Consider the following 115,343-nt stretch of genomic DNA (forward strand, 5'->3'; position numbering starts at 1 on the left):
TGCGCTGGGACGCCTCGCGTCCCGAGCTGGTCGCCGCGCTGGCACACACCCTGGCCAGCACCTCGGTGCCGACCCCGCGCGTCCCCACCGACCCGGGGGTCCAGCTCACCGAGCGTGAGCTCCAGGTGCTGCGCGGGATGAGCCAGGGCAAGAGCAACGGCCAGATCGGCCGCGAGCTCTACCTCTCCGAGGACACCGTGAAGACCCACGCCCGCCGGCTGTTCCGCAAGCTCGGCGTCCGTGACCGCGCACAGGCCGTGGCCCACGGCTTCCGGCGCGGCCTGGTGTCCTGACCGGGCCCCCACCCGGAACGGCACGAGAACGCACCACCGAGCGACCGACCCCGAACCGGCCGCTCCACCCACTCGCCCGCGGGTGGGCATCGTGAGCCGGACCGACCCCCGCGGTCCGGCTCCACGCCCGGACATCCCCGTGTCCGGCCCACGCACCCGGGCCGCTGCAGACCCCCGCGGCCCGCACCCGGGGCACCACGCCCGGGACCCCCGCCCCGACCGGCTCCGGCCGGCCCGGCGCCCGGTGACGGGACGCCGGTCGTGCTCCCCGCGACCGGACCCCGCCGGAGCGCGGCCGCCTCGGCGGGACCGATGACGGATCCGCCGGACGCCGTAACCGTCCGCGTCCGATCGGCCCTCGTCCGACGAGCGGTCGGGGGGACGCCGGGAATCGACCTCCGTCGTCCCTCTCGTCCCTGGTGTCACATGCGCCGCCGCAGCCCCGCGACCCCACGGCGACCCGTCCGGACTCCGCGCCGAACCGGGCGCGACCCGCGCCGGGCGGTCCACGGCCGGTGATCGGGCGCGGACGATCTTCACTGTGTCCGGTGACCGCAAATCTGCGGTGGGTGACGAACCGCTCGCCGACCGTGGTCGCCCCGTGGCCGTGTTCCGGCGTGGCCCCGCGCAACCCGGAATAGTGCACGATCGTCTGATCTGACATGGAGCGACTCCCGTCGGCGAGCCCCGCTCGGATACGGTGGATCCGAGCCGATCCCACCTGCGTGAACGCGGGTTGCCTCCACGATCGGATGACACTGCTGGAAGCTCGTAACGCCTGGGCGGTTCCCCACGATGAGTGAATCAAGAGACGTTCCCGACGAGTGGATCGAAGCGGCCATGGCCGGCGATCGGTCCGCGGTCGAGCGCGTTCTCGCCATGATTCGGCCCCTCGTCGTGCGCTACTGCCGCGCCCGTCTGGGGACCGACCGAGGGTCCGTCTCGGCGGACGATGTCGCCCAGGAGGTCTGCGTGGCCGTGCTCACGGCGTTGCCGGGGTATCGGGTGCAGGGTCGCCCGTTCCTCGCCTTCGTCTACGGCATCGCGTCCCACAAGGTCATCGACGCGCACCGGGCTGCGTCCCGGAACCGCTCGGAACCGATGGCCGACGTGCCGGACCGCATGGAGTCGTCCGACGGTCCGGAGTCCCGGGCCCTGCAGGTGGAACTGTCGAAGGAGATGTCCAAGCTCCTGGAGATCCTTCCGGACAAGCATCGGGAGATCATCGTGTTGCGCGTGGTCGTGGGTCTGTCCGCGGAGGAGACCGCGGCAGCCGTCGGCTCCACCCCGGGCGCCGTCCGCGTCGCCCAGCACCGGGCGCTGGCCCGGCTGAGGAAGATGATGAGTGAGGAGGTGGTCCGGGATGCGTGACCAGGGTCCGCACGGTCCGGGCTTCCCCCCGCCGCCCGGTGAGGGCTGGGAGCGCCCGCCCGCACCGGTGACGCGTGGCCGCTTCGGCGAGCCCCGCCCTCCCCGTACCAACGGCCACACCAACGGCCACTCGCATCCGCTCGGGCACCGGGGTCACCCGGTGCCTTTCGACGGGCGCACCGTCCCGCAGCCGGCCGTGCAGCGGCACGCCGCCCGCGCCGACGAGTGGGACGACCTCGACGGCGTCGAGGACGACGGCCCGATCGACCTCGTCGAGCTCCAGGCCGACGACGAGCTGATCAACGCCCTGTCCTCCGGGCTCGGCGTGTCCGGCCCCGGCCGGCGCGGCTACGACGTCGACGACCACCTGACCGCGATGCTCTCGTCCTGGAAGGACGAGGTCGAGCGCGACCCGATCCCGCAGCTCCTCGACACCGACGAGGCCGTGCAGATCCTGCAGCCGGCGAAGCCGTCGCGGAAGGTCTCCTTCCTGCGTCCGCTCGTCGCCGCCGCGGCGGTCGCGGCATGTGCGCTGGCCGTCGTCTCGATCAGTGCGCACGAGGCCCAGCCGGGCGACGCCCTGTGGGGTGTCTCCCGGGTGCTCTACAGCGAGCGCGCCGAACAGGTGCAGGCCGCGACCACGCTGCGCGAGGGCATCGAGCGGGTCAACGCCAAACTCGCCGCCGGGGACACCGTCGGTGCGCAGCAGGAACTCGCCGCGCTCGGCCCGCTGGTGGACCGCACCGCGCCCGACCTGCGCAACGACTTCGAGCAGCAGAACCGCTTCCTGAGCCAGAAGGTCGCCGAGACCCCGCCGGGCACGCCGACCGACCCACGGTCGCCGCTGCGCGACGGGACCCCGGCCCCGCCGCCCCCGGTCTCCGAGGGCGACGAGGACACCCCGGCGCCGGACCCGCGTCCGACGCAGGGAGCGACCACCCCGGGCGGCCCGACCTCCCCGGAGGGCACCACCGACCCGTCCGTGCTGAACGGGCCGGGTGAGACGTCGCCCACGACGTCGCCGTCGCCGTCGGAGACCTCGCCGACGACGGAGGGCCAGGCGGACCCGACGACGCCGACGACGGCGCCCACGACCCGGCCCACCGCGGCCGGGGAGGGACAGGCCGACCCCTCGGACGACACCACGCCCCCGCCGTCGTCGACGACGACCGGTGCGGTGAGCAGCACACCGAACTGACGCGGTCCGGCACGCAGCACGGCGACGGGCCCCGGAGGATCTCCTCCGGGGCCCGTCGTATGTCTCCGGGGTGCCGCGCTCAGTCGGCGAGGGTCGCGTCGGCGTACCCGCGGCAGTACTCCCACGTGACGTAGTACGCCGGGTCCGGGTCGTAGGCCGGCTCGTGCGGCCGCATCCGGCCCTCGTCGAGCAACTGCTGCAGGCTCGCGCGCAGCAGGTTCCACTCGTGGAAGTGCTGTTCGCCGCAGTCCGCGCAGTCGACGACGATCCCGCGGACGCCACGGCCCGCCAGCAGCGCCTGGTACACGGCGAGGTCCGCCAGGTCGGCCAGGATCTCGCCGCGGTCGGTCTCGTTCAACGGGGGGACATCGGAGTCACCGGAACCCGGCCACGGGCCGTCACCACGGTCGTCGTAGGCCTGCATCGAGAGCGCAGGGTCATCCGGGTCTCCGGCGAACGGGTCCGGTGGCAGCGCCTCTGGTGACACGGCGTACACGGTACCGGTGCAGGGGGGTCGGGCCCCGGCCCACCCCGGGGTGGTGGACGTACGATGGCGGCCTGCGGCGGGAGCCCGCCGTCAGCGTCGACCGCACCGCCTCGACAACACTGCTTCGACCGCAAGAGGAGCCCCGGAGAGATGACGAGCGAGATGGGCGGCCTGCCGGACAAGTTCGCGATGCTCGGACTGACCTTCGACGACGTGCTGCTGCTGCCCGCCGAGTCGGACGTGATCCCCAGCTCGGCCGACACGTCGAGCCAGGTGACCCGCCGGGTGCGGGTCCAGGTGCCGCTGGTCTCGTCCCCGATGGACACCGTCACCGAGTCCCGGATGGCCATCGCGATGGCCCGCGCCGGCGGTCTCGGCGTGCTGCACCGCAACCTTTCCCCGGACGCTCAGGCGGCCCAGGCCGAGGTCGTGAAGCGGTCCGAGGCCGGCATGGTGACCGACCCGGTGACCTGCAGCCCCGACGCGACGCTGGCCGACGTCGACGCCCTGTGCGCCAAGTTCCGGATCTCCGGTGTGCCGGTGACCGACGAGACCGGCCGGCTGGTGGGGATCATCACCAACCGCGACATGCGCTACGAGGTCGACACCGACCGGCCCGTGTCGGAGGTCATGACCCGCGCGCCCCTGGTGACGGCCAAGGTCGGCGTCACCGCGGAGGCCGCGCTGGGCCTGCTGCGCCGGCACAAGCTGGAGAAGCTGCCCATCGTCGACGGCGACGACATGCTGCGCGGCCTCATCACGATCAAGGACTTCAACAAGACCGAGCAGTACCCGCTGGCGACCAAGGACCCGGACGGGCGGCTCGTCGTCGCCGCCGCGGTCGGGGTCGGCGACGACGCCTACGCCCGCTCGATGCAGCTCGTCGAGGCCGGTGTGGACGTCCTGATGGTCGACACCGCGCACGGCCACTCCCGCCGGGTGCTGGAGACCGTCGCGAAGCTGCGCGCCGAGGTCGGCGACCACGTCGACGTCGTCGGCGGCAACGTCGCCACCTACGAGGGCGCCAGGGCGCTCGTCGAAGCGGGCGCGGACGCGGTGAAGGTCGGCGTCGGGCCGGGCTCGATCTGCACCACCCGCGTCGTCGCCGGGGTCGGCGCCCCGCAGATCACCGCGATCTACGAGGCCACCCGGGCGTGCGCCCCGGCCGGCGTCCCGGTCATCGGCGACGGCGGCATCCAGTACTCCGGCGACGTCGCCAAGGCCATCGCGGCCGGCGCGTCGACGGTCATGCTGGGCTCGCTGCTGGCCGGCACCGCGGAGTCGCCCGGCGAGGTCGTGCTCGTCGGCGGCAAGCAGTTCAAGACCTACCGCGGGATGGGCTCGCTCGGCGCCATGCAGGGCCGTGCCGGTGCCGCGGGCCGGTCCTACTCCAAGGACCGCTACGCCCAGGACGACGTGCTCAGCGAGGACAAGCTCGTCCCCGAGGGCATCGAGGGCCGGATCCCGTTCCGCGGGCCGCTGTCCTCGGTCGTGCACCAGCTCGGCGGCGGGCTGCGCTCGGGCATGGGCTACGTCGGCGCGCAGACCATCCCGGACCTGCAGCAGGCGCGCCTGGTGCGGATCACCGCGGCCGGTCTCAAGGAGAGCCACCCGCACGACATCACGATGACCGTCGAGGCCCCGAACTACGCCGCCCGGTAGTGACGGGGGCCCCAGCACCATCCTGAGCAGCGCCGCTTAGGGTGGTGCCCGTGCGTGACCTCGTGGAGATCGGGATGGGCCGGGAGGCCCGTCGTGCCTACGACCTCGACCAGATCGAGATCGTCCCGTCGCGGCGGACCCGCAGCTCGAAGGCCGTCTCGACGGCCTGGCAGCTCGACGCCTACCGCTTCGACATCCCGCTGCTGACCCACCCCACCGACGCGGTGGTGTCGCCGGACTCGGCGGTGCGGATCAGCGAGCTCGGCGGGCTGGGGGTGCTGAACGCGGAGGGCCTGTGGGCCCGGCACACCGACCCGAAGGGCGCGCTGGAGCGTGTCGTCGCGGCGGCGACCGGCGACGAGCCGGACTCCGCGGTGGCGCTGCTGCAGGAGCTGCACCAGGCCCCCATCCAGCAGGACCTGATCACCGAGGCGCTGCGCCCGCTGCGCGACGGCTCGCACACGGTGGCGGCGCGGGTCAGCCCGCAGCGCGCGCGTGAGCTCACCCCGGCGCTGCTCGCCGCGGGCGTCGAGATCCTCATCGTGCAGGGCACGATCATCTCCGCCGAGCACGTCTCGGACGGCGAGCCGCTCAACCTCAAGGACTTCATCGCCGAGCTGGACGTCCCGGTCGTCGCCGGCGGGGTGGGGGACTACCGCACCGCGCTGCACCTGATGCGCACCGGCGCCGCCGGCGTCATCGTCGGGTACGGGCAGTCCACCTCCACCACCACCGACGAGGTGCTGGGGGTCGGGGTCCCGATGGCGACCGCGATCGTCGACGCCGCGGCGGCCCGCCGCGACTACCTCGACGAGACCGGCGGCCGGTACGTGCACGTGATCGCCGACGGCGGCATCGGCACCTCCGGTGACATCGCCCGTGCCGTGGCCTGCGGCGCCGACGCGGTCATGCTCGGGGAGCAGCTGGCCGAGGCCGCGGAGGCCCCCGCGGGCGGGCTGTACTGGACCTCCTCGGCGGCGCACCCGTCGCTGCCGCGCTCGGAGGTCACCGGCCTCGCGCGGTCCGGGCGGACCCTGGAGCAGGTGCTGTTCGGGCCGACCGACAGCCCCTACGGCACGACGAACCTGTTCGGTGCGCTGCGGCGGGCGATGGCGAAGACCGGCTACTCCGACCTCAAGGAGTTCCAGCGGGTCGGGCTGAACCTGCGTACCTGAGTCACCCCTCGGCGGTCACGGCCGCCACGAACTCCGCGGCCCGCTCCCGCAGCCCGGCCCGTCGCTCGTCGACGGTCGTGCCGGGGGCCGGCTTGAGCGCGGCCGTCGCCGTCTCGACGCGGACGTGCTCGGCGCAGGCCAGGTCGGCGCAGATGTAGGTGCCGACGGTGTCGCCCTGGCGCCCCTTCGCGCCGCGGCGCGGGGCGGCGAACAGCGCGACCCCGCCGACGGTGTGGGTGGTCCGGCACAGCGCGCACATCGCCGCCGCGCGGGTGGCGCCGGTGGCGGCGCGCAGCACGACACCGGCCGGGCCGTCGTCGGTGGGGACCAGCAGCACCCCGCGGTCGGGGGCCTTCGGGTCACGCCAGCCGCGGACGTCGTCGAGCCGGTCGGGGTCCAGGTCGCGGACCCACGCGGGCAGGACCATCCGCGTCGCCTCCCCCTTGGAGCAGTTGGTGAGGGCGCGGCGGATCCGGGTCTCGGTCGGGCTGGTCACGGCGGGCCACGCTAGGCGCCTGTCGCCGCGCGGGTCGAGCGGGTTTCGCGCGGTAGGTTCGACGGCGACGCCGTCGTCAGCCAGGAGGAGCCCGCCGATGAGCCGCCCCACCGCCGGAGCCGCCATGGGCGGTGGACGAGCCTTCGTCGACGCGACCGGGACCCCGGTGCCGCTGCGCGGACCGGTCGTGCGGGTGGTGGCGACCGACCCCCGGGTGGGGGAGCTGCTGCTGGAGCTGGGCGCCCAGCTGGTCGGCTGCGCGGGGGCGCTCGACGGTGTCGACGCGGTCGGCGACGACCGCAGCCCGGACCCGCAGGCGGTGCGGGCGCTGCGCCCGGACGCGATCGTCACCGGGACCGCAGACGGCCGGTACGACCTGGCCGACCCGGCCCTGCTCGGACGGCTGCGCGACATCGCACCGACGGTCGCCGTCGACCTGGGGCGCCGCGCCGCGAGCGCCGCGGACCTGCGGGCGCTGCTCGGGTCGGTGCAGCCGCCGCCGCTGCGCTCGCGCGGGCGGCACGAGGACTGAGGCTCAGCCCGCCAGGACGGCGCGGACGCGGTCGGTGACGGCCGTCAGGTCGTCGCGCACCAGGTTCGCCTGCGCGGTGAAGACCGACAGCTGCGAGGGGTCCAGCGCGAGCGCCCCGGAGGTCCCCGCGGTGGCGGCGGCGGTGCCGTGGTCGAGCAGCGCGGTCCAGGACGTCTGCGCGACGGCGTCGGGCAAGGCGTCGTGGGCCCGTGCGGCGTCGATGGCGGCCTGCAGCCGCCCGCAGGCGACGGCGAGCGCCACCGCGTCCTGACGGCCCGCGGCGTCGGCGACGCGGGTGAAGCCGTCGCCGATCGCGGTGAGGTGGGTGAGCCCGCCGTTGTCGCGCCAGGCGGTCATCGCGACGACCGGGTCCCCGGCCCGCAGCCCGGTCCCGGCGGCGGACCCGACCAGCGACGCCGCGACGGCCTGCGGCAGCGGCGGGCCCTGCGGCACCGTCGCGCCGGAGGCGGTCACGGTCCGCGGGGTGGGCAGCGGCGAGGTCGCCGACGGGGTCATGATCAGGCCCGCGGCGGCGATCGCCGCGGTACCGGTGGCGGCGGCGCACAGGAACACCGGCAGGATCCGGGTCCGGAACGCGCGGGCCCGGGGGACGACCGCGGCCCCGGGAACCGGCTCCGCGGACTCCCGGACCGGCTCCGCGACCGCGGGCTCGTCGACGGGGGGCGCTGCGGGTGCCTGCGCCGGGGCGACCGGGGCCGGGCTCCCGCCGAGCAGCCCGGTGGTGCCGAGCGCCCCGAGGCCCAGCGCGTCCACCCCGAGCGCGCCGGTGCCGAGCGTGCCGGCGGCCGGGCGGGTCTCCTGCTCCGGCGCGGAGCGCTGGGCGGGGACGAGCGGCGCGGCGGTCGTGGTGGTGGCGCCGTCGACGGCCGGGTCGGCGGGGGTGTCGCCGGTGCCGGTGGTGTGGCCGGTCGGGGTGGTGGCCATCGGGGTGCCTCCAGGTCGTACGGTGCCGTCCTCCCCCCATCGGAGCAACCGGGCCTCGCCGTTACGCCGTACCGCCCGCGGCCGGCGGGGATCATCAGGATCGACGAGACGGTACGGACGACGGGTGACCTGGATCGCCCGTTTACCCTGGTCGTGTGCAGACCCCGACCGTCCTCGTCGTGGACTACGGCGCCCAGTACGCGCAGCTCATCGCCCGTCGCGTGCGCGAGGCGGACGTCTACTCCGAGATCGTGCCCGCGTCCCTGCCCGTCGCCGAGATCGTGGCCCGCGAGCCCGCCGCGGTGATCCTCTCCGGCGGCCCCGCGAGCGTGTACGCCGACGGCGCCCCCGCGGTCGACCCGGCGCTGTTCGAGGCCGGCATCCCGGTGTTCGGCATGTGTTACGGCTTCCAGGCGATGGCCCGGGCGCTGGGCGGCGAGGTCGCCCACGACGGCACCCGCGAGTACGGCCGCACCGAGGTCGCGCTGACCGGTACCCCCGGCACGCTGCACGAGGGCCTGCCCCGCACGCACCCGGTGTGGATGAGCCACGGCGACTCGGTGACCGCCGCCCCCGCGGGATTCACCGTCACCGCGTCGACCGACCGGGTCGCGGTCGCCGCGTTCGAGGACACCGACCGGCGTCTGGCCGGCGTGCAGTACCACCCCGAGGTCGGGCACTCGCCGCACGGCCAGGAGGTGCTGCGCCGGTTCCTGCACGACATCGCGGGCATCCGCCCGTCCTGGACGACGGCGTCGATCATCGACGAGACCGTCGAGGCGATCCGTGCCCAGGTCGGCGACGGCCGCGCGATCTGCGGGCTGTCCGGCGGGGTCGACTCCGCCGTCGCCGCCGCGCTCGTCCAGCGCGCCATCGGTGACCGGCTGACCTGCGTGTTCGTCGACCACGGGCTGATGCGGTCCGGGGAGCGCGAGCAGGTCGAGAAGGACTTCGTCGCCGCCACCGGCGCGACCCTGCACGTCGCCGAGGCCGCCGACCGGTTCCTCGAGGCGCTCGCCGGGGTCACCGAGCCCGAGCAGAAGCGCAAGATCATCGGCCGGGAGTTCATCCGGGTCTTCGAGACGGCCACGGCGGAGGTGGTCGCCGACCACCACGTCGGGTTCCTGGTCCAGGGGACGCTCTACCCCGACGTCGTCGAGTCCGGTGGCGGCGACGGCACCGCGGTGATCAAGAGCCACCACAACGTCGGCGGTCTGCCCGACGACATCGAGTTCGACCTGGTCGAGCCGCTGCGCGCGCTGTTCAAGGACGAGGTCCGGATGGTCGGTGCCGAGCTGGGGCTGCCCGAGGTCATCGTCGCCCGCCAGCCGTTCCCCGGCCCCGGCCTGGGCATCCGCATCATCGGCGAGGTCACCCGCGACCGGCTGGAGACGCTGCGGGCCGCGGACGCGATCGCCCGCGAGGAGCTGACCGCCGCCGGGCTGGACCGCGAGATCTGGCAGTGCCCGGTGGTGCTGCTGGCCGACGTCCGCAGCGTCGGTGTGCAGGGTGACGGCCGCACCTACGGCCACCCGATCGTCCTGCGCCCGGTGTCCAGCGAGGACGCGATGACCGCGGACTGGACCCGGCTGCCCTACGACGTCGTCGAGCGGATCTCCACCCGGATCACCAATGAGGTGTCCGAGGTCAACCGGGTCGTCATCGACGTCACGAGCAAGCCCCCGGGCACCATCGAATGGGAGTGACGGGGGCCTGACGTAACAGGGGCGGGGCCGATGTCTCGGCCCCGCCCCGGCCAGCCCGGGCCTCGCGGTGTCCGACCCCCGTCGGACACCGCTGCCACGCGGGCGGCGGCGGGTCCGGCGGTGCTCCCCAGCCCGCCGGCTCCCGTGATGACCCTTCAGTCGTCCGATGCGGCCCGGGAGTTACGCACACTCGCCATCAGGAATGCGATCCCTGCCACAACGGCGGTCCCGGCGAGCACCCAGCGCAGGTCGACGACCTCCCACGGGGCGATCCCGAGGACCCCGCACACCGCGACCAGCAGCGACAGGACCCCGGCGACGAGGGCGAACGGGTCGGCGCGACGGGCGAGCGAGCTATCCACGGGTGACCTCCACGGTTCCCAGCTCGGCCCGCAGGTCGAGCTCCAGCACCCGGCCACCGGGTCCGTCCGGGCCGGGGTCGTTCACGGTCAGGTCCACGTCCTGCCCGGTGCGGGTCTGCCCGTCGACGGTCAGGTCGCCGGTGCCCACCGAGCTGCGGACGAGCAGGTCGGCGTCGCGCGGGACGCGGATCTCCACCGCGCCCGCGCCGACCTCGGCCCGGGTGCGGACCGGTCCGGTCGCGCCGGGCGTCGCGGTGAGGTCGAGGCGGGTCAGGTCGAGCTGGACCGCACCGGTGCCGCGCCGGTACTCCGGGGCGAGCTGCGCGACGGTCGCGGGGGCCTCGACGGTCTCCCCGATGCCGCCGCGCACGGCCCAGCCGTCGGGTCCGACGGCGTCGTTGAGCGGGATGGTGGCCGCCGTGACGAGCGCGAGCAGCACCGCGAACGGCACCAGCCAGCGTCCGGCGCGCCGCAGCGCGCCGACGACCAGCCCGGCCCCGACGACGGCGAGCGCGGCCCCGGGGACGGCCGAGGCCGGCACCGCACCCGGTGCGGCCAGGGCGAGCACCCCCACCATCCCGGCGACGACGAGCGACACGGCCAGCGTGATCGGTGTGAGCGTCGAGCGGGGCGCCGGGGGCGGACCCGGCTCCGGTCCCGGTTCGGGCAGGTCCCAGGCGAACGGTGCGGCGCCGAGCGGGTCCCAGGCCGGTGGCGTCACCTGCGCCACGGTGGGGGCGTGCGGGTCCGCGACCCACGGCACCACGGGTGTCGGCGACGCGGCGGCCTCCCGGGCCCCGGGCCGGTTCCCCCGGGTCACGTGCAGCGCGACGAGCAGCGCGACGGTGACGACGGCGGGGATGACGCGGTCGGCGGACAGCACCAGCGGGACGGCCAGCAGCGCGGCCAGGACCAGCAGCGTCACCGACAGCGCCGACGACGGTCCGCTGCGCGGCGGGACCGGGCTGCCGGGCGGGCCGGCGTCCGGCAGGACCGCGCAGCCCGCCAGGTAGAGCGGGATGCCGGGGCCCACGATCGCGGCGACGACGAACCCGACCCGGACCAACGTCGGGTCGATCTCGTAGCGGCGCGCGATCGCGGCGGACACCCCGGCGAGCTTGCGGTCGTCGCGCGGACGCAGGGGCCGGGAGTCCCACATGTCGCGCATGGTGTTCCGGGCCGTCGACGACGCCGACGGTGGTCGGCCGCTCCCGGGCAGCTGCGTCTGGTTCATGGCGTCGAGCCTGCCGTCCGGGCGGGCCCCGGCGTCTCGGGGAGAACCCCGAGAGGACCCCGGTCCCGATCCCGAGGGGATCCGGCGCGGGTCGTGTGACGATGGGGTCGTGAACAGCTCGGACCCCTCGACCGGTACCGCACCGGGGGCGGCGGACGCGCCGACGCGGCCCACCGACGCTCCGTGGGCGGCCCCGTCGCCCGGTGCCGCGCTGCCCGGCGCCGCCGCACCCGGGGCGACCGTGTCCGGAGCTGCCGGGCCCGGGGCCGACGGGGGACCGGGGCCGACGGTGCCCGTGCCCGCCGGCCCGGTGCCCCCGCCGCCCGGGGAGACCGTCTCCCCGCGGCCGGGCGGCCCGGTACCGCCGCGCCCCGGTGCACGCGTCCCGCTGGCCCGGCGCCGCTCCGGCCGGATGGTCGGCGGCGTCGCGGGCGGGGTGGCCGACCACCTCGGCGTCGACGTCCGCTGGATCCGGGCGGCCTTCGTCGCGCTGACCCTGCTCGGCTGGGCGGGGGTCCTGGCCTACGGCCTGCTGTGGGTGTTCCTGCGGCAGGAGGCCGCCGTCGTCGAGCGGACCGTCACCCGGTCCGAACGCCTCCAGGCCGCCGGGCTGCTGACGCTGGGGCTGGGGTTGTCGCTGGTCGCGGCGACCTCGGGTTCGGCCGTGCTCGGCTGGATCGCCGGCCCGCTGGGGCTGGCGACGGTCGGTGCGGCCGTCGTGTGGCGGGAGGCCGACGAGGCGCAGCGACGGCGGTGGGCGCGCGACGCCCGCAGCCGCGTCACGGGCGGTCGTGCGGCGCTGGCCCGCACCGTGCTCGGCGCCGCGCTCGTCCTGACCGGGCTGGCGGTGTTCCTGCTCGGCAACCTGGACCTGAGCCAGGTGCGGTTCGGGATCCTCGCGGCGCTGGCGACGCTGCTGGGCGTCGCGGTCCTCACCGTCCCCTGGTGGGTACGGCTGGTGCGCGACCTCGGCGAGGAGCGCCGGGCCCGCGCGGTCGCCGCCGAGCGCGCCGAGATCGCCGCGCACCTGCACGACTCGGTGCTGCAGACCCTCGCGCTGATCCAGCGCCAGTCCGGCGACCCGCGCGAGGTGCAGCGGCTGGCCCGCGGCCAGGAGCGGGAGCTGCGTGCCTGGCTCTACGGGCCGGGCGGACGCGCCCGGGGCGGCGGCGGCAGCCCGGACGCCGTGGAGACGCTGCTGTCGGCGGCGATCACGCGCGTCGCGGGCGAGGTGGAGGACACCTACGCGGTGGCCGTCGGCCCGGTGCTGGTCGGTGACGCCGAGCTCGACGACGACCTGCGCGCCCTGGTGCTGGCGGCACGCGAGGCGATGGTGAACGCGGCGAAGCACTCGGGGACGTCCGAGGTCGACGTCTACGTCGAGGTCGAGCCCTCCTCGGACGAGGGGCCGGGCGCGGCCGAGGTGTTCGTGCGGGACCGCGGCACCGGTTTCGACCCGGATGCGGTGTCCGACGACCGGCACGGCCTCGCGGACTCGGTGCACGCCCGGATGCGCCGCCACGGCGGCACGGTCCGGATCCGCACCGGGGCCGGGGAGGGTACGGAGGTGCGGCTGTCGATGCCGCTGACGGAGAAGGAGACGGCATGACCACCGCCGACGTGCCGGGGACACCGGCCGGTCCGGGCGACACCGGTATCCGGGTCTACCTGGTCGACGACCACGCGTTGTTCCGGTCCGGCGTGCGCGCCGAGCTGGACCGTGGCGACGGGCGCAGCCCCGTGCTGGAGGTCGTCGGTGAGGCGGGCTCCGTCGACGAGGCGGTGGCCGGCGTCGGGCACCTCGCGCCGGACGTGGTGCTGCTCGACGTGCACATGCCCGGCGGCGGGGGCGCGGAGATCCTGCGCCGGGCGCGCGCAGCGGGCACGGAGTCGGTGTTCCTGGCACTGTCGGTGTCCGACGCCGCGGAGGACGTCATCTCGGTGATCCGGTCCGGCGCGCGCGGCTACGTCACGAAGACGATCTCGGGCCGGGACCTCGCCGACGCCGTGCGACGCGTACGGGCCGGTGACGCGGTCTTCTCACCACGCCTGGCCGGGTTCGTGCTGGACGCGTTCTCCGACCGGCCCGGTGCGGCACCGCCGGTGGACCCGGAGATCGACCAGCTGACCAAGCGGGAGCGGGACGTGCTGCGGCTGCTGGCCCGCGGCTACGCCTACAAGGAGATCGCGAAGGAGCTGTTCATCTCGGTGAAGACGGTGGAGACCCACGTGTCGAGCGTGCTGCGCAAGACGCAGACGTCGAACCGGCACGAGCTGTCCCGCTGGGCTTCCGACAGGAGGCTCGTGTAGGTCGCGCAGCGACCGGAGCGTGCCGGAAGGAGCATCGGCACGGACAGGAGGCTCGTGTAGGTCGCGCAGCGACCGGAGCGTGCCGGAAGGAGCGTCGGTACGGACCGTCGGCCGGTCCGACACGGCACGTGCGCCGGCACCGACACGGCCCCGGTCCCCGCTGTGCGGGGGCCGGGGCCGTCGTCGTGGGTGCGGCGTCAGCCGCCCAGCAGCCCGCCCGCGCCCTTCGTGACGCCGCCGAGCACCCCGCCGACCGGTTCGGTCACGCCGGACAGGGTGCCCCCGACCGGCTCGGTCACCGTGCCGGCCACCTGCCCCACGGGCTTCGTGACGGCCTGCAGCGGCTGGGTGGCGTCCGAGGACGAGGAGCCGGTGTCCGCGGTGGCCTTCTTCGCGGAGGTGTCGAGGAGCCCGGTGACCGGCTCGGCCGCCTTCAGGACCGGGCCGGTGAGCGGCTCGGTGCTCCTGAGGACGGGCTCGGTGACCGGCGACAGCGCGCCGAGCACCGGCGTCGTCACCGGCTCGAGGGTGTCGGTGAGGGGCCGGGTGACGGGCTTGACCGCGTTCGTCACCGGGCGGACGGCCTCGGTCACGGGGGACACGGCACCGCCGAGGGTCTTCCCGACCGGCGCCGCGGCCTGCGCGACCGGGGCGACGACGCCACCGACGGCGTCCCCGACCGGGCGGACGTTCTCGGTGACGTCCTGGATCGGGCCGGTGCTGGTCCCGCCGCGCGACGGCGACGTGCCGGTCACGGGCTCGAGGATGTTGCCCGCGGACGGCCGGTCCGGGTTGTTGATCGGGGCGACGATCGGGGCGAGCGGCGAGCCCGTCCCACCGGAGCCGCGCGGAGCCGGGACCGTCGGCGACGACGGGGACCCGGTGCCCGGGTTCCCGGTCGAGGGCGAGGTGGGCGTGCGGGGCGCGGGGACCGCGACGGCGGGCCCGGCGGCGGTGCCCGGGGCGCGGCCCGCCGCGACGGCCTGCGCCGGCTGCTGCGGACCGAAGGCGACGGCCATCCAGTCGGTGGCGCCGGGGGCGGTGGCGGGCGCGTCCGGCAGCGGCGAGCTCAGTGCCACGTTCGCCGGGAGGTACTGGGCGGGCAGCGTGTCCGGGGTGTCGCCCGCGGTGGGCAGGCCGAAGCCGGGGAACAGGCCGTCGGCGGCGGCGCGCGCGTCGGAGTTCTCGGTGCCGACGCCGTTGTAGAGCGCCGCGCCGAGCACGGAGCCCGCGGCGAGCAGCGCGCCGGCGACCACACCGGCGCGACGGCGCCCCGACACCTGACGGCCGGTCCAGCCGTCGGCGCCGGCCGCGGCGCGGGGCTGCGGGAGGTCGATGTCCGGCCAGCCGCCCGGGGCACCCGCGGCGGCGATGTCACCGGCCGACGCGGCGTCGGCGGCCGCACCGTCGGCCACCGGGGGACGCCCCTCACGGCGCAGCAGGTCTCCGACGGACAGGACGGGCCCGGTGAGCGGCCCCGCACCGTCGGAGGACGCGTGGGATGCACGCGAGTGACGCGCCAGCAGTTCGGCGACGCTCACCACGTCGCGGGGCCCGGTGGCGCCGGGGGCGCCGGGGAGCGGGGCTCCGGCAGGTGTGTCGGTCACGGCCGCACGTCCTCCTTCGGGTCATTTCGACCCGGGAAGATGTACCGGAAAGAGCCCTCTATCCCCAAGTGATCACACTCCGCTCGTCGCAGGTCACCCGATCGGGTGGTTCCCGTTCATCGGCCGTATCCGACCGCTCGGCCTGCTCGTTGCCTCGCAAGGCAACCACTGCGCAAGCCTGCCCCGACCTGAACCCCAGGTGGGGCCCGTGTGGGCGTGTCGCCCTGTGTACTGCGCGTGAATCGCCGAGCGGTCGCCGCTCCGGCCCCCGTCGCCGGGCGCGACCGGGTGTCACACGGTCGTCAACGGCCGCCGAGACGTCCGCGGCCCAGCCGCAGCAGCATCATCGCCAGCTCGCGGCCCTCGGGGCCGAGGTCGGCGAACCGGTCCAGCACCGCCATCTCGCGGCTGTAGACGATGCGCGGTCCGCCCGCGGCCATGCGGGCGGCGCCGATGCGCTTCGAGACCTCGGTGCGGCGGAGGATCGCGTCGAGGATCTCGGCGTCGAGCCGGTCGATCTCCCGGCGCAGCTGTTCGATCTCGGGGTCTGCTCCGGTGCGCACCTCGGTGCTCGTGCCGGAGCTCGGCTGCGGGGCTGCGGGGTCGGTCACGGTCATGGTCTCCTCGTCTCGGTCACGGGCCGTCGGGACCGAGGACATACGAACGCCCCGGGTCCGTCGGACTCCGGGGCGTGCGGGTGGCGTCTGGGCTCAGACGAGCGGCGCAGCGGGAACCGGGGTCCGGTACCCGTAGCGAAATCGCCCGTCGTGAGCCACGCGGCGAGTGTAGACCACCCGGCGCACCGGGCCGCCGTGGTTTCCGGGACCGGCGACGCCGGAGCGGGGTCGTCGGACCCCCGGCGTACCGTGTTCGACACGATGAGTGCGCTGTTCGAACTCCCCGGGACGGGCCCCGCCGCTGCCGCCGAGCCGACGACGGCCCAGGGCCGCCGCCTGCTGGACGGCCTGAACGACCGCCAGCGGGAGGCCGTGACGCATGCGGGTTCACCGCTGCTGATCGTCGCCGGAGCGGGGTCGGGGAAGACCCGCGTGCTCACCCACCGGATCGGCTGGCTGCTCGCCGAGCGCGGGGTGCACCCCGGCGAGGTCATGGCGATCACCTTCACCAACAAGGCCGCGGCCGAGATGAAGGAGCGCGTCGACGCCCTCGTCGGACGCCGCTCCGGGCCGATGTGGGTGTCCACCTTCCACTCCATGTGCGTGCGGATCCTCCGGCGCGAGGCCAAGCACCTCGGCGTGCGCAGCGCCTTCTCCGTCTACGACGCCGACGACACCCGCCGCCTCGTCGGCATCGTCGGGCGTGACCTGGAGCTCGACCCGAAGAAGTTCGCCCCGCGCGCACTGGCCGCCCAGATCTCCAACCTGAAGAACGAGCTCGTCTCGCCGGACGAGGCCGCCGAGCGCGCCGCCACCGACCACGAGCGGCGCATCGCCGAGGTCTACGGCGTCTACCAGTCGCGGCTGCGCCAGGCGAACGCCTTCGACTTCGACGACCTGATCATGGAGACGGTCTCGCTGCTGGACCGGCTGCCGGCCGTCGCCGAGTACTACCGGCGCCGCTTCCGGCACGTCATGGTCGACGAGTACCAGGACACCAACCACGCCCAGTACGAGCTGGTCCGCCAGCTCGTCGCGCCGGCCACGGCGAACGGGCGTCCCGGCGAGCTGTGCGTCGTCGGTGACTCGGACCAGTCGATCTACGCCTTCCGCGGCGCGAACATCCGCAACATCATCGAGTTCGAGCAGGACTTCCCGGACGCGCGGACCATCCTGCTGGAGCAGAACTACCGCTCGACCCAGACGATCCTGTCCGCGGCGAACGCGGTGATCGCCCGCAACCCGGAGCGGCGGGACAAGCGGCTGTGGTCCGACTCGGGCGACGGCGAGCGCGTCGTCGGCTACGTCGCGGACAACGAGCACGACGAGGCGTCGTTCGTCGCCCGCGAGATCGATCGGCTCGTCGACACCGGCGAGTACCGCAACTCCGACATCGCGGTGTTCTACCGGACCAACAACCAGTCCCGCGTCTTCGAGGACGTGTTCCTGCGGGTCGGGCTGCCCTACAAGGTCGTCGGCGGGGTGCGGTTCTACGAGCGCCGCGAGATCCGCGACGCGCTGGCCTACCTGCGGGTGCTGTCCAACCCGGAGGACACGGTCAGCCTGCGCCGGATCCTCAACGTGCCCAAGCGCGGCATCGGGGACCGGGCCGAGGCCGTCGTCGCCGAGTACGCCGAGCGCGAGCGCACCTCGTTCGCCCGCGCGCTGCGCGCCGCCGCCGAGGAGCCGCAGCGGCTTCCCGCCCTGGCGACGCGCTCGCAGAAGAACATCGCCGGGTTCGTGCGGATGCTCGACGAGCTGCGCGAGCTCGTCGAGCGCGGCGACGACACCGCCGAGGTCCTCGAGGCCGTCTACGCGCGCACCGGCTATCTGGAGGAGTTGCAGGCGTCGGAGGACCCGCAGGACGGCACCCGGATGGACAACCTCGCCGAGCTCGTCACGGTGGCGCGGGAGTTCGCGGGGGACGCCGCCGTCGCGGACCTGGCGCCGGACGGCGGGGCCGCGATCGGTTCCGGTGCCGCCCCCGCCGACGGGGCATCCGACGGCGCGGCCCCCGAGGGTGAGGCCGACACCTACGACGACACCCCCGACGGTGTCCCGGAGCCCGGCTCGCTGGCCGCGTTCCTGGAGCGCGTCGCGCTCGTCGCGGACGCGGACTCCATCCCCGACGACGACTCCGGCGTGGTCACGATGATGACCCTGCACACGGCGAAGGGCCTCGAGTTCCCGGTGGTCTTCCTGACGGGCTGGGAGGACGGGATCTTCCCCCACCTGCGCACCCTCGGGGACCCCAAGGAGCTCGCCGAGGAGCGCCGGCTGGCCTACGTCGGGATCACCCGCGCGGAGAAGCGGCTCTACCTGTCCCGGGCGATCGTCCGGTCCGCGTTCGGGCAGCCCAGCACCAACCCGGCGTCGCGCTTCCTCGACGAGGTGCCCCCGTCGCTGCTCGACTGGCGGCGCACCGAGGAGCAGCTCGCCGCACAGCGGCCGTCGGCGCCGGTGGGGCGGTTCGGGTTCGGGAAGCGGCCGCAGGCGACCGATCGCGGGAGCTGGAAGGTCCCGGAGAGGTCGCTGAACAACCAGTCGCTGCACCTCGACGTCGGGGACCGGGTCAACCACGACAAGTACGGCCTGGGCACCGTCGTCGCGGCCGACGGCATCGGCCCGCGCGCGACGGTGACGATCGACTTCGGCTCGGGCGGGACGGTCCGGCTGATGCTGATCGGCGGCGTCCCGATGCAGAAGCTGTAGACCTCAGTCGTCGTCGCGGTCCTGCGTCGCGGCCTCGGCCGGGGTCAGCACCTTCACCGACCCGAACGCCCCGACGACGTGCACGTCCACCGCCCGGTCGCCCGGCGCGGCGCACGCCGTCGGGCAGTCGGTCGAGCCGAACACCGTGAACCCGGAGACGTCCGCCCGGACGCCGTCGGGCACCACGACCTCGACCGAGCCGAACAGCAGCACCCCGCCCACCCGCGGGGCATCGGCCTGGACCCCGATCGTGCGGGACCCGAACACCGTCACGCCGTCGGTCAGCGGCAGCACCTGCGACCCGCCCCAGACGGCGGCGACGACCAGCGCGGCCGTGGCGAGGATCCCGCCGGCGCGCCGCCCGGCGGCCGCGGCGAAGTCGCCGGTCGGTGCCGGAGCCGGGAGGGCCGTGGTCGGCGCCTGCTCGACGGCGGCGGTGTCGGCCGGGAGGTCGCGGGTCAACGGCTCGAGGTCGGCGCGGGTGCGGGCCGCCCAGGCCTTCGCCGAGCGTTCCTCGTACTCGGGCAGGGACAGCCGTCCCTCGCCGTGCGCGCGCTGCAGCCGGGCGTCGACCGCCCGTCGCTCGCCGTCCCCCACCCGGTACGCCGACTCGTCCGCCACCCGGCCATTCTGGACCGTCCGGGCGGGGCCGGGGAGCGGCGCCCGCCGATCAGGCGTCGCGCGAGCCCGTCGCCGCGGTGACGTCGAGGCCGCGTGCGGCCAGCCACGGCAGCGGGTTGATCTTGGTGCCGTCCGGCTCCCACACCTCGAGGTGCAGGTGCGGGCCGGTGGACTGGCCGCGGTTGCCGACCTCGGCGATCTCGTCGCCGGCCTCGACCTGCTGGCCCTCCTGCACGAACGACCGGTTGATGTGGCCGTAGACGGTGCTGGTGCCGTCGGGGTGCTTGAGCACCACCCACATCCCGAAGCCGCTGGCGGGGCCGGACTTCTCCACGACGCCGTCGGTCAGGGCGAAGATCGGGGTGCCGATCGGGGCGGCGAGGTCGATGCCCTTGTGCTGCACGCCCCAGCGGGCGCCGAAGCCGGAGGTGAACCGGCCGGCCGTCGGCATGACCAGTGCCTCGCCGTTGTACATGACCGCCTTCGGGGCGCCGTGCGACATCGCGGTCGTCACGGCCCGCTCCAGCTGGGCGGCCTCGCGGCCCATCCGGGCGGCCTTCGTCAGGTTGGCGACGTCGACCTTCGAGGTGGAGTCCAGGTCGGGCAGCGACGCGGCCTGCGCGGAGAGCTGCTCGCCGCCGATCGCGGAGGTGTCCATCGGGGCGGTCGTGTCGGCCGGGCGGGTGTCGCTGGACACCGGCAGCATCGCCGAGGCGGCGAGCCGGGCGTAGGACTCCTCGACCGCGGCCTCACCGCCCCAGCCGGGCACCCCGAGGGCACCGGCGACCGTCTGACCGGCCGCGACCAGGGCACCGCCGGCCGCCGCGGCGACGGTCACACGGGTACGCGAGACCACCGGCGGGGGAGCCGGGAGCGCCGGGAGCCGGTGACCGACCGGCGGCACAGGGGGGAGCGTGCCGGGCCGGGCCTCCGGTCGCGTGGCGCCGCTGGGGAAGCGGTGGCGCGACAAGACTGCCCTTCTGGTGTTCAGGGCGCCGCGGGCCGTTCGGCGGTGATCGTCGGAGTGGGGGCTCCGTCGGGGGATGGCGTCGTTCGGGGCGACACCGATCACCGTGACCGGTCCGTGACGTGGACAACGCGACGGTAACCCGGGCCCCGCCGAGCGGCAACGGCGGCCCGCCGCGCGGTTGCGGACGGTCGTGGATCATCGACGACCGGTCGGGCGGTCGGCGACGCGACGGCGAACGGAGGGTCCCGTTCCCCCGCCCGGACCGGACGCTCAGGCGCCTTCGGCGGCGTGCCGGCCGACCAGCCGCAGCGACCCGCGCAGCCGCCGGTCGCGCACCCGGTCGTGCTCGCGCCGCTCCGCCTCCCCGCGGGCCAGCGTGCTCGCCACGAAGTGCACGGTGCGCCGGTCCACCGGCAGCGCGAGATGGCCCACGTCGTCGAGCTCCAGCTCGGTGACGTCGAGGTCCGGGTGACGCAGCCGGGAGTTCCGCTGCGGGACGATGATCTCGTCCATGCGCGACCAGACCACCAGGAACCGGGTCCGACAGCCGGGGGCCGGTTCGTCCAGCTCGCGCAGGATCGCGGAGCCGGGGCAGAGCTGGCGGCACAGCGGCAGCGGTGCGATCCGGGCCAGGTTGCTGCCCGAGTGCGGGCTGCCGAGCGTCGCCAGGGTGTCGACGACGGCGTCGCCCCCCATCCGCTGCACGTAGTAGCGGGCGATCACCCCGCCGAGGGAGTGCCCGACGATGTGCACCCGGTCCGACCCGGTGGCCTCGCGCAGCCGTTCGACATGGCCGCGCAGCTCGTGCGCCGCGGTGCGGACGTCGTCGGTGAACAGGCTGTAGTTGATGGCGTGCACCACCCCGAAGCCGCGCCGGCGCAGCTCGTGGGCGAACACGGTGAACACCGAGCGGTTGTCCATGATGCCGTGGACCAGCAGGATCGGCGTCCCGGCGGCGGTGGGGTCGGCGACGACCAGGCTGCGCTTGACCGGCGGCAGGCTGTCGGTGCGCCAATGGCCGTGCGGCCGGACGGTCTCCTCGGCCAGCCCGATCGGGTACAGCGCCAGGTGCGCGGCCAGCCAGGCGCCCTCCAGCGCCAGCCCGCGCAGTCCCGCACGCGAGGTGAAGGTCCGCGCGGCGTAACCCGCCGCCTGCCCGAGATCGGACGTCGCGGCCGTCACTGTCGACAGCGCCCCGTCGGCGATCGCGCGCAGGCGAGCGCCTCCGGGTAGCGACGTCGCCATGTCCGAAAGGTAAGGCAGGTCACAGGATTCCGCTGTGTCGCGGGACGATCGGTGGCCCCGATCACTCGGTCGGTCGATCTGAATCGAGCACTGCGCCGACGGGGTGACAGCGGTCACCGGCCCAGGTCAGGACCGGTGCGCGCGGCGTGGCTAGGCTCCCCGACGCAGCATCACCGACGTCCGCGACCGCTGCCGCCCGCCACCTGTGCGGGGCGCGCCCGGAGAACGAGCCGGGGTCGCGCCGGTCGCGGCGAGAGCGAAGTGGAGCGGGAGAGCCGAGTGGACCTCTACGAGTACCAGGCGAAGGACCTCTTCGCCGCGCACGGAGTCCCGGTGCTGCCGGGCCGGACCGTGGACAACGCCGCCGACGCGGCGGCCGCGGCGGCCGAGCTGGGCACCGCCGTCGTGGTCAAGGCACAGGTCAAGACCGGTGGTCGGGGCAAGGCCGGCGGCGTGAAGCTGGCCGAGAACGCCGACGAGGCCAAGGAGAAGGCCGAGGCCATCCTGGGCCTCGACATCAAGGGCCACACCGTGCACCAGGTCCTGGTCACCGAGGCCAGCGACATCGCCGAGGAGTACTACTTCTCCTTCCTGCTGGACCGGTCCAACCGCACCTTCCTGGCCATGTGCTCGGCCGAGGGCGGCATGGAGATCGAGCAGCTGGCCGTCGAGCGCCCGGACGCGCTGGCCCGGATCGCCGTCGACCCGATCGCCGGTGTCGACAAGGCCAAGGCCGACGAGATCGTCGCCGCGGGCAAGATCCCGGCCGCCGTCGCCGACGAGGCCGCGAACGTGATCGTGAAGCTCTGGGAGACCTTCGTCTCCGAGGACGCGACGCTGGTCGAGGTCAACCCGCTGGTCCGTGACCCGCAGGACAAGGTGATCGCCCTCGACGGCAAGGTCACCCTGGACACCAACGCCGACTTCCGGCACCCGCAGCACGCGGACCTGGTCGACGAGCGCACCGAGAACCCGCTCGAGGCGAAGGCCAAGGCCAAGGGCCTCAACTACGTCAAGCTCGACGGCGGCCAGGTCGGCATCATCGGCAACGGCGCGGGGCTCGTCATGAGCACCCTCGACGTCGTCGCCTACGCCGGCGAGGCGCACGGCGGGGTCAAGCCCGCCAACTTCCTCGACATCGGCGGCGGCGCCTCGGCGCAGGTGATGGCCGACGGCCTGGACGTCATCCTGGGTGACGACGAGGTCAAGAGCGTCTTCGTCAACGTCTTCGGCGGCATCACCGCCTGCGACGCGGTCGCCAACGGCATCGTCGAGGCCCTCAAGATCCTGGGCGACGACGCGACCAAGCCGCTGGTCGTCCGCCTGGACGGCAACAACGTCGAGGAGGGTCGTCAGATCCTCGCCGACGCGAACCACCCGCTCGTCACCGTGGTGGGCACGATGGACGACGCGGCAGCCAAGGCCGCCGAGCTCGCGAACGCTGGAGCCTGAGACATGTCGATCTTCCTCAACGAGAACAGCAAGGTCATCGTCCAGGGCATCACGGGCGGCGAGGGCACCAAGCACGCCACCAAGATGCTCGCCGCCGGGACGAACATCGTGGGTGGTGTGAACGCCCGCAAGGCCGGGACCACGCACACCATCGGCGACAAGGACGTCACCGTGTACGGCACGGTGGAGGAGGCGATCAAGGAGACCGGCGCCGACGTGTCGGTCATCTTCGTCCCGCCGAAGTTCGCCAAGGACGCCGTGATCGAGGCCATCGACGCCGAGATCCCGCTGGCCGTCGTCATCACCGAGGGCATCCCGGTGCACGACTCGGCGTACTTCTGGGCGCACGCGGTCGCCACGGGCAACAAGACCCGGATCATTGGCCCGAACTGCCCCGGCATCATCTCGCCCGGCAAGTCCAACGCGGGCATCATCCCGGCGAACATCGCCGGCGCGGGCAGGATCGGCCTGGTGTCGAAGTCCGGCACGCTGACCTACCAGATGATGTACGAGCTGCGTGAGTTCGGCTTCTCCACCGCCATCGGCATCGGCGGCGACCCGGTCATCGGCACCACCCACATCGACGCCCTCGAGGCGTTCGAGGCGGACCCCGAGACCGAGGCCATCGTGATGATCGGTGAGATCGGTGGCGACGCCGAGGAGCGCGCCGCGGACTTCATCAAGGCCAACGTCACCAAGCCGGTCGTCGGCTACGTCGCGGGCTTCACCGCCCCCGAGGGCAAGACGATGGGCCACGCCGGCGCGATCGTGTCCGGCTCGGCCGGTACCGCGCAGGCCAAGAAGGAGGCCCTCGAGGCCGCCGGTGTCAAGGTCGGCAAGACGCCGTCCGAGACCGCCGCGCTGATGAAGGAGATCCTCTCCGCCTGATCGGAGATCGGGTCGCACGTCCGACGCGCGGGCCCCGGGAACTTCTCCCGGGTGCCCGCGCGTCGTGCTGTGTGCACCAGGTGCGCCTCACCCGGCCGTGTCGGGGGCATCGGCTAGCGTGCGGTGCAGCGAGTCCGTCCGTCACACGGGAGTGGTCGTCATGTCGAGCAACGAGCCCGGGTCCGTCCCGGCTCCGGAGCAGGCCGCGCCCGCTCCGACGGTGCGGGTCGCCGTCCTGGCGGGGGCCGTGCTGGCCCTGCTGGCACTGGTCCTGACCTTCTTCGACGTCACCACCGGGCTGTTCCCGGTCGCGATGGTCGTCGCCGGTGGCGTCGCGGGCGCCCTGACCCTGTTGCCCGGCACCGGGCGCACCCTGGTCGCGGGCGTGGTCCTGTCGACGACGGGGGCGCTGACGATGCTGCTGCTCCTGGCCGGCACCGGCACCGGGGCGGTCGGCGGCACGCTCGGCTGGGTCGTGTTCGTGGTCGCGCTGCTCGCCGCCGCCGCACTGCTCTACGCCCAGCTCCTCCTGTCCGGCGTCGTCTCCGCCCCCGCGCCGCGGGCGCAGCGCCCGTCGCACGTCGGGCAACCCGGCTGGGGCCCCGGCCCCGGCCAGGTCCCGCCGGGCCGGCAGCCGCCCTGGATGCCGCAGCAGCCCTACGGCGCGGGCCAGCCGGGTGCCGCGGCCCCGTACGGTGCGGCCTCCGGTGCGACGCCCTACGGCGCGGACCCCTACGCCTCGGGCCAGTACGGCGCGAGCCCCTACGCCGCCCAGCCCGGAGCGGCCCCGTACGCCCCCGGCCAGCCGGGTGCGGGACAGTACGGCGCGGGACAGTACGGCGCGGGACAGCACGTCGCGGGGCAGCCCGGTGCGGGACAGCACGGTGTCGCCCAGCCGGGCGCCGGCCAGTACGGCGCCGGTCAGTACGGAGCGGGCCAGTACGGCGCCGCCCACGGTGCGGCGCAGTCCGGTGCGGCGCAGTCCGGTGCGGTGCAGCCCGGCGCGGATCACGCCGGTGCCGCCGCGTACGGCGCCCCCGGTGCGGTGCCCGCGGCGTCGCAGCCCCCCGCCGGGCAGTACCCGGGGCAGTCCGGGGCCCACGGCGCGCCCGAGGTGCCCGGGGCACAGGACCGGACCGGCGACGACGCGGGCCGTCACGCGGTCGGCGGCGGCACCCCGCAGGCCGACGCGGCACCGCACCCGCCGTCCGGCGCGGGCGGTGCCTTCTCCGGGGTGTCCTACGGCGACCGCGCCGCCGCGGTGACCGGCGCGCCGGGAGGCGAGCAGGCCCCGCCCCCGACCACCCCCTACACGGCGGGCGCGGGCGGTACCGGGGACGACGTGGATGTCACCCGCCCCTCCGCGATCCCCGGCTCCGGCTCCGCCCCGGCGCCCGGCGAGCAGACCGAGCGCCCCGCGGCCCCGGCGTCCGGTGACGACGAGGCCACCCGCACCTTCCGGCCCGGCGGTGACGGCTCCGCCTGAGCGGAGGGAACCGTGGGCCCCGGCACGTCGCGGCGTGCCTTCCCCTCCCGGGCCGCGTTCGCTGCGACGCTGACCGGGTGAGCACCACCCCGCCCCGTCCCGCCCGCGGCCGCCCGGCCTCCAGGGCCCGGTCCACCGGGTCCGCACCGGAGCGGTCCCGCGGTGGGCGTGCGACCGCCGTCGCGGACCGGGAGCGGGGGCGCCGCCGCCCCGCCCGGACCCCGACGCGCGGTACCGGGACCGGCACCGGGCTGGACCGGCTGCGGATCCTGCTCGTGGCCACGATGGGCGCCGTCCTCGCCGGGTACACGATGCTCGTCCCGGTGGCGGCGCTGCTGACCGGCACCGGCGGCGTCGCGGTCACCGCGGACGGGGCACTCGCCACGGCCGTCCCGCTGTGGCTGGCCGCGCACCTCATCCCGGTCGCGGTGGACGGGCGCCCGTTCGGGGTGCTGCCGCTGTTGCCGACGCTGGTGGTCGTCGCGCTGGTCGCCTTCTGCTCGCGCTGGGCGGTGCTCCGCCTGGGCGGGCGGGTCCGGCACGACGCGGGCGCCGTCGTCGCGTCCCAGGCCGGGGCCGCCGCCGCGCTCGCCGTGCTCGCCGGCGCGCTGCTGCCGCGGGACATGGCCGTCACCGCCCCCTGGGCGTCGATGATCGGGGCCGGGCTGGTGGCCGGGGCGGCCGCCGGGATCGGCGTCGTCCACACCTGCGGGGCGCCCGCGGCCTGGAAGCGGGTGCTGGCGGGTTGGCCCGGCGCGGCGCTCGCCGGGGCCCGGGTCGCGGCCGCCGCGCTGCTGCTGGTCGCCGCCCTCGTCCTGACCGTGGCGCTGCTCGCGAGCGCCTCCGACGTCGCCGACACCGCCGAGCGCATCGCCCCCGGCGCCTGGGCGGGCGTCGGGGTGCTGGTGCTGAGCATCGGGTACCTGCCGAACGCCCTGATCGGGGCGCTGTCCTGGGCGCTGGGCGCGGGGGTGTCGGTCGGTATCGCCCGGTCCGGTCCGTTCGGCGTCGAGCCGGGTCCGCTGCCGCCGTTCCCGCCCGCGGTGGTCCTGCCCGTCACCACCGTCCCGACGGCCGCGGTGCTGGTCGTACTGCTGCCCGTCGTCGCGGGGGCGCTCGGCGGGATCGCCTGCCGGCGGGCGCTGGCCGACGACGCGCCGGTCGTGGACCGGGTCGCGGCACCGGCGCTGGCGGCCGTGGTCGTCGCGGTCGGGGCGGCCGTCCCGGCGGCGCTCGCCGGGGGTGCGCTCGCGGGCGGGCCCTACGACCCGGTGTCGTTCCACCCGTGGGCGGTCCTCGGCTGCGCGCTGCTGCTGGTCGGGATCCCGGCCGTGCTGACCTGCGCCGGGACCGAGCTCGCCCGGCACGTCCCGATGGGCGGCACCGGCCGGTCGCGGACCGCGGTCGACCGGGCCCGGGCCGCCCGGGACCGCCGTCGCGGGTCGACGGTGGGGGAGCTGGTCGAACGCCGTCGCACCGCCGGGGCGCCCGCCCGCCGTGCCGACGCCGCACGGGACGACGACGGGGGCCACGACGACCTCCACCCCTACTCCGATGCCGTCAGCGACGAGGAGGAGCCCGGCGGAGCCGGTCGCACGACCACCCGTCGCGTCGACGGTTCCGCCGGCCGTGATCCCGCCGGCGACGACGAGGACCCCGGCCACGACCCCGACGACGGCGACCCCGACGACACGGGGGACCACGGCCCCGACGGTCGCCGCGCAGCCGGGCGCCGCGCCGACCGGGACACCGACGACGGGGACCCGTCCGACCGGCGCACCGACGGCCGGACCGACCGCATCACCCGCCCCCGCGACCGCTCCCGGGACGACTGACCCGACGCCCCGGCAGGCCGGGTGACCCGGGCCACCGCACCGGGCGCCGCCGTCGTCGGAGGGCGCGTCTACCCTGGCCAGGGGCCGTGGAGCGGCCCGGGCCGGCGAGGAAGGGACACGGTGGGCGCGCAGGAGCGGCACGGGGCGCTGCGGGTCGTCGTCCTCGTCTCCGGGAGCGGCACCCTGCTGCAGGCACTGCTCGACACCGCGGGCGCCGGATTCGCCGTCGTCGCCGTCGGGGCCGACCGCGCGGGTGCCACCGGGCTCGACCGGGCCCGCGCCGCAGGTGTCCCCACCTTCGTCGAGCGGGTCGCCGACCACCCCGACCGCGACGCCTGGAACACCGCGCTCGCCGCGGCCGTCCTCGCGCACCGGCCGGGCCTCGTCGTCGGGGCGGGGTTCATGAAGCTCGTCTCCCCGGCCTTCCTGGACGCGCTCGGATGCCCGATGCTGAACACGCACCCGGCGCTGCTGCCGGCGTTCCCCGGCGCGCACGCCGTCCGGGACGCGCTGGCCGCCCGGGTGCCCGTCACCGGCGCGACCGTGCACGAGGTCGACGCCGGGCTCGACACCGGACCGGTGCTCGCGCAGGCGGAGGTCCCCGTGCTCCCGGGCGACGACGAGACCTCCCTGCACGAGCGCATCAAGACCGAGGAACGACGGCTGCTGGTCGCGACCGTGCGACGGTTCGCCACCGCCGCCCAACCCCACGAGGTGAACAGTGAGTGAGCGCAGGCCGGTACGCCGGGCCCTGATCAGCGTCTACGACAAGGCCGGTCTCCTCGACCTGGCCACCGGGCTGCACGCCGCCGGGGTGGAGATCGTCTCGACCGGCTCCACCGCACAGCGGATCGCCGACGCCGGCGTCCCGGTCACCCCCGTCGAGGAGGTCACCGGGTTCCCCGAGTGCTTCGACGGCCGGGTCAAGACCCTGCACCCGCGGGTGCACGCCGGGCTGCTCGCCGACACCCGCAAGCCCGAGCACCTCGCGCAGCTCGAGCAGCTGAACATCGCGCCGTTCGACCTGCTGGTGTCCAACCTCTACCCGTTCCGCGAGACCGTCGCGTCCGGCGCGAGCCGCGACGAGGCCGTCGAGCAGATCGACATCGGCGGCCCGGCGATGGTGCGGGCCTCGGCGAAGAACCACGAGAGCGTCGCGGTCGTCGTCGACCCGTCGCGCTACGCCTGGGTGCTCGAGCAGGTCGGCGCGGGCGGGTTCGTCGTGGAGGACCGCCGCAGGCTGGCCGCCGACGCCTACCGGCACACCGCCGCCTACGACGTCTCGGTCGCGACCTGGATGGGCGAGCAGTTCCCCGCCGGCGACGACGACGCCTCCGCCGAGTGGGTGGGCGCCACCTGGACCCGCGAGCGGCCGCTGCGCTACGGCGAGAACCCGCACCAGTCCGCCGCGCTCTACACCGACGGCACCGGTTCCGGCCTCGCCGGCGCCGAGCAGCTGCACGGTAAGGAGATGTCCTACAACAACTACGTCGACGCCGACGCCGCCTGGCGCGCCGCGCACGACCACGGCGACCGCCCCACGGTCGCGGTGATCAAGCACGCCAACCCGTGCGGGATCGCGGTCGGCGCCGACGTCGCCGAGGCCCACCGCAAGGCGCACGCCACCGACCCGGTGTCGGCGTTCGGCGGGGTCATCGCGGTCAACGGCGAGGTCTCGGTCGCGATGGCCGAGCAGGTCGCCGAGATCTTCACCGAGGTCGTCGTGGCCCCCGGCTACGCCGACGGCGCCCTCGAGGTGCTCCAGCGCAAGAAGAACGTCCGTGTCCTCCGCATCCCCGACGGCGCCGCCCGCACCGGCACCGAGCTCCGCCCGATCTCCGGCGGGTTGCTGGTGCAGCAGCGCGACCTCGTCGACGCCGACGGCGACGACCCGGCCGCCTGGAAGCTCGTCACCGGCGACGCCGTCGCCCCCGAGGTGCTCGACGACCTCGCGTTCGCCTGGCGTGCCTGCCGCGCGGTGAAGTCCAACGCGATCCTGCTCGCCCACGACGGCGCGGCGGTCGGCGTCGGCATGGGCCAGGTCAACCGGGTCGACGCGGCGAAGCTCGCCGTGACCCGGGCCGGGGACCGGGCCCGCGGCTCGGTCGCCGCCTCCGACGCGTTCTTCCCCTTCCCCGACGGGCTGGAGGTGCTGCTCGACGCCGGAGTCGCCGCCGTCGTGCAGCCCGGCGGCTCGGTCCGCGACGACGAGGTCGTCGCGGCCTGCGCGAAGGCGGGCGTGCCGATGTACCTGACCGGGACGCGGCACTTCGCCCACTGACCCACCGCCCACCCCGACGGCCCGGGACCGCCTCGCGCGGCCCGGGCCGTCGGCGTTCGGAGCAGTTCGGAGGATGTCCCGCCGAGAATGTCGGGGGTGCGTGCGACGGTCATCACGTCGTCGTCACCACCCCCACCCGGGGGATGCGGAGAGGCGGCACAGGCCCTATGCTTCGAACGTCAGTTCGAGTACGCGTCGCCTTCCCCGCGGCGCGCCGGGTGAGGTCGCGGCCGTTCGGCCGTGGCGCGGTGTGTGGCGGGGAGGTACTGCGGTGCGCGTCGGTGCGGGCGAGGGGCCGGTCGTCGTCGGAGGAGCGGCGGCGGTCGGCCGGGTGGTCGGCGGTGCCGGTGGGGGAGCCGGCGTCGACGTCGGGGACGACACCGGTCCGGAGGGGTCCGAGCCGGTGGTCGGGGCCGGGTCACGTGTCCCCGGGGGCGGGCGGGAGCCGCTGCCCGGGGCACGGGGCCCGGCCGGGGGGCCGGGGTCCCCGGCCGGCTCGGCCGCCGAGCGGCTCGCCCGGGCCCGGCACGTCCTGCGCCGCACGGAGACCCGGGCGGGCCTGGAGCGGTCCCGGCCGGGGCCCGTGGGGCCCTGCCCGGAGCCGGAGCCCCCGGCCCGCAGCGCCGGGACGGTCGAGGCGCGTCCGGTGACCGAGGCCGACCTGCTGCCGGTGCCGGGGCCGCTGGCCGGTCTGCTGCCCGGCGGGGGCCTGCGGCGGGGGTCCACCGTGGCGGTGGGTGTGGGGTCCGGCGCGGGGTCGCTGCTGTTCGCGCTGCTGGCCGCCGCGTCCGCGGAGGGTGCGTGGGCGGGCGTGGTCGGCCGTCCCGGCCTCGGCGCGACGGCCGCGGCCGAGGCGGGCGTGCGGCTGGACCGGCTGGCGCTGGTCCCCGACCCCGGCGCGGACCTGGTCGGAGTGACCGCGGCACTGCTGGACGGGCTGGACCTCGTGGTGGTGGCCGGGCCGGAGCGGGCCGGGCTGCGGGCCGGGGACCGGCAGCGGCTCGCCGCACGGGCCCGGCAGCGGGGCGCGGTGCTGCTCGCGCTCGGCGGGTGGCCGGGTGCCGATCTGCGGCTGCACTGCACCCGTCCGCGCTGGGAGGGGGTCGGCCGCGGGACGGGGCGGCTGCGGTCCCGGCGGGTCGAGGTCCGGGCGGAGGGGCGCGGGATCGGCCCGGCCGGGTGGGGGGTGGAGGTGCTCCTCCCGGGCCCCGGCGGGACGGTCGTCCCCGCCCCGGCGACACCCCCGGTCCCCGCGGTGCCGTCGGTGCCCGCGATCGCCTCGGCGCCGTCGGTGCCCGCGGTCTCCGCGGCCGCGGTGGGCGAGGTCCCGGTCGCGCGACCCGTGGCCCGGGCGGCGGGATGAGCACGCCCGGCACGACGGAGGCGGGCGGCGCGACGGGCACGGGCGGCGGTGGACGGGCGGAGCCCGACCCGCGGGTGCTGGCGGTCTGGTCCCCGGACTGGCCGGTCACCGCGGCCGCCCGCGCCGCGCACGTCCCGGCGGACCGGCCGGCCGCGGTCCTGCACGCCAACCGGGTCCTGGCCTGCTCGGCGACGGCCCGCCGGCACGGGGTCCGCCGGGGGCTGCGGCGCCGGGAGGCGCAGGCCCGGTGCCCGGAGCTCGTGGTGCTCGCCCCCGACCCGGGGCGCGACGCCCGGCTGTTCGAGCCGGTCGCCGCCGCGGTGGAGGCGCTCGCCCCCGGCGTCGAGGTGGTGCGGCCGGGGCTGCTGGTGCTGCCCGCACGCGGTCCGGTCGGCTGGTTCGGCGGGGAGCGCGCCGCGGTGGAGCGGCTGATCGACCAGGTCGCGCTGCACGCGGGGACCGAGTGCCAGATCGGCGTCGCGGACGGGATGTTCGCCGCCGCGCTCGCCGCCCGCCGGGGGCGCGGGGTGCCGCCGGGACGGTCGGCGGAGTTCCTCGCACCGCTGGAGGTGGCCGAGCTGGACCGGGACCCCGACGTCGACCGGGCCGCGCTGGTGGACCTGCTGCGCCGGCTGGGGCTACGGTCGCTGGGGGCGTTCGCGTCGCTGTCGGAGTCCGATGTGGCCTCGCGCTTCGGCACCGACGCGGTGGCCGCGCACCGGCTCGCCCGTGGGCTCGACCCCCGCCCGCCGGCGCGCCGGGTCCCGCCGGAGGAGCTGTCCGCGGCGGTCGAGCTGGACCCGCCGGTGGACCGGGTCGACGCGGCCGCCTTCGCCGCGAGGGCACTCGCGACCCGGCTGCACACCGCGCTCGCCGGGCACGGCCTGGCCTGCACCCGGCTGGGGGTGCACGCACGCACGGAGAGCGGGGAGGAGCTGCTGCGGGTCTGGCGGTGCGCCGAGCCGCTGACGCCGTCCGGGACGGTGGACCGGGTGCGCTGGCAGCTCGACTCGTGGCTCGGGCGAGGCGGCTCCGGGACGCTGGTCGCGCTGCGGCTCACCCCGGAGGACACCGTGGTCGCCGGGGCGCTGCAGCGCGGGCTGTGGGGCGACGTCGGCGAGGGCGACGAGCGGGCCGGGCGGGCCCTGGTCCGGGTGCAGGCGCTGCTCGGGCCGGAGGCGGTGCTCACCGCGGTCCCGACGGGCGGCCGGGACCCGGGCGAGCGGGTGCGGCTGGTGCCGTGGGGCGACGAGCGGGTCGTCGAGGACACGGCGGTCCCCGCCCGGCCGGGACCCGTGGCTCCCGCGCGGGACGGCGCCACCGGTGCCCCCGGGCATGCGGAGCAGGTGACCCCGGAGCCTCCCGGCCGTCGTCCACCCGCCGACCCCCCGGCGACCTGGCCCGGCCGACTCCCGGCACCGTCCCCGGCGACGGTGCCCCCGGACCCGGTCCCGGTCCGGTTGCTCGCCGCGGACGGCGCCGAGGTGTGCCCGGCCGCGCCGGACCTGCTCGACGGCGTCCCGCGCCGGGTCGCGGGCGGCGGCCCCGACCGGGAGGTCACCGGCTGGGCCGGACCCTGGCCGGTGCACGCCCGCTGGTGGGCCCCCGACGGCCCCGGGCCCGCGGTCCGGCTGCAGGTCGTGCTCGCCGACGGCACGGCCCTGCTGCTCGTGCACCGCGGCGGCCGCTGGGAGGTGGCGGGTGTCTACGACTGAGCCACCGGCCGCCGCGGGCGGGTCAGCGCTGCGGGACCCCGGTGAGGTCGACGGCGAACCGGCCGATCGCCGAGGCCATCGCCGTCACGTTCCGGTCCAGCGCGGTCCGGTCGATGTTGGTCAGCCGGTCGCAGGCCGTGTGGTAGCAGGGGTCGTAGGACTGTCCCGCCGTGCCGCCCCACTTCTGCGCCTGCTCCGGGGTCTTCTGCTCCTCGGCGCCGGTGAACAGGCCACCGGCCGGGATGCCGGACTCGATGAACGGGCCGTAGTCCGAGCGCCCGTCGAACGCGGTGCCCTCGGGGCCGTTCACGCCGGCCCCGACCAGCGCCTCGGTCAGGACGCGCTCCGCGGTGTCGGAGCCGGACGGGCCCCCCTCGCCGCCGAGGCCGTCGGAGTTGTCGCCGTCGTAGACGAGGTAACCGGGGTTCGGCGAGCCGACCATGTCGAAGTTGAGGTACAGCGCGATCCGCGCGCGGTCGGCCTCGGACAGGCCCTCGACGTACTTCGTCGAGCCGACCAGGCCGATCTCCTCGGCGCCCCACCACGCGAAGCGCACCTTCTGGCCGACCGGCGGGGAGCCGCCGAGCTTCTGCGCGATCTCGAGCAGGGCGGCGCTGCCGCTGCCGTTGTCGTTGATGCCGGCGCCCTCGGGCACGCTGTCGAGGTGGGCCCCGGCGACCACGACCCGGCCCGGGTCGCCGGTGGTGGTCTCGGCGATCACGTTCCGCGAGGTCTGCTGCCGGATCGTGGTGTCGAGCACCAGCGACGCCTGCTGGCCGTCGCGCAGGGCGGCTCCCGCGGTCTTCGTCACGGCCGCCGTCGGGACGACCCCCGGGGTGTCGCCGAGGGTGGCGGGCAGGGCCGCGTCCTCGGTGTTGACCACGATCACCGCCGCCGCGCCCGCCGCCCCCGCGAGCCGGGACTTCTGGCCGAACTCGCAGGTCCCGCGCTCGACGACGGCGATGGCCCCGGCCGGCATCCCGGTGTAGTCGGCGGCGTCGCAGCCCGGTGTCGGGTCCTGCGGGGTGCGCGGGCGCAGCGACAGCGGAGCGGTCAGCCCGCCGGGCGGGGTGGCGGGGGAGAAGCCGAGCACCTCGGTCGTCACCGGTGCGCCGGCCACGGTCAGCCGTGCGTCGCCCGCGGAGAAGGTGCGCACCTCGAACGACGGGGTCGACACCTCGAACCCGCTCGCACGCAGCGTCCCGACGACGTGGTCGACGGCCGCGTCGTACCCGGGGGTGCCCACCGCGCGGTTGCCGTCGTTCGCGTCGGCGAGCTTCTCGAACTGCTGCAGGTGGGCGTAGGCGCCGTCGCCGCCCACCGCGGCCGCGAGCCGCTGCGGCAGGCCGGGGTCGCCCTGCGCGGCCCCCTGACTCCCGCCGCCGGTGGTGCCGATCGTCGCGGCGCCCGGCGCCGCGGGGACGTCCGCGCAGGCCGCGAGCGCGACGACGGCCACCCCGGCCGCCGCGACCCTGACCAGCCGGTTTCCGAGACGTGGCCGGTGCCGGCCACCCGTCGTGCTCGCCCGTCCCATGGAGCCACCTCTGCCGTCCGGCCCGGTACCGGGCCTCGTCCGCGCCGGGTGTCCGGCGCTCCTCGTGCGTGCGCGGTACCGGTCGGGCGCCGCGGCGTCGGACCAGCATCCGCCATCGGGCGTGGCCGTGCGGTGAACCGACGATCACGACACGGCGTCACGAACACGACGGTACGACCCGGCGCGACCCGGGGCCGCGGTGATCCTCGGTCGATCCACACCGGGGTCTCAGTCGTTCCACAGGTTCGGCTGGTGAACTCGGAGATGTCGGCGGGGAGGTCCACGAACCACCTGCCGGCACCGGATGGGTACGTCCGGGTGGCCCGCGGGCCGGCGCTGGGGAGCGGCCGGTGTGCCGCGCCGGAGCCCGGACCCGCCGTGCGGGGCCGACCGGCGCTGGGGAGCAGCCGGCCGGCCCGCACGGCGACGCCCGTCCGCGGAACCCGGCACTCGATGTTCGAACTTGCGTTCGAGTATTCTGCACGGGTGGGCTGGCAGAACCCGGACGTCCCCTGGGCGGAGCTGGAGAGTGCGCTGTCGGGTCGTTCCGTGCGCGACGGCGCGAGCCTGCGCGACGGCCCGGAGGCCGACGGCGGGGACGCACCGGCCTGGTCCGTCCACCGCGGCCCCTACGAGCCGCCCGAGGACCTGCACCCGGTGGGGCCCGGCGTCGTGCCGTACGCGGAGTTGCACTGCCACTCGCACTTCAGCTTCCTCGACGGCGCGAGCGCCCCGGAGGAGCTGGTCGAGCGCGCTGCCGAGCTGGGCCTGGAGGCCGTCGCGCTCACCGACCACGATGGCATGTACGGGGTCGTGCGGTTCGCCGAGGCGGCCCGCGCGCTCGGAGTGCGCACGGTGTTCGGCGCCGAGCTGAGCACCGGGCTGACCGCCCCGCAGAACGGCGTCGCCGACCCCGAGGGCGAGCACCTGCTGCTGCTGGCCCGCGGCCCCGACGGGTACCGCGCGCTGTGTCGCACCATCTCCACCGCGCAGATGCGGGGCGGGGAGAAGGGGCGGCCGGTCTACGACCCGGACGAGGTCGTCGCCGACACCGCGGGGAAGGTCGTCGTGCTCACCGGCTGCCGCAAGGGCGCGGTGCGCCGCGCCCTGGACCGCTCGGGCCCGGTGGCCGCCGCGGCGGAGCTGGACCGGCTGGTCGCGCGCTTCGGCGCGGAGAACGTGCGGGTCGAGCTGACCGTGTACGGCGAGCCCGGCGACACCGAGCGCAACGACGCACTGGCCGCGCTGGCCGAGCGGGCCGGCGTCGCGACGGTGGCGACGACCGGAGCGCACTACGCCACCCCCGACCGGGCCCCGCTGGCCGCGACCGTCGCCGCGGTCCGGGCCCGGCGCAGCCTCGACGAGATCGACCCCTGGCTGCCCGCGGCGGGCACCGCGTACCTGCGGTCCGGGCGGGAGATGGCCCTGCGGTTCGACGAGCGCCATCCCGGCGCGGTGGAGCGCGCGGCGGAGCTGGGCCGGGAGCTGGCGTTCGAGCTGCACCTGGTGGCGCCGGACCTGCCACCGTTCGATGTCCCGCCAGGGCACACCGAGACGACCTGGCTGCGGGTGCTGACCGAACGCGGCCGGATGGAGCGGTACGGCAGCTGTGACGAGAACCCGTTCGCGGCGCACACCGTGCAGCGCGAGCTGGAGATCATCGAGGCGAAGAACTTCCCCGGCTACTTCCTGATCGTCCACGACATCGTCGACTTCTGCCGCCGGTCGAACATCTTCTGTCAGGGCCGGGGATCGGCTGCGAACTCGGCGGTCTGCTACGCGCTGGGCATCACCAACGTCGACGCCGTCCGGCACGGGCTGCTGTTCGAACGGTTCCTGTCCCCGGACCGCGACGGCTACCCCGACATCGACCTCGACATCGAGTCCGGCCGCCGCGAGGAGGCGATCCAGTACGTCTACCGCCGCTACGGCCGGCTGTTCGCCGCGCAGGTCGCGAACGTCATCACCTACCGGCCGCGGTCGGCGATCCGCGACACCGCCCGCGCGCTCGGGTTCTCACCCGGCCAGCAGGACGCCTGGAGCAGGCGCGTCGAACGCTGGCACGCCCTGGAGGCGAGCGAGCTCCCGCAGGAGATGCCGCCGCTGCTGCTGGACCTCGCGGGGCAGCTGATGGGTGCGCCCCGGCATCTGGGCATCCACTCCGGCGGCATGGTCATCTGCGATCGGCCGGTGTCCGAGGTCGTGCCGGTGGAGTGGGCGCGGATGGCCGACCGGACCGTCGTGCAGTGGGACAAGGAGGACTGCGCCGCGGCCGGGCTGGTGAAGTTCGACCTGCTCGGGTTGGGCATGCTCACCGCGCTGCACCTGATGGTGGACCTGGTCACGACCGTCACCGGTGAGCGGATCGAGCTGCACGCGATCGGCGAGTCCGACCCGGAGGTCTACGCGATGCTGTCGCGCGCGGACTCGGTCGGGGTGTTCCAGGTGGAGTCCCGCGCCCAGATGGCCACCCTGCCGCGGCTGCGCCCGCGCGAGTTCTACGACCTCGTCGTCGAGGTCGCGCTGATCCGGCCCGGCCCGATCCAGGGCGGCTCGGTGCACCCCTACATCCGGCGGCGCAACGAGCTCGAGACCTGGGACCACGACCATCCGCTGCTCAAGCCCGCGTTGCACAAGACGCTGGGTATCCCGCTGTTCCAGGAACAGATGATGCAGATCGCCGTCGACGTCGCGGGGTTCACCGCGGCCGAGGCCGACGAGCTGCGCCGGGCCATGGGCTCCAAGCGGTCCACCGAGCGGATGGAACGGCTGCGTGGGCGGTTCTACGACGGGATGGCCGCGAACGGGATCACCGGCGAGCTCGCCGAACGGATCTTCGCCAAGATGCTGGCCTTCGCGAACTTCGGGTTCCCGGAGAGCCACTCGATCAGCTTCGCCGCGCTCGTCTACTACTCGGCGTGGTTCAAGCTCTACCACCCGGCGGCGTTCTGCGCGGGCCTGCTCAACGCCCAGCCGATGGGCTTCTACTCGTCGCAGTCGCTGGTGGCCGACGCCCGCAGGCACGGTGTGCGGGTGCACCGGCCGGACGTCAACGCAGGGCGCGCCGACGCCGTCCTCGAACCCGACGACGACAGCACCGGCGGCCGGGCGGTCCGGCTCGGCCTGGCGGGTGTCCGCACCGTCGGCGCGGACCTCGCCGCGGTCATCGACGCCGAGCGCGACGCGGGCGGCCCGTTCGCGGACCTGCCCGACCTGGCACGCCGGGTCCGGCTGACCGGCCCGCAGGCCGAGGCGCTGGCGACGGCCGGGGCGTTCGGCTGCTTCGGGGTGGAGCGGCGGGAGGCGCTGTGGGCGGCGGGCGTCGTCGCGGGGGTGCGCCCCGAACACCTGCCGGGCACCGCCGTCGGGTTCGACGCGCCGGCCCTGCCGGGGATGACCGAGGCGGAGCTGACCGTCTCCGACGTCTGGGCCACCGGTGTCTCCCCGGACAGCCACCCGGTGCAGCACCTGCGCGCGGACCTCGACGCGCTCGGCGCGGTCCGGATCGACCGGCTCGACGAGGTGGGCCGCCGCGCCGGCCCGGACACCCCGGCCCGGGTGCTGGTCGGAGGACTGGTCACCCACCGCCAGCGTCCGGCGACCGCGCGCGGGGTGACGTTCGTGAACCTCGAGGACGAGTCCGGGATGCTGAACGTGACCTGCTCGGAGGGGTTGTGGGCGCGCTACCGGTCGGTGGCGCTGGGGAGCGCGGGGCTGCTGGTCCGGGGCCGGCTCGAACGCAGCCCGGAGGGTGTGCTGAACCTGCTGGCCGACCGGCTGCAGCGGATGCCGCTGGCGGTGACGGTGGCGTCCCGGGACTTCCGCTGACCGTCTCGCCCGCGCCCGGCGCCGGGCCCTCGCGACCTCCGGGCCCCGCGGTCCCCGACCACGGGGACCACCGGGACACGCGGACCACCGGGGCCGGGCAGACCACAGGCCCCGCCGGAGGAACCGGCGGGGCCCGTGGGCGGTCGGAACGGGGTCAGGACTTGACGAGCGGCCCGCCCATCGACATCGCGCGTCCGCCCAGCGTCTGGCCGAACGCGTCGAACAGGATGTAGGCGAACACGATGCAGAACGCGAACGTCGTGATCCCGGCGATCGGGAACAGGCCCGCGTTGCCCGCGGTCACCCCGATGTAGGCCAGCACGAAGGTGATGTCGACGAGCACGAAGCCGATCGTGAACATCAGCGGCAGGCGCAGCGTCGCCAGCGTCAGCAGGACGAACACCAGGGTGAACGAGAGCAGATAGGTCGACTGGATCGACCCGACCTGCTCGGTGGACAGGGCCTCTCCGGTGCCGGCGTCGATGATCCAGCCGTTGTTCAGCGCCATGAGCAGCACGCCGAAGCTGGTCCAGAATGCGGAGAAGACCCCGAAGATCGCGGCGGTGACGCTGTCCCCGACGCGCAGCGCGACCATGGCCGACAGCAGCAGGAACAGACCCGCCGAGAAGGTCACGATCGGGATCATGCCGCCGGGCAGTGCGGTGGTGTCCAGGTAGCCCACGAACCACAGACCCAGCGTGATGCCGGACGGCAGGAAGCAGATGAGGCCCATCAGGGCCGGGTTGGCAGCCGGGGCCGCTGCTGCCGGGGCGGGCGGGGCAGCAGCGGCGTGCGCCCCCGCGGTGTCGCTCTCCACGCTCATGGAAAACTCCTCGTCGAGTTCGTGACCGGTCGAGCACCGGCGGTGTGATTCTGCTCTCGCGGAGATCGTTTTTCGCCCCTCCGTACGACCAGACCCCGACCTGTACCCCGGTCGCACGGAACCGGACCGTCGTCGCAGCTCGCGGGGACGGCGCCCCCTACCTGCGCGGCACGTACGCGTCCTTCGGTCAGGTTCGACCGGCCCGGGCGTCACCTGAGAGGATGCCCGGGTGAGCGCACGCGTGATGGACGGCAAGGCGACATTGGCGGAGCTGCTCGACGACCTGCGGGGCCGTGTCGAGAAGCTGACCGCCGCCGGGGTGACCCCCGGGCTGGGCACGGTGCTGGTCGGTGACGACCCCGGATCGCACGCCTACGTGCGCGGCAAGCACCGCGACTGCGCCAAGGTCGGCATGACCTCGCTGCAGCGCGAGCTCCCCGCCGACGCGAGCCAGGCCCAGGTCGAGGACACGATCGACGAGCTGAACGCCGACCCGACCTGCACGGGCTTCATCGTGCAGCTCCCGCTGCCGGACGGTCTCGACGCCGGCGCCGCGCTGGAGCGGGTCGACCCGGGCAAGGACGCCGACGGTCTGCACCCGACCAACCTGGGTCGCCTGGTCCTCGGCGAGCCGGGACCGCTGCCGTGCACCCCGCGCGGCATCGTCGAGCTGTGCCGCCGGTTCGGTGTCGAGCTGAACGGGGCGCGGGTCGTCGTCGTGGGTCGTGGCGTGACGGTCGGCCGCCCGCTGGGGCTGCTGCTGACCCGCCGTTCGGAGAACGCCACCGTCACCCTGTGCCACACCGGCACCCGGGACCTGACGGCGCACCTGCGGGAGGCCGACGTCGTCGTCGCCGCGGCGGGCCGGGCGGGGCTCATCACCGCCGACCAGATCAAGCCGGGCGCCGCGGTGCTCGATGTCGGCGTCACCCGTACCGACCTGGGCCTGGTCGGCGACGTGGCGCCCGAGGTCGCCGAGGTCGCCGGGCTGCTGGCGCCGATGCCGGGCGGCGTGGGGCCGATGACCCGCGGGATGCTGCTGACGAACGTCGTCGAGGCAGCCGAACGCAGCCTGGCGGAGTGAGAATCGATACCGAACGCAGCCTGTCGGCATGACGGGCGGCGGGGGGCGGTGATGGTGGCGACCCGTTCCGGTCACGGCCTGCGGGCCCGGCTGCGGGCGCACTGGCCGCTGCTCGTCGTCCTCGGTGTGTCGCTGGTCGGGCTGCAGCGGGTGATCACCGAGCACTGGCGCGAGGGGTCCGCGGCGCTGGCGGTGGCGATGCTGGTCGCCGCGGGCTTGCGCGTCGCGCTGCCGCCGGACCGGGTCGGGCTGCTCGCGATCCGCGGCCGCTACGCCGACGCGCTGGTGTACGGCGGGTTCGGCGTCGTCGTCCTGCTGCTGGCTCTGACGATCACCCAGGGCTCGCTGACCATCAGCTGAGTGCTCGGCTGCGGGAGCCGCCGGTCGTCTCCGGGCCCGCCGGGCGCCGGGTCGGGGGTCTGCGGGGGCCCGCGGGACGCTTGCTCCCGGGGCGCCCGGGGCCGGTGCTGGTCGCGCGCACGACCCGGCCCGGCCGGGCGGGGAGATCCCCGGTCGGTGCGCTGCGGGACGGCCTGATAATGATCATCGCTAACGAGATTCTACCGGTGGGTACACCCGCTCCGGGACGGGGGTTGCTCCGGACGGGTTGCGTGACGTCGCCCACGGTGGCCCGCTGATCACCCGTTGATCGCAACGAAGATCCATCCGCCACCCGGTCGGCGGCGCTCGGTCCGGCGGGACCCCACGGACGGAGGTGGTCCCTGCCACCGTCCGCGAGCATGATCGCGCCATGACCGACCGCAGCGGCCACATCGTCGACACCCTCGTGACCGCCTTCGACGACCTGATGGCCGCCGACCCCGCGGCGTTCCGGACCAAGTTCCGGAAGATGGCCGCCGACCCGTTCGCGTTCTACCGGGGCAGCGCCTGCCTGTTCTACGACGACGTCGCCCGCCGCGAGGACCCCTGGGTCGACGAGCGGACCGCCCGGGTCTGGATCCAGGGCGACCTGCACGCGGAGAACTTCGGCACCTACATGGACGGCGACGGCGTGCTCGTCTTCGACGTCAACGACTTCGACGAGGCCTACCTCGGCCACTGGACCTGGGACGTCACCCGGTTCGCGGCCAGCCTGTGCCTGCTCGGCTGGCGCAAGGCGCTGTCGGACCGGTCGCTGTCCGAGCTCGTCGAGCGCTACTGCCGCAGCTACCTGGCCCAGGTGCGGCACTTCGCCGACCGCGACGACGACGCGTTCTCGCTGCGCCTGGACACCACCGAGGGACCGGTGCACCAGGTCCTGCAGACCGCGCGCACCCGGACCCGGGTCGGACTGCTCGACGCGGTCACCGAGACCGAGGGCTTCGACCGGATCCTGCGCGCCGGCCCCGGCGTCCGCACCCTCGACGACGACGAGAAGGCCGCGGTCACCGCGGCGTTCGAGGCGTACGTGGCCACGATCCCGGAGTCCCGGCGCCACCGCGGCGTCGCCTACACCGTCAAGGACGTCGCCGGGCGCTCCGGCGTGGGCATCGGCAGCGCCGGGCTGCCGACCTACACGGTGCTGGTCGAGGGGCTGAACCAGGCGCTGGACAACGACATCGTCGTGTCGATGAAGCAGGGCAACGTGGCCGCGCCCTCGCGGGTGGTCACCGACGAGCGGGTGGCGTCGGCGTTCCGCCACCACGGGCACCGGACGGCGGTCTCGCAGCGCGCGCTGCAGGCGCACGCCGACCCGATGCTGGGTTGGACCGAGCTCGACGGCGTCGGGTTCGTCGTCGCCGAGGTCTCGCCCTACGAGGCGGACCTGGACTGGTCGGAGCTCACCGAGCCCGATGAGATCGCGCCGGTCGTCGCGGACCTGGGCCGGGCCACCGCGAAGATCCACTGCGTGGCCGACGCCGACGCCGACCACGCGCTCGTCGACTTCCGGGTCGAGGAGGCGGTCGCGGCGCGCACCGCCGGTGCGGAGGACGCGTTCGTGGAGTGGGTCGTGGAGTTCGCCCACGACTACGCCCGGACCGTGCGCGCCGACCACGCGCTGTTCGTGGAGGCGTTCCGCTCCGGGCGCATCCCCGGCGTCAGCTCGGCCTGACACGCCGACGGCCCGCCCTCCCGGCAGCGGGGGGACGGGCCGTCGCGGTGGGGCTACTTGCCGGCGAAGGCGTCGATCGCCGCGTTGAACGTGGCGCTCGGCCGCATGACCGCGTCGGTCTTCGCGCGGTCGACGTAGTAGTAGCCGCCCAGGTCGACCGGGTCGCCCTGGACCGCGTTCAGCTCACCGACGACCGTGTCCTCGGCGGCGGCGAGCTTCTCGGCGAGCGGGGCGAAGATCGCGGCCAGCTCGGTGTCCTCGGTCTGCGCGGCGAGGGCCTGCGCCCAGTACAGCGCGATGTAGAAGTGGCTGCCGCGGTTGTCGAGCTCCCCGACCTTGCGCGACGGCGACTTCCCGTTCTCCAGCAGCGTGCCGGTGGCCTCGTCGAGGGTCTGGCCGAGCAGCTTGGCCCGCAGCGGCTCCTCGGTCTTCGACGCCAGCATCTCCAGAGAGACGGCCAGCGCGAGGAACTCGCCGAGGGAGTCCCACCGCAGGTGGTTCTCCTTCTGCAGCTGCTGTACGTGCTTCGGCGCGGACCCGCCGGCGCCGGTCTCGAACAGGCCGCCGCCGTTCATCAGCGGGACGATCGACAGCATCTTCGCCGACGTGCCCAGCTCCATGATCGGGAACAGGTCGGTGAGGTAGTCGCGCAGCACGTTGCCGGTCACCGAGATGGTGTCCTCGCCCTTGCGGGCCCGCTCCAGGGTGTAGCGGGTGGCCTCGGCGACCGGGAGGATCTCGATGGTCAGTCCGTCGGTGTCGTGCTCGCCCAGGTACGTCTCGACCTTCGCGATCAGCTGCGCGTCGTGGGCGCGCGCCGAGTCCAGCCAGAAGACGGCGGGGGAGCCGGTGGCCCGGGCCCGCTCGACGGCCAGACCGACCCAGTTGCGGATCGGGGCGTCCTTGGTCTGGCAGCCGCGCCAGATGTCGCCCTCGCCGACCTCGTGCGAGAGCTTCTCCTCGCCCGACGCCGCGTCGACGACGCGCACGGTGCCCGCGGAGGCGATCTCGAAGGTCTTGTCGTGGCTGCCGTACTCCTCGGCCTTCTGCGCCATCAGCCCGACGTTCGGGACGGTGCCCATCGTCGTCGGGTCGAAGGCGCCGTTGGCCTGGCAGTGCTTGACGGTCTCGTCGTAGAGCGGGGCGTAGGACGAGTCCGGGATGACGAACTTGGTGTCTTGCAGCGCGTCGTCGGCGTTCCACATCCGGCCGGAGGTGCGGATCGCGGCCGGCATCGAGGCGTCGATGATGACGTCACTCGGGACGTGCAGGTTGGTGATCCCGCGCGCGGAGTCGACCTGGGCCAGCGCCGGGCCGGTCTCGTAGGCGGCGGTGATGGCCTTCTCGACGGCGTCGCGCTTGTCGGCGGGCAGCTTCTCCAGTGCGGTCAGGATCGAGGCGAGACCGTCGTCGGGGTCGGCGCCCACGGAGGCGAGGTCGTCGGCGAAGGAGGCGAACACGTCGGCGAAGTAGGCGCGGACGGCGTGGCCGAAGATGATCGGGTCGGAGACCTTCATCATCGTGGCCTTGAGGTGCACCGAGAACAGCACGCCCTTGGCCTTGGCGTCGGCGACCTGCTCGGCGAGGAAGGCCTGCAGCGGCTCGCGACGCATGACGGCGCCGTCGAACACCTCGCCGTCCAGCAGCGCGACCTTCTCCTTCAGCACCGTGACGGTGCCGTCGGCGGCGACGTGCTCGATGCGGACCGCGCCGTCACCGGCGGCGGTGAACGAGGTCTCGGAGTGGCGGAAGTCGCCGTCGTCCATGGTGGCGACGTGGCTGGCGGAATCGGAGCTCCAGGCGCCCATCGAGTGCGGGTGCTTGCGGGCGAAGTTCTTCACCGACAGCGGGGCGCGGCGGTCGGAGTTGCCCTCGCGCAGCACCGGGTTGACCGCGGAGCCCTTGACCGAGTCGTAGGCGGCGCGGGCGGCCTTCTCCTGCTCGGTCTGCGGGTTGTCCGGGTAGTCCGGTACGTCGTAACCGGCGCCCTGGAGCTCGGTGATCGCCGCCTTGAGCTGCGGGATCGACGCCGAGATGTTCGGCAGCTTGATGATGTTGGCGTCCGGCGTCTTCGCCAGCTCGCCCAGCTCGGACAGCGAGTCCGGGACGCGCTGGGCGTCGGTGAGCCGGTCCGGGAACTTCGCCAGGATGCGGGCGGCCAGGGAGATGTCGCGGGTCTCCACGTCGACCCCGGCCTGGCCGGCGAAGGCCTCGATGACCGGCAGGAAGGAGTGGGTCGCCAGTGCCGGCGCCTCGTCGGTGTACGTGTAGATGAGCTTCATCGCGTCCTCAGGCCTGCCTCGGCTCGTCGTGTGTGCTGCCGTGTCCAGCGAGCGGGCCGCGACGGCGCCGGCGGACGGGCCCGGGACGACCGGGCGGGTCCCCGGCGCGGCGACCCGCTGACTGGGCCACACGCTATCTGTTCACCGGTCCCGCACGCCCGCAGGAGTAACCGGCCCGACACCCCCGTGATGGTCGAGCCCACGGCCGCGGACCGGCTACCGTGGTCGCGGCAGCGCTCGGCGGGAGGGGAACCACGGTGGCGAAGGTCTTCGGGCTCACCCGGAAGTCGCTCCTGAGGGGCTGGCCGCTGGTCGGGCTCATCGGAGTCGGCCTCACGGTCGTCGCACTCGCCTACGGCGGTGTCACCGGGAACCTGGAGACCACCGGGTGCCGTGTCGTCGTGCAGGGCGAGCAGGTGACGGTGCGCTCGGCGCCCGGCAACTCGGCGGCGCCGGTCCGCACGCTCCCGGTCGGGACCGAGGTCGCGGCGGAGACGATCGTCGACGGCGGCTTCCGCAAGCTCACCGAGCAGAACCAGTGGGTCCCGGTGGACTCCGTCGCCGCGACCTCGGGCAGCCGGTGCTGAACCCGTCGCGCAGCGTGATCAGGGGTGCGGCACAGTAGACGGTGTGAACGCGCTCGCCACGGTCAACGTCAACGGGGTCCGTGCCGCCGCCACCAAGGGGCTGCTGGAGTGGCTGGCCGCGACCGACGCGCGGGCGGTCTGCCTGCAGGAGGTCCGGGCACGGCCCGACGAGCTGCCGGCCGCCTTCCTGGCCGCGCTCGACGAGGGCGGCTGGCACCTGCGCCTGGCCCCGTCGCTGACGGCGAAGGGCCGCAACGGCGTCGCGGTGCTGAGCCGGGACGAGCCCGAGGCGGTACGGATCGGCTTCCCGAGCGGAGCCCGCGGAGCGAGCAACGGCACCGACCCCACCACCGACCTGGACGGCCGCTACGTGGAGGTGGACCTGCCCGGCGGGCTCACCGTGGCCTCGTTGTACCTGCCCAAGGGCATGGCGGGCACCGAGAAGCAGGACCACAAGGACGCGTTCTGCGCGGCCTTCGGTGACCACCTGCGCACCGCGTTCGACCGGTGCGCCGCGACCGGGCGGCAGATGGTCGTCGGCGGGGACTGGAACATCGCCCCCACCGAGCTGGACCTGCGCAACTGGCGCGGGAACCGGCGCAACTCCGGGTTCCTGCCGCACGAGCGGGAGTGGTTCGCGAAGCTGCTCGAACACGGCTGGCGCGACGTGGTCCGCGAGCGGCACCCGGGCGTCGACGGGCCGTACTCGTGGTGGAGCTACCGCGGGCGGGCCTTCGACAACGACACCGGGTGGCGGATCGACCACCTGCTCACCACCCCCGGGCTCGCGGACGCCGCGCACGAGGCCGTCGTGGACCGGGCGCCCGCGCACGACCGGCGCTTCTCCGACCACGCCCCCGTCGTCGTCCGGCTGGGGGCCGTGTGATCGCCGGCCGGATGGTCGGCGGCCGCTACCTGCTGCTCGACGAGCTGGGCCGGCGCGGTTTCGGGCCCACCCACCGTGCCGAGGACCGCATCACCGGCCGCACCGTCGCCGTCACCGAGATCGCGCTGCCCGCGGTGGCCGGGGTGCGGGAGCGCCTGCTGACCGAGGTGCGGGCCGCCGGGCGGCTGCGCCACCCGTCGGTCGTCGGGGTGCTGGACCTGGTCACCGACCGGTCCTCGGCCGGGGACATGCGCGAGTACCTGGTCACCGAGCACCCGGAGGCGCGACCGCTGGGTGCGGTCGTCGAGACGGCGCCGCCCTCTCCCCGGCAGGTCGCGCTCGTGGGCCGGGACGTGCTGGCCGCCCTGCGTGCGGTGCACGCCGACGGCGGCACCCACGGCGGCCTCGACGCCGACGCGGTGCTCGTCACCGCCGACGGCCGCGCCCTGCTCACCGACGTCGGCCTCGCCCGCGCGGTCGGTCCGCGCCCCGGCGGGAACGGTGCGCCCGCCGCCCCCGAGGGCGGCGACACCCCGGCCGCGGACCTGTGGTGCCTGGGCGCCGTCCTGCGCGAGGCGGCGGGCCCGCGCCCGTCGGCGGGCAGCGCGCTCGCGACGGTCCTGGACGGCCTCACCGCCGACGACCCGGCCGAGCGCCCGACCCACGACCGGGCCGCCGAGCTGTTCGAACGCGGCGCCCGGCCCCGGTCCCCGGGCGGGGACCTCGGCCGCAACCGCTGGATCCTGCTGGGCGTGGCCGGGGTGCTGGCCGTGGTCGTCGTCGTGCTGCTCGTCCTCGCCGTCCTCTGAGCACACCCGGGGGCGGAAACCCGGCGGCGCCCGCGACGCGGCGGGGGGCAGGATGGGCCGGGTGAGCCGGAGCGTCGAACACCCCGCCGACCACCCCCGCGTCGCCGCCGTGAAGGAGGCGCTGCGCCGCGCCGGTGCCGACCCCGCGTCGATCGCGGGCCTGGTGCTGCTGCCCGACGCGGTGACCACCGCGGCCGCGGCGGCCGCCGCGCTGGAGGTGGAGGTCGGCCAGATCGCGAACTCACTGGTCTTCGACGCCGACGGCGCCCCGCTGCTCGTGCTCACCTCCGGGGCGCACCGGGTCGACACCGACAGGGTCGCCGCGCTGGTCGGCGCGGCGCGGGTCGGACGGGCGTCGGAGGAGTTCGTGCGCGAGACCACCGGGCAGGTCATCGGCGGGGTCGCACCCGTCGGGCACCCGGCGCCGGTCCGCACCCTGGTCGACGTCGCGCTGCGGGACTTCGACCGGGTCTGGGGTGCCGGCGGGGTGGCCCGCTCGGTGTTCCCGACGACCTTCGACGAGCTCGTCGCGGTCACCGGCGGGACGCCCGCCGAGGTCGCCTGAGCCGTATTCCCGCACCGGCGGTGATCCATCGCCGGGAAACGGACGGTCGCTGTGGTGATCGGTGAAACCTAGTGTGGGTGGCATGGCCGATACTCCCGCCGCACCCGTCCCGGCCGAGGCCGAACCGCCGGTCGGACTCCCGACCCCCGCACCCGCCGAACCGGTGCCCTCGGACTCGGCGTTCCGCCGGGCCCTGCGCCGGGTCCGGGACGGGTCCACCCTCGACGTCACCGAGGCCGCCGTCCTGCTCGCCGCCCGCGGCGAGCACCTCGACGAGCTGCTCGGCCACGCCGGCCGGGTCCGCGACGCCGGACTCGTCGAGGAGGGCCGCCCGGGCGTGGTCACCTACTCCCGCAACGTCTTCATCCCCCTGACCCGGCTCTGCCGCGACCGCTGCCACTACTGCACGTTCGCGACCGTCCCGCACAGGCTCGACGACATGTTCCTGGAGCGCGACGAGGTCGTCGAGATCGCCCGCCAGGGCGCCGCGCAGGGCTGCAAGGAGGCCCTGTTCACCCTCGGCGACCGCCCCGAGGATCGCTGGCCGCAGGCCCGCGAGTGGCTCGAGGCGCGCGGCTACGACTCCACCCTGGACTACGTCCGGGCCTGCGCGATCGCCGTCCTGGAGGAGACCGGACTGCTGCCGCACCTCAACCCGGGCGTCATGAGCTGGGAGGAGCTGACCCGGCTCAAGCCGGTCGCGGCCAGCATGGGGATGATGCTGGAGACGACGTCGCAGCGGCTGTTCGAGAAGGGCGGCCCGCACTTCGGCAGCCCCGACAAGGAGCCCGCGGTCCGGCTGCGCGCCCTCACCGACGCCGGCCGCGTCGGCGTCCCGTTCACCACCGGCATCCTGATCGGCATCGGCGAGAACCGCACCGAGCGGGCCGAGTCGCTGTTCGCGATCCGCTCCGCCGCCCGCGCGCACGGGCACGTGCAGGAGGTGATCGTCCAGAACTTCCGGGCGAAGCCGGACACCGCGATGGCGAACGACCCGGACGCCGACCTGGAGGACCTGGCCGCCACCATCGCGGTCGCCCGGCTCGTGCTGGGTCCGAAGGTGCGGCTGCAGGCGCCGCCGAACCTCGTCGGCGACGAGCAGGCGCTGATGCTGCGCGCCGGGATCGACGACTGGGGCGGTGTCTCCCCGGTGACGGTGGACCACGTGTCCCCGGAGATGCCGTGGCCCGCCGTCGACGAGCTGGCCGCGATCACCGAGGCCGAGGGCTTCACGTTGCAGGAGCGGCTCACCGCCTACCCGAAGTACGTGCGGGCCGGGTCGCCGTGGATCGACGCGCGGCTGCACGGCCACGTCGCCGCGCTGTCCGGGCCGGACGGGCTCGCCCGGCCCGACGCCGTCGTGGAGGGGCGGGCGTGGCAGGAACCCGACGGCGGGTTCGCCTCGACCGGGCGCACCGATCTGAACTCCACGATCGACACGACCGGGCGCACCGAGGACCGGCGCAGCGACTTCGGCGACGTCTACGGCGACTGGGACGAGGTGGCCGCCGAGCTGGAGCACCAGCGCGCCGGGCACGGGGCGGCCCCCGAGCGGCTCGACTCCGACGTCCGGGCCGGGCTGGACCTGGCCGCGTCCGACCCGGCGGCGCTGCTCGACCCGGCGCACGCCGACGCCGCGATGGCCGTGCTGACCGCCGACGGACCCGCGCTGCGCACCCTGCTCGACCTCGCCGACGACGTGCGCAGGCAGGTCACCGGGGACGACGTCACCTACGTGGTCAACCGGAACATCAACTTCTCGAACGTCTGCTACGTCGGCTGCCGGTTCTGCGCCTTCGCCCAGCGCGAGCGCGACGCCGACGCCTTCCGGCTCTCGCTCGACGAGGTCGCCCAGCGCGCCGCGGAGGCCGCCCGCGACGGTGCCACCGAGGTCTGTGTGCAGGGCGGTATCGACCCGCAGCTGCCGGTGTCGTTCTACGCCGACCTGGTCCGCGCGGTCACCGCGGCCGTGCCGGGGATGCACGTGCACGCGTTCTCCCCGATGGAGATCGTCTCCGCGGCGGCCAAGGCCGGGGTGTCGATCCGGGAGTGGCTGACCGAGCTGAAGGCCGCCGGGCTCGGCTCGATCCCGGGCACCGCCGCCGAGATCCTCGACGACGAGGTCCGCTGGGTGCTGACCAAGGGCAAGCTGCCGGCGTCGCAGTGGATCGAGGTCGTGTCGACCGCGCACGAGCTGGGGATCCCCAGCAGCTCGACGATGATGTACGGCCACGTCGACGAGCCCCGGCACTGGCTCGGGCACCTGCGCACACTGGCGTCGATCCAGGACCGCGCCAGAGGGATCGGCGCAGTTGGGTTCACCGAATTCGTTCCCCTGCCGTTCGTGCACCACAACGCCCCGATCTACCTGGCCGGGATCGCCCGGCCGGGACCGACGGAGCGCGACAACCGGGCGGTGCACGCGTTCGCGCGGCTCGCGCTGCACGGGCGGATCGACCACGTCCAGTGCTCCTGGGTCAAGCTCGGCGACGACCTCGCCGCGGACATCCTGGCCGGGGGCGCCGACGACATGGGCGGCACCCTGATGGAGGAGACGATCTCCCGGATGGCCGGCTCGGAGAACGGCTCCGAGCGCTCCGTCGCCGAGCTCACCGCGATCGCGGCGGCCGCCGGTCGCCCGGTCCGGCAGCGGACGACGACCTACCGCGGCGAGCCCCGCGTGCTCACCCCGGCGCCGGGTACCGGGCCGCGGACGCTGCCGTTGACCCCGGCCTGATCCCGGCCGGTCCCGCGTCGCCTCCGGGCCGCGCGGGACCGGCCCGGCCGCCGATCGGCCTACGGTGGCGGTATGGGTGTACTCGGAGAGATGTTCCCGCGGAAGCGGATGCACGAGGACTCGGACGCCGCGCAGGGCGGGCAGCAGTGGCGGCTCGGCCCGATCGACCTCGACAAGGGCGTGGTGACGGTCGAGCCGGCCCCGCGGCCCGAGGACCCCGAGCAGGGGAAGGGCCGGGAGAACGGATGACGTGCTGACCGGGACGACGCCCCGCGGCTGCCGCAGCCCCCTCACCGCGCTGTCGCAGGACGTCCGCCCCGGCCGGTGGACCGACCCCCCGATCCGGCCCACCCCGCCGCCGGCCGTGCCCGGAGGCGCGGCTTCGATCGGCAGAGTGAGGCCAACGGTACGATCTTGAGCAGTCCGGGGTCAAGGGAGGCGAGCGGGTGCGGCCGCAGGAGCTGGGCGCCGTGGGGCGCGGTCTCGGCCTGCTCGCCGACACCTGGACGCTGTTGATCCTGCAGCGCGCGTTCCTCGGCGTCAGCCGGTACGCGGGGTGGCGGGAGACCCTCAACATCTCCGACGCGACGCTGTCGGCGCGGCTGCGCGGTCTCGTCGACGCGGGTCTGCTCGAGCCCCGCAGCTACGCCGACGGTGGCCGCGAGCGCCGCGGCTACGCCCTCACCGAGCGCGGCGGCGACATCTGGAAGCTGCTGATCTGCACCTGGGACTGGGAGAAGACCTGGGTCCCGCGGGAGGTCCCGCTCCCCGAGATCGTGCACCGCGACTGCGGCCGCCCCACCCGGGTGCGGGTGTGCTGCGCGGCCTGCGGCGGCGCGGTCGGGCCGCGGGACACCGAGGTCGAGCGCGAGCCGTGGGCGCCGGGGCTGGACCGGCTGGCCCGCAGGCACCCGCGGCGCACCCGCGGCGCGCTGCCCGTCGACCCGCTCTCGTTCCTGCCCGGTGCGATGGAGATCATCGGCGACCGGTGGGGTGCCGCCGTCCTCGGCGCCGCGCTCACCGGGATCCGGGCGTTCAACTGCTTCGCCCTCGAGCTGGCGATCTCCCCGGAGGTGCTGTCGGACCGGCTGCGCCGCTTCGTCGCGCTCGGGGTGCTCAGCCGCAGCGGCGACGGCGAGTACCGCCTCACCGACAAGGGGCGGGCCAGCTTCCCGATCCACGCCTGCCTGGTCGAGTGGTCGCACCGCTGGTGCGGCGGGGACGGCGCCCCGATCGACCTCACGATCCGCCACCGGGCCTGCGGGCAGCCGCTCTGCGTGCGGCTGGACTGCGAGCAGTGCGGGCGGGCGTTCGCCCGTGACTCGGTGTCCCCGGTGCGCCCGAGATGACGGACGGTAGGGAACGATGGCGGGCATGAACGACGCCCACCGTCCCCGCGTCCTGTCCGGGATCCAGCCCACGGCCGACTCGTTCCACCTCGGCAACTACCTGGGTGCGCTGCGTCAGTGGGTGGCCCTGCAGGACGACCACGAGGCGTTCTACTGCGTCGTGGACCTGCACGCGATCACGGTGGAGCACGACCCGGCCGAGCTGGCCCGGCGTACCCGGGTCGCGGCCGCCCAGCTGCTCGGGCTGGGGCTCGACCCGGACCGCTGCACGCTGTTCGTGCAGTCGCACGTCCCGGAGCACGCGCGGCTGTCCTGGATCCTGGAGTGCATCACCGGCTTCGGCGAGGCCGGCCGGATGACCCAGTTCAAGGACAAGTCCGCCAAGCAGGGCACCGACCGGGCGACCGTCGGGCTGTTCACGTACCCGATCCTGCAGGCCGCGGACATCCTGCTCTACCAGGCCGACCGCGTCCCGGTCGGCGAGGACCAGCGCCAGCACCTGGAGCTGACCCGCAATCTCGCGCAGCGGTTCAACCACCGCTTCGGCGAGACGTTCCGGGTGCCCGAGCCGCACATCCCGCAGGCCACGGCGAAGATCTACGACCTGCAGGACCCGACGGCGAAGATGAGCAAGTCGGCGTCGTCGCCCAGCGGGATCGTGGAGCTCCTCGACCCGCCGCGGACCTCGGCCAAGAAGATCCGCTCCGCGGTGACCGACAACGAGCGCGAGATCCGCTTCGACCCGGAGAACAAGCCGGGCATCGCGAACCTGCTCACCATCAACGCGGCGATGACCGACCGGAAGGTCGCCGAGGTCGAGGCCGAGTACGTCGGCCGCGGCTACGGCGACCTGAAGAAGGACCTGGGCGAGATCGTCGCCGCGTTCGCGGAGCCGTTCGCGGAGAAGGTGAACGGCTACCTGGCCGATCCGGCCGAGCTCGACCGGGTGCTCGCGCGCGGTGCCACCCGTGCGCGTGAGGTCTCCGGCGCGACACTGGCCGCGGTTCACGAGAGGATCGGGTTCCTCCCGCCCGTCTGAGCGACGCTCGCCGGGGCGGGGAGCGAACCACCGAACCGGGGGAATGATGGCCGAGAACCGCGCCGCCACGATCGCGCACCGGCTGGAGACCGACGAGGAGGAGACCGAGACCTTCCTCGACCGCCAGCGGGAGAAGCATCCGTGGCTCGACCACCTGGTCCGGGCGGGGGAGCGCTACACCGAGAACCACGGCGACCACTACGCCGCGGCGATCACCTACTTCTCCATCCTGGCGCTGGTACCGCTGCTGATGGTCGGGTTCGCGGCGGCCGGGTTCGTGCTGCGCGGCAACCCGGAGCTTCTCGACTCCCTGCGCCAGGCGATCGAGTCGGCCGCGCCGGGCCAGATCGGCGAGCTGCTCGGCGGGATCGTGCAGACCGCGATCGACCGGGCCGGGGCGATCGGTCTGATCGGTCTGGTCGGCGCGCTCTACTCGGGCATCGGCTGGATGAGCAACCTGCGTGAGGCGCTGACCGAGCAGTGGGGCCAGCGGGACGATGCCCCACCGATGATCAAGCGACTGGCGTTCGACCTGCTCGCCCTGGTCGGGCTCGGGCTGGCCCTGGTGCTGTCGTTCGCGATCTCCTCGATCGGTGGCGCGGCGGGGAGGTTCCTGCTCGACCTGGTCGGCCTCGGCGAGGCGACGTGGGCACGCGTGCTGCTGAGCATCGCCTCGTTCCTGCTCGTGCTCGCCGGGAACTGGCTGGTGTTCCTGTGGGTGATCGCCCGGCTGCCGCGCGAGCCCGTGTCCCTGCGCAGCGCGGCCAGGGCCGCGCTGATCGGCGCGATCGGGTTCGCGATCCTGCAGCGGGTGATGGTGATCTACCTCGGCTCGGTCACGAACTCCGCGGCCGGTGCGGCTTTCGGCTCGATCCTCGGTCTGCTGGTCTTCATCTTCTTCACCTCGCGGTTCCTGCTGTTCGTGACGGCCTGGGCCGCCAGCGCCGAGGAGAACGACCTGGGCTACCGCGACCTGCCCGCCCCCGCGATCATCCGGCCGCAGTACGTCGTCCGGGACGGGCCGGGCGCGCTCGCGTCGGCGGGCCTGGTCACCGCGGGTCTGATCGGTGGGGCACTCGGCCTGCGGGCCCTGGGGCGCCGGCGGCGCTGACCCGCCGCGGCACGGTCCGCACACCGCGGGTCCACCCACCGGGGCTGCCGCGCTGCGGCGAGGTGCCGACGGCCCGTGGTCACCGGGGTGCCCCCGCCACGCCGTCCCGCCCCGATCTCGAAGGACGTGATCCCGACGAGTTCGCTCACCCGGTAAGCGAGACCGCAGGAGGGTGTGGACCCCGGCGCTCGGGCGCTCGGGTGAGTCGGCGCCGCACCGGCCGGGTCTCCGGTACCGGCCCCGACGAACTCGTTCGCCCGGTGAACGTTCCGCGGACCTGAGCTCCGGGGATGATCCTGACGAGTCCGCTTACCCGGTAAGCGAACTTCGCAGGAGGGTGCACCCGGCCCTCGGGCACCGGGGCGAGCCGGCGCCGACCCGGGCGGGTCCCGGGCGTCCGCGTGGTCCCGTCCGTGCCGCAGGTCAACGGCGCCGGCGCAGCCGCGCGGCCACCAGCGCCCCGACGCCGGCGAGCGCGGCGACCCCGCCGACCAGCACCGCGGCGGGGATCGGCGCAGCACCCGCGGGATCCGGGGCGCCGGTCGACGTCGCCCCGTCGGCGCTCCTCGTCGCCCCGTCCGCGCCCCCGGAGCCCGTCGCGCCGTCCGCGCCGTCTGCCCCGCCCGCGGGGGCCGCGGCGCCCCGGGGCGTGCCCGAGCCGTCGGCGGAGCCCGTGGTGCCCGGCTCGACCAGCGTCCCGATCCCGGTGGCCGGGGCGCCGAAGCCCCAGTCCAGCAGGGCGCGGGCCTGGTCGACCATCAGCACCGGCCGGGGCTCGCCGCGCACGAGGGCCACGACCAGCCGTCGCCCGTCGCGCTCCATCGCCCCGACGAAGGTGTGCCGGGCGGCGTCGGTGAACCCGTTCTTGCCGCCGAGGAAGCCGGGGGCACCGAGGAGCCGGTCGTCGTTGCCGAGCAGGAAGCCGGGCTTGTCGGCGAACCCGGGGAACGGGATGCTCCGGGTGGTCAGCGCGGCCGCGATCCGCGGGCGCTCCAGTACGGCGCGCAGCAGCAGGCCCAGGTCGTAGGCCGAGGCGGACATCCCCGGGCCGTCGAGGCCGGCGGGCGTCGCGGGACGGGTGTCCAGGGCACCGAGGCGGCGGGCCTCGTCGCGCATGGCGGCCAGCGTCGCGGGGGCCCCGCCGAGTTCGCGGGCCAGGGCGTTCGCGGCGTCGTTGCCCGAGGACAGCAGCAGCCCGTGCAGCAGCTGGTCGACCGTGTAGCGCCCGCCGGGGCCGATCCCGGCCCGGCTGCCGTCAACGTTCGCGTCATCGGCGGTGCCCACGACCACCCGGTCCATCGGCAGCCGCTCGTCGACGACCAGCGCGAGCAACAGCTTGATCGTCGACGCCGGACGCTGCCGCGCGTGCGGGGCCCGGGCGGCGAGCACCGCACCCGAGTCGAGGTCGGCGACGACGTACGACGCGACCCCGACCGGCGGGGGCGGCACCGGCCCGGCGTGGGTGTCACCGCAGCCGCCGAGCCGGCCGACCGGTGGCGACGGCACCGGCAGCGGGGGGAGGGGCACCGTCTCCTCCCGCGCGGGCGGGCCGGGCGGGACCTCCTGCCCCGGGCACCCCGCGGTGACCGCGACCGGAGTGGCGGAGGCGACCGGTGCGGTGCCCGCCGCCCCGGCCAGCGCGAGCGCCACGACGACGGGAACGAGCAGCCGGGCGGCGGGTCGGCGCGGGGAACCCGGGCCGGCGGGGGTCGTCACCGTTGCAGCATGACCCACGGCCCGGCGGAACGGGCCGCCCGCTGCGGGCCCGGCACCACGGACCGCGCCCCGCGGCACGGTCAGCGCTCGACGATCTCCTTGACCCGGTCCAGGCTGCGCTCCAGCCCGTCGCGCATCAGGGCCTCGCGGTCCCGGCCCAGGATCCCGCTGCGCTGCAGCAGCCGTACCGGCAGCGCCGCCTCGCCGGTCTTCTCCCGCCAGGCGACGACGGTCGTCGCCCCGTCCCCGGCCGGCTCCAGGACCCAGCCCCAGGCCGTCTTCGACTCGCCGACCACGAAGGTGAACCGGCGGGCCGGCTCGCACTCGGTGACCCGGCAGTGGGTCGACCAGCGGATCCGGCCGCGCCGGTTCCCGCCGGTGAACCTGGCGCCCACGGCGGGCCCCGCCGCGTCGCCGCGCCACCGTCCCCCGGTGGCCTCCGGGCTCCACTCACCGGCCCGGGTGATGTCCGAGACCAGCTCCCACACCCGCTCCGGTGGGGCCTGCACCGTACGTTCCGCGCGATCCATCGATCCTCCTCCGAGACTGCTGTCACCTCCCGGGTACAAGATCGTCCGGGTGTGCGGACGGTACCGTCCGTCAACCGCTCGACGATTCCGCGTCACGGCCGTGTTTCGAGTTCTGCCGAAACCGTTGTCCAGCGGTTACCGTCCCGTCCGGACATGCGCCGCCGAGCGGTGGCGCCGGAGGGGGAGGTCACCTCGTGCGGATCAACCAGCGCATCGGAGGCAGGGGCCGGTACGCGACCGCGATCGCGCTCGTGGCCGCGGCGGCACTCACGCTAGCGGGCTGTGCCCGCGACACCGGCGGGGGCGGCGGCGCCCAGGCCGGGGAGTGTGAGCGCGTCGCGCCGCCGTCGGTCCCGGCAGCGTCGGCCCAGCCGGCGCCGGAGGCTCCGAAGGCGGACGCGAGCCGGCTCAAGGTCGGGCTGGCCTACGACATCGGCGGCCGTGGCGATGCCTCGTTCAACGACGCGGCGGCCGCCGGCCTCGACCGCGCCGTCGCCGAGCTGGGGCTCCAGAAGGCCAACACGCGCGAGGCGACGGCCCAGGCGGGGGAGAGCGAGGACGCGGGCACCAACCGCCTCCGCCAGCTGGCCCAGGGCGGGTTCAACCCGATCGTCGCGGTCGGCTTCAACTACGCCACCGGCGTGAAGACCGTCGCGACCGAGTTCCCGAACATCCAGTTCGCCATCGTCGACGACGACACGGTCGACCTGCCCAACGTCAAGCCGCTGGTCTTCGCCGAGGAGCAGGGCTCGTTCCTGGTCGGCGCCGCGGCCGCGCTGAAGACCTCGACCTGCAAGGTCGGGTTCATCGGCGGCGTCGACAACCCGCTGATCCAGAAGTTCGACGCCGGCTACGAGCAGGGTGCCAAGGCCGTCGCGCCGCAGATCGACGTCGAGTCTGCCTACATCTCCCCGGCCGGCGACTTCACCGGCTTCAACGACGCCACCCGCGCCACCGAGATCGCATCCGGCCAGTACGACGGCGGCGCCGACATCGCCTTCGCCGCGGCGGGCCAGTCGAACCAGGGTGTCTTCGCGGCCGCGCAGACCGCGCAGAAGAAGGCCATCGGCGTCGACTCCGACCAGTACAACTCGCCGCAGCTGACGCAGGTCCGCGACACGATCATGACGTCGATGATCAAGCGGGTCGACGTGGCGGTCTACGAGTACATCAACGCGGTCGCGGGCAACGCCGTCGCGACGCTCCCGGCGCGATTCGACCTCGCCAACAACGGTGTCGGCTACTCCACCTCCGGTGGCCAGGTCGACGACATCGTCCCGCAGCTCGAGGCGTACAAGGCCGCGATCATCGCCGGACAGATCGACGTCACGTCCACGAAGTGACCGACGAGCGCCACGCGGTCGAACTGCGCGGGATCACCAAGCGGTTCCCCGGCGTCGTCGCGAACGACGGCGTGGACCTCACCGTCACCCACGGTGAGGTCCATGCCCTCTGCGGCGAGAACGGGGCCGGCAAGTCGACCCTGATGAAGATCCTCTACGGGATGCAGACGCCCGACGAGGGCACGATCGTCGTCGACGGGGCGGACACGCACTTCCGCAGCCCCGCCGACGCCATCGCCGCGGGGATCGGGATGGTCCACCAGCACTTCATGCTGGCCGACAACCTGACCGTCGCCGAGAACGTGCTGCTCGGCGCCGAGCGCCTGCACGGCATCGGGAAGGCGGCCCGGGCGCGGATCACCGAGCTGTCCGCGACCGTCGGGCTCGCCGCCCGGCAGGACGCGCTCGTCGAGCACCTCGGCGTCGCCGACCGGCAGCGCATCGAGATCCTGAAGGTGCTCTACCGCGGCGCCCGCACGGTGATCCTCGACGAGCCGACCGCGGTGCTGGTCCCGCAGGAGGTCGACGAGCTGTTCGCGACCGTGCGCCGGATGCAGGGCGACGGCTACACGTTCCTGTTCATCTCGCACAAGCTCGACGAGGTCCGCGCCGTCGCCGACCGGATCACCGTGATCCGCCGCGGCCGCACGGTCGGCACCGCGGACCCGCTGACCGTGACCAACCGCGAGCTGGCGGAGATGATGGTCGGCTCGGAGCTGCCCTCGCCGGAGACCCGCGAGTCGACCGTGACCGACCGCGAGGTGCTGCGCGTCGAGGGCCTCGGGCTGACGAGCCCGGACGGCGGCCGCGACCTGCTCGACGGCGTCGACCTCGTCGTGCACGCCGGTGAGGTGCTGGGCATCGCCGGCGTCGAGGGCAACGGCCAGACCGAGCTCGTCGAGACGGTCATGGGGATGCGCAGGCACGCCCGTGGCCGGGTGCTGCTGAACGGCACCGACATCTCGGCGAACTCCACGATGGCCCGCCGCGAGGCCGGCATCGGCTACGTCCCCGAGGACCGGTCCCGCCACGCCCTGCTCGGCGAGCAGCCGCTGTGGGCGAACCGGATCCTCGGGTTCCAGTCCCGGCCGCCGATCGCCCGGCGCGGGCTGCTGGACACCGCCGCCGCGCGCACCGACACCGAGCGGATCGTGCGCGACTTCGACGTGCGTACCCCCGGAATCGACGTCATGGCGGCCGCGCTGTCCGGTGGCAACCAGCAGAAGCTCGTCGTCGGACGGGAGCTGTCCGGCGACCCGGTGCTGCTCATCGCGGCCCACCCGACCCGCGGTGTCGACGTCGGCGCACAGGCAGGCATCTGGGCCGAGCTGCGCCGCGCCCGCGCGGCCGGGCTCGCGGTGCTGCTGGTCTCGGCCGACCTCGACGAGCTGATCGGCCTGTCCGACACCCTCGCCGTCATCTCCGGCGGGCGGCTGGTCGGCACCGCCGATCCCGCGACCGTGACCCCCGAGGAGCTGGGTACCAAGATGACCGGAGCCGCCACGTGAGCCGGCTGCGGGGCGCCGTCGTCGCGCCCGTCCTCGCGATCGCGGTCGCCGCCCTGCTCTGCGGGGTCGCACTCGTGATCAGCGGGGCGTCGCCGTGGACGGCGGTCACCACCATCCTCGCGCAGGTCGGGTCGGGCACGGTCGTCGTGGACACCGTGAACTCCGCCGCCGTCTACTACCTCGCCGCCCTGGCCGTCGCGATCGGCTTCCAGATGCGGCTGTTCAACATCGGCGTCGAGGGCCAGTTCCGGGTCGCCGCCTGCGTCGCCGCGATCGTCGGCGGGACGGTGGCGCTCCCGCCCGTCCTGCACACCGTGCTGATCATGGTGGTGGCGCTGCTGACCGGCGCCGCCTGGGTCGCGATCCCGGCGCTGCTCAAGGCCTACCGCGGCGTCTCCGAGGTCATCTCGACGATCATGCTGAACGCGATCGCCACCGGGCTGATCGCCTACCTGATCCGCGCCGAGACCTTCGGCGAGCTGCGCGGCAACAACATCACCACCCCGCCGATCCCCGAGTCGGGCTGGTTCCCCGGGATCCCGGTCGGCAACGGCGCGATCTTCGGGATGGTGTTCGTCGCGGCCGCGCTGGGCATCGGCTACTGGTTCCTGCTCGGACGCACCCGGTTCGGCTTCGAGCTGCGCGCCTCCGGCGAGTCGGCGACGGCCGCCGCGACCGGCGGGGTGAACGCGCGCCGCACGATCGTCGTCGCGCTGCTGCTCTCCGGTGCGGTCGCCGGGCTGGTCGGATTGCCCGAGCTGCTCGGGCGCGACCACGCCTACACGCTGTCCTCGCCGCAGGGCTACGGCTTCACCGGCATCGCGATCGCGCTGCTGGGCCGCAACCACCCCGTCGGCATCGCGCTGGGCGCGCTGCTGTGGGCGTTCCTGGACAAGTCCGCGGTGGCGCTCGACGTCGTTGGCATCCCGCGGGAGATCGTACTGATCATGCAGGGCCTGATCGTGCTGTCGGTGGTCGTCGCCTACGAGGTCGTCCGCCGGGTCGAGCGCCGGGCCGAGCAACGGCGGGTCGCCGCGGCGGCCCCCGCACCACAACCGGCGGAGGTGTCGTCGTGACCGCGGTGCTGGATCGTGCGCGGTCCCTGCCCGGCTGGGCCCGGTCGGCGCTGATCGCGGCCGTGCTCGTCGCCGTCCTGTCGGTCACGGTGACGCTGACCGGCCAGATCCAGCTGACCTCCGGTGGCACCGCGTCCGCCGCGGTGCGGCTGGGGCTGCCGATCCTGCTCGCCGGCCTGGGCGGCCTCTGGGCCGAACGCGCCGGAATCATCAACATCGGCCTCGAGGGCATGATGGTGCTCGGCACCTGGGGCGCGGCCTGGGCCGGCTACCAGTGGGGGCCGTGGGCGGCGATGCTCGGCGGGCTGGTGTTCGGCGCGCTCGGCGGGCTGCTGCACGCCGTCGCGACGGTGACGTTCAACGTCAATCACATCGTCTCCGGCGTCGCGATCACCCTGCTCGGGACGGGGCTGACGAAGTACCTGGCGACGCTGGTCTTCACCCCGGTCTCGCAGAACCCGCGCCAGTCCCCGCGGCTGGAGGGCTTCACCGAGTTCTCGATCCCCGGGGTCTCCGAGGGCCTCGCGGCGCTGGAGGCCCAGCAACGGGTGTTCGTCTCCGACCTCGCCGGGTTGCTGTCCGGGCTGGTCACCGGCCTGACGCCGATCCTGGTCATCGGGGTCGCGCTGGTCCCGGTGAGCTACCTCGTGCTGTGGCGGACGGCGTTCGGGCTGCGGCTGCGCAGCGCGGGCGAGTCGCCGGTCGCGGCGGAGTCGCTCGGCGTGAACGTGGTGCTGCACAAGTACGTCGCGGTCACGATCTCCGGCGCGCTCGCCGGGCTCGGCGGTGCGGCCCTGGTGCTCAACCCCGGCCAGCTCGGCTACCTGGAGAACCAGGTCGGCGGCCGCGGGTACATCGGCCTCGCCGCGATGATCTTCGGCAACTGGCGGCCCGCCGGGCTGCTCGTCGGCTCGGCGCTGTTCGGCTACGTCGACGGCCTGCAGCTGCGTGCCGGCGGTGAGGCGGTGCACGCGCTGCTCTACGGCGCGACGCTGGTCGCGGTCGTCGTCGCGGTGCTGTGGGCGATCCGCCGGATGTGGACCGCCGCCGCCGTCGCGCTCGTCGCGGGGCTGCTGGTGTACGCGGTCTACTGGTCGGTCGACACCGTGCCCAGCGAGTTCGCCTCCTACGCCCCGCAGCTCGTCACGCTGATCGTGCTCGCGGCGGCCTCGCAACGACTACGACCACCGGCCCGGCTCGGCGAGCCGTACCGGCGCGGGGAGGGACGCTAGATGGCAGGCGGGGGACCGTCCGGAGCGGGCGCGGACATGATGCGGCCCGACGCGCCCGTCCCGGACTGGGACGCCCTGCGGGCCGCCGCGGTGCAGGCCGCGGCCTGGGCGTACGCGCCGTACTCCCGGCTGCGCGTCGGCGCGGCCGCACTCGTCGACGACGGGCGGGTGGTCACCGGCTGCAACGTCGAGAACGCCTCCTACGGTCTCGGCGTCTGCGCAGAGGTGACCCTCGCCGGGCAGCTGCGCCTCTCCGGCGGCGGACGGCTGCTCGCGGTCGCCTGCCGCTCCGGCGACGGCGACCTGCTCATGCCGTGCGGCCGCTGCCGCCAGGTGCTCCACGAGTTCGGCGGCGCCGCCCTGCTCTGCGACACCCCGCGCGGGGTGCTGCCGTTCACCGAGGTGCTGCCCGACGCGTTCGGCCCGGAGGATCTCCCGTGAGCTTCTCCGCGGTCGAGGTCATCGCGGCCAAGCGCGACTGCCGCACGCTGTCGAGGGCCCAGATCGACTGGGTGGTCGACGCCTACACCCGCGGCGAGGTGGCCGACGAGCAGATGGCCGCGCTGGCCATGGCGATCCTGCTCAACGGCATGGAGCCCGGCGAGATCGCGCACTGGACCCAGGCGATGATCGACTCCGGCGAGGTCCTCGACTTCGGCGACGTCGGACGCCCGCTGGTCGACAAGCACTCCACCGGCGGCGTCGGGGACAAGATCACGCTGCCGCTGGCGCCGCTCGTCGCGGCCTGCGGGGCGGCGGTGCCGCAGCTGTCCGGACGCGGGCTCGGCCACACCGGCGGCACCCTGGACAAGCTGGAGGCCGTCCCCGGCTGGCGCGCCTCGCTGACCACCGACGAGATCACCGCGCAGCTGCGCGAGGTCGGCGCGGTCGTCTGCGCGACGACGCCCACGCTCGCCCCCGCCGACAAGCGGCTCTACGCGCTGCGCGACGTCACCGGCACCGTCGAGTCCGTCCCGCTGATCGCCAGCTCGATCATGAGCAAGAAGCTCGCCGAGGGCACCGGCGGGCTGGTCCTCGACGTGAAGGTGGGGTCCGGCGCGTTCATGAAGACCCTGCCGCGCGCCGGGGAGCTCGCCGACGCGATGACCGCGATCGGGGCCGCCCACGGCCTCCCGACCACCGCGCTGCTCACCGACATGTCCCGCCCGCTGGGCCGCTGCGTCGGCAACGCCCTGGAGGTCGCCGAGTCGGTCGAGGTGCTGCGTGGTGGGGGACCGGCCGACCTGGTGTCGCTCACCGTCGCGCTGGCCACGGAGATGCTCGCCCTCGCCGGTCTGCCCGACGCCGACCCGGCCGCCGTGCTCGCCTCCGGTGCCGCGTACGACGTGTGGGAGCGGATGATCGCCGCGCAGGGCGGGGACCCGTCCGCACCGCTGCCGGTGGCCACGCACGTCGAGACGGTCGTCGCCGAGCGGTCCGGGATCTTCGCCGGGGCCGACGCGCTCGCCGTCGGCACGGCGGCCTGGAAGCTCGGAGCCGGGCGCGCCCGCAAGGAGGACCCGGTACAGGCCGGGGCCGGGGTCCGGCTGCTGGTCGACCCGGGCGACGAGGTCCGTCCCGGCACCCCGCTCGCCGAGCTGCACACCGACGACGACGCCCGGCTCCCCACCGCCCGCCGGCTGCTCGCGGGAGCGGCACTGATGATCACCACGGACCCGCCGCCCGAGCGGGACCTCGTCCTCGACGTCCGCCGGGGCAGCTGACCCGGCCCGGCCGGGGTCGCATGCGATCCCGAACGGCGTCAGGTGGCTGACGGGACGTGACAGATCTTCCTGCGTCCGCGTGCCGCATTCGTGACGAAACGTAACTCTCGGTGTCTCCGTCCGTTACGCACAGTGTGAACCGTTCGCCGGCGACGATGCCGTCCCCCAGCCACGTCCCCGTGTCACCGGACCGCGCGGGGGTGACGGCGGGCCCCGACGTCTGGACCACGGCCGAGGCGAGCGAGGACTTCCGCGAGCTCCGCGCGCGCCTGCTGCGTTTCGTGCTGCCGGCGACCGCGGGCTTCCTGGGCTGGCTGTTCCTGTTCGTGGGGCTCAGCGCCTGGGCGCCCGGGCTGCTCGGCACCCGGGTGCTCGGCGACCTCACGCTGGCGCTGGTGCTGGCCATCGGGCAGTTCGTCACGACGTTCGCGATCACCGCGCTGTACGTCCGGTACGCCGGCCGCCGGCTCGACCCGCTCGCCGACGAGATCCGTGAGCGTCTCGAGCGGGGCCACCGGTGACCGCAGCCGTCGCGGCCGTGTCCCCGGCCCCCGGGGACCCGCTGCTCAACATCCTGGTCTTCTCGTCGTTCATCCTCCTGGCCTTCGTCCTGGTGCTGCGGGTGCGGCGGCGCTCGTCGGCGGCCCGGGACTACTACACCGCGGGCAGCGGCTTCACCGGTCCGGAGAACGGCCTGGCCCTGTCCGGGGACTTCCTGTCGGCCGCGACGTTCCTCGGCATCGTCGGCGCGGTCGCCGTCGCCGGTCCCGACGGGTTCCTCTACGCCGTCGTCGCCTTCGTCGCCTGGCTGGTGGCGCTGTTCTTCGTCGCCGAGATGCTGCGCAACACCGGTCGCTACACGATGGCCGACGTCCTCAGCTACCGGTTGCGGCAGCGCCCGGTGCGCGCGGCCGCCGCGACCTCGGCGGTGGTGATCTCCACGCTGTACCTGCTCGGCCAGCTCGCGGGCGCGGGCGGCCTGCTCGCGCTGCTGCTGAACATCACCGACCGCGCCGGGCAGTCCGCGACGATCGCCGGGGTCGGGGCCGTGGTCATCGGGTACGTGCTGATCGGCGGGATGAGCGGCGCGACCTGGATCCAGATCGTGAAGGCGGTCCTGCTGCTGGCGACCGGGATGATCATGGCCGCGTTCGTGCTCGGCACGACCGGTCTGAGCCTGCCCGCGCTGCTGACCGCGGCGGTCGCGAACCACCCGCGCGGCGAGGCCGTGCTGTCCCCGGGGCTGCTGTACGGCGGTGGCCTGACGGCCAACCTGGACCTGCTGTCACTGGCCGTCGGCGGTGTCCTCGGTGTGGCCGGGCTCCCGCACATCCTCATGCGCTTCTACACCGTCCCCGACGCCCGGCAGGCCCGGAAGTCGGTCGTGTGGGCGATCTGGCTGATCGGCGCGTTCTTCCTGCTGGTACTGGCGCTCGGGTACGGCGCCACGGCGCTGGTCGGGCCGGAGGCGATCCTCGCCGCGCCAGGCGGGGTGAACTCGGCGGCGCCGCTGCTGGCACTGCAGATCGGCGGGCCGGTGATGCTGGCGCTGGTCTCGGCGGTCGCCTTCGCGACGATCCTCGCGGTCGTCGCCGGTCTGATGATCACCGCCGCGGCCGCGTTCGCCCACGACGTGTACGCCCAGCTGCTGCGCCGCGGGCAGGCCACCGCGGCCGAGGAGGTCCGCGTCGCCCGGCTGACCACCGTCGTCATCGGGCTCGTCGGCATCGCCGGGGGCATCCTGGCCAACGGCCAGAACATCGCGTTCCTGGCCGCCCTGACCTTCGCGATGGCCGCCTCGGCGAACCTGCCGACGCTGCTGTACTCGCTGTTCTGGAAGGGGTTCACCACGACCGGTGCCCTGTGGAGCATGTACGGCGGCCTCACCGTCACGCTGACACTCATCGTGTTCTCGCCCGCGGTGTCCGGGGCGCCGACGGCGATGCTGCCCGACCTCGACTTCGCGTGGTTCCCGCTGGCGAACCCGGGCCTGGTGTCGGTCCCGGTGGGCTTCCTGCTCGGCTACCTCGGCTCCGTCCTGGGCCGCGAACGCCCCGACGCCGCCGGGCATGCGCAGATGTCGGTCCGGGCGCTGACCGGGGCCGGACTGCAACGTGCGGTGCCCGAGGGCCTGCCGGCGCCGCTCCCCACCGGCCACGGTGCCCACCCGGCCCCCGCCGGTCACGGCGTAACCCCGGTCCCCACCGGTCACGGAGCCCACCCGGACCCCGCCGGTCACGGAGTCCACCCGGCCCCCGCCGGTCACGGTGCCCACCCGCGCCCCGACGGTCCTGCGGCCCACCCGGGCCCGGCCGGTCCCGCGGTGCACCGGGGCCCGGCCGGGCCCGCGCCGCACCGGAGTCCGGACGGTGGGGCGGCCCGTACCGCTCGGCCGGACGGTGCCGCCGCACCTCTCCGCACGGGACGCCCCCACGGCGGGCCGTGGCGCGACGCCCGGCCCGGTGGCGGCCAGCCGGCGGGTCCGTACCGGCCGCCGGCCGCCCCGGGGCGGGACCCGCAGTTGCGCCCGGGGCGGGAGCGGCCCGGGCCCGGTACGCCGTCCCGCTGAGCCGCGTCCCCGGCCCCCGGCCGACGCCCGCCGGCCGGAGCCGGGCCGTGGCCGGCGGGCGCCGCCGGGACGGGCGGATCCGTGACACGCCCGCCGCTGCGCCGTGACGCCGGGCCGGTGCGCCCACCGGTGGGTGACGGCGCGGTGCCGGGCGGGCGTCGGCACGACGATTCCGATCCGGCACGATGGACGACGATGCGTGAGGACCGACGAGCGGCGGAGCGGGCGCCCCACCCCGCGGTGGTGCGGCACCAGCTGCTGCCCCGACCGGTGATGGGCCCCGACGCCCGGCGGACCCCGCGGACGCCCCCGGAGGGGGCCGCCGAGGTGACCCGTCCGCTCGGGCCCGGCCGGATCCCCGACCCGGGGGAGCCGACCACCCCGCTGGGACCGGTGGCCGGCGCGTCGCCCGGCCGTCCCACACCCCCGGCGCGCCCGGACGGCGCCGCCGCGGGTCCGGGGACGCCCTCGCACGGCACCGCGCCGGCGGGGGAGACGCCCGGGGACGGCGGAGCACCGGCCCCGGGGACGTCCGGGGACGACCCCGCCGGGACCACACCGTCCGGCGGCGCGGAGCACACCGGCTCGCTCGTCCGCTCCTCCGGCATGATCGCGATCGCCAGCCTGGTCAGCAGGCTCACCGGCTTCGTCCGGAACCTCGCGCTGGTCGCGGTGCTGGGCTTCGCGGTCGTCAACGACTCCTACACGATCTCGAACACGCTGCCGAACATCGTCTACGAGCTGCTGCTCGGCGGGGTCCTGACCAGCGTGATGATCCCGGTGCTGGTCCGCGCCCAGGCCGAGGACGCCGACGGCGGCGAACGCTTCACCCGGCGTCTGCTCACCGTCGTCGGGGCCGCGTTGCTGGTCGCGACCCTGATCGCGATGGCCGCCGCCCCGCTGCTGACGAGGCTCTACCTCGGCTCGGGGGACACCGGGCAGGCCAACCCGGCCCTGGCCACGGCGTTCGCCTGGCTGCTGCTGCCGCAGATCTTCTTCTACGGCATCGGCGCGCTGCTCGGCGCGGTCCTGAACTCGAAACAGGTGTTCGGGCCGTTCGCCTGGGCGCCGGTGCTCAACAACCTGGTCCTGCTGGGTGTGCTCGTCGTCTACGTGCTCGTGCCGGGGGAGATCTCGGTCGACCCGGTCCGGATGGGTGACCCGAAGCTGCTGGTGCTGGGTGTCGGGACGACGCTCGGCATCGTCGTCCAGGCACTGGTGCTCATCCCGTTCATGCGCAGCATCGGGTTCCGCTACCGCCCGGTGTGGGGCTGGGACCCGCGGCTGTCGCTGGCCGGCGGGATGGCGCTGTGGATCGTGGCCTACGTGCTTGTCGGGCAGGCCGGCTACATCGTCACCACCCGGGTCGCCGCGTCGGCGTCCGAGGGGTCGGTCGCGACCTACATGAACGCGTGGCTGCTGCTCCAGGTCCCGTACGGGGTGCTCGGGGTGTCGCTGCTGACCGCACTGATGCCGCGGATGAGCCGCGCCGCGGCCAAGGGCGACGTCGACCAGGTCGTCACCGACCTCTCGCTCGGCGCGCGCCTGTCCACCGTCGGGCTCGTCCCGATCGCGGCCGTCATGACGGCGTTCGGCCCGTCCCTGGGCACCGCGCTGTTCTCCGTCGGGGCGGGCAGCGGGACCGGGGCCGAGCGCCTCGGTCAGGCCGTCGCCTGGTCGGCGTTCGGGCTGCTGCCCTACGCGGTCACGATGCTGCAGATGCGCGTGTTCTACGCGATGACCGACTCCCGCACCCCGACGCTGATCCAGGTCGGCATGGTGGGGGTCAAGATCCCGCTGTTGCTGGCGTGCCCGCTGCTGCTCCCGCCGGAGCAGGTCGTGCTCGGCCTCGCCGCGGCGAACGGGGTCTCGTTCGTCGGGGGCGCGGTGCTCGGGCAGTGGCTGCTGCGCCGCCGCCTCGGGCGGGCCCGCTCCGGCGAGGTCCTGGTGTGCCTGGCCAAGGTCGCGTCCGCCTCCGCGGTCGCCGCCGCCGTCGCCTGGGGTCTCACCCGGCTGCTGGGCCCGGTGCTGGCGGACTGGCCGGACGTGGCTCGCGCCTGGACCCTGCTGGTCGGTGGCGCGCTGATCGCGCTGCCGCTGGCCGTCGCCGGGATGCGGGTGCTGAAGGTGTCCGAGCTCGACGCCGTCTTCCGCCGCCTCGCCCGCCGCTGACCCTCCTGCGTCGCCCCCCGCGGGGTGCCCCCAGGGGAACCTTCGTGGCTTAGAGCGCTACGAGAGTTCCCCTGGGGGCACCCCCGCCGGGGCGTGCGGGGCGCGGTTGGGGCGGAGCTGAGGGCAGGATCCACGACGACCTCCGTCCACCGGCAGCGGTGCGGAGACGATGGGACCGTCGCGGCCGGTTGTCACCGGCCGGTGCAAGGGCCCGGAACGCACGAACACCGCGCCCCCGGCGTGCGGGGCGCGGCGTCCGTCAGGAGAACCGGCGGCTCAGTCGTCCGGGTCGTCGCCGACCAGGTCGGCGGCGGAGGCACCGTTCTGGCTCTTCACCGCGACCTTGGCCCGCCCGCGGCGCTGGGCCGGGCGGGGCGGGGGCGGCGGGGCCTGCTGGGCGTACTGCCCACCCCGGCCCATGATCAGCTCCGCGAACGTCGCCATGGCCTCGTCGAGCTGGCTGGCGTTGCGGCGCTCGGACTCGGCGTTGGCCTTGGTGACCAGGTCGCTGACCGAGCCGGTGTCCGGACGGTCGCGCAGCACGGTGTCGAGGCCGGCGAGCCGGTCGTCGACGCCCGTCGAGAGCTTGTCCACGTCGCCGGCGAGCTTCTCGAGGCGGGTGTCGACCTCCCCGGTCAGCTTGTCGAGGCGGCCGTCGACGTCGCCGGTCAGCTTGTCGAGGCGGCCGTCGACGCTCTCGCCGAGCGCGTCGAACCGGCCGTCCACGGCCTCCGACAGCGACGACAGCCGCTCGGTGACCGAGCCGTCGAGCTCGCCGAGGCGGTCCTTCAGGGACCCGCCGAGCTTGCCGACCCGCTCCTTGACCGACCCGTCCAGGTCGGTCAGCTTGCCGTCGAGACCGGACTCGACCGAGTCGAGCCGGGTGCCGACCTCCTCCAGGCGGGCGGAGAGGGCCTCCAGCCGCTCGGTGAGGGCGTCGAACGCCGGGGCCGGGTCGACGGCCGGGCGCTGGGCCAGGTCCTCCAGGCGGCGGTGCAGGCCCACCGAGGTGTCGCCCAGCAGATTGCGCAGGCCCTCGCCGGTCTCCTCGAAGGAGTGCACGGCCGCGTCGAGCTGCTCGCGCACCTGACGCTCGACGCCGTCGACCCGCTCCTTGATCGGGGAGGCGACGGCGTTCGGCATCGCGTCGAGCCGCATCTCGTGCCGGTCGAGGCGGTTGTCGAGGTCGTCGAGGCGCTTGTGCAGGCCGCCCAGGCGGTCGTCCAGGCCGTCCATCCGGCCCGAGACGCCCTCGAGGCGCCCGCCCATGCCGTCGAGCCGCCCGTCGAGCTGGGCGATCGGCTTGGCCAGCTTGTCCGGCAGGGACTCGATGGCCCGGGTGATCGCGCCGAGCACGATCTCGGTGTTGTCCAGCTTGGACACGGTCTCGTCGAGGCGCTCGGCCAGGACGTTCAGCTCGGTCCGGTCGGGGAGTTCGGTGAGCTTCTTGCGCACGGTGCCGATGGCGTCCAGGGCCGCCAGCCGGGCGTGGATCTCGTCGAGGGAGTCGAAGATCTGCTGCTGTTCGCTGTCACGGATCTCGGCCGCTCGCATGAGCATGCCGCGCATCCGGTCGAACGAGAGGTTCGAAGTGTCGCTCATGGCACCTGCTGCGCTTCCTCTGAGCCAAGTGGGGAGTGCCCAGAGGGTAGCGACCGCCGTACGAGGGTCGACGGACGGTGTTGCGCTCGGCCGTCCGGGGCATGTCTCCGCGCCCGGATCGGGTCGATCATGGCAGGTCCGGGCGCCGGTCGTCGCGCGCCACGCCGCTCGGTACCGTGCCCGGGTGGCAGATCCCACCGCTCCCGTCCCGGTCACCCGCGACACCGTCCGCCGCGCCCCCAAGGTGCTCCTGCACGACCACCTCGACGGCGGCCTGCGGGTCGGGACCGTCGTCGACCTGGCCCGCGAGTACGGCTACGACAAGCTCCCCACCACCGACCCCGGCGAGCTCGCGGCCTGGTTCCTCGGTGCCGCCCACTCCGGCTCGCTGGTCCGCTACCTCGAGACCTTCGGGCACACCGTCGCCGTGCTGCAGACCCGGGAGGCGCTGACCCGGGTCGCGGCCGAGGCCGCCGAGGACCTGGCCGCCGACGGTGTCGTCTACGCCGAGGTGCGTTTCGCCCCCGAGCTGCACGTCGAGGGCGGTCTGGACCTCGACGCCGTCATCGCGGCCGTCCTCGACGGGTTCCGGATCGGCACCGCCCGCGCCGCGGCGGCCGGGAACACCGTCCGGGTCGGCACCCTGCTCACCGCGATGCGGCACGCCGCCCGGTCCCGGGAGATCGCCGAGCTGGCCGTGCGCCACCGCGACTCCGGCGTGGTCGGGTTCGACATCGCCGGCGCCGAGAAGGGGTTCCCGCCCACCCGCCACCTCGACGCGTTCGAGTACGTCCGTCAGCAGAACGCCCACGTCACCATCCACGCCGGTGAGGCGTTCGGGCTGCCGTCGATCTGGGAGGCCGTGCAGTGGTGCGGCGCCGACCGGCTCGGACACGGCGTCCGGATCGTCGACGACATCACCGTCACCGACGACGGCCCGCACCTGGGCCGCCTCGCCGCCTGGGTCCGCGACAGCCGCGTCCCGCTGGAGATGTGCCCGACCTCGAACGTGCACACCGGCGCCGCGTCGTCGCTGGCCGAGCATCCCATCGGGCTGCTCACCGACCTGCGGTTCCGGGTCACGGTCAACACCGACAACCGGCTGATGTCCGGCTGCACCATGACCAGCGAGATGTACGACCTGGCCGAGACCTTCGGCTACGGCTGGGACACCCTGCGCTGGTTCACCGTCAATGCGATGAAGTCGGCGTTCATCGGGTTCGACGAGCGCCTGGCGCTCATCGAGGACGTCATCAAGCCCGGGTACGAGGCCCTGTCGCGCTAGTCGTGCCGGCCAAGCCGACGCTCCTCGTCCCGATCGACACGACCGTGGTGGGCCCGGCGGTCCCCGCACCGGTGTCCGGGCCGACGCGAGGGCGCGGAGCCGCGTGTCACTGCTGTCCTACGCTCGTCGCATGAGTGCTCCTGCCTTCTACACCGAACTGCGCGCGTTGCGGCTCGAGAGGGTGCTGGACGCCTCGGTCGAGCTGATCACCGAGGAGGGCTGGGACCGGCTCAGCATCACCAAGGTCGCCCAGCGCTCCGGAGTGCCGCGGCAGAGCCTGCACAAGGAGGTCGGTACCAAGGCCGAACTCGGCCGCGCCGTGGTGGACCGTGAGGTCGAACGGTTCCTGGCGCGGGTGCAGGAGGGAGTGGCGGCCCATCCCGACTCGCTGGAGGACGGGATCGCCGCGGCGGCGCGCCACGCACTCGACCACGGTCGGGAGAACGCGGTCCTCGCCGCGGTCCTGCGTCCCGGCCACGACCACGGTCTCCTGGAGCTGGTCGCCGTGCATCCGGACGTCGTGCTCGGCAACGCCGTGCAGGCCCTCGGCGCCCAGCTCGGTGCGGCCGCCCCCGAGGCCATGGTCGACACCGTGGTCCGGCTCGTCCTCAGCCATCTGCTGCAACCGACCGTGGAGGTCGACCAGGCCGTGGACCGGGTCAGGCACGTGGTGCGCGGATTCGCCTGAGTCCCGGCCCCCCGACGGCAGCCGTCTCAGAGGTCCAGGACCAGTCGCCGGGTCAGCGCGCGTGACACGCACGTCATCATGACCTCACCCCGCTCCCGCTCGGCCCGCGAGAGCACCGCGTCGCGGTGATCGGGGGTGCCCTCGACGACGTCGGCCTCGCAGGTGCCGCAGATGCCCTCCATGCAGGAGCCCATCACGGCCACACCGGCCTGCTCCAGCGCGTCGAAGACCGACATGCCTCGAGCGACGTCCACGGTGACCCCCGAGGCGGCGCATTCGACCTCGAACGTGTCCAGCCCTCCCGTGGTCGGGTCGGCCACCGCGGCCACGAACCGTTCGAGATGCAGGCTGTCCCGGGGCCAGGTACCGCACCTGCCCTCGACCGCGTCGAGGAGTGCGCCCGGGCCGCAGCAGTAGACGAGGGTGTCGGTCCGCGGGGTGCCCAGGACCGAGTCGAGGTCGAGCAGGCCGCGCTCGTCCTGGGGCCACACGGTCACCCGCTCGTCGTCGTCGAGCTCGTCGAGGAAGGCCATCGACGTCCGGGACCGGCCGCCGTACAACAGGTGCCAGTCGGCGCCGTCGGACCGGGCGGACTCGACCATGGCGCGGATGGGGGTGATGCCGATGCCGCCGGCGATGAACTGGTAGCGAGGTGACGGTTCGAGGGCGAAGTGGTTGCGGGGACCTCGGACACGCAGCGTGTGCCCCACATCCAGCGTGTCGTGCACGTACGCCGACCCTCCGCGACTCCGCGGTTCGCGCAGCACCGCCACCCTCCAAGGGGAGCCCGGCGCTGGGTCGCCGCACAAGGAGTACTGCCGTGTCAGCCCGCGGTTCAGGACCACGTCGATGTGGGCACCGGGCGCCCAGGCCGGCAAGGCGGCGCCCGTGGGGTCGGTGAGGGTCAGCTCGACGACCCCTTCGGCCACCTCGCGGCGCGACGCGACCTGCAGGTCCAGGAGGCCGGCGCCGCGCGGGGTGGCCCGCCCGACCCGGGACGACGACGTCGGCGTCGCGGTGGGGGTGGGCTCGGAGACGGGCGAGGCGGACGACTCCGCAGCCGGGGCCGCCCCCCGCTCGGCGGCCAGGGCCGAGCGGTACGGGCCGTCGCCGGGCCGCTCTCCACCCGCAGGCGTCAGCCGCACCATCATCGAGCTGTAGCCGCGCACGAAGTTCGACTGCACCCGGGTCGGTTCGGCGAGGACCTCGATGTCGTCGAAGCGTGCGAGCAGCTCCTCCCAGAGGATGCGCAACTGCAACTCGGCGAGCCGGCTGCCCATGCAGCGGTGCGGACCGATACCGAACGCAAGGTGGTGCCGTGCGTTCCGCCTGTCGATGAGGAACGAGTCCGGGTCCTCGAACGTCCGCTCGTCCCGGTTCGCCGAGGCGTACCACATGACGACCTTGTCGCCCTTGCGGATGAACTGGCCGTTCAGGACGGTGTCGCGCGTGGCGACCCGGCGCATGTAGGCCAGCGGTGTCTGCCACCGCAGGATCTCGTGGACCAGCTTCGGCACGAGCGACGGATCGGCCCGCAGCCGGTCGAACTGCTCGGGGAACTGGTTGAGGGCCAGCACGCCACCGGTCATCGAGTTCCGGGTGGTGTCGTTGCCGCCCACCACGAGCAGTACCAGGTTGCCCAGGAACTCCATCGGACGATGGATCAGGTCCTTGGTGTCCTCGGAGAGCTGCATGAGGGTGATGAGGTCGTAACCCGGCTCGTCACCGTCGGCGAGACGAGCCGCCTTCTCGTGCCACAGCTCGCTGAAGGCGCGTGCCATCTCCGCGGCGCCGCGGTAGATCTCGTCGGTGTTGTTGGAGCCGCCGGTCGCCGACGCGCTCGTCGCCACCAGATCCGTCCACTGCACCAGCTTGCGGCGCTGGTCGTACGGGAAGTCGAGCAGGGTGGCCAGCATCCGCGAGGTCAGCTCCACGCTGACCCGGTCGACCCAGTCGAACGGCTCTCCCACCGGCAACCCGTCGAGGACCTCCCGCACACGCGAACGGATCAGGCCCTCCATCTCCTCGAGGTTCTTCGGAGCCACGACACCCTGCACGGCTGCGCGCTGCTGGTCGTGGCGCGGCGGGTCCATCGCGATGAACATCTCGATGTCGAGACCGTCCGGCGGCGAACCGAGGACGATCTGCGGTTCCGCGGAGAAGGTCTCGAAGTCCTTGTCGACCCGCACGATGTCGTCGTACCGGGTGACCGACCAGAACGGCCCGAACGCGCTGTCGGCCCGGAAGTGCACGGGCGCCTCGTCGCGCAGCCGACGGAAGTAGGGCAGCCACTGCTGCTGACGCCACAGGAACGGGTTGCTGACGTCGATCTCGGTCAGGTCGAGGTCGGACACCTCCGCGATGTCGGACTCGCTGAAGCGTGGTTGCCCGTCACCGACCACCAGCCTCCTGGCCCGCTGCATCAGATGCAGCGCCTGGATCTGGCGGCGCATCGGGATCGCCGCCTGGGCTCGGGTGCGGACCTGATCGGGAACGCGCATGCCGTCGACCACCTTGTCGAGATGACTGCTGACGACATAAGCGAATCACAAGTCCCCGACGCTGACAATATCCGGTCGAATGTCAGAGCTGGGACATCCCGGAACGCCCCGGCGCTCCGGTTCTTCCGGCCCTGGGCAGGCCCCTTGCGGGGCCGATCGGGCTAGTGCTCCCGCAGCCGGGCCTCGAGCCCGGCGACGAGCTCGCCCCAGGACTGCGCCTCCTGGGTGAACGGCGGGCTGGGCGCCATCCGCGTCGGGTCCGGCCGCACGACGAACGACACGAGCCAGCCGAGGCTGTTGGACTCGGCGAGGACCTCGGCGGGCTCGGGGTCCCCGGCCCACTCGCCGACGTCGGTCAGCAGCTCCGAGGCCAGGTCGAGCTGGACCGGGTCCAGGTCGAGCACGCCCTCGGCGAGGTCGGGGCCGATCCCGGTCAGCACGTAGGTGTTCATGTCCTCGACGCCGCCGTCGAGCTCGCCGACGGCGGCCGCGTCGAGCACCTCGGCGAAGGTGACGGCCGCGGTCAGGTCGGTCCCGGCGACGGCGGGGTGCTCCCGGTCGGCCAGCGCCCGGAACAGCGCACGCTCGGAGCCGAACACGTCGATCCGGCCGTCGGAGCCGAGGAAGACCGGCTTGTCGTCGAGGTAGCAGCGCAGGCTGACCACGGAGCGGTCGCCGACCTCGATGCGGATCGGGTCGATGCCGACCTCGGCCCAGAAGCCGTTCGGCTTTTCCGCGGCGGTGTCGGCGTCCTCGGTGCCCGCGGCGAGCGCGGCGGCCTCGAGGGCCTCGTCGTCGTCGAGGGGCTGTTCGGCGAGACGGTCGCGCAGCTCCTGTTCCTCGGCGCGCGCCTTGTCCAGCGCCCCGGCGTCGAGGTCCGGTGTGGCGACGAGGTCGTCGACGGTGTCGACGATCCCGTCCCAGTGCGTCGCGATCGCCTCGGACAGCGCGGTCCAGCGCTTGGCGCCGTCACGTCCGGCGAAGGCCTGCTCGCCCTCGCGCAGCAGCGCGAACGTGGGCTCGCCGTCGAGCGCGGCGATCACGGCGGAGAGGTCGCAGACGTCGGCCAGCGACCGGACGATCGAGACGGTCTCGTGCAGCTCCTGCACGGTCAGCGCGTCCGGGTCGGCGGCGGCCAGCTCCGGCAGACCGACCAGGTCGTACCGGTGGACGGCGTCGGGGGTCAGCTCGGCGACCGCGAGCCCGGGGACCGCGGACCACGCGGGGTGGTCGGCCAGGTCGTGCTCGGGTGCGGTCCGCACGAACGCGGCGAGACCGGCCACCTCGTCGAAGACGAACACGTGCTCGTCGTCGCCGAGGAAGGCTTCCCACTCCTCGCCGTCCTCGCGCCAGGGGGGAGCCCACAGGGTGACCACGTCGCCCCGGGTGAGAGCGAGCCGGATCGGGACGATGTCGCTTGCCACGGGGCGAGCCTATCGTCGCGTCCTGCCGCCGGCCGGTCCCACCACCTCGGGTGTCGCCGGCCCGGCGGATCACGGTCGTGCGGGGTCAGGCCTGGGAGTGCAGTCGGACCACTCCGATGGACACGTCCTCGAGTCCACCCCGGTCGAAGTCGCGTCGCAGCTGGTCGGCCTTGACGGTCGCCGTCATCCCGTCGAACGGGCCGTGCGCGTCCACCTCCCCGGTCTGTGGGTCCACCGCCAGAACAACGTATCCGTCGCACTGCGTGAGCTTTTCCGCAGCAGCGATCAACGTCTGCTCCTCGGAAGTCGTGTTCTCCGGCATCGGATCACCTCCTTGTCGTCTAGTACAGCGTCGGCGGTACCCTCGATGTGACACCGTTTCGGCCATACCACCCGTTCGGGTCAGGTGAATCGCGAGATCGGCGACCGCGCGTGCTGATCGTGGCACTCCACGCGGTCGATCACGCGATCCGGGGAACCGGCCGTGTCCGACCGGCAACCGTTGGTGATCACGGTTCCGCTCCGGGATCGGCTGTCACGCAAGGTCTGCGAGGGTGTCCGCGGCCTCACCCGGGAGGGCGAGGAGATGCATCCGGCCGGTCCCGGCGTCACTCGTCGGTGAGCGCGTGCTTCTCACGCTTCGTGAACCGTGACACGCATCCGTGTCAACGTCCGGGGATGACGTCCCGGTGTCCGTCCGGTCACGGGACGGCATCGTCGCAGGACACGGAGCGCGTCCGGCCGTCGGGTCCCACGGCCCGGCGGGGCGACGGCACCGGATCGGTGGGCCGGGCGCCTCCTCACGGGGGATCTCCGCGCGGCCCGGCCGCCGTAGGGTGTGCGGCCGTGGACACGATCGTCGTCGACCACCCGCTCGCGCGGGCCCGGCTCAGCACCATGCGGGACGCCCGCACCGACAACGCGACCTTCCGGGCGGCGTTGCGCGAGCTCACCCTGATGCTGGTCTACGAGGCCACCCGCTCGGCGCCGCTGGCCGAGGAGCGGATCCACACCCCGGTCTCGCGGACGGTCGGTCACCGGCTCGCCGTCCCGCCGGTGCTCGTCCCCGTGCTGCGGGCCGGGCTGGGGATGGCCGAGGCCGCGCTGAACCTGATCCCGGACTCGCAGATGGGCTTCGTCGGCATGGCCCGCGACGAGACGACCCACCGGCCGGTGCCCTACATGGAGTCGCTGCCCGACAGCCTCGTCGGGCGGCCGGTGTTCGTGCTCGACCCGATGCTGGCCACCGGCGGCTCGATGGTGCACACCGTGGAGCTGCTGACCCGCCGCGGCGCCGACGACGTGACGGTCCTCTGCGCGCTGTCCGCGCCGGAGGGCGTGGAGCGGCTGCGCGCGTCCGGGCTGCCGGTCCGGATGGTGACCGCCAGCATCGACGAGCGGCTCAACGACTCCGCGTTCATCGTCCCCGGCCTCGGCGACGCCGGGGACCGCCAGTTCGGCGCGGTCTGAGTCCGCCGTGAGGCCCTCCCGCCGCATCCTCACCGGGGTCGTGGCGACGGTGGCCGCGGTCGCGCTGTCGGCGCTGCCCGCGGCGGACCGGCCGGAGGACGCCGAGGTGCCCGCCGCCGTCGACGATCCCGGGGTGGTGCGGGTGATGCCGCTGGGCGCGTCGTCGACGGTCGGGGTGGGGAGCCCGGCGACGGCCGGTTACCGCCTCCCGCTGTGGCAGCGCCTGGCCGCCGACGGCGTCCGCATCGACTACGTCGGCTCCCGCAGCTCCGGGCCTGACGCGCTGCCCGACACCGACCACGAGGGCCGCTCCGGCTGGACGGCGGCCCGGATGGTGCCGATGACGGGCGGCTGGGTGCTGGCCGCGCAGCCGGACGTCGTGCTGCTGCACGCCGGGACCAACGACCTGTTGCAGGACGCGAGCGCGCGGGCGACGGCGGCGAGCCTGGACCGGCTGCTGGACCGCGTGTTCGCGGCCGCACCGCACACCCACGTGATCATGGCCGGGGTGTGGGCGCCGCTGCCGAAGCAACGGGCCGAGCGGGCGCGGCTGGCCGAGTACCTGCCCCGGGTCGCCGCCGCGCACCGGGCGGCCGGGCACTCGGTGGAGTTCGTCGACACCGCCACCCTGTTCCCCGCCGGGCGGACCGCGGACGGCCTGCACGCCGGACCGGGCGCCTACCGCACGATCGCGTCGGTGTGGGCCGACCGGATCGAGGCGCACCTCGGGGTGCGGCCCGCCACCGGGCGCCGGTAGCTCAGCCCTCCGGCATGACGGTCGCGGCGACGACCGCGCCCAGCTCGCGGCACGCGGCCCGGGCGGCGGCGTCCGGGGGACCCGCGACCTCGACCGGCGCGGCCGCCGCGGTCCAGCCCATCGCCCCGGCGACCGTCGTCACCGAGCGGGTCGCGCCGGAGGTGTCCGAGCCGCCGTGCACCCACAGCCCGTAGGGCAGGCCGCGGGTGTCGTCGGCGCAGACGTAGAAGACCTGGTCGAGGAAGTGCTTGAGCGCGCCGGACATGTAGCCGATGTTCGCCGGCGTCCCGAGGACGACGGCGTCCGCGGCGAGCAGGTCGCTCGCCGTCGCGGCCAGGGCGGCGCGGGCGACGACCTCCACCCCGGTGATGTCCGGGTCGGCCGCGCCCGCGCGGACCTCGGCGAGCAGCTCCGCGGTGGCGGGGGACGGCGTGTGGTGGACCAGGAGCAGGCGCGCGCTCATCCGGCGAGCATCCCGTCGACCTCCGCGCGCAGCGCGGCCAGGCGCTCCGCGGCGACGGCCCGCGACGCCGGCACCGCGGCCACGTCGCCGGTGGGGTCCTCCACGACCTCCAGGTAGGCCTTGAGCTTCGGCTCGGTCCCCGACGGGCGGATCACCACGCGGGTCCCGGGGCGCCGCAGCCGCAGGACGTCGGGGGCCGGGCGGTCGGCCTCCCAGCCGGCCGGGGGCGCGGCGCGCAGCCGGGCGACGGCGGCGTCGCGCTCGACGGGGGCCATCCGGATCGAGACACCCCGGGTGGCGTGCACGCCGAACTCTGCGGCCAGCTCGTCGAGCCGCCGCGGCACCGACGACCCGGCCGCGGCGAGCCCGCGTACCAGGTCCGCGGCGACGACGGCGGCGGAGACGCCGTCCTTGTCCCGGACGCCGTCGGGGTCGACGCAGAGTCCGATCGCCTCCTCGTAGCCGAAGACGAGCCCGTCGCCGGCCCGCACGATCCACTTGAACCCGGTGAGGGTCTCGGCGGAGCGGGCCCCGCGGGCGGCCGCGACCCGGGCGAGCATCGACGACGACACGACGGTCGTCGCGACGAGCGGGTCCGCCGCGGTCCCGGTCCGCAGGACGTGGTCGCCGAGCAGCACGCCGGTCTCGTCGCCGGACAGCATCCGCCAGCCGTCGGGGAAGGCGACGCCGAGCGCGCACCGGTCGGCGTCCGGGTCCAGCGCGACGGCGAGGTCCGCGCCGCTCCGGGCGGCCAGCGCGAGCAGCGCGTCGGTCGCGCCGGGCTCCTCCGGGTTCGGGAAGGCGACCGTCGGGAAGTCGGGGTCGGGCACGGCCTGGCTCGCGACGACGGCGACGTCGTGCACCCCGGCCCGGGCGAGCGCGGCGACCGCGGTCGCGCCGCCGACGCCGTGCATCGGGGTGAGCGCGATCCGCGGCGCGGGCGCCCCGGTGTTCCCCGACAGCGTCGCGACCCGGTCCAGGTAGGCGCCGGTGACCTCCGCCGGGTCCGGCAGCGGCCCGAGCGGCACCGACACCGCGGGCGGGGCGGCGGTGATCGCGTCCTCGATGGCGGCGTCGTGGGGGCCCACGAGCTGCGCGCCGTCGGCGAGGTAGACCTTGTAGCCGTTGTCGGCGGGCGGGTTGTGCGAGGCGGTGACGGCGATCCCGGCGACCGCGCCGAGGTGGCGCACGGCGAAGGCCACCAGCGGGGTGGGGACGGGGCCGTCGAGCAGGGTCACGGTGAACCCGGCGCCGGTCAGCACTCGGGCGCTGGCCTCGGCGAATGCCGCCGACCCGTGCCGGGCGTCCCGGCCGACGACGACCCGGCCGGTGCCCGTGGTCCGGGCCAGGTGGGCGGCCAGCCCGGCGGTCGCCCTGGTCACGACGGCGACGTTCATCCCCGACGGCCCGGCCCGCACCGGCCCGCGCAGCCCGGCGGTGCCGAAGCGCAGCGGCCCGGACAGCCGGTCGGCCAGCTCGTCGCCGGCCGCCGTGGCACCGTCGCCGCCGGCCATCGCGGTGGCCAGCACGCGCTGCAGCTCGGCCCGGGTGCCCGGGTCGGGGTCGTCGGCGATCCAGCGCAGCGCCGCGTCGCGCAGCGGCCCCGGCAGCACCATCAGATGCGGCCGACGAGGTCGCGCAGCAGCGAGCCCATCCGGGTCGCCGCCGCGGCGCCGGCGTCGAGGACCTCCTGGTGGTTCAGCGGCTGCCCGGACAGACCCGCGGCCAGGTTGGTGACCAGCGAGATGCCGGCGACCTCCAGTCCGGCGGCGCGGGCGGCGATCGTCTCGGCGACGGTGGACATCCCGACCAGGTCCGCGCCCAGCGTGCGCAGCATCCGGATCTCGGCCGGGGTCTCGAAGTGCGGACCGGGCAGCCCGGCGTAGACGCCGTCGACCAGCGACGGGTCCAGCTCGCGGGCGGCGGCGCGCAGCCGGGGGGAGTAGGCGTCGGTGAGGTCGACGAAATGCGCGCCGTGCAGCGGCGAGCGCGCCAGCAGGTTGAGGTGGTCGGAGATCAGCACCGGCTGCCCGACCGACAGGCCCTCGGTGATGCCGCCCGCCGCGTTGGTCAGCACGACCGTGCGGACACCGGCCGCCGCGGCGGTGCGGACGCCGTGCACGACCGGGTCCATCCCGTGGCCCTCGTAGAGGTGGGTGCGCCCGAGCAGGACCAGCACCCGGGTGTCGCCGATGCGCAGCGAGCGGGCGGTGCCGCCGTGGCCGACCGCGGACGGCGCGACGAACCCGGGCAACTCGGCCATCGGGACCTCGGTGTCCGGGGTGCCGAGGACGTCGGCGGCCGGACGCCAGCCGGAGCCCAGGACCACCGCCACGTCGTGGGTGTCGGTGCCGGTGCGGCGGGCGAGCTCGGCGGCGGCGGCGTGGGCGCGAGCGGTGGGGTCGGCGGTGTCGGCCATGCGCGCCAGCCTAGGGGCCGCCGGCGCCGTGGCCGGCTCAGCCCGGGGTGGCGCGGAAGCCCGAGCCGATGGCGTCGAACAGGCCCGCGACGGCGTCCTCGGCGCGGCCGGCGGGGGAGGTCAGCTGCAGTACCCAGACCCCGTCGAGCTGGTCGCGGCCGGGAATGATGCGCATCAGCGTGCTGCGCTGCGCGCTGCCGCTGCCGGTGGTGAGCGCGACCTGGCTGGAGCCGTCGGGCAGCTGCTCGACCGGCCCGGCCTCGACCGGGTCGACGCCCAGCGCCTCGGGGGTGAGGGCGTCGGTGACGGCCCGGACCGAGGTCGCCGCCCGGACCGAGAGCTCCTGACGGCCGTCCGGGCTGACGAAGCGGACGACGACCGAGCCGTCGGGGGCGGGCGAGCGGAACTGCGTCCAGCCGTCGGGCACCGGCACGGTGAAGCCGAGCGGGTCCGGGTAGGTGGTGCGCAGCGACCGGTCGGTGGCGACGGTGACCGTCGACAGCGGTTCCTGCCCGGCCAGCGCGCGGACCCCGGCGAACCCGGCGAGCGCGCCGAGCAGCACGATCAGGGCGCCGCTGAGCACCAGCGGGACGGCGCCGAGCACGGTGGTCGGGCCGGCCGCCGCGGTACGGGCGGGCGCCGCCCCCCGCGACGACGGGCGGGCCTGCCGCGGGCGCGGCGGCTCGGCGGGCGGCGGTGCCGGGGCGGGCACGGGGTCGGCGGCCGGGACGCGGCCGTAGGTGCCGGTGCCGGTGGGGCCGACCGGGCCGCGCGGGGGCGGTGCGGCAACCCGCGGCGGTGCCGGTGCCGGTGCCGGTGCCGAGGCCGCGCCGGTCGGTGCGGGCACCCGCGCCATCACGGTCGGCACGTCCGGGGAGCCGGGGAAGATCGGGTCGTCCGGGTCGGCGAGCAGCGGGCGCAGCCGGGCTCGGACCTCGTCGAGCGGCATCCGGCCCGACGGCTCCTTGACCATCAGCCCGGCGATGACCTCGGCGAGTGGGCCGGTGACCGTCGGCGCGGGGACGGGACCGTCGACGACCTCGGTGATGGTGCGGACCGGGTCACCGTCGACGTCGTAGGGCGGGCGGCCCTCGACGGCGGCCCAGAGCGTCGCGCCGAGGCCCCACAGGTCCGCGGCCGGCGTGACCGGCTGGCCCGCGGCGACCTCGGGCGCGATGTAGGCGGGGGAGCCGAGCACGAGGCCCGCGGAGGTCATCGGCGCGTCGGACTCGTTGCGGGCGATGCCGAAGTCGGTGAGCTTGATCCGGCCGTCGTCGGAGATCAGGACGTTGCCGGGCTTCACGTCGCGGTGGGTGATCCCGGCCCGGTGGGCGGCCCGCAGCGCCGCCGCGGTGCCGTGCCCGACGACGCCGGCCTGCGCGGCGTCGAGCCTGCCCAGCTCGGTGATCGCCGCGGCCAGGTTCTTCGACGGCACCAGCTCCATGACCACCAGCGGCTCGTCGCCGCCGGAGTCGAGCACGTCGAAGACGGTCACGACGTTGGGGTGCGACAACCCGGCCAGTGCCCGGGCCTCCCGCATGATGCGTTCCCGCAGCTCCAGCTTCTCCCCGGCCGGGATGCCGTCGGGGATCTTCAGCTCCTTGAGCGCGACGCGGCGGTGCAGTACCTCGTCGAAACCCGACCAGACGGTGCCCATCGCGCCGCTCCCGAGCGGACCGTCGACGCGGTACCGCCCGGCGAACTGTCGGCGCTGGACCTCGCCCTCGGGAACGGACACGCCGCCGATTGTTCCATCGTGCCCGCGCGGCCCGTCCCCGCACACCGTTCCCGGCCGAGGTCGTCACCGGCGGTGCGCAGTGATGACGGTGCGTCACGAAGCTGGTCGTTCCGGGACGCCGGACGGCCGCCGAGGCGGGCCGGGCGTGCGGACGGTCACGGTCCGGTGGCGTTCCGGCCGCGGGCCGGTGTCGTCGTCCCGGGAGTTCCCCGCGGGGGGCGTCCGAACCGCCGGTGAACGGCGAGGATGGCCGTTCGCCGACGGGAGGAGCGGTCGCACGCGGCCGTTCACCTGGAGCAGTGAACCCGCTGGCAGCAGCTCGCCGACCCCTTGCCGCCCCGAGACGGGAACGGACGATTTCGACTGGAACACCGCCGGACGGGTGAGCACCATCATGGGTGGTGGGAGACGACCGAACGCCGTCCGCGTCGACCGCGGGCATGCGGGCCGTTCCCACCGAGGGCCAGTACGAGGAGGACAAGGTGACTGCGCTGCAGACCCGCACCGAGCTCCCGGAGATCACCGATCCCGCGGTCGACGATCTCGGCTCCGGCACGGGTCCGGCCTGGCTGGAGTCGTGGATGCGGGCGCACAAGGGCGAGATCGTCGGCTGGCGCCGCGCGATCCACGCCCAGCCCGAGCTGGCCCGTCGCGAGCACCTCACGACCGCGCGGGTCTCGGAGACCCTGCTGCGGGCCGGTCTGGAGCCGCGCACGCTGCGCGGCGGCACCGGTGTCGTCTGCGAGGTGGGGCACGGCGAGCCGCTGGTCGCCCTGCGCGCGGACATGGACGCGCTGCCCCTGCAGGAGCAGACCGGTCTCCCGTTCGCCTCCGAGGTGCCCGGCGTCATGCACGCCTGCGGGCACGACGCGCACACCGCGATGCTGCTCGGCGCGGCACTGGCGCTGCAGTCCGCGCCGTCGCTGCCCGGCCGGGTCCGGCTGGTGTTCCAGCCGGCCGAGGAGGTGCAGCCGGGCGGTGCGCTCGACGCCGTCGAGCAGGGCGTGATGGAGGGCGTGCAGCGGATCTTCGCACTGCACTGCGACCCGCGCCTGGAGGTCGGACGGCTCGGCACCCGGGTCGGGCCGATCACCTCGGCCTGCGACCTCATCGAGGTCCGGCTGACCTCCCCGGGCGGGCACACCTCGCGCCCGCACCTGACCGCCGACCTCGTGCAGGCGCTCGGGCTGCTGGCCACCCAGGTGCCGCTGCTGCTGACCCGCCACGTCGACCCGCGCTCGGGCACCGTCCTGACCTGGGGTGCGGTGCACGCCGGGGACGCGGCGAACGCGATCCCGCAGTCCGGCCTGCTGCGCGGCACCCTCCGCACCGCCGACCACGCCACCTGGACCGAGCTCGAGGAGAAGCTGCGGGCGCTCGTCGCGTCCGTGCTGGCCCCGACCGGTGTCGGCTACGTGCTCGACCACGTCCGTGGTGTCCCGCCGGTCGTCAACGACGCGGTGTCCACCGGGATGCTGCGCGACGCCGCGGTGACCGTCGGTGGCGAGGCCGCCGACGCCTCCACCGAGCAGTCCTCGGGCGGCGAGGACTTCGCCTGGTACCTGGAGCACTCCGCGGGCGCCATGGCGCGGCTCGGGGTGTGGCCGGGCACCGGCAAGCAGCGGGACATCCACCAGCCGACCTTCGACCTCGACGAGCGGGCCCTGCCGTTCGGGTCGCGGGTGCTGGTGCAGGCCGCGCTGTCCGCGCTGGCGCAGGCGGCCTCCTGAACCACCGTCTCCCGCGGTGAACGACGACGGCCCGGCCCCCGCGAGGGGGGCCGGGCCGTCGTCGTCAGCCGGTGCGGCCGGTCAGGACTGGTTGCCGGGGGAGGACTTGCGGCTGGGCCTGCTGCGCAGCTCGTTGACGTAGTCGTCCGGGGCGCCCGCGGTCTCCGCGGCGTCGGCGATGACGCCCAGGTAGCGGGCCGACGGGTCCCCGCCCTCGTAGGCGTTCAGCACGTAGATGAACGCGAGGACGCTGCCGTCGAGGGTGGCGACGCGCAGCCGCAGCTTCTTGTGCATGCCCAGCTCGCCGCCCTCCCAGCGGTCGAGCTGGCGTTCGTCGTGCTCGGGGACGTCGTAGAGCACGACGAACACCTGCGAGCCCGGCTCCTCCACCACGGTGGAGAGCGCGCCCTCCCAGGTGTAGTCCTCGCCGCCGAACGTCAGCCGCCAGCCCTGGAGCCACCCGGTCCCGGCCATCGGCGAGTGCGGGGCGCGCTCCTTCATCTGCTCGGGGTCCATGTTCGACCCGTACGCGGCATACAGCGGCACGCGTGCAGGGTAATGGGGAGCCCGGCGGGGCCTCGACCCGCCCGGTCGTAATGATGGGACACGCGTACTGTGAGCCCCGTCGACGCCGGCGGGCGGGACCGCCTGCCGGTCCACCACCACCGACTTCTCCAGGGGGATCTCCCGTGACCCGCATCGTCATCATGGGCGGCGGACCGGCCGGGTACGAGGCCGCACTCGTCGCGGCACAGCACGGCAGCGAGGTGACCGTCGTCGAGCGGGACGGGATGGGCGGCGCCTGCGTCGTCTACGACTGCGTCCCCTCGAAGACCTTCATCTCCTCCGCGGCCGTCCGGGTCGACCTGCACCGTGCCGAGGACCTCGGCGTGCTGGTGGACCGCGGCAACTCCGCGGTCGACCTGCCCGCGGTCAACGAGCGGGTCAAGTCCCTCGCTCTCGCCCAGTCCGCCGACGTGCGGGCCCGGCTGGAGGACGAGGGCGTCCGGATCATCGCCGGCACCGCGCAGTTCGCCGGGCCCGCCGCGGCCCGCGCCGCGCACGAGGTGACCGCCACCCACACCGACGGGACGGTCGAGGAGCTCGTCGCCGACGTCGTCCTCATCGCGACCGGGGCCACCCCGCGGGTGCTGGACTCCGCCCGGCCCGACGGCGACCGGATCCTCGACTGGCGCCAGCTCTACGACCTCGACGAGCTGCCGGAGCACCTGATCGTGATCGGGTCGGGCGTGACGGGCGCGGAGTTCTGCTCCGCCTACGTCGAGCTCGGCTGCCGGGTCAGCCTGGTCTCCAGCCGTGACCGGGTCCTCCCGCACGAGGACGCCGACGCCGCGGCCGTGCTCGAGGAGGTCTTCGCCGAGCGCGGCGTCGAGATCCTCGCCCACGCCCGCGCGGACTCGGTCGAGAACACCGGCGACGGCGTCCGCGTCACGCTGTCCGACGGCCGGGTCGTCGAGGGCTCGCACGCCCTGATGACCGTCGGGTCGATCCCGAACACCGCCGACCTCGGCCTGGAGAAGATCGGCATCGAGACCGACCGCGGCGGGTTCGTCCCCGTCGACAAGGTCTCGCGCACCTCCGAGCCGGGCGTCTACGCGGCCGGCGACTGCACCGGGGTGCTCATGCTCGCCTCGGTCGCGGCCATGCAGGGCCGGATCGCGATGTGGCACGCGCTGGGCGAGGGCGTGTCCCCGATCCGGCTGCGGACCGTCGCGGCGAACGTGTTCACCCGCCCCGAGATCGCGACCGTCGGGATCAGCCAGAACGCGATCGACTCCGGTGAGGTCCCGGCCCGCACCGTGATGCTGCCGCTGTCGACGAACCCGCGCGCCAAGATGCGCGGGCTGCGCCGCGGCTTCGTGAAGCTGTTCTGCCGCCCGGCGTCCGGCGTGGTCATCGGTGGTGTCGTGGTCGCCCCGGTCGCGAGCGAGCTGATCCTGCCGATCGCGATGGCGGTCCAGAACGGGCTCGGCGTGGACGACCTGGCCCACACGTTCTCGGTGTACCCGTCGCTGTCCGGGTCGATCACCGAGGCGGGCCGTCAGCTCATGCAGCACTCCGACCTGGACTGAACAGCTCCGCGCACCGGTCGCGCAGCTCGCCGTCGCCCGCGGGGGCGAGGGTGGACCACTCCGGTCCGCCGTGCGCGCCGGTCCCGCGGGTCAGCCGGTAGCGCCCTCGCGGCGTGTCGACGACGGCGACGTGCCCCGGCAGCCGCGACGGGCTGCCCCAGCGGTCGTGCCGGACGGCGCAGATCTGCGCACGGTGCGCGGGCGCGGCGAGCAGCCGTGCGAGCAGGGCCCGCTGCTCGTCGTCCCCGTCCGTGCCGGGGTCGGTGTGTGCGTCCGCGTCGAGGAGGCGGGCCAGCTCGGTGGTGGGCAGGGCCACGGCGGGCCCGGGCCCCGGCGCACGCCGGGGCAGGGCCGACACCGCGGCGTGTGCCGGTGAGCCCGCCGCGGTGACGGTGACGGCTCCGCCGGTGTGGACGGCGAGGACACCGTCGCCGTCGCGCTCGGCGGCGACCGCGCGCAGCGGCCCGTCGTCGAAACGGCCGCGCACCTCCAGATGGTGGTCGGGACGGGCGAGCAGGGCCAGCAGCCGTACCAGCGCGGGGTCGGGTCCGGCCGGACCGGCGAGGCCGCGGGCGCGCAGCCCGCCGACGCCGGCCGCCACGACCCGGCGTCGTTCCTCGCGGGTGCGCCCGGGGGAGGGCAGCCGCAGCGCCACCGGGGTGGCGCCGAGCCCCAGGTGCTCCCAGACGACGTCGAACTCGGCGCCGGTGAGCACGAACGGCGCCGAGGGGGTCCAGGGCGCGGGCTCAGCCACGGCCCCTCCAGCGGGCGTCGGGGCGCAGGACGCCGGGGTCGGGTCGGGCACCGGGCTGCTCCGGGGGGTCGTCGGGGGCGGCGTGCTCGTCGGTGACGAGGCGCCAGGCCGGGGTGCGGGGGTCGGCGGGCGCGCCGACGGTCGCCGCGACCGGGTGTGGGGCGGCCGGGACCGCGCCCACCGGCACCCCGGCGGGGGTGACGGCCGGGTCGCCCGGTGGCGGCATCGGCGGCGGGGCGTGGCGGGCGTGTGTGACGGCGCCGTGGGGCGCCGGGCCGTCGGGCTGGGGAACGGCGAGGTCACCGGTGGTGACGCCGTGGTGGACCGGGCTCCGGGGACCGTCGGGGTCTCCGGGGGCGGCACCGCCGCCGGTTCCGTCCGGGAACGGTCGGTCGCTCGTGGTCGCGCCGGGAGCGGGGCCTGCGTGTGGCGTGGGGCCGCCGTCGGGCCCGGTGTTCCCGGTGGCGCCGTCCGGGGCGGGGCCACCGGGCGCCGGCGGCGCCCCACCGTCGGCGGCCGGGGTGCCGCTGGGGGCGCGGGTGCCGCTGGTCGTCGCATCGCCGGAGGGCGGGCGGTGCTCGGCCCCGCTCGGCGGTCCGTCACCCCGCGGGTCCTGGGCGACACCGCAGGACGGTGCCCCGTGGCCGACCGCGTCGCCGGGGCGCGGGTGTCCGGGCGGCGTGCCGCCCCCGGCGGGCCTGCGTCCGTCCCGGGCCTGCCGCTCCCGGCGGATCGTGGCGCCGATCACGATCCCGGCCCCGCCGAGCGCCCCGCCCGCGAGCACCGCGGCGGTCACCGCGGTGCTGCCGCCGCCGGGGTCCGTGCCGTCGACGCCGTCCGGGACGCCGGCGCCCGCGGGGGACGCCGGACCGGCCCGGAGGTCGCCGGTGCCGGTGTCCGTGCCGGGTGCGCCGGGCGTGCCGCCGGTGCGGGGGGCATCGGTCGCGGGAGCCGGCCCGGAGGAGGGCCCGCCGACGTCGATCGGCCGTGCCCCGGGCACCCCGGCCCGTCCGTTCCCGGTCAGCACCGCCGCGGTGATCCCGCCGAAGCCGATCCCCGCGAACACCGTCGTCCCCGTCCCGGCGCCGCCCGCCGGGTCCGGGGCCGGGTCCGCGTCGCCGCCGGGGCCGGGCTGGGGCCCGCCGGGCGACAGGGCCGGGACAGCGGGGGAGGCGGGGGCGGTGCCGTCGCGGGTGACGACCGGGGACGCACCCCACCCGGTCCACGGGGCGCCGGTGAGGCGGGTGTCGTCGTCGTAGCGGACCATCAGCTCCGCGGCCCGGCCGGCCGAGTTGCCCGCGGCGAGGTCGGCGGCCGCCCAGTCGTCGAGCAGGGCCGGGCCGGTGGGTGCGGCCTCCGGCGGCGTCGGCGCCGCGGCGGCCGGCATCCGGGCCCGGAGGTCCGCGGCGAGCCCGGCCTGGGCGGCGAGTGCGTCGGCGGTGCGGCCCGCGTCGACGGCGGCGGAGACGACCCAGCCGTCCAGCGACCCGAACGCCACGGTGACGCCGTCCGCGGTGCCGCCGGACCACCCTCCGGGCAGGTCACGGACCTGCCCGGACAGCTCGCGGTGGACGTCGGTGAGCGCGGCGGCGGCGTCGCGCCACGCCCGCTCCGCCCCGGCCGACGCCGAGGGGCCCGGACCGGCCGCCACCATCGCGACGATCTCGGCGTGGGTCAGCCCCGCCCAGCGCGGCGCGGTCACCGTACACCCCGGTTCACCGCGTCCGTCGTCGACTCCTCGGTGCGGGTGTAGGCACGCCCGATGGCACCGGCGGCGTCGCGGGCCCGCAGCAGCTCCGCGTGCAGGGTGCGCAGCCGGCCGATCGCGGCGTCGGGGCCGTCCGCGGCGTGGACGGCGTAGCGGGCGGCGGCCTCGGCGCTGGCCGGATCCCCCAGCCACGGCTCGACCCGGCGGGCGTCGGCGTCGAGGGTGCGGAGCGCGTCGGCCAGCCGGGACGCGGCCCGGTCGAGCGTTTCCGCCGCCCCGGCCGGGGCGGCCGGGTCGACACGCAGGTCCGGGTGGATGTCGGGCACGTCGGCCTCCGGTGCGGACGGGCGGATCACGGACGGGCGCACGCTAGGCCCGCACCGGCCGTCGCCGCGGCGGTTCGCCGCGGAACGGTCGCGATCGCGAAGCCCGCACACGACGACGCCCCCGTCCACACCGGTGGTCATCGGCGCGGACGGGGGTGTGTGTCGCGGTCAGGCCGCCGTCACCTCGGTCGGCTCCGGGACCTCGACCGGGGCGCACCCGCGCAGCGGGCACGGCGGTGGGGCCCAGGGCCGGGGCGTCCCGCCGAGGGCGGGAACGGTCCCCGCGAACGGCCACCGGCCTGCGAAACGCTGCAGGTACCAGTAGACGAACAGGTGGTCCGGTTCCTCCGGGTCGGCGACGAACAGCGCACGCTCGCCCAGGTCGGTGACCCAGGCTGCGTAGTCGTTCGCCACCTGCCCCGGTGGGCGCGAGGCCCGCCGGGTCAGGAGCCAGTCCTCCGCCCGGGTGCGCCAGGTCGCCAGCGCGGTCGGGTGCAGGGTGGCCCCCGGGAGCTCCCGGAGGTTGGCGGTGAAGGTGCCGATCAGGACCCCGTCCGCTCCGTACGCGGAGGAGGTCAGGGTGAGCAGGGAGTGCGGGCCCGGGATCGGGCCGTCGGTGTGGACGTGCGTCGTGACATGGAACGTCGTCGGCGCGATGTCGAACTCTGGGGGCATGACGGATCCTGTGACGTCTCGGTCGAACTGGGACGGCTCACGGCGCGGCTGGGCCTGCGTGGCGAGCGGATCCGCGGCGCGGTACTCCGCGTGGCGGTAGTTCCGGGCCCCGTGGATCGGGCACACGGGTCGGCTGTGGAGTTGTGACGTTGCGTGCCGCGGGCGCCGGACGGCGTGCGCGACACGCCGGGAACGCTAGAACGGCGCGACGTGCCGGTCAACGGGCGGTGACCCGGTCGGCACAGCGCGTTCCGCGGAACGCGGTTGTCGACGCGCGGGCGACGGGGCCGCGCGGACCGCCTCAGCCCTCGCCCACCAACCGCCCCAGCACGACGACGTCGACCCGCTCGCCGTCGACGGTCCACGCCTCCCGCAGCCGCCCCTCCGGCACGAACCCCAGCGCCGCGGCGACGGCGGCCGACGCCCGGTTCGGCTCGGCGTGCATCCAGGTGACGCGGTGCAACCCGAGCCCGCCGAAGGCGAAGCGCACGACCGCCCCGGCCGCGGTGCGGGCCAGGCCGCGTCCGCGGGCGCCGGGCAGCGTCCAGCAGCGCAGCTCGGCGGTGCCATGGGCGATGTCCAGGTGCTCCAGGGTGATCTCGCCGAGCATCTCCCCGGTCGTCGGCTCGGCGACGGCCCAGGCACAGCGGGTGCCGCGGGCCCAGCCGTCGATCCGGTCCGCGACGTGCGCGGTCACCTGCTCGTCGAAGTCCGGGGCGGCCGGGTCCGGACGGTTGCGCCAGCGCCGGATCTCCGGGTCCCGGCAGGACGCGGCGACGGCCGGGCGGTCGTCCACCCGGCCGTCGTGCCGTGGTCCGCGCAGGTACCACGTCCCGGCGTTGATCTCGACCGGATCGAGTACCGGGTCGGGAGCGGGGGCGGGCACCTGGTCCAGGGGACTCAGTCCTTGATCTCGCAGATGACCGTGCCCTGGGTGACCGAGGCGCCCTGCTCCGCGTCCAGGCCGGTCACGGTGCCGGCCTTGGTCGCGGTGACCGGGTTCTCCATCTTCATCGCCTCGAGGACGACGATCAGGTCACCCACCTCGACGGTGTCGCCCTCGGAGACCGCGACCTTGATGATCGTGCCCTGCATCGGCGCGGTGACGGCGTCGCCGGAGGCCTTCGCCCCGCCGCCGCCCTTGCCGCCGCGCTTGCGTGGGGCCGCCTTGGCCGCGCCGCTGCCGTTGCCGCCGCCGAGGGCGAGGTCACCGGGCAGCGAGACCTCCAGGCGTCGCCCGCCGACCTCGACGACGACGGTCTGCCGCTCGCCGGACTCGTCCTCGGCACCCGCGCCGCCCTCGAACGGCGGGACGGTGTTGTCCCACTCGGTCTCGATCCAGCGGGTGTGCACGGTGAAGTCCTCGAGGGTCTCGGCGGCGTAGGCCGGGTCCTCGACGACGAGACGGTGGAACTCGAGCACGGTCGCCATGCCCTCGACCTTGAACTCGCCCAGTGCGCGACGGGCCCGCTGCAGCGCCTGCTGCCGGTCGCTGCCCCACACGATCAGCTTTGCCAGCAGCGAGTCGAACTGACCCCCGATGACCGAGCCGTCCTCGACGCCCGCGTCCATCCGGACGCCCGGGCCGGCCGGGTACCAGATCCGCTCGACGGTGCCCGGCGCCGGCAGGAAGTTGCGCCCGGCGTCCTCGCCGTTGATGCGGAACTCGATCGCGTGCCCGCGCGGCTGCGGGTCGTCGTCGAAGTCCAGCTCCTGGCCCTCGGCGATCCGGAACATCTGGCGGACCAGGTCGATCCCGGTGGTCTCCTCCGAGACCGGGTGCTCGACCTGCAGACGGGTGTTGACCTCGAGGAAGGTGATCATGCCGTCCTGGCCGACCAGGAACTCGACGGTCCCGGCGCCGTAGTAGCCGGCCTCCTTGCAGATCGCCTTCGAGGCGTCGTACAGGGTCTTGCGCTGCTCGTCGCTCAGGAACGGCGCGGGCGCCTCCTCGACGAGCTTCTGGAAGCGGCGCTGCAGCGAGCAGTCCCGCGTCCCGACGACGACGACGTTCCCGTGCTGGTCGGCCAGCACCTGGGTCTCGACGTGGCGCGGCTTGTCCAGGTAGCGCTCGACGAAGCACTCGCCGCGGCCGAACGCCGCGGTGGCCTCACGGACCGCGGACTCGTACAGCTCCGCGATCTCGGAGCGCTCGCGGGCGACCTTCATGCCGCGCCCGCCACCGCCGAAGGCGGCCTTGATCGCGACCGGCAGGCCGTGCTCGTCGGCGAAGGCGATGACCTCGTCCGCGTCCTTCACCGGGTCCTTGGTGCCGGGCACCAACGGGGCGCCGGCCTTCAGGGCGATGTGACGTGCGGTCACCTTGTCGCCGAGGTCGCGGATCGACTGCGGCGACGGGCCGATCCAGGTGAGGTCGGCGTCGATCACGGCCTGGGCGAAGTCGGCGTTCTCCGACAGGAAGCCGTAGCCGGGGTGGATCGCGTCGGCACCGGCCTGCTTCGCGGCACCGATGACCTTCTCGATGTCGAGGTAGGACTCGGCGGCGGTGGAGCCACCCAGCGCGAAGGCCTCGTCGGCGAGCCGCACGAACATCGCGTCCCGGTCCGGGTCGGCATAGACGGCGACGCTCTGAAGTCCCGCGTCCTTCGCTGCTCGGATCACGCGGACGGCGATCTCTCCCCGGTTGGCGACGAGCACTTTGCGCAGTGCGGGCACAGTCGAACTCCTCCGGTCACGGCGCCGGCCCGATGCTCCGGCGCAGGGTTAGGCGGAGTGTAAGAGCAGAGCCGCCGGAAGTTACCGGTGGGGAATGTGGCGATGGCAACGTCGTCACCCGTCCGAGGGTCCGGACCTCGGCCCTGATCGTTCCCGTCGTGACCGGTGCCACCATCGGGACAGGCGGTTCCGGGGTCGCGGGGCGGTGCGTCCGTCGTAGTGCAGCGCCGCCTCGCGTGCGGCCAGCTCGCGCCGTGCGCCCGCACCGAGCCGCCCGGCGGCCGCGAGCTCGCGGGCCAGGTCCCAGCCCTCCCGCTCCGGGCCGTAGGGGGCGACGCCCTCGAAGCGGGCGCCGAACCGGGCCTGCCAGTCCGCCCCGGCGTCGGCGGCGAGCAGCGGCCACGCCGCGGCGACGAGCCCGGCCCGCTTGCGCAGCAGCGCCGCCCGGGTCGCGGCCAGGCGCGCCGCGTCGAACCCGGCCGGGTCCGTCCCGCCGGCGACGAGCGCCGCCACCAGCGCGGCCTGCCGCCGCGCGAGCCCGTCGCTCACGTCGGGCCCGGCCCGTCCGCGGCGGGCGCCGCCACCGGCCCGGCCCCGTGCCCGGCGCCCGCAACCGCCCGGCACGGCGCCGCGTGCCCGGCGGCAGCCGCGACGGCGTCCAGCTCCGCGCGCAGCACCGCGGCGGGCGGGTAGCGGCCGTCGCGTTCCAGCATCACCGGTGGCGGCACCGGCAGTTGGGCGACGGTGTGGGTCAGCAGCGCCAGCACCGCGTCCGGGACGGGGTCGGTGTGGGTGTCGTGCAGCAGCCCCGCCGCGTCGGCGGCGTGCCCGGCGACGTGGCAGTAGGCCACCGCCCCGGACGGCAGCCCGGCGAGCAGCGCGTCGACGTCCGCCCGCGGGTCACGGCCCCGGTTGCGGGCGTTGACGAACACGTTCGCGACGTCCAGGAGCAGCGGCGCCCCGGTCCGGTCGTGCAGCCGGTGCAGGAAGCCCGCCTCGTCGAACTCGTCGTCGGGCCAGTCGAACAGGGCCGCGATCGGCTCCAGCGCCAGCGGGACGTCCAGCTCCGCGCGCGTCGCCGTCACGTTGGCGACGAGCACGTCGAGCGCCTCGCGGGTGCGGGGCAGCGGCAGCAGGTGCCCCGCCTCGATCCCGCCGGCCCGGGTGAACGCGATGTGCTCGCTGACCAGCGCCGCACCCGTCGCCGCGGCACAGGCCGCGAGGTGGGCGACCCGCCCCGGGTCGACGCCCTCGGGCGAGCCGGGCGACAGCCGGACCCCGTGCACGACGACCGGCCTGCGCAGCAGCGACGCCGGCACCGCGTCCGGGCGCAGCGGCTCGGCGATGACCTCGTGGAATGCGAGACCGTCGACGTCGTCGAGGACGGCGGCGATTCCGCTGCGCCAGCCGACCCCGGTCCCGCCCGGGACACCCGTCATGTCGCCACCTCCGCCCGTACGAGCCGTCCCCGCAGCTTCACACCCCCCACGGTGCAGCTGCGGGGACGGCAGATCCGGTCCCCCGCGCGGGCTCAGCCGCCGCAGCCGCCTCCGCCGCCACAGCCCCCGCCGCCTCCGCCGCAGCTGCTCCCGCCACTGTCACCGCCGGACCAGCCGACGACGCCACCGCCGTCGGAGGAGCCGCCCCCGGTCGCGGCGGGCGCCCCACCGAGCGTGGCGAGCTTCTGCGCGGCGAGCTCCTCGGCGAAGGCGGGCTCGGCGGCCAGCATCGCGCCGACCCCGAACGCACCGACCGACAGCGCGGCCGCGGCGGGCCCGACGGCCGTCCAGTCCGGGCGCATCGACGGCGACAGCGCGTCGTTCCGGGACCGGACGACGGAGAGCGCGGCGTCCCCGGCCCGGGTCCGGTCGGGCACCCGCGTCGCGAGCACCGTGGCGAACACCGCGGTGGCGGCGACGAGCGCGAGCAGGAACCCGACCGGGCGCCCACCGCCCAGACCGGCGGCGATCCGTACCGCACCGGCGAGGGCGAGCACCCCGACCGGCCAGGCGGTCGCCCGGTAACGGACCCGGTCGGTCGGGGACAGCAGCAGCCCCGCGGTCTCCAGCCGCTGCGCGGCCCGGGCCAGCTCGGTGCGGACCGGCTCGTGGGTGCCCAGCATCCGGCCCGGGGTCAGACGCTGCGCGGAGCGGTGGATCGCCCGCTGCAGCGCCGACGCGCCGTGCCCGGGGACCCGGCCCGCCCGCACCTGGCCCGTGGTGCGGCCGGAGGTGACCAGACTGCCGTCGACGTGCATGGCCGACAGAGCCGCGTACACGGCCAGCTCGGGGCCGCCGTTGAGGTACGCGACGTCCTCGGGCCTGCTGTCGAGGGTGCGGGCGCCGCGCGGATCCCCCTGCGCGATCGTCCGCCGCCGGCGCAGCACGATCCCGGAGACCAGGACCAGCGCGACGACGTAGAGGACCAGGAAGGTCTGACCCGGGATGCCCCAGGTGTCCCCGGTGAGGTTCGTGCCCATCTCCACCACCCCCTGCGGTGAGCGACACTTCGTCGTTCGAAGCAGTGTGCGCCCGCTCACCCCGACCGGGTGACCGATTTGAGGTGGACTTGAGGAAGGGCCGCGGACGACGACAGCCGGGATCACCGACGGTGACCCCGGCTGTCGCGGGAGTGAGTGTGGGGGCTCAGGCGGTCGCGGCCCGCACCTGGTTCTTGATGCGCGCCAGCATCGCCGCGATGCCGCGCAGCCGCAGCGGGCTGACGGCCTCGGCGAGGCCGAGGTCGGTGTAGAAGTCGTCCGGCACGGCCAGCACCGCCGCGGCGGGCTGCCCGTCCAGCCCGGTCACCATGATCGAGGCGAACCCGCGGGTGGTCGGCGCCTCCTTCGGTGCGGAGAAGAACAGGTGCACCGGCCGCTCACCGCCGTCCTCCACCTCGACGGCGAGGAACAGCGGCGACTGGCACTCGTGGACCTGCTCCATCGTGTCCGCGGTCTCGGCGTAGCGCTCGGGCAGGTCCGGCAGCTCCTGGGACAGCTCCAGCAGCAACTGGAGACGGTCCTTCGGGCCGACCGCGGCGAAGTCGTCGACCAGCTCGGCGAGATCGGGGGGCAGGGTGCCCGGATCGGTGGAGCTCACGCGGACCCGCGCTCCTCGCCCTGCACGATCGGCACGCGCACGGCGTTGCCCCACTCGGTCCAGCTGCCGTCGTAGTTGCGGACCCGGTCGAAGCCCAGCAGGTACGTCAGCACGAACCAGGTGTGGCTGGAACGCTCACCGATCCGGCAGTAGGCGACGACGTCGTCCGAGGCCGACAGCCCCTGCTCCTGCTCGTAGATCGCGGACAGCTCGGCACGGCTCCTGAAGGACCCGTCCTCGGCGGCGGCACGGGCCCACGGGACGCTCGCCGCACCCGGGATGTGCCCGCCGCGGACCGCGCCCTCCTGCGGGTAGTCGGGCATGTGCAGCTTCTCGCCGGTGTACTCCTGCGGGGACCGCACGTCGACCAGCGGCCTGCCCAGGTGGGCGAGGACGTCGTCCTTGAAGGCCCGGATGCCGGAGTCGTCGCGCTCGACGACCGGGTAGTCGGCCCGGGCCGGGGCGGGCGCGTCGGTGACCATCTCGCGGCCCTCGGCGACCCACTTGGACCGGCCGCCGTCGAGCAGCCGCACGTCGGTGTGGCCGAACAGGGAGAACACCCACAGCGCGTAGGCGGCCCACCAGTTGTTCCGGTCCCCGTAGACGACGATCGTGGTGTCCCGGCCGATGCCACGCTCGGACATGATCTCGGCGAAGCGGGTGCCGTCGACGTAGTCACGGGTGACCGGGTCGTTGAGCTCGGTGTGCCAGTCGACCTTCACCGCGCCGGGGATGTGCCCGGTGTCGTAGAGCAGGACGTCCTCGTCCGACTCCACGACCACCAGACCGGGGTCCTTCAGGTGCTCCGCCAGCCAGGCGGTGGTGACCAGGCGCTCGGGGTGCGCGTATTCGGCGAGCTTCGGGTCGGGGTCGTGTCCGACAGTCATGGCCGCAGGGTAACCGCGTGCCCCGACACCCACACGGCGGTCAGGACCGTGGCGTCCACAGATCGACCACCGACACCCCGACCGCGCCCAGCAGGCGGCGCAGCAGCGGCAGGCTGATCCCGATCACGTTGGACGGGTCGCCGTCGATGCCCTCGACGAACCAGCCGCCCAGCCCGTCCAGGGTGAACGCGCCCGCGACCTCCAGCGGCTCGCCGGTGGCGAGGTAGGCGTCCAGCTCGGCGTCGGTCGGCTCGGCGAAGCGCACCCCGGTCCCGGCGTGCCCCTCGGCCTCCTGCACGACCGCTCCGCCGGCCAGGCGCAGGACGGCGTGCCCGGTCAACAGCTCGCCGGTGCGCCCGGCCATGGCCTTCCAGCGGCGCCGCGCGGTCTCCGCGTCGTGCGGTTTGCCGACCAGCTCACCGTCGACGAGCAGCATGGAGTCGCAGCCCACGACCACGCCGTCACCGGTCAGGCGGTCGGCGACGGCGGCGGCCTTGGCCGCGGCCAGCAGCGTCACCTTGCGCGCGGGGTCGGCGTCGGGGTGCGCGGCGAGCAGGGCGTCCTCGTCGACGTCGGAGACCTCCACGGCGGGGTCGGCCCCGGCGGCGCGCAGGACCGACAGGCGGGCGGGGGAGGCGGAGGCGAGAACCAGGCGCACGACGTCGGACGCTACCGGCCCGCCACCGCGGAGCCGTGGTCCGCCACCGGGTCGGTGGTCCGGTCCGGCCCGGCGACGCGGTGCAGGCGCAGCGCCAGGTGCAGGTGGAAGCGGCCCTCGGGGGTGCGCCAGTCCGGTCCGAGCAGGTCGTCGACGCGTTCGAGGCGCTGGCGCACGGTGTTCGGGTGCACCGACAACGCGTCGGCGGCCGGGGCGAGCAGCTCGCCCGCGGCGAACCAGTGCCACAGCGTCTCGGCCAGCCGGGTACGCCGGCGCCGGTCGTAGTCGAGGACCGGGCCGAGGTGGCGCCCGACGATCTCCCGCGACGTGGTGCCGGTCCGGTCCCGGATCACCGCGCCGACCGCGCCGAGCGAGGCGAAGTCCGCGTGCCCGGTGGTGCGGCCCAGGGCACGGGCCGCCGCGGCGACGTCAGCGGCCTCGGTGTGCGCGCGGCGCAGGTCCGACGGCCCGCCCGAGGGGCTGTGCGCGGCGCCGACGAGCGACGGCGTCCCGGCCGCGGCGAGCCCCTCGGCGACGAGCGGTGCCGCGCCGGTCCCCGCGGGGCCGGGGCCGGTCGTCCCGGCGGCGATCACGCACACGTGACCGTCGTGCACCGACACCAGCCAGCGGCCCGCCCCGTCGAGCCCCCGGACCGCCCGCGCCGCGGTCACCGCACCGGCCGGGTCGACGTCGACGACCAGCACCGTGGCCGGGGCGTCGGGGGAGAGGCCGTACTGCGCGAGCCGGGTCCCCAGCGTCGGCCGCGGCGGGACCCGGCTGTCGACGAGCTCCTCGACCAGGGTGGTCTGGGCGGTCTCGTCGGCCTGGGCCAGTGCCCGCTCGACGAGCAGTGCGACCGTCATGAACGCCGAGGCGTGCGCCAGCCGGGCGACGGCGTCGTCGTCGGCGCCCTCCATGACCAGGGTCGCCAGGTGCTCTCCCGCTGTGGTGATCGCGAGCAGCGCGTAGGTCCCGCCGCCGGGCAGGTGCGCGATCGCGACCCCACCGGCCTGCTGGGAGGTGCGGACCGCCGACCGCAACCGCCACCCGGCCAGCTCCTCGGGGGTGAGCAGCCGTCGTCCCGTGCGCAGCGCCCCGGACGGGTCGTGCAGCGAGAGCGGGTGCCCGACGGACTCGGCGAGCACGGCGAACACCCCGGCCGCCTCGGCGGTGGAGCCGGCCATCGCCCCCATGAGGCGTTCGTCGAGGTGCAGGAGGTGTTCCAGGCGCAGCCGGGCGCCGGGGTCGGAACCGTCGTCGCGGGTGGTGCGCAGGCGCCGGATCTCCTCGCCGCGCCGGGTCTGCTCCAGCGCGACGGCGGCTTGCACGGCCATGTGCTCCAGCGCGGTCCGGGCGGCCGGGCCGAGGGTGCGGGGTCCGCGGTGGGCCACGAGCAGCGCTCCCACGACCCGCCCGCCCAGGCGCATCGGGGCGCCGGCGATGGCCCGCACACCCTCGCCGCGCACGATCGTGTCGATCCCCGACAGGTGGTTGAGCGCTTGGTCGGCCAGGTAGTCCGCGGTGGCGACCGTGCCCGCGCCGGCCGCCGCCCGCCCCAGCACACCGGTGCCGAACGGCATCCGGATCGCGCGGTACTCCGGTGTGCGGACGCCGTCGGTCAGCTCGATGTAGGTCGTACCGGAGTGCAGGTCGTTGAGGCTGAAGTAGGCCATGTCCGCGCCGAGCAGCGCCCGGGTGCGGCGCAGTACGGCGCCGAGCATGACGTCGCGGTCGCCGACGTCCGCGAGGTCCAGCGCTGTCTGCCCGACGGCCTGGAGGATCGCGTCCTGGCTGGGCTCGGGGAACGGCGGAGCCGGCTTCATGCGCCCGACCCTATGTCTGTCCGCGCCATGTCCTGCGATCAAGACAGGCGCATACGACCATGGACGCCTGCCCCGGGCTTCCCGAGACTGGCCTGGCGACGAACTGCCAGAACCCTCCAGCGACGAAGGGATCCCTCATGGCCACGGCGAACAAGCTCAGCGTCATCCCCTGCGGGGCGATGCACGCCAATCTCCCGTTCCTGCTCCTCAAGCCCGGTGTCAGCATCAAGCCACGGTCCGAGAAGGACGCCCCGATCGACTGGGTGGAGGTGCCCACGCACTGCGTCCTCGTCGAGACCGACGAGGGCAAGCTGCTGTGGGACACCAGCTGTCCGTCGGACTGGGAGACGCGCTGGGCGCCGACCGGTCTGCAGGAGTTCTTCCCCTACGACCAGGTCGCCGACGACGAGTACCTGGACAAGCAGCTGCACAAGATGGGCGTCGGGCTCGACGAGATCGACTACGTCGTCCTCTCGCACCTGCACTTCGACCACGCGGGCAACGCCCAGATGTTCAAGAACACCAACGCGAAGATGATCTGCTCGGACAAGGAGAAGGAGTTCGCGCTCGGCTTCGAGGGTCCGTTCAACGGCGCCCACCTCAAGGCCGACTACGAGGGCATCGACTGGGAGATCGTCTCCGGCGACGTCGAGCTGCTCCCCGGCGTCAGCATGATCCAGACCCCGGGGCACACCCCCGGCTGCATGTCGATGCGCGTCGACCTCCCCGACACCGGGACGATGATCTTCACCTCGGACGCGGTCTACATGGGAGCGAGCTACGGCCCGCCCGCCGCGCCGGCCGCGATCGTCAACAACCTGGAGGACTGGTTCTCCTCGGTGGAGAAGCTGCGCGGCATCCAGGAGCAGACGAACGCGCAGATGGTGTTCGGCCACGACGCCGAGCAGATCCACCAGCTGCGCAAGGCACCGGAGGGGTCGTACACCTGATGACGTTCGAGGTTCCCGAGTACACCGAGGAGACGATCTTCACCTGGGGTGCGCCGCCGCTGAAGTTCGGCGCGGGCGCGATCGACGAGGTCGGCTTCGAGCTGTCGGCCTACGACGTGTCCCGGGTCCTGATCGTGACCGACCCGGGGGTGAACGCGCTCGGCGCGCCGCAGCGCCTCGCCGACAACCTGTCCCGCTACGGCATCGAGTCCGAGATCTTCGACGGCGTGCACGTCGAGCCGACCGACGACTCGATGAACAAGGCGACCGAGTACGCCCGCGCGCAGGGTCCGTGGGACGGCTTCGTCGCCGTCGGGGGCGGGTCGGCGATCGACACCGCCAAGGCGATCAACCTGCTCACCAGCCACCCCGGCGAGCTGATGGACTACATCAACAAGCCGATCGGCGGCGCGAAGGTGCCGCCCGGGCAGCTCAAGCCGCTGATCGCCGTCCCGACGACGGCGGGCACCGGCTCGGAGTCCACCGCGATGTGCGTGCTGGACATCCTGTCGATGAAGGTCAAGACCGGGATCAGCCACTGGCGGCTGCGCCCGACCCTGGCCGTCATCGACCCGCTGCTGACGATGACGCTGCCGCCGCAGGTCACCGCGGCGGCCGGGATGGACATCACCTGCCACGCGGTGGAGAGCTACACGGCGCGGTACTACACCACCTTCGACCGCAAGAAGCCCGAGGAGCGGGTCACCTACTGCGGCTCGAACCCGGTCTCGGACCTGTGGTGCGAGAAGGCGATGTCGCTGCTCGCGAAGTCGTTCCGGGCCGCCGTCGAGCGCGGCGCCGAGGACGTCGAGGCCCGCTCGGACATGATGATGGCCGCGACCTTCGCGGGCATGGGGTTCGGCAACTCCGGTGTGCACATCCCGCACGCCAACGCCTACCCGATCGCGGGCATGGTCAAGGACTACCGGCCGCAGGGCTACCCGCAGGACGAGGCGATGGTGCCGCACGGGGAGTCGGTGTCGCTGACCGCGCCCGAGGCGTTCCGGTTCTCCTTCGACTCCGCGCCGGAGCGGCACCTGCGGGCCGCGGAGCTGATGGATCCGCGGGCGGACAAGGTGAACGACCCGCGTGAGCAGCTGCCAGGGGTCCTCACCCGGCTGATGCGCGACATCGGCATCCCGAACGGCATCGGCGGCGTCGGCTACACCGAGGCCGACGTGCCGGACCTGGTCCCCGGGACGATGAAGCAGCAGCGGCTGCTCGCGACCTGCCCGCGGACCCCGACCGAGGACGACATCGCCGACATCCTCACGAAGTCCGTCGAGAACTGGTGACCGTCGCGGCCGGTGGTCCTCCGGGGCCGCCGGCCGCCCCGATCGAAGGCGGCACGATGCCGATCTACGTCTTCCGCTGCGGGTGCGGAGCCCGCTTCGAGCACCTCGCGTCCATGTCGGACGCGGCCACCCCGCCCTGCCCGCTCTGCGGGGACGGCGCGACGACCAAGGTCCCCGCCGGGTTCGCGCTCGGCGGCCAGGCCAGCCCCGGCCTGTCCAAGGACGAGATGCCCCAGACCTGGCGCGGGGTCTACAACGGGAACTCCGAGTACATCGACTCGATGCGCCGGACCTGGGACCAGCGACGCAGGCTGGAGGAGAAGTACCCGGAGATCGCCGGGGACCAGCGGCCGATCCTGGCGCACGAGGGCAAGTACCACGACGCCCCGCTGCGGGCCGGTGACATCCAGCTGGGCGGCACCGCCCCCATGCCCGGCGCGGGCGTGGCGGCCAAGCACGGCCACGGCCACGGCCACGGCCACGGCCACGGCCACGGCCACGGGCACACCCCCACGCCCGCTCCCGGCCCGAAACCCCCCGCCGCCGACTGAGCCGCGGGGCCCCGGCCGCCGACACCTCGTCACCGCCGACCCGCCCCGCCGTGTCCACGGCACCGGCAGCCGGGTGTGCGTGGCGACCGGTGACGGTGTGCGGCGACCCGCGCGGCGGGTGCCGGGCGACGCTACGGGTCGCCACGGCGCTCGCCGGACGCCGTGGGGCCGTGGGGGCGGCGTCAGCGGCCGGCCAGGCCGTGGCGGTAGGCGTAGCCGACGGCCTGGGCGCGGTCGCGCAGCCCGGTCTTGGCGAACAGGTGGTTGACGTGGGTCTTCACCGTCGCCTCGCCGACCACGAGCCGTCGCGCGATCTCGGTGTTGGACAGGCCCTCGGCGATCAGCCCGAGCACCTCGACCTCGCGCGGGGTCAGCCCGTCCGGCGGGTCGACCGGTGCCGCCGGGACGGTCGACGCGCGGGCGGCGACCAGCCGGGACAGCACGCCGGCGTCCACGGTGGACACACCGTCGGCGGCCGAGCGCAGGGCCCGGCCGATGGCCTCGGCGTCGGCGTCCTTGGACAGCCAGCCCGAGGCGCCCGCGGCGATCGCGTCGACCACGGCGTCGTCGTCGACGTAGGTGGTGAGCACGACGACGGCGGTGCCGGGATGTCCGTCGCGGACCCGGCGGGTCGCCGAGACGCCGTCGCCCGCGGGCATCCGCAGGTCGGTGAGCAGCACGTCCGGGGCCAGCTCGGCGACCCGGGCGACCGCCTCGTCGCCGCCGGACGCGGTGCCGACGACCTCGATGCCGTCGAGCAGGCCCAGGACGGTGGCGAGGCCGTCGCGCACGATCCGCTGGTCGTCGGCCAGGACCACCCGCAGGGCGCTCACGTCGTGATCCTCTCGCGGTCCGGGGAGCGGGCGGGCAGCCGGAGCCGGACCCGCCAGCCGTCGGGGGTTGGACCGGTCTGCAGCTCGGCGCCGACGAGTGCCGCCCGCTCGGCCATTCCGACCAGGCCGGAGCCCTCGCCGTCGCCGGGCGGCGGAGGTGTCCCGGCGATGTCGACGACCTCCAGCTCGGCGCCGTCGCCGTCGCGGCGCAGGTGCACCGTCACGGGGGCGCCGGGGGCGTGCTTGCGGGCGTTGGACAGTGCCTCCTGCGCGGTGCGCAGCACGGTCTCGCCCTCCCGCGCGCCGAGGCGCAGCCCGTCGGCGACCTCGACGGTCGCGTCCGGGTGCGCCCGGCCGAGCTCGCGCAGCTCCTCGGCGACGTCGACCGGCGCCGGTCCCTCGCGCAGCGCCCGCACGGCGCGGCGGGCCTCGGTGATCCCGTCGGAGGCGAGCCGCTGGGCCCGCTCGATCTGGGAGATCGTGTCCGGCGCGGCCCCGTCGCGCAGTGCCATCAGCCGGGCACCCTGGAGCTGGACGGCCAGCGCGGACAGCGAGTGAGCCAGCACGTCGTGCACGTCGCGGGCGACCCGGGCGCGGTCGGCGATGGCCTCGGCGCGGGCGTGCTCCTCGCGGGCCCTGGCGTCGGCGACGAGTGTCTGCTCGTGCTCCTCGAGCCGGCGGGCGGAGTCGCGGCGGCCGATCCCGAACAGCACCATCGCGGTCAGCGCGGCGACCACCAGCAGCGCGTCCCACACCGAGGTGTAGGGCCCGACGACGATCGTGGTGGCCGCGATGACCGGCACGTCGACGAACAGCGCGGTCCGGTACGGCAGCCGCAGTGCGGCCACGAACACCGCCATCATCGGGAAGGCCGCCGAGGTGGTCCAGCCGTCGGACCCGGCCAGCAGGGCGACCCCGCCCCCGGCGAGCGCGACGCTGGTCAGGACCGTCGCGACCGGCGGCATGCTCCGGTAGAGGGCGAAGACCACCCACCCGGCGACGGCCGGGACGAGCCCGGCGTAGAGCCAGGTCGGCGAGACCTGCTGGGCCGGCGACCAGAACAGCAGGAACAGCACGATCGGCAGCCACAGCAGCGACACCAGCCGCCGGGGCACCCCGAGCAGCGACGACCGGTCGGGCTCGACGCGGCGGGCCGTGCGGGCGGCGGGCGTGCTCACCGTTTCACTCTGACACAGCGGCCGGGCCGGGTGGGACGCTCAGGCCGCCGCGCGGGCACGGCGTGCCTCGTCCGGCCGGACCGGCAGCCCGGCCGCGGCCACCCGGCGTCGCAGCACGAGGCTCTGGACCAGCAGGCTGCCGCCGAAGACCAGCGCCGACGACGCCGACAGCAGCAGTCCGGCACCGACGGCCCCGCCGAGGACCCCGGCGCCGACCCGCACACCGATGGTCAGCACCCACGCGACCAGCAGCGCGGCCGAGCCGCTGCGGTAGGCCCACCCGTCGCGGGTGCCGAGGCGGAACGCGTGGCCGCGCAGCACCCCGAGCCCGGCCGCCAGCACCAGCTCGGCGGCGAGCAGCGCCAGCCCGGCCGCGGTGACCTCCGGGCGGGCCTGGGCGAGGGTGAGCACCCCGATGCCGATCACGACGAACGGGAGCGTCACGTCGCGTCGTCCGCCGACGAACTGCCCGCGGAACTGCGTGGAGAGGACCAGGCCGACGATCGCGACCGTGATGACGAGTGAGGTGGCGTCCATGGGGAGAACGATCTCCCCGCGGGCCCGGTCGTCGCGTCGGCGCCGGGGTCGATCCCGGGTGGACTCGCACCCTCCACCCCCGGGTGGACCGGCACCCCCGTGGCCGGACGCGACGACGCCCGGCCCCGGGCACGTGGTGTGCCGGGTACCGGGCGCCGGTCGGTGGTACCTACGAGGTCAGCGGGGGAGGCCGGAGGCGCGCCAGGCGCCCGGGCCCGCGTGCAGCGGTGCGCGCAGCTGGGCCGCGGGGTGCGACCACAGGTCCGGCGTCCGCGGCGGGGCGGGTGGCCCACCGGCGCTCGCCGCCGCGGCGACCACCGCGGCCAGTGCCGCGAGCTCGCGGTCGTCCGGGGTGCCGCGCACCACCCGGAACAGCGCGCGGCGCTCCTCCGGGGTCTGCTCGGTGGACTCCTCGGCGGCCATCAGAGCGGGATGTTCCCGTGCTTGCGGGTCGGGCCCTGCTCCCGCTTGGTGGACAGCATCCGCAGCGCCCGGCCGACGTAGCCGCGGGTGTGCGACGGCGGCACGACCGCGTCGATGTAGCCCCGGTCGGCGGCGATGTAGGGGTTGCAGAGGGTGTCCTCGTAGTCCTGCTGCAGCTCCGCGCGCCTGGCGGCGAGCTCGTCGCCCTCCAGGCCCTTGAGCTCCTTGCGGTAGAGGATCGACACCGCGCCCTGCGCGCCGGTGACCGCGATCTGCGCGGTCGGCCAGGCGATGTTGACGTCGGCGCCGAGGTGCTTGGAGCCCATGACGTCGTAGGCGCCGCCGTAGGCCTTGCGGGTGATGACGGTGACCTTCGGGACGGTCGCCTCGGCGTAGGCGTAGATCAGCTTCGCGCCGCGGCGGATGATGCCGTTCCACTCCTGCTCGGTGCCCGGCAGGAAGCCCGGCACGTCGACGAAGGTCAGCACCGGGATGTTGAACGCGTCGCAGGTCCGCACGAAGCGGGCGGCCTTCTCCGAGGCGTCGATGTCCAGGCAGCCGGCGAACTGGGTCGGCTGGTTCGCGACGATGCCGACGCTGCGGCCCTCGACGCGGGCGTAGCCGATCACGATGTTCGGCGCCCAGAGCTCCTGGACCTCGAGGAAGTCCTCGTCGTCGACGACCCGGTTGATGACCTCGCGGATGTCGTAGGGCGTGTTCGCCGAGTCCGGGATCAGGGTGTCGAGCTCGCGGTCGGAGTCGATGATCCCGTCCTCGATCGACCCCTCGACGGGCTCGGTGGCCGGGAACGACGGCGCCTCGGACAGGTTGTTCGACGGCAGGAAGCTCAGCAGCTGCTTGACGTAGTCGAGCGCGTCGGCCTCGTCGCCCGCCAGGTAGTGCGCCACACCGGACTTGGTGTTGTGGGCCCGGCCGCCGCCGAGCTCCTCCATGTCGACGTCCTCGCCGGTGACGGTCTTGATGACGTCCGGGCCGGTGATGAACATGTGGCTGGTCTCGTCGACCATCACGGTGAAGTCGGTGATCGCGGGGGAGTAGACCGCACCGCCCGCGCACGGGCCCATGATCAGCGAGATCTGCGGGATCACGCCCGAGCTCTGGACGTTGCGGGTGAAGATCTCGCCGTAGAGGCCGAGCGCGACCACGCCCTCCTGGATGCGGGCGCCGCCGCCGTCGTTGATGCCGACGACCGGGCAGCCGATCTTCGCGGCCACGTCCATGACCTTGACGATCTTCTCGCCGTAGACCTCGCCGAGCGCGCCGCCGAAGACGGTCGCGTCCTGGGAGAACACGGCGACCGGGCGGCCGTCGATCGTGCCGGTGCCGGTCACGACGCCGTCGCCGAACGGGCGCTTGGCGTCCATCCCGAAGTTCGTCGAGCGGTGCCGGGTCAGCGCGTCCAGCTCGACGAACGAGCCCGGGTCGAGCAGCTGGTCGATCCGCTCACGGGCGGTCTGCCGCCCCTTCGCGTGCTGCTTCTCGACCGCGGACGCCGAACCGGCGTGGACCGCGTCCTCGAAACGCTGGTAGAGATCGGCGAGCTTGCCCGCCGTGGTGTGGATGTCCGGCTCTGCCCCACCACTGTCCGGGGTCGCCATCGGCTCCGTTGCGGCGCTCATGAGGCCGGAGCTTAACCCGCAAGTAGGTTCGGCCCGGGCGTGACGTCCGACGCAGCCGACCGGGTGGCCGTCCCGCCGACACCGTTACCGATCCGTTCACCCTCCGCGGTCCCCGGCGCGTCGCGGGGCCGTTACGGTGCGCGGTGATGACGACCGGGACGAATCACGGCGACGGGACCCCGCTGGACCCGTACGCCCTGCGGACGGCCGTGCTCCGTCCCGCGGGGGGCTGGACGGCGCTCGACGTCGTCGCCTCCACCGGATCCACGAACGCCGACCTTCTGGCCGAGGCCGGGCGCGGTGCGCCGGACCGCTCGGTGCTGATCGCCGAGGACCAGGTGCGCGGCCGCGGCCGCCTCGACCGGACCTGGATCTCGCGGCCCGGGGCGGCGCTGACGATGTCGGTGCTGTGGCGCCCCGAGGGCGTGCCCGCCGACCGGCTGGGCTGGCTGCCGATGCTCGCGGGCGTCGCGCTGGCCGACGCGATCACCGAGCTCGCCCCGGACGTGCCGGTGGCCCTGAAGTGGCCCAACGACCTGCTGGTCGGGCCGGCGCGGGGCAAGGCCGCAGGGATCCTCGCCGAGATGACCGCGGTCTCCGGCGGCGGACCGGGGATCGTCCTGGGCATCGGGCTCAACATCTCGACCCCGGCCACCGACCTGCCGTGGGGCGCGACCTCGCTGGCCGCGCACGGGTTCACCGCGACCCGCGCCGAGACCGCGACCGCGCTGCTGGGACACCTGTACCGGCGCGAGGCGCAGTGGCGCGACGCCCGCGGCGACGCCGACGCCTGCGGCCTGCGCCGCGACTACCGCTCGGCCTGCGCCAGCCTCGGCTCGCGGGTGCGGGTGGAGCGCCCGGCCGGGGACCACCTCGTCGGGACGGCCGAGGACGTCGACCCGCAGGGCCGGCTGCTGGTCCACCCGGACGACGGGGCCCGCGTCGCGGTGGCGGCCGGGGACATCGTCCATCTGCGCGCGGCCGACCAGTCCTGAGTCACCCACTGCGCTGACCTGCGACGCAGCGCCCGCGCGTCGCGTGGGCGGTGGGCGCCCGGCGCCCTACCGTGGGGCTATGGCGTTCCCCGACAGCGCTCTGGACCGGGCTCTGGACCGGGCTCTGGACCGGGTTCTCGACGAGGGCGAGCACGTCGTGCTGGTCGGGCACCCGCACTGGCGGCTGGCTCTGCGCCCGGCCGCGGTGCTCGTCGGGGTCAGCGCCGTCGCCGGGTTCGGGGCCGCCGTGGTCCGGCTGCAGCCGTGGGCGCCGTGGGCCTGGCTCGTGCTCGGGGTGCTCGCCGCGCTCGTCGCGGTGCGGTTCACGCTGCTGCCGATCGCGCGCTGGCGCGCCACCCTGCTGGTCGTCACCGACCGGCGGTTCCTCGTCCGGGAGGGCCTGCTCGTCCGCGACGGCCTCGACGTGCCGATCGACCGCATCGACTCGGTCCGCGTCCGGACCGGCGCCGGGGGACGGCTGTTCGGCTGCGGCACCCTGCTGCTCGACGTCGCCGGGGAGCGGCTGCGGTTCACCGACGTCGCGGGCGTGGAACGGGTCCAGGCCCGGCTGCACCGGGAGATCGGTCTGCTCGCCGAGCGGCGCCGCAGCAACGAGAAGGAGAGCGAGCACACGGCCCGCCGTGGTCACGCCGACGCGGCCGTGCGGGGCAGGATGGAGGTTCCCGCACCGCAGCGAGAGAGGGCGTCCCTGTGAGCAACGGTCTTCCCACGACGGTGCGCGACCCCGCGCTCCCGGAGCGCGTCGAGATCTACGAGGTCGGCCCCCGCGACGGGCTGCAGAACGAGAAGACCGTCGTCCCGGTCGCGGTGAAGGCCGAGTTCCTCGACCGGCTCGCCGACGCGGGCCTGCGCACGCTGGAGGCGACCAGCTTCGTGCACCCGGCGTGGGTGCCCCAGCTCGCCGACGCCGCCGACCTGCTCGCCGTGCTCGACCGCCGCGCCGGGCTCGACTACCCCGTCCTCACCCCGAACGAGCGCGGGCTGCAGCGCGCGATCGACGCCGGCTGCGACCACGTCGCGGTGTTCGCCTCGGCCACCGAGACGTTCGCGAAGCGGAACCTGAACCGCACGCTCGACGAGCAGTTCGCGATGTTCGAGCCGACCGTGACCCGCGCGGTGTCCGAGGGTCTGCGGGTGCGGGCCTACGTGTCGATGGTGTTCGGCGACCCGTGGGAGGGCGGCGTCGACCCGGACCAGGCCGCCGCCGTCGGGGCGCGGCTGATGGAGATGGGCTGCGACCAGCTCTCCCTCGGCGACACGATCGGCGTCGCCACCCCGGCGCACGTCGGCGCGGTGCTCGACGCCTGCGTCGCCCGCGGGGTCGGCGTCGAGCGGCTCGCGGTGCACTTCCACGACACCTACGGCCAGGCGCTGTCCAACACCCTGGCCGCGCTGCGGTACGGCGTGACCACCGTCGACGCCAGCGCGGGCGGCCTGGGCGGCTGCCCCTACGCCGGGTCCGCGACCGGCAACCTCGCCACCGAGGACCTGGTGTGGATGCTCGACGGGCTCGGCGTCGACCACGGCGCCGACCTGCGGAAGCTGGTCGACACGAGCGTGTGGATGGCCGGGCACCTGGGACGGCCGTCGCCGTCGCGGGTGGTCACGGCGCTGTCGGCCTGACCTCGAACATGCCGGTGAACCGGGACCGGTACACGACCGCGCCGTCGCCGGTGCGGGTCAGCGTCCCGCGCAGCGTGATCAGGCCCATCGACGGGCGGCTGCGCGAGACGCGGGCCTCGAGGACCTCCATCTCCGCGTGCAGCTCGTCGCCCGCGAACACCGGTGCCGGCCAGGCGATCTCGTCGCCGCCGGGGGAGCCGAGCGACGCCGCGCGGGACAGCACGGCGTCGACGTAGGCGCGCATCCACAGGCTCGCGGTGAACCAGCCGGACGCGGCCAGACCGCCGAACACCCGCTCGCCCTCGGCCTCGTGCAGGTGGAACGGCTGCGGGTCGAAGCGGGCCGAGAACGCGACCATCTCGTCGCGGTCGACCACGGTCGCACCGAGGTCGACGACGGTGCCCGGGGTCAGGTCGTCGAAGTACAGCTCAGCCACGCAGCACCCCCAGCACGGCGTCGTGCAGCAGACCGTTGCTGGTCAGGCCGTGCCCGCCGGACCAGGTCGGGTTCCCGGCGAGGTCGGTCAGCCGCCCGCCCGCCTCGGCGACGACGGCGGCCGGCGCCGCCAGGTCCCACGGGTTCGCGGCGGGTTCCACCGCGACGTCGACGACCCCCTCGGCGACGAGCACGTGCTGCCAGAAGTCGCCGAACGCGCGGGACTCCCAGCAGGCCTCGGTCAGCGCGATCCAGCCCTCCCGCGACGCCGGGGACGGGTCGGTGCGGAAGGTCTCGGTGTTGGTGGTCGAGACGTAGGCGTCGGCGACGTCGGCCACCCCCGACACCGCGATCCGCTTCGGCGTCCCCGACGGCAGGTCACGCGCCCAGGCCCCGGCCCCCGCCGAGCCCCACCAGCGGCGGTGCAGCGCCGGCGCGCTCACCACACCCACCGTCGGCACGCCGTCGACGACGAGCGCGATCAGCGTCGCCCACGCAGGCACCCCGCGGGAGAAGTTCTTCGTCCCGTCGATCGGGTCGATCACCCAGCCGCGGCCGTGTGCGGTGTCGGTGGACCCGCCGCGCTCCTCCCCGAGGATCGCGTCGCCGGGGCGCTCGTGGCCCAGCGCGGCGCGGATCGCGTCCTCGGCTGCGGTGTCGGCGTCGGTCACCGGGGTGCGGTCCGGCTTGCGCTCCACCCGCAGGTCGGCGGCCCGGAAACGGGGCAGCGTGATCGCGTCGGCGAGGTCCGCCAGGCGCAGGGCGAGATCCAGATCACCGGGTTCGGCGGGCACGCATCGCTCGGGGTTCACGTTGGGCGAGCATGCCAGCTCGCACCGCCACCGTGCCCGGGGCCCGGAGCCCTATGCTCGGTGAAATGACCACCGTGGTTCTGGCCGAGGACGACGCGGCCATCGCCGAGCCGCTGTCGCGGGCCCTGCAGCGCGAGGGGTACGACGTCGACGTCGTCGCCGACGGGGTCGGCGCCGTCGACCGGGTCACCCGTGCGCAGGTCGACCTGCTCGTGCTCGACCTGGGGCTGCCCGGCATGGACGGCCTGGAGGTCTGCCGGCGGGTCCGCGCGACCCTGCCGGACCTGCCCGTCCTCATGCTCACCGCCCGTACCGACGAGGTCGACTTCGTCGTGGGGCTCGACGCCGGCGCCGACGACTACGTGTCCAAGCCGTTCCGGCTGGCCGAGCTGCTGGCCCGGGTGCGGGCGCTGCTGCGCCGCCGCACCCAGGACGTCGTCGAGGTGGACGGCCTGCGGATGGAGCTGTCCGGCCGCCGCGTCCTGCTCGACGGCGACGAGATCTCCCTGGCCAACAAGGAGTTCGAGCTGCTGCGGGTGCTGATGATCCACGCCGGCCAGGTCGTGACGCGCGAGGAGATCCTGCACGCGGTCTGGGGCGACGCGGACATGAAGTCGTCGAAGACCCTGGACATGCACATGTCGTGGCTGCGCCGCAAGATCGGCGGCGAGAAGCGGATCGCCACCGTCCGCGGCGTCGGCTTCCGGTACAACTCGGACTGAGGTCGCCGTGCGCCGCCGGATCCTGATCTCCACCCTGCTGACGGTGGCGCTGACCGCGCTGTTCCTGGGCGGCCCGCTCGCGCTCGCGACCTGGCAGCTCGTCGAGGACTTCACCCGTGCCGAGCTGACCCAGCGCCTCGAGCAGGTCACCGAGACCGTCGAGGAGTACGGCACCGGGCAGCAGTCGCAACGGCTGGTGGAGGCGGCGATCCCGCCGAACTCCCGGCTGGTCGTCGTGCCGCCGGACTCCGCCCCGATCGTCTACGGCGTGGACCGGGTCGACGACCCGGTGACCGAGTCGCTGCCGTTCGGGCCCGGCGGGATCATGGAGCTGTCCCAGCCGACCTCGGTGATGCGTTCCCAGCAGACCCAGGTGGTGGCCGTCGTCGTGCTGCTGGTGGGGTTCTCCGTCACCGTCGGCACCGGGGTCGCGGTATACACCGCGCGCCGGCTGTCCGACCCGCTGCGCGACCTCGCGGCCCGCGCCGCCCGCCTCGGTGCGGGCGACTTCCGCCGGTCCCCGGCCCGGTACGACATCGCCGAGCTCGACCGCGTCTCGGAGGTCCTGGACTCCTCGGCCACGGCGCTGTCCCAGCTGCTGCACCGCGAGCGGTCGCTGGTCGGGGACGTGTCCCACCAGCTGCGCAGCCGGATCACCGCGCTGCAGCTGCGTCTGGACGAGCTGGCCTGCCACCCCGACCCGGACGCCCGCCGCGAGGCCAACGCGGCGCTGGAGCAGACCGAGCGGCTCACCGCCGTCCTCGACGACCTGCTGGAGTCCGCGCGTGCCGCGCGGGCGGTCGGGGCGGAACCGGTCGACCTGGCCGAGGCCGTCGCCGACGCCGAGCGGGAGTGGCGCGGCCCGCTCACCGCGGCCGGCCGGTCGCTCAAGGTGCGGGTGCCCGAGGGGCTGCTCGCCCGGGTGACCGCGGCACGGCTGCGCGAGGCGATCGGGGTGCTCGTCGACAACGCGCTGCAGCACGGTGACGGCCCGGTGACGATCTCCGCGCGCACCGGGGAGAACGCGCTGCTGGTGGAGGTGTCCGACACCGGGCCCGGGGTGCCGGAGGACCTGGTGCCGCACGTGTTCGACCGGGGCATCTCGGCGCAGTCCTCGACCGGGCTGGGGCTGGCGCTGGCCCGGACGTTGGTCGAGGCCGACGGCGGCAGGCTGGAGCTGTCCCGGGCCCGGCCGCCGGTGTTCCGGCTGTACCTGCCCGCGGCCCGCACCGACGACGTCGCCGCGGCGGCCCCGGTGCCCGACCGCACCGGCCCGCGGTAGCCGGTGGCCCGGTCGCTCAGTCCTCGGTGGCCGGCGGGGGCTGGCGTCGCACGAACTGGTCCGGCCACACGAACCGGCGGAACGCCCACCAGCGGAAGGCCATCCCGACCAGGGTGCCGACGATCTGCCCGGCCACGAAGTCCGCGGACTCCTGGGCGACCAGCGAGACGAACGGCACCTGCAGCTCGAAGACGTAGCGAGAGACCCACAGCGGCGCCGAGTACACCCCGACCCCGACCCCGCTGATCACGAAGAACAGGAGGGCCTCGTGGTGCCGCTCGCGCCCGCCGCGGGTCCGGAAGGACCACTCGCGGTTCAGCACGTAGGACACCATCGTCGCCACCAGCACCGCGATCACCTTGGCGGTCACCGGCTTGTCGGCCAGCACCGTGGCCTTCAGCACCAGGAACACCACCGTGTCGATGACCCAGGTGCTGCCACCGACCATCAGGAACTTGATCAGCTCGCGGTGTTTGATCGCCTTGTCGCGGTACGGCTGGGGGATCCTGGCGAGCGTCGCCTCCACCACCGTCACGGGATCGATCGTGCCAGATTAGGCTCCCGGTCTCGTGGAGAGGGTTGACGTGCAGAAGGCCGCCTTGCCCGTCGTCGGCATGGTCGGCGGTGGCCAGCTGGCCCGGATGACCGCCCAGGCCGCCGTCGCGCTGGGGCAGACCCTGCGGGTGCTGGCCGCGTCGCCGGACGATCCGGCGGCCCGGGTGACGCCGGACGTCGTCATCGGCGACCCCGACGACGCCGCCGCGCTGCGGGAGCTCGCGACGGGCTGCTCGGCGGTCACATTCGACCACGAGGGTGTCCCGCAGGAGGTGCTGGTCCCGCTCGCCGAGGCCGGGCTGCCGCTGCGGCCGCCGCCGTCGGCGCTCGTGCACGCGCAGGACAAGCTGGTGATGCGACGACGGCTGTCGGAGATGGGCCTGCCGGTGCCCGCGTTCGCCGAGGTGTCCGCGCCCGGCGACGTCGCCGCGTTCGGGGCCGGGCACGGCTGGCCCGTCGTGCTCAAGGCCACCCGCGGCGGCTACGACGGCCGCGGTGTCTGGTTCCTGCGCGCCGGCGGCGACGACACCGACCGGCTGGTCGCCGACCTGCTCGACGCCGGCACCCCGCTGCTCGTCGAGTCCGCGGTCCCGATGACCCGCGAGCTGGCCGCGAGCGTCGCCCGCTCGCCCTTCGGCCAGGCCGCCGCGTGGCCGGTCGTCGAGACCCTGCAGGTCGACGGCCAGTGCGCCCGGGTCACCTCGCCCGCCCCCGGGCTCGACCCGGACCACGCCGCCCGGATCCAGGAACTGGCGCTGCGGATCGCGGCCGAGCTCGGCGTCGTCGGGCTGATGACGGTCGAGCTGTTCGAGACCGCGCCCGGCGAGGTCGTCGTGAACGAGCTGGCGATGCGCCCGCACAACTCCGGGCACTGGACGATCGAGGGCTCGGTCACCTCGCAGTTCGAGCAGCACCTGCGCGCGGTGCTGGACTACCCGCTCGGCTCCACCGCCCCGGTCGCCCCGGTCGCGGTGATGGCGAACGTGCTCGGTGCGGCGCAGGAGCCCGCGATGGGCATGGACGAGCGGCTGCACCACTGCTTCGCGCGCTTCCCCGAGGCGAAGGTGCACCTCTACGCCAAGGACGGCCGCCCGGCCCGCAAGATCGGCCACGTCACGGTCCTCGGCCGCGACGAGGCCGACGTGCGCACCCGCGCGGAGCTCGCCGCGGGCTGGCTGGCCACCGCGACCTGGGCGGACGGCTGGTCCGCCCACACCGGCGATCCCCGCTCCCCGCACTCCCCGGAAGGACCTCGATGACGCAGACCGGCTCCCCGCGCGTGGGCGTGATCATGGGCAGCGACTCCGACTGGCCGGTGATGGGCGCCGCGGGCGCCGCGCTCGACGAGTTCGGCGTGCCGTGGGAGGTGGGCGTCTACTCCGCCCACCGCACCCCGCAGCGGATGCTCGACTACGCCGCGTCGGCCGCCGACCGCGGCCTGCAGGCGATCGTCGCCGGGGCCGGTGGTGCCGCGCACCTGCCCGGGATGGTCGCCGCCGCGACGCCGCTGCCGGTCATCGGCGTGCCCGTGCCGCTGAAGTACCTCGACGGCCTGGACTCGCTGCTGTCGATCGTGCAGATGCCCGCCGGCGTGCCGGTGGCGACCGTCGCGGTCGGCAACGCCCGCAACGCCGGACTGCTCGCGGTGCGCATCCTCGGCGCCGGCGACGAGCGGCTCCGGCAGGCCATGGTGGAGTTCCAGGCCGACCTCGAGCGCAGCGTCCTGGACAAGGACGCGGCGCTGCGCGTGGCAGCCCGCGAGGGCTGAGGACCGGGCCGCGATTTTCCGGTGGCGCACCGCTCGATCCCGTGCGTACGGTGTCGGTACACGGGAGAGGAGGTGGTCCAGCAGATGAGCTACAGCAGGACACGTGAGGTGGCCGTCAGCTAGCACCACGTTCTGCTCCGGCGGGGAGAACCCGTCGGAGAGGCGGTCGTGGAAGCCGGTGTGGTGCCGGCGAGTTCCCGACGGTCACCCGTGATCCCCGGGTCCGAACTCTGTCCGGTTCGGTGACGCACCCTGGTGCGGCCCGGGGATCACGCATGTCCGGGGCCGGACGCCCCGGGGCCGGGCTCACCCCGTGCGTCGGGTCGACTCCCGTTCCAGGGTCCGTGCCGCGCGCTCCAGACGCCGGGTCACGTCCTCCAGGTCGGGTGCCGTGGCAGGCTCGCCCGCGTCCTCCAGCGGCAGCATCGGCGCGACCCGGCGGAAGTGGTCGACGGCGCCGGGCAGGTCGGCGTCGCGCGCGCCCTCGACCAGCCACCGGCGCAGCGCCTGGTTGTGCGCGGCGACCAGCGCCGCCGCCGTCACCGCGGCCCGCAGCTCGCCGTCCGGAAGGTCGCCCAGCCGGGCGGTGAGCTCGCGGGTGAACAGCCGTCGGTAGTGGTGCACCGACGCGGCCTCGCGGTCGCGCAGCGCCGGAACCGAGCCGACGAGCGCGAAGCGCAGCCGGGCGACCTCCGGGTCCTCGGTGTAGAGCTCGAACACCGTCTCCGCGGCACGCAGTGCCAGTGACGGCAGGGGCTCGTCGGGGTGCGCGCCGGCGAACACCTCGCCGATCCGGGCCAGACCGCGCTCGTGGTCGGGGGACAGCGCGTCCTCCTTGCCGCGGAAGTAGCGGAAGAAGGTGCGGCGCCCGACGCCCGCGGCGGCGGCGATGTCGTCGACGGTCGTGTCGTCGTAGCCGCGTTCGGTGAACAGCCGCGCGGCCGCCCCCACCAGCTCCCGCCGCACCTCGGCCCGCCCCTCGGGGGAACGCCCGCGCCGCGTGCTGGTCGTCATGGCACGGAGGGTAGCAAGGTCCCGTGACATGTGGCACGGAGTGCCGTTAGCATGGTCGGCATGAACAGCGAGTTCGACAGCTACCGGCTCAGCGACGAGCACACGGCCCTCCGCGAGGCGGTCCGGGACCTGGCGGAGAAGGAGATCGCCCCGCACGCCGCCGACGTCGACGAACAGGGCCGGTACCCCGTCGAGGCGCGCGACGCGCTGGTCAAGGCCGGTTTCCAGGCCGTGATCATCCCCGAGGAGTACGGCGGCCAGGGCGCCGACGAGCTCGCGGGCTGCATCGTGATCGAGGAGGTCGCGCGGGTCTGCGCGTCGTCGTCGCTGATCCCCGGGGTGAACGGCCTCGGGCTCACCCCGATCCTGCTGTCCGCCTCGGACGAGCTGAAGAAGCAGGTCCTGCCCTCGGTCGCCGCGGGCGAGGCGATGGTCAGCTACGCCCTCTCCGAGCGGGAGGCGGGCTCCGACGCCGCGTCGATGAAGACCCGCGCCCGCCGCGACGGCGACGAGTGGGTCCTCAACGGCACCAAGTGCTGGATCACCAACGCCGGCGAGTCGACCTGGTACACGGTCATGGCCGTCACCGACCCGGAGAAGAAGGCCAACGGGATCTCGGCGTTCGTGGTCCACTCCGACGACCCGGGCTTCGTCGTCGGCACCAAGGAGCGCAAGCTCGGCATCCACGGCTCGCCGACCCGCGAGATCCACTTCGAGGACTGCCGCATCCCGGCCGACCGGATCATCGGCGCCGAGGGCACCGGCTTCAAGACCGCGCTGCGCACGCTGGACCACACCCGCCCGACCATCGGTG

At 74.8% G+C, this 115,343-nt stretch carries 102 protein-coding genes and 1 pseudogene (2 of these 103 cut by a window edge); 57 read left to right on the forward strand and 46 right to left on the reverse strand.

Annotated elements, in window-relative coordinates:
• From DMP15_RS06685 to DMP15_RS06695, 3 genes are all read left to right on the forward strand, one after another.
• Positions 1-293: the 3' portion of a response regulator transcription factor gene (locus tag DMP15_RS06685; RefSeq protein WP_010225624.1), read on the forward strand. The gene continues 304 nt to the left of window position 1, outside the view; only the last 293 of its 597 coding nucleotides appear in the window; its start codon lies off the left edge, out of view; the stop codon is at positions 291-293.
• A gap of 795 nt (positions 294-1,088) precedes the next feature.
• The gene (locus DMP15_RS06690) at positions 1,089-1,664 is read left to right on the forward strand and encodes a sigma-70 family RNA polymerase sigma factor (protein ID WP_073576432.1); all 576 of its coding nucleotides are present in this window, start codon (positions 1,089-1,091) and stop codon (positions 1,662-1,664) included.
• Between the two features lie 160 nt (positions 1,665-1,824).
• Positions 1,825-2,862: an anti-sigma-D factor RsdA gene (locus DMP15_RS06695; protein ID WP_337825549.1), complete on the forward strand. Its 1,038-nt coding sequence runs from the start codon at positions 1,825-1,827 to the stop codon at positions 2,860-2,862.
• Positions 2,863-2,941: 79 nt separating this feature from the next.
• Here the strand turns inward: DMP15_RS06695 and DMP15_RS06700 are convergent, their stop codons facing one another.
• Positions 2,942-3,349: a DUF5319 domain-containing protein gene (locus tag DMP15_RS06700; protein WP_073576855.1), complete on the reverse strand. Its 408-nt coding sequence runs from the start codon at positions 3,347-3,349 to the stop codon at positions 2,942-2,944.
• A 150-nt stretch (positions 3,350-3,499) separates the two neighbouring features.
• On the opposite strand from DMP15_RS06700, the gene guaB reads away from it, so the two are divergent.
• Together guaB and DMP15_RS06710 are read left to right on the forward strand one after the other, a co-directional pair.
• Positions 3,500-5,011, forward strand: a complete 1,512-nt coding sequence (gene guaB, locus DMP15_RS06705) for an IMP dehydrogenase (RefSeq protein ID WP_073576430.1) — start codon at positions 3,500-3,502, stop codon at positions 5,009-5,011.
• Between the two features lie 50 nt (positions 5,012-5,061).
• Positions 5,062-6,186 (forward strand): GuaB3 family IMP dehydrogenase-related protein, encoded by a 1,125-nt coding sequence (locus tag DMP15_RS06710; RefSeq protein WP_073576429.1) that lies wholly within the window; start codon positions 5,062-5,064, stop codon positions 6,184-6,186.
• A gap of 1 nt (position 6,187) precedes the next feature.
• Here the strand turns inward: DMP15_RS06710 and DMP15_RS06715 are convergent, their stop codons facing one another.
• On the reverse strand, positions 6,188-6,682 hold the full coding sequence (locus tag DMP15_RS06715; protein ID WP_073576428.1) for an FBP domain-containing protein: 495 nt from the start codon (positions 6,680-6,682) through the stop codon (positions 6,188-6,190).
• Positions 6,683-6,779: 97 nt separating this feature from the next.
• On the opposite strand from DMP15_RS06715, the gene DMP15_RS06720 reads away from it, so the two are divergent.
• Positions 6,780-7,214: a hypothetical protein gene (locus DMP15_RS06720; RefSeq protein WP_157818339.1), complete on the forward strand. Its 435-nt coding sequence runs from the start codon at positions 6,780-6,782 to the stop codon at positions 7,212-7,214.
• A 3-nt stretch (positions 7,215-7,217) separates the two neighbouring features.
• Here the strand turns inward: DMP15_RS06720 and DMP15_RS06725 are convergent, their stop codons facing one another.
• Positions 7,218-8,159: a hypothetical protein gene (locus DMP15_RS06725; protein WP_337825550.1), complete on the reverse strand. Its 942-nt coding sequence runs from the start codon at positions 8,157-8,159 to the stop codon at positions 7,218-7,220.
• Between the two features lie 155 nt (positions 8,160-8,314).
• Here DMP15_RS06725 and guaA point away from each other — a divergent pair, with 155 nt between their 5' ends.
• Positions 8,315-9,865 (forward strand): glutamine-hydrolyzing GMP synthase, encoded by a 1,551-nt coding sequence (gene guaA / locus DMP15_RS06730; protein WP_073576425.1) that lies wholly within the window; start codon positions 8,315-8,317, stop codon positions 9,863-9,865.
• Positions 9,866-10,020: 155 nt separating this feature from the next.
• Here the strand turns inward: guaA and DMP15_RS06735 are convergent, their stop codons facing one another.
• Positions 10,021-10,227 carry a hypothetical protein gene (locus DMP15_RS06735; protein WP_100878710.1) on the reverse strand — a complete coding sequence of 69 codons (207 nt, stop codon included), beginning with the start codon at positions 10,225-10,227 and terminating at the stop codon, positions 10,021-10,023.
• Positions 10,220-11,461 (reverse strand): PspC domain-containing protein, encoded by a 1,242-nt coding sequence (locus DMP15_RS06740; protein WP_337825551.1) that lies wholly within the window; start codon positions 11,459-11,461, stop codon positions 10,220-10,222. The genes DMP15_RS06735 and DMP15_RS06740 overlap by 8 nt, the downstream gene beginning before the upstream one ends.
• A 289-nt stretch (positions 11,462-11,750) precedes the next feature.
• Here DMP15_RS06740 and DMP15_RS06745 point away from each other — a divergent pair, with 289 nt between their 5' ends.
• Both DMP15_RS06745 and DMP15_RS06750 read left to right on the forward strand, forming a co-directional pair.
• Entirely contained in the window at positions 11,751-13,070 is a 1,320-nt protein-coding gene (locus DMP15_RS06745) for an ATP-binding protein (RefSeq protein WP_435827703.1), read from the forward strand.
• Positions 13,067-13,771, forward strand: a complete 705-nt coding sequence (locus DMP15_RS06750) for a LuxR C-terminal-related transcriptional regulator (RefSeq protein ID WP_073576423.1) — start codon at positions 13,067-13,069, stop codon at positions 13,769-13,771. Before DMP15_RS06745 ends, DMP15_RS06750 begins: the two co-directional genes overlap by 4 nt.
• Before the next feature lie 197 nt (positions 13,772-13,968).
• Here the strand turns inward: DMP15_RS06750 and DMP15_RS06755 are convergent, their stop codons facing one another.
• Positions 13,969-15,378: a hypothetical protein gene (locus DMP15_RS06755; RefSeq protein WP_073576422.1), complete on the reverse strand. Its 1,410-nt coding sequence runs from the start codon at positions 15,376-15,378 to the stop codon at positions 13,969-13,971.
• Between the two features lie 302 nt (positions 15,379-15,680).
• Positions 15,681-15,941 carry a chorismate mutase gene (locus tag DMP15_RS06760; RefSeq protein ID WP_149663792.1) on the reverse strand — a complete coding sequence of 87 codons (261 nt, stop codon included), beginning with the start codon at positions 15,939-15,941 and terminating at the stop codon, positions 15,681-15,683.
• A 315-nt stretch (positions 15,942-16,256) separates the two neighbouring features.
• On the opposite strand from DMP15_RS06760, the gene DMP15_RS06765 reads away from it, so the two are divergent.
• The gene (locus tag DMP15_RS06765; RefSeq protein WP_073576851.1) at positions 16,257-18,707 is read left to right on the forward strand and encodes a UvrD-helicase domain-containing protein; all 2,451 of its coding nucleotides are present in this window, start codon (positions 16,257-16,259) and stop codon (positions 18,705-18,707) included.
• Positions 18,708-18,710: 3 nt separating this feature from the next.
• Here the strand turns inward: DMP15_RS06765 and DMP15_RS06770 are convergent, their stop codons facing one another.
• The 3 genes from DMP15_RS06770 to DMP15_RS06780 all read right to left on the reverse strand — a co-directional run bounded on the left by DMP15_RS06770 (position 18,711) and on the right by DMP15_RS06780 (position 21,543).
• A complete protein-coding gene (locus DMP15_RS06770; RefSeq protein ID WP_073576421.1) occupies positions 18,711-19,328 on the reverse strand; it encodes a DUF1707 SHOCT-like domain-containing protein in 618 nt (205 codons plus the stop codon).
• A 49-nt stretch (positions 19,329-19,377) separates the two neighbouring features.
• Positions 19,378-20,166: a M23 family metallopeptidase gene (locus DMP15_RS06775; protein ID WP_304580149.1), complete on the reverse strand. Its 789-nt coding sequence runs from the start codon at positions 20,164-20,166 to the stop codon at positions 19,378-19,380.
• A gap of 402 nt (positions 20,167-20,568) precedes the next feature.
• Positions 20,569-21,543 carry an esterase/lipase family protein gene (locus DMP15_RS06780; protein ID WP_073576420.1) on the reverse strand — a complete coding sequence of 325 codons (975 nt, stop codon included), beginning with the start codon at positions 21,541-21,543 and terminating at the stop codon, positions 20,569-20,571.
• A gap of 261 nt (positions 21,544-21,804) precedes the next feature.
• Between DMP15_RS06780 and sucC the strand changes: the two genes are divergently transcribed.
• The 8 genes from sucC to DMP15_RS06820 all read left to right on the forward strand — a co-directional run bounded on the left by sucC (position 21,805) and on the right by DMP15_RS06820 (position 32,563).
• The gene (gene sucC / locus DMP15_RS06785) at positions 21,805-22,995 is read left to right on the forward strand and encodes an ADP-forming succinate--CoA ligase subunit beta (protein ID WP_337825553.1); all 1,191 of its coding nucleotides are present in this window, start codon (positions 21,805-21,807) and stop codon (positions 22,993-22,995) included.
• Positions 22,996-22,998: 3 nt separating this feature from the next.
• Positions 22,999-23,883, forward strand: a complete 885-nt coding sequence (gene sucD / locus DMP15_RS06790; RefSeq protein ID WP_073576419.1) for a succinate--CoA ligase subunit alpha — start codon at positions 22,999-23,001, stop codon at positions 23,881-23,883.
• Between the two features lie 160 nt (positions 23,884-24,043).
• Positions 24,044-25,369 carry a DUF5336 domain-containing protein gene (locus tag DMP15_RS06795; protein WP_139282873.1) on the forward strand — a complete coding sequence of 442 codons (1,326 nt, stop codon included), beginning with the start codon at positions 24,044-24,046 and terminating at the stop codon, positions 25,367-25,369.
• 77 nt (positions 25,370-25,446) lie between these two features.
• Positions 25,447-27,204: a cell division protein PerM gene (locus DMP15_RS06800; protein WP_337825554.1), complete on the forward strand. Its 1,758-nt coding sequence runs from the start codon at positions 25,447-25,449 to the stop codon at positions 27,202-27,204.
• A 120-nt stretch (positions 27,205-27,324) separates the two neighbouring features.
• Positions 27,325-27,933 carry a phosphoribosylglycinamide formyltransferase gene (purN, locus tag DMP15_RS06805; protein ID WP_073576416.1) on the forward strand — a complete coding sequence of 203 codons (609 nt, stop codon included), beginning with the start codon at positions 27,325-27,327 and terminating at the stop codon, positions 27,931-27,933.
• The gene (purH, locus tag DMP15_RS06810; protein ID WP_073576415.1) at positions 27,926-29,485 is read left to right on the forward strand and encodes a bifunctional phosphoribosylaminoimidazolecarboxamide formyltransferase/IMP cyclohydrolase; all 1,560 of its coding nucleotides are present in this window, start codon (positions 27,926-27,928) and stop codon (positions 29,483-29,485) included. The genes purN and purH overlap by 8 nt, the downstream gene beginning before the upstream one ends.
• 271 nt (positions 29,486-29,756) lie before the next feature.
• The gene (locus DMP15_RS06815) at positions 29,757-30,848 is read left to right on the forward strand and encodes a hypothetical protein (RefSeq protein WP_208622975.1); all 1,092 of its coding nucleotides are present in this window, start codon (positions 29,757-29,759) and stop codon (positions 30,846-30,848) included.
• On the forward strand, positions 30,845-32,563 hold the full coding sequence (locus DMP15_RS06820; protein WP_083658774.1) for a Y-family DNA polymerase: 1,719 nt from the start codon (positions 30,845-30,847) through the stop codon (positions 32,561-32,563). The genes DMP15_RS06815 and DMP15_RS06820 overlap by 4 nt, the downstream gene beginning before the upstream one ends.
• A 22-nt stretch (positions 32,564-32,585) precedes the next feature.
• Here DMP15_RS06820 and DMP15_RS06825 read toward each other — a convergent pair whose 3' ends face one another.
• A complete protein-coding gene (locus DMP15_RS06825; protein WP_100878704.1) occupies positions 32,586-34,097 on the reverse strand; it encodes a M28 family peptidase in 1,512 nt (503 codons plus the stop codon).
• 486 nt (positions 34,098-34,583) lie between these two features.
• On the opposite strand from DMP15_RS06825, the gene DMP15_RS06830 reads away from it, so the two are divergent.
• The gene (locus DMP15_RS06830; RefSeq protein WP_073576413.1) at positions 34,584-37,925 is read left to right on the forward strand and encodes an error-prone DNA polymerase; all 3,342 of its coding nucleotides are present in this window, start codon (positions 34,584-34,586) and stop codon (positions 37,923-37,925) included.
• 154 nt (positions 37,926-38,079) lie between these two features.
• Here the strand turns inward: DMP15_RS06830 and DMP15_RS06835 are convergent, their stop codons facing one another.
• Positions 38,080-38,748, reverse strand: coding sequence for a GPR1/FUN34/YaaH family transporter (locus tag DMP15_RS06835; protein WP_073576412.1), 669 nt, complete (start codon positions 38,746-38,748; stop codon positions 38,080-38,082).
• A gap of 229 nt (positions 38,749-38,977) precedes the next feature.
• Between DMP15_RS06835 and DMP15_RS06840 the strand changes: the two genes are divergently transcribed.
• From DMP15_RS06840 to DMP15_RS06850, 3 genes are all read left to right on the forward strand, one after another.
• Complete coding sequence (locus tag DMP15_RS06840; RefSeq protein WP_073576411.1) at positions 38,978-39,832, forward strand: bifunctional methylenetetrahydrofolate dehydrogenase/methenyltetrahydrofolate cyclohydrolase; 855 nt, start codon at positions 38,978-38,980, stop codon at positions 39,830-39,832.
• A gap of 51 nt (positions 39,833-39,883) precedes the next feature.
• Positions 39,884-40,192, forward strand: coding sequence for a DUF3017 domain-containing protein (locus DMP15_RS06845; RefSeq protein WP_073576410.1), 309 nt, complete (start codon positions 39,884-39,886; stop codon positions 40,190-40,192).
• 391 nt (positions 40,193-40,583) lie between these two features.
• Positions 40,584-41,885 (forward strand): DUF2252 domain-containing protein, encoded by a 1,302-nt coding sequence (locus DMP15_RS06850; RefSeq protein WP_073576409.1) that lies wholly within the window; start codon positions 40,584-40,586, stop codon positions 41,883-41,885.
• A gap of 53 nt (positions 41,886-41,938) precedes the next feature.
• Here DMP15_RS06850 and DMP15_RS06855 read toward each other — a convergent pair whose 3' ends face one another.
• Positions 41,939-44,167, reverse strand: coding sequence for an NADP-dependent isocitrate dehydrogenase (locus tag DMP15_RS06855; RefSeq protein ID WP_073576408.1), 2,229 nt, complete (start codon positions 44,165-44,167; stop codon positions 41,939-41,941).
• Between the two features lie 257 nt (positions 44,168-44,424).
• Here DMP15_RS06855 and DMP15_RS06860 point away from each other — a divergent pair, with 257 nt between their 5' ends.
• The 9 genes from DMP15_RS06860 (at position 44,425) to yhjD (ending at position 53,250) form a co-directional block, all read left to right on the forward strand.
• A complete protein-coding gene (locus tag DMP15_RS06860; protein ID WP_062397696.1) occupies positions 44,425-44,754 on the forward strand; it encodes a hypothetical protein in 330 nt (109 codons plus the stop codon).
• A 43-nt stretch (positions 44,755-44,797) separates the two neighbouring features.
• Positions 44,798-45,640 carry an exodeoxyribonuclease III gene (locus DMP15_RS06865; protein WP_073576407.1) on the forward strand — a complete coding sequence of 281 codons (843 nt, stop codon included), beginning with the start codon at positions 44,798-44,800 and terminating at the stop codon, positions 45,638-45,640.
• Entirely contained in the window at positions 45,637-46,449 is an 813-nt protein-coding gene (locus DMP15_RS06870; RefSeq protein WP_073576406.1) for a protein kinase domain-containing protein, read from the forward strand. The genes DMP15_RS06865 and DMP15_RS06870 overlap by 4 nt, the downstream gene beginning before the upstream one ends.
• 61 nt (positions 46,450-46,510) lie before the next feature.
• A complete protein-coding gene (locus DMP15_RS06875; RefSeq protein ID WP_392567369.1) occupies positions 46,511-47,014 on the forward strand; it encodes a YbaK/EbsC family protein in 504 nt (167 codons plus the stop codon).
• A gap of 82 nt (positions 47,015-47,096) precedes the next feature.
• On the forward strand, positions 47,097-49,751 hold the full coding sequence (locus DMP15_RS06880; protein ID WP_073576404.1) for a bifunctional FO biosynthesis protein CofGH: 2,655 nt from the start codon (positions 47,097-47,099) through the stop codon (positions 49,749-49,751).
• A gap of 72 nt (positions 49,752-49,823) precedes the next feature.
• Positions 49,824-50,000 carry a hypothetical protein gene (locus DMP15_RS06885; RefSeq protein WP_157818337.1) on the forward strand — a complete coding sequence of 59 codons (177 nt, stop codon included), beginning with the start codon at positions 49,824-49,826 and terminating at the stop codon, positions 49,998-50,000.
• A gap of 197 nt (positions 50,001-50,197) precedes the next feature.
• Complete coding sequence (locus DMP15_RS06890) at positions 50,198-51,100, forward strand: winged helix-turn-helix transcriptional regulator (protein ID WP_100878702.1); 903 nt, start codon at positions 50,198-50,200, stop codon at positions 51,098-51,100.
• 25 nt (positions 51,101-51,125) lie between these two features.
• The gene (trpS, locus tag DMP15_RS06895; protein WP_075310254.1) at positions 51,126-52,139 is read left to right on the forward strand and encodes a tryptophan--tRNA ligase; all 1,014 of its coding nucleotides are present in this window, start codon (positions 51,126-51,128) and stop codon (positions 52,137-52,139) included.
• Between the two features lie 46 nt (positions 52,140-52,185).
• Positions 52,186-53,250 (forward strand): inner membrane protein YhjD, encoded by a 1,065-nt coding sequence (gene yhjD, locus DMP15_RS06900; protein WP_073576847.1) that lies wholly within the window; start codon positions 52,186-52,188, stop codon positions 53,248-53,250.
• A 423-nt stretch (positions 53,251-53,673) separates the two neighbouring features.
• On the opposite strand, the gene DMP15_RS06905 is transcribed toward yhjD, so the two are convergent.
• Positions 53,674-54,966 carry a D-alanyl-D-alanine carboxypeptidase family protein gene (locus tag DMP15_RS06905; protein ID WP_301549001.1) on the reverse strand — a complete coding sequence of 431 codons (1,293 nt, stop codon included), beginning with the start codon at positions 54,964-54,966 and terminating at the stop codon, positions 53,674-53,676.
• 80 nt (positions 54,967-55,046) lie between these two features.
• A complete protein-coding gene (locus DMP15_RS06910) occupies positions 55,047-55,496 on the reverse strand; it encodes an SRPBCC family protein (RefSeq protein WP_100878701.1) in 450 nt (149 codons plus the stop codon).
• Between the two features lie 194 nt (positions 55,497-55,690).
• On the opposite strand from DMP15_RS06910, the gene DMP15_RS06915 reads away from it, so the two are divergent.
• The 9 genes and pseudogenes from DMP15_RS06915 to murJ all read left to right on the forward strand — a co-directional run bounded on the left by DMP15_RS06915 (position 55,691) and on the right by murJ (position 67,120).
• Positions 55,691-56,839, forward strand: a complete 1,149-nt coding sequence (locus DMP15_RS06915; RefSeq protein WP_083658772.1) for a BMP family lipoprotein — start codon at positions 55,691-55,693, stop codon at positions 56,837-56,839.
• The gene (locus tag DMP15_RS06920; RefSeq protein ID WP_073576401.1) at positions 56,836-58,347 is read left to right on the forward strand and encodes an ABC transporter ATP-binding protein; all 1,512 of its coding nucleotides are present in this window, start codon (positions 56,836-56,838) and stop codon (positions 58,345-58,347) included. The genes DMP15_RS06915 and DMP15_RS06920 overlap by 4 nt, the downstream gene beginning before the upstream one ends.
• Positions 58,344-59,423, forward strand: a complete 1,080-nt coding sequence (locus DMP15_RS06925) for an ABC transporter permease (RefSeq protein WP_062397669.1) — start codon at positions 58,344-58,346, stop codon at positions 59,421-59,423. The genes DMP15_RS06920 and DMP15_RS06925 overlap by 4 nt, the downstream gene beginning before the upstream one ends.
• On the forward strand, positions 59,420-60,655 hold the full coding sequence (locus DMP15_RS06930; protein WP_100878700.1) for an ABC transporter permease: 1,236 nt from the start codon (positions 59,420-59,422) through the stop codon (positions 60,653-60,655). The genes DMP15_RS06925 and DMP15_RS06930 overlap by 4 nt, the downstream gene beginning before the upstream one ends.
• Before the next feature lie 39 nt (positions 60,656-60,694).
• On the forward strand, positions 60,695-61,096 hold the full coding sequence (locus DMP15_RS06935; RefSeq protein WP_073576845.1) for a cytidine deaminase: 402 nt from the start codon (positions 60,695-60,697) through the stop codon (positions 61,094-61,096).
• Positions 61,093-62,379, forward strand: a complete 1,287-nt coding sequence (locus DMP15_RS06940; RefSeq protein ID WP_073576398.1) for a thymidine phosphorylase — start codon at positions 61,093-61,095, stop codon at positions 62,377-62,379. Before DMP15_RS06935 ends, DMP15_RS06940 begins: the two co-directional genes overlap by 4 nt.
• A gap of 155 nt (positions 62,380-62,534) precedes the next feature.
• Positions 62,535-62,900, forward strand: a complete 366-nt coding sequence (locus tag DMP15_RS06945) for a DUF485 domain-containing protein (protein WP_083658832.1) — start codon at positions 62,535-62,537, stop codon at positions 62,898-62,900.
• Positions 62,897-64,501: pseudogene (locus DMP15_RS06950) on the forward strand (solute symporter family protein); the annotation flags it as partial. The gene DMP15_RS06945 and the pseudogene DMP15_RS06950, both read left to right, overlap by 4 nt.
• Positions 64,502-65,143: 642 nt before the next feature.
• Positions 65,144-67,120, forward strand: a complete 1,977-nt coding sequence (gene murJ, locus DMP15_RS06955) for a murein biosynthesis integral membrane protein MurJ (RefSeq protein ID WP_100878699.1) — start codon at positions 65,144-65,146, stop codon at positions 67,118-67,120.
• 276 nt (positions 67,121-67,396) lie between these two features.
• Here murJ and DMP15_RS06960 read toward each other — a convergent pair whose 3' ends face one another.
• Complete coding sequence (locus DMP15_RS06960) at positions 67,397-68,722, reverse strand: PA containing protein (RefSeq protein ID WP_161151570.1); 1,326 nt, start codon at positions 68,720-68,722, stop codon at positions 67,397-67,399.
• A 184-nt stretch (positions 68,723-68,906) separates the two neighbouring features.
• On the opposite strand from DMP15_RS06960, the gene DMP15_RS06965 reads away from it, so the two are divergent.
• Entirely contained in the window at positions 68,907-70,007 is a 1,101-nt protein-coding gene (locus tag DMP15_RS06965; RefSeq protein WP_161151571.1) for an adenosine deaminase, read from the forward strand.
• Between the two features lie 130 nt (positions 70,008-70,137).
• Positions 70,138-70,695 (forward strand): TetR family transcriptional regulator, encoded by a 558-nt coding sequence (locus tag DMP15_RS06970; RefSeq protein ID WP_073576393.1) that lies wholly within the window; start codon positions 70,138-70,140, stop codon positions 70,693-70,695.
• 26 nt (positions 70,696-70,721) lie between these two features.
• Here the strand turns inward: DMP15_RS06970 and DMP15_RS06975 are convergent, their stop codons facing one another.
• From DMP15_RS06975 to DMP15_RS06985, 3 genes are all read right to left on the reverse strand, one after another.
• Positions 70,722-73,196, reverse strand: a complete 2,475-nt coding sequence (locus tag DMP15_RS06975) for a cytochrome P450/oxidoreductase (RefSeq protein WP_337825555.1) — start codon at positions 73,194-73,196, stop codon at positions 70,722-70,724.
• A gap of 161 nt (positions 73,197-73,357) precedes the next feature.
• Positions 73,358-74,620 carry a primosomal protein gene (locus DMP15_RS06980; RefSeq protein ID WP_337825556.1) on the reverse strand — a complete coding sequence of 421 codons (1,263 nt, stop codon included), beginning with the start codon at positions 74,618-74,620 and terminating at the stop codon, positions 73,358-73,360.
• Between the two features lie 85 nt (positions 74,621-74,705).
• A complete protein-coding gene (locus tag DMP15_RS06985) occupies positions 74,706-74,942 on the reverse strand; it encodes a hypothetical protein (RefSeq protein ID WP_073576391.1) in 237 nt (78 codons plus the stop codon).
• A gap of 524 nt (positions 74,943-75,466) precedes the next feature.
• Here DMP15_RS06985 and upp point away from each other — a divergent pair.
• Both upp and DMP15_RS06995 read left to right on the forward strand, forming a co-directional pair.
• Entirely contained in the window at positions 75,467-76,090 is a 624-nt protein-coding gene (upp, locus tag DMP15_RS06990; RefSeq protein WP_073576390.1) for a uracil phosphoribosyltransferase, read from the forward strand.
• Positions 76,091-76,097: 7 nt separating this feature from the next.
• Complete coding sequence (locus tag DMP15_RS06995) at positions 76,098-76,847, forward strand: GDSL-type esterase/lipase family protein (protein WP_073576389.1); 750 nt, start codon at positions 76,098-76,100, stop codon at positions 76,845-76,847.
• A 1-nt stretch (position 76,848) separates the two neighbouring features.
• On the opposite strand, the gene DMP15_RS07000 is transcribed toward DMP15_RS06995, so the two are convergent.
• Genes DMP15_RS07000 through DMP15_RS07015 form a run of 4 tightly spaced genes read right to left on the reverse strand, consistent with a single transcriptional unit; the run spans position 76,849 to position 81,467 of the window.
• Positions 76,849-77,310, reverse strand: coding sequence for a flavodoxin family protein (locus DMP15_RS07000; protein WP_062397648.1), 462 nt, complete (start codon positions 77,308-77,310; stop codon positions 76,849-76,851).
• The gene (locus DMP15_RS07005) at positions 77,307-78,926 is read right to left on the reverse strand and encodes a phospho-sugar mutase (RefSeq protein ID WP_337825557.1); all 1,620 of its coding nucleotides are present in this window, start codon (positions 78,924-78,926) and stop codon (positions 77,307-77,309) included. The genes DMP15_RS07000 and DMP15_RS07005 overlap by 4 nt, the downstream gene beginning before the upstream one ends.
• Positions 78,926-79,729, reverse strand: coding sequence for a purine-nucleoside phosphorylase (locus DMP15_RS07010; protein WP_073576387.1), 804 nt, complete (start codon positions 79,727-79,729; stop codon positions 78,926-78,928). The genes DMP15_RS07005 and DMP15_RS07010 overlap by 1 nt, the downstream gene beginning before the upstream one ends.
• A gap of 37 nt (positions 79,730-79,766) precedes the next feature.
• On the reverse strand, positions 79,767-81,467 hold the full coding sequence (locus tag DMP15_RS07015) for a serine/threonine-protein kinase (protein ID WP_337825558.1): 1,701 nt from the start codon (positions 81,465-81,467) through the stop codon (positions 79,767-79,769).
• A gap of 440 nt (positions 81,468-81,907) precedes the next feature.
• Here DMP15_RS07015 and DMP15_RS07020 point away from each other — a divergent pair, with 440 nt between their 5' ends.
• On the forward strand, positions 81,908-83,197 hold the full coding sequence (locus DMP15_RS07020; RefSeq protein WP_337826677.1) for an amidohydrolase: 1,290 nt from the start codon (positions 81,908-81,910) through the stop codon (positions 83,195-83,197).
• A gap of 81 nt (positions 83,198-83,278) precedes the next feature.
• Here DMP15_RS07020 and DMP15_RS07025 read toward each other — a convergent pair whose 3' ends face one another.
• The gene (locus tag DMP15_RS07025) at positions 83,279-83,743 is read right to left on the reverse strand and encodes a gamma-glutamylcyclotransferase (RefSeq protein ID WP_062397641.1); all 465 of its coding nucleotides are present in this window, start codon (positions 83,741-83,743) and stop codon (positions 83,279-83,281) included.
• 143 nt (positions 83,744-83,886) lie between these two features.
• Here DMP15_RS07025 and DMP15_RS07030 point away from each other — a divergent pair, with 143 nt between their 5' ends.
• Positions 83,887-85,290 (forward strand): NAD(P)H-quinone dehydrogenase, encoded by a 1,404-nt coding sequence (locus DMP15_RS07030; RefSeq protein ID WP_073576386.1) that lies wholly within the window; start codon positions 83,887-83,889, stop codon positions 85,288-85,290.
• On the opposite strand, the gene DMP15_RS07035 is transcribed toward DMP15_RS07030, so the two are convergent.
• From DMP15_RS07035 to DMP15_RS07095, 13 genes are all read right to left on the reverse strand, one after another.
• Positions 85,265-86,044: an ESX secretion-associated protein EspG gene (locus DMP15_RS07035; protein WP_167379083.1), complete on the reverse strand. Its 780-nt coding sequence runs from the start codon at positions 86,042-86,044 to the stop codon at positions 85,265-85,267. The genes DMP15_RS07030 and DMP15_RS07035 overlap by 26 nt on opposite strands.
• On the reverse strand, positions 86,037-87,746 hold the full coding sequence (locus tag DMP15_RS07040; RefSeq protein WP_073576384.1) for a hypothetical protein: 1,710 nt from the start codon (positions 87,744-87,746) through the stop codon (positions 86,037-86,039). Before DMP15_RS07040 ends, DMP15_RS07035 begins: the two co-directional genes overlap by 8 nt.
• Complete coding sequence (locus DMP15_RS07045) at positions 87,743-88,108, reverse strand: hypothetical protein (RefSeq protein WP_337825559.1); 366 nt, start codon at positions 88,106-88,108, stop codon at positions 87,743-87,745. Before DMP15_RS07045 ends, DMP15_RS07040 begins: the two co-directional genes overlap by 4 nt.
• 138 nt (positions 88,109-88,246) lie before the next feature.
• Positions 88,247-88,753, reverse strand: coding sequence for a hypothetical protein (locus DMP15_RS07050; protein ID WP_073576840.1), 507 nt, complete (start codon positions 88,751-88,753; stop codon positions 88,247-88,249).
• Between the two features lie 301 nt (positions 88,754-89,054).
• Positions 89,055-89,639 (reverse strand): GNAT family N-acetyltransferase, encoded by a 585-nt coding sequence (locus tag DMP15_RS07055; protein ID WP_073576382.1) that lies wholly within the window; start codon positions 89,637-89,639, stop codon positions 89,055-89,057.
• Between the two features lie 14 nt (positions 89,640-89,653).
• A complete protein-coding gene (locus tag DMP15_RS07060) occupies positions 89,654-91,429 on the reverse strand; it encodes an acetyl/propionyl/methylcrotonyl-CoA carboxylase subunit alpha (RefSeq protein WP_073576381.1) in 1,776 nt (591 codons plus the stop codon).
• 114 nt (positions 91,430-91,543) lie between these two features.
• On the reverse strand, positions 91,544-91,978 hold the full coding sequence (locus DMP15_RS07065) for a hypothetical protein (protein WP_139282871.1): 435 nt from the start codon (positions 91,976-91,978) through the stop codon (positions 91,544-91,546).
• Entirely contained in the window at positions 91,975-92,868 is an 894-nt protein-coding gene (locus tag DMP15_RS07070) for a DUF692 domain-containing protein (protein WP_073576379.1), read from the reverse strand. Before DMP15_RS07070 ends, DMP15_RS07065 begins: the two co-directional genes overlap by 4 nt.
• Before the next feature lie 92 nt (positions 92,869-92,960).
• On the reverse strand, positions 92,961-93,908 hold the full coding sequence (locus DMP15_RS07075) for a TIGR04222 domain-containing membrane protein (RefSeq protein ID WP_337825560.1): 948 nt from the start codon (positions 93,906-93,908) through the stop codon (positions 92,961-92,963).
• Between the two features lie 166 nt (positions 93,909-94,074).
• Positions 94,075-94,527: a SufE family protein gene (locus DMP15_RS07080; RefSeq protein ID WP_073576378.1), complete on the reverse strand. Its 453-nt coding sequence runs from the start codon at positions 94,525-94,527 to the stop codon at positions 94,075-94,077.
• Positions 94,524-95,414, reverse strand: coding sequence for a sulfurtransferase (locus DMP15_RS07085; protein WP_073576377.1), 891 nt, complete (start codon positions 95,412-95,414; stop codon positions 94,524-94,526). Before DMP15_RS07085 ends, DMP15_RS07080 begins: the two co-directional genes overlap by 4 nt.
• A 40-nt stretch (positions 95,415-95,454) precedes the next feature.
• Entirely contained in the window at positions 95,455-96,072 is a 618-nt protein-coding gene (locus DMP15_RS07090) for a Maf family protein (protein WP_073576376.1), read from the reverse strand.
• An 11-nt stretch (positions 96,073-96,083) separates the two neighbouring features.
• Positions 96,084-97,895, reverse strand: coding sequence for a helix-turn-helix domain-containing protein (locus DMP15_RS07095; RefSeq protein WP_073576375.1), 1,812 nt, complete (start codon positions 97,893-97,895; stop codon positions 96,084-96,086).
• Between the two features lie 137 nt (positions 97,896-98,032).
• On the opposite strand from DMP15_RS07095, the gene DMP15_RS07100 reads away from it, so the two are divergent.
• The 3 genes from DMP15_RS07100 to DMP15_RS07110 are packed head-to-tail and all read left to right on the forward strand — an operon-like array spanning position 98,033 to position 100,691.
• Entirely contained in the window at positions 98,033-98,845 is an 813-nt protein-coding gene (locus DMP15_RS07100; RefSeq protein ID WP_073576374.1) for an N-acyl homoserine lactonase family protein, read from the forward strand.
• Positions 98,845-100,140, forward strand: coding sequence for a hydroxyacid-oxoacid transhydrogenase (locus DMP15_RS07105; RefSeq protein WP_062397613.1), 1,296 nt, complete (start codon positions 98,845-98,847; stop codon positions 100,138-100,140). The genes DMP15_RS07100 and DMP15_RS07105 overlap by 1 nt, the downstream gene beginning before the upstream one ends.
• 56 nt (positions 100,141-100,196) lie before the next feature.
• Positions 100,197-100,691, forward strand: a complete 495-nt coding sequence (locus tag DMP15_RS07110) for an FmdB family zinc ribbon protein (protein ID WP_337825561.1) — start codon at positions 100,197-100,199, stop codon at positions 100,689-100,691.
• A gap of 182 nt (positions 100,692-100,873) precedes the next feature.
• Here DMP15_RS07110 and DMP15_RS07115 read toward each other — a convergent pair whose 3' ends face one another.
• The 5 genes from DMP15_RS07115 to DMP15_RS07135 all read right to left on the reverse strand — a co-directional run bounded on the left by DMP15_RS07115 (position 100,874) and on the right by DMP15_RS07135 (position 105,302).
• Positions 100,874-101,524, reverse strand: coding sequence for a response regulator (locus tag DMP15_RS07115; RefSeq protein ID WP_167409991.1), 651 nt, complete (start codon positions 101,522-101,524; stop codon positions 100,874-100,876).
• The gene (locus tag DMP15_RS07120) at positions 101,521-102,702 is read right to left on the reverse strand and encodes a sensor histidine kinase (protein ID WP_073576372.1); all 1,182 of its coding nucleotides are present in this window, start codon (positions 102,700-102,702) and stop codon (positions 101,521-101,523) included. The genes DMP15_RS07115 and DMP15_RS07120 overlap by 4 nt, the downstream gene beginning before the upstream one ends.
• A gap of 39 nt (positions 102,703-102,741) precedes the next feature.
• Positions 102,742-103,239 (reverse strand): hypothetical protein, encoded by a 498-nt coding sequence (locus tag DMP15_RS07125; RefSeq protein ID WP_073576371.1) that lies wholly within the window; start codon positions 103,237-103,239, stop codon positions 102,742-102,744.
• Positions 103,240-103,416: 177 nt separating this feature from the next.
• The gene (locus DMP15_RS07130) at positions 103,417-103,662 is read right to left on the reverse strand and encodes an acyl-CoA carboxylase epsilon subunit (protein WP_073576370.1); all 246 of its coding nucleotides are present in this window, start codon (positions 103,660-103,662) and stop codon (positions 103,417-103,419) included.
• Positions 103,662-105,302: an acyl-CoA carboxylase subunit beta gene (locus tag DMP15_RS07135; RefSeq protein WP_073576369.1), complete on the reverse strand. Its 1,641-nt coding sequence runs from the start codon at positions 105,300-105,302 to the stop codon at positions 103,662-103,664. The genes DMP15_RS07130 and DMP15_RS07135 overlap by 1 nt, the downstream gene beginning before the upstream one ends.
• Before the next feature lie 146 nt (positions 105,303-105,448).
• On the opposite strand from DMP15_RS07135, the gene DMP15_RS07140 reads away from it, so the two are divergent.
• From DMP15_RS07140 to DMP15_RS07150, 3 genes are all read left to right on the forward strand, one after another.
• Positions 105,449-106,297, forward strand: coding sequence for a biotin--[acetyl-CoA-carboxylase] ligase (locus tag DMP15_RS07140; RefSeq protein WP_073576368.1), 849 nt, complete (start codon positions 105,449-105,451; stop codon positions 106,295-106,297).
• Positions 106,298-106,376: 79 nt separating this feature from the next.
• Positions 106,377-107,012: a PH domain-containing protein gene (locus DMP15_RS07145; RefSeq protein ID WP_337825562.1), complete on the forward strand. Its 636-nt coding sequence runs from the start codon at positions 106,377-106,379 to the stop codon at positions 107,010-107,012.
• Positions 107,009-107,941 (forward strand): hydroxymethylglutaryl-CoA lyase, encoded by a 933-nt coding sequence (locus DMP15_RS07150; RefSeq protein WP_073576366.1) that lies wholly within the window; start codon positions 107,009-107,011, stop codon positions 107,939-107,941. Before DMP15_RS07145 ends, DMP15_RS07150 begins: the two co-directional genes overlap by 4 nt.
• Here DMP15_RS07150 and DMP15_RS07155 read toward each other — a convergent pair.
• Entirely contained in the window at positions 107,922-108,377 is a 456-nt protein-coding gene (locus DMP15_RS07155) for a MaoC/PaaZ C-terminal domain-containing protein (protein ID WP_337825563.1), read from the reverse strand. The genes DMP15_RS07150 and DMP15_RS07155 overlap by 20 nt on opposite strands.
• A complete protein-coding gene (locus tag DMP15_RS07160; RefSeq protein WP_051050249.1) occupies positions 108,370-109,188 on the reverse strand; it encodes an inositol monophosphatase family protein in 819 nt (272 codons plus the stop codon). The genes DMP15_RS07155 and DMP15_RS07160 overlap by 8 nt, the downstream gene beginning before the upstream one ends.
• Positions 109,189-109,253: 65 nt before the next feature.
• Between DMP15_RS07160 and DMP15_RS07165 the strand changes: the two genes are divergently transcribed.
• Both DMP15_RS07165 and DMP15_RS07170 read left to right on the forward strand, forming a co-directional pair.
• Complete coding sequence (locus DMP15_RS07165; protein ID WP_062397592.1) at positions 109,254-109,910, forward strand: response regulator transcription factor; 657 nt, start codon at positions 109,254-109,256, stop codon at positions 109,908-109,910.
• A 7-nt stretch (positions 109,911-109,917) separates the two neighbouring features.
• Complete coding sequence (locus DMP15_RS07170; RefSeq protein WP_073576363.1) at positions 109,918-111,192, forward strand: sensor histidine kinase; 1,275 nt, start codon at positions 109,918-109,920, stop codon at positions 111,190-111,192.
• A 16-nt stretch (positions 111,193-111,208) separates the two neighbouring features.
• Here the strand turns inward: DMP15_RS07170 and DMP15_RS07175 are convergent, their stop codons facing one another.
• Positions 111,209-111,727 (reverse strand): GtrA family protein, encoded by a 519-nt coding sequence (locus tag DMP15_RS07175; RefSeq protein ID WP_073576362.1) that lies wholly within the window; start codon positions 111,725-111,727, stop codon positions 111,209-111,211.
• Between the two features lie 34 nt (positions 111,728-111,761).
• Between DMP15_RS07175 and DMP15_RS07180 the strand changes: the two genes are divergently transcribed.
• Together DMP15_RS07180 and purE are read left to right on the forward strand one after the other, a co-directional pair.
• The gene (locus DMP15_RS07180; RefSeq protein ID WP_073576361.1) at positions 111,762-113,006 is read left to right on the forward strand and encodes a 5-(carboxyamino)imidazole ribonucleotide synthase; all 1,245 of its coding nucleotides are present in this window, start codon (positions 111,762-111,764) and stop codon (positions 113,004-113,006) included.
• Positions 113,003-113,515 (forward strand): 5-(carboxyamino)imidazole ribonucleotide mutase, encoded by a 513-nt coding sequence (gene purE, locus DMP15_RS07185; RefSeq protein WP_073576360.1) that lies wholly within the window; start codon positions 113,003-113,005, stop codon positions 113,513-113,515. The genes DMP15_RS07180 and purE overlap by 4 nt, the downstream gene beginning before the upstream one ends.
• A gap of 306 nt (positions 113,516-113,821) precedes the next feature.
• On the opposite strand, the gene DMP15_RS07190 is transcribed toward purE, so the two are convergent.
• Positions 113,822-114,529 (reverse strand): TetR family transcriptional regulator, encoded by a 708-nt coding sequence (locus tag DMP15_RS07190; protein ID WP_073576359.1) that lies wholly within the window; start codon positions 114,527-114,529, stop codon positions 113,822-113,824.
• Between the two features lie 60 nt (positions 114,530-114,589).
• On the opposite strand from DMP15_RS07190, the gene DMP15_RS07195 reads away from it, so the two are divergent.
• Positions 114,590-115,343, forward strand: partial view of an acyl-CoA dehydrogenase gene (locus DMP15_RS07195; protein WP_073576837.1) — the 5' portion only. It continues 401 nt past the right edge of the window; 754 of the gene's 1,155 nt are visible here — the first part of the coding sequence; the start codon lies at positions 114,590-114,592; its stop codon lies off the right edge, out of view.

It is taken from the genome of Pseudonocardia sp. UM4_GMWB1 (assembly GCF_017312155.1).
In the GTDB taxonomy this organism is placed as follows: Bacteria; Actinomycetota; Actinomycetes; order Mycobacteriales; family Pseudonocardiaceae; genus Pseudonocardia; species Pseudonocardia alni.

Coding starts and splice junctions, on each gene's coding strand:
- DMP15_RS06690 (WP_073576432.1), top strand. CDS start 1,089: ATGAGTGAATCAAGAGACGTTCCCGACGAGTGGATCGAAGCGGCCATG.
- guaB (WP_073576430.1), top strand. CDS start 3,500: ATGACGAGCGAGATGGGCGGCCTGCCGGACAAGTTCGCGATGCTCGGA.
- DMP15_RS06720 (WP_157818339.1), top strand. CDS start 6,780: ATGAGCCGCCCCACCGCCGGAGCCGCCATGGGCGGTGGACGAGCCTTC.
- DMP15_RS06725 (WP_337825550.1), bottom strand. CDS start 8,159: ATGGCCACCACCCCGACCGGCCACACCACCGGCACCGGCGACACCCCC.
- DMP15_RS06740 (WP_337825551.1), bottom strand. CDS start 11,461: ATGAACCAGACGCAGCTGCCCGGGAGCGGCCGACCACCGTCGGCGTCG.
- DMP15_RS06750 (WP_073576423.1), top strand. CDS start 13,067: ATGACCACCGCCGACGTGCCGGGGACACCGGCCGGTCCGGGCGACACC.
- DMP15_RS06765 (WP_073576851.1), top strand. CDS start 16,257: ATGAGTGCGCTGTTCGAACTCCCCGGGACGGGCCCCGCCGCTGCCGCC.
- DMP15_RS06780 (WP_073576420.1), bottom strand. CDS start 21,543: ATGGCGACGTCGCTACCCGGAGGCGCTCGCCTGCGCGCGATCGCCGAC.
- sucD (WP_073576419.1), top strand. CDS start 22,999: ATGTCGATCTTCCTCAACGAGAACAGCAAGGTCATCGTCCAGGGCATC.
- DMP15_RS06795 (WP_139282873.1), top strand. CDS start 24,044: ATGTCGAGCAACGAGCCCGGGTCCGTCCCGGCTCCGGAGCAGGCCGCG.
- DMP15_RS06820 (WP_083658774.1), top strand. CDS start 30,845: ATGAGCACGCCCGGCACGACGGAGGCGGGCGGCGCGACGGGCACGGGC.
- DMP15_RS06825 (WP_100878704.1), bottom strand. CDS start 34,097: ATGGGACGGGCGAGCACGACGGGTGGCCGGCACCGGCCACGTCTCGGA.
- DMP15_RS06835 (WP_073576412.1), bottom strand. CDS start 38,748: ATGAGCGTGGAGAGCGACACCGCGGGGGCGCACGCCGCTGCTGCCCCG.
- DMP15_RS06845 (WP_073576410.1), top strand. CDS start 39,884: ATGGTGGCGACCCGTTCCGGTCACGGCCTGCGGGCCCGGCTGCGGGCG.
- DMP15_RS06850 (WP_073576409.1), top strand. CDS start 40,584: ATGACCGACCGCAGCGGCCACATCGTCGACACCCTCGTGACCGCCTTC.
- DMP15_RS06855 (WP_073576408.1), bottom strand. CDS start 44,167: ATGAAGCTCATCTACACGTACACCGACGAGGCGCCGGCACTGGCGACC.
- DMP15_RS06880 (WP_073576404.1), top strand. CDS start 47,097: ATGGCCGATACTCCCGCCGCACCCGTCCCGGCCGAGGCCGAACCGCCG.
- DMP15_RS06885 (WP_157818337.1), top strand. CDS start 49,824: ATGGGTGTACTCGGAGAGATGTTCCCGCGGAAGCGGATGCACGAGGAC.
- trpS (WP_075310254.1), top strand. CDS start 51,126: ATGAACGACGCCCACCGTCCCCGCGTCCTGTCCGGGATCCAGCCCACG.
- yhjD (WP_073576847.1), top strand. CDS start 52,186: ATGGCCGAGAACCGCGCCGCCACGATCGCGCACCGGCTGGAGACCGAC.
- DMP15_RS06910 (WP_100878701.1), bottom strand. CDS start 55,496: ATGGATCGCGCGGAACGTACGGTGCAGGCCCCACCGGAGCGGGTGTGG.
- DMP15_RS06935 (WP_073576845.1), top strand. CDS start 60,695: ATGCGGCCCGACGCGCCCGTCCCGGACTGGGACGCCCTGCGGGCCGCC.
- DMP15_RS06945 (WP_083658832.1), top strand. CDS start 62,535: ATGCCGTCCCCCAGCCACGTCCCCGTGTCACCGGACCGCGCGGGGGTG.
- murJ (WP_100878699.1), top strand. CDS start 65,144: ATGCGTGAGGACCGACGAGCGGCGGAGCGGGCGCCCCACCCCGCGGTG.
- DMP15_RS06960 (WP_161151570.1), bottom strand. CDS start 68,722: ATGAGCGACACTTCGAACCTCTCGTTCGACCGGATGCGCGGCATGCTC.
- DMP15_RS06970 (WP_073576393.1), top strand. CDS start 70,138: ATGAGTGCTCCTGCCTTCTACACCGAACTGCGCGCGTTGCGGCTCGAG.
- DMP15_RS06975 (WP_337825555.1), bottom strand. CDS start 73,196: ATGCGCGTTCCCGATCAGGTCCGCACCCGAGCCCAGGCGGCGATCCCG.
- DMP15_RS06985 (WP_073576391.1), bottom strand. CDS start 74,942: ATGCCGGAGAACACGACTTCCGAGGAGCAGACGTTGATCGCTGCTGCG.
- DMP15_RS07000 (WP_062397648.1), bottom strand. CDS start 77,310: ATGAGCGCGCGCCTGCTCCTGGTCCACCACACGCCGTCCCCCGCCACC.
- DMP15_RS07005 (WP_337825557.1), bottom strand. CDS start 78,926: ATGGTGCTGCCGGGGCCGCTGCGCGACGCGGCGCTGCGCTGGATCGCC.
- DMP15_RS07010 (WP_073576387.1), bottom strand. CDS start 79,729: ATGGCCGACACCGCCGACCCCACCGCTCGCGCCCACGCCGCCGCCGCC.
- DMP15_RS07020 (WP_337826677.1), top strand. CDS start 81,908: ATGCGGGCCGTTCCCACCGAGGGCCAGTACGAGGAGGACAAGGTGACT.
- DMP15_RS07050 (WP_073576840.1), bottom strand. CDS start 88,753: ATGCCCCCAGAGTTCGACATCGCGCCGACGACGTTCCATGTCACGACG.
- DMP15_RS07070 (WP_073576379.1), bottom strand. CDS start 92,868: ATGACGGGTGTCCCGGGCGGGACCGGGGTCGGCTGGCGCAGCGGAATC.
- DMP15_RS07075 (WP_337825560.1), bottom strand. CDS start 93,908: ATGGGCACGAACCTCACCGGGGACACCTGGGGCATCCCGGGTCAGACC.
- DMP15_RS07085 (WP_073576377.1), bottom strand. CDS start 95,414: ATGACTGTCGGACACGACCCCGACCCGAAGCTCGCCGAATACGCGCAC.
- DMP15_RS07095 (WP_073576375.1), bottom strand. CDS start 97,895: ATGAAGCCGGCTCCGCCGTTCCCCGAGCCCAGCCAGGACGCGATCCTC.
- DMP15_RS07100 (WP_073576374.1), top strand. CDS start 98,033: ATGGCCACGGCGAACAAGCTCAGCGTCATCCCCTGCGGGGCGATGCAC.
- DMP15_RS07105 (WP_062397613.1), top strand. CDS start 98,845: ATGACGTTCGAGGTTCCCGAGTACACCGAGGAGACGATCTTCACCTGG.
- DMP15_RS07110 (WP_337825561.1), top strand. CDS start 100,197: ATGCCGATCTACGTCTTCCGCTGCGGGTGCGGAGCCCGCTTCGAGCAC.
- DMP15_RS07125 (WP_073576371.1), bottom strand. CDS start 103,239: ATGGACGCCACCTCACTCGTCATCACGGTCGCGATCGTCGGCCTGGTC.
- DMP15_RS07130 (WP_073576370.1), bottom strand. CDS start 103,662: ATGGCCGCCGAGGAGTCCACCGAGCAGACCCCGGAGGAGCGCCGCGCG.
- DMP15_RS07135 (WP_073576369.1), bottom strand. CDS start 105,302: ATGAGCGCCGCAACGGAGCCGATGGCGACCCCGGACAGTGGTGGGGCA.
- DMP15_RS07140 (WP_073576368.1), top strand. CDS start 105,449: ATGACGACCGGGACGAATCACGGCGACGGGACCCCGCTGGACCCGTAC.
- DMP15_RS07145 (WP_337825562.1), top strand. CDS start 106,377: ATGGCGTTCCCCGACAGCGCTCTGGACCGGGCTCTGGACCGGGCTCTG.
- DMP15_RS07165 (WP_062397592.1), top strand. CDS start 109,254: ATGACCACCGTGGTTCTGGCCGAGGACGACGCGGCCATCGCCGAGCCG.
- purE (WP_073576360.1), top strand. CDS start 113,003: ATGACGCAGACCGGCTCCCCGCGCGTGGGCGTGATCATGGGCAGCGAC.
- DMP15_RS07190 (WP_073576359.1), bottom strand. CDS start 114,529: ATGACGACCAGCACGCGGCGCGGGCGTTCCCCCGAGGGGCGGGCCGAG.